This is a genomic window from Xanthomonas sp. NCPPB 901 (genome assembly GCF_056725085.1).
This window is the reverse complement of sequence record NZ_CM161511.1, coordinates 4,556,444-4,667,409: the sequence shown is the minus strand read 5'-3', so window position 1 is coordinate 4,667,409 and position 110,966 is coordinate 4,556,444. Positions and strand designations below refer to the sequence as shown.

General features: G+C 70.6%; 108 protein-coding genes, 3 tRNA genes and 1 riboswitch (2 of these 112 running past the window's edge). Of the genes, 59 read left to right on the top strand and 52 right to left on the bottom strand.

The window, feature by feature from the left end; translation table 11 throughout:
- Positions 1-2,277, bottom strand: partial view of a 5-methyltetrahydropteroyltriglutamate--homocysteine S-methyltransferase gene (gene metE, locus AC1PME_RS19900; protein ID WP_481096797.1) — the 5' portion only. The gene continues 15 nt to the left of window position 1, outside the view; the window shows 2,277 of its 2,292 coding nt (coding positions 1-2,277); its start codon is at positions 2,275-2,277; its stop codon lies beyond the left edge, outside the window.
- A gap of 211 nt (positions 2,278-2,488) precedes the next feature.
- A riboswitch (cobalamin riboswitch) is annotated at positions 2,489-2,742 on the bottom strand.
- A gap of 142 nt (positions 2,743-2,884) precedes the next feature.
- On the opposite strand from metE, the gene dusA reads away from it, so the two are divergent.
- The 6 genes from dusA (at position 2,885) to AC1PME_RS19870 (ending at position 9,912) form a co-directional block, all read left to right on the top strand.
- The gene (gene dusA / locus AC1PME_RS19895; RefSeq protein ID WP_481096796.1) at positions 2,885-3,904 is read left to right on the top strand and encodes a tRNA dihydrouridine(20/20a) synthase DusA; all 1,020 of its coding nucleotides are present in this window, start codon (positions 2,885-2,887) and stop codon (positions 3,902-3,904) included.
- Between the two features lie 409 nt (positions 3,905-4,313).
- The gene (locus AC1PME_RS19890) at positions 4,314-4,697 is read left to right on the top strand and encodes a hypothetical protein (RefSeq protein ID WP_429002464.1); all 384 of its coding nucleotides are present in this window, start codon (positions 4,314-4,316) and stop codon (positions 4,695-4,697) included.
- Positions 4,698-4,770: 73 nt separating this feature from the next.
- On the top strand, positions 4,771-5,454 hold the full coding sequence (locus AC1PME_RS19885; RefSeq protein WP_003469280.1) for a response regulator transcription factor: 684 nt from the start codon (positions 4,771-4,773) through the stop codon (positions 5,452-5,454).
- 82 nt (positions 5,455-5,536) lie between these two features.
- Positions 5,537-6,907, top strand: coding sequence for an ATP-binding protein (locus AC1PME_RS19880; protein WP_481098159.1), 1,371 nt, complete (start codon positions 5,537-5,539; stop codon positions 6,905-6,907).
- Between the two features lie 198 nt (positions 6,908-7,105).
- Positions 7,106-8,692, top strand: coding sequence for a DUF1800 domain-containing protein (locus AC1PME_RS19875; RefSeq protein ID WP_307547060.1), 1,587 nt, complete (start codon positions 7,106-7,108; stop codon positions 8,690-8,692).
- Positions 8,693-8,721: 29 nt separating this feature from the next.
- The gene (locus AC1PME_RS19870) at positions 8,722-9,912 is read left to right on the top strand and encodes a DUF1501 domain-containing protein (RefSeq protein ID WP_481096795.1); all 1,191 of its coding nucleotides are present in this window, start codon (positions 8,722-8,724) and stop codon (positions 9,910-9,912) included.
- Positions 9,913-10,390: 478 nt separating this feature from the next.
- Here AC1PME_RS19870 and AC1PME_RS19865 read toward each other — a convergent pair whose 3' ends face one another.
- Together AC1PME_RS19865 and AC1PME_RS19860 are read right to left on the bottom strand one after the other, a co-directional pair.
- Entirely contained in the window at positions 10,391-11,179 is a 789-nt protein-coding gene (locus AC1PME_RS19865; protein WP_481096794.1) for a M90 family metallopeptidase, read from the bottom strand.
- On the bottom strand, positions 11,146-11,430 hold the full coding sequence (locus tag AC1PME_RS19860; protein WP_254459522.1) for a hypothetical protein: 285 nt from the start codon (positions 11,428-11,430) through the stop codon (positions 11,146-11,148). Before AC1PME_RS19860 ends, AC1PME_RS19865 begins: the two co-directional genes overlap by 34 nt.
- A gap of 142 nt (positions 11,431-11,572) precedes the next feature.
- Here AC1PME_RS19860 and birA point away from each other — a divergent pair, with 142 nt between their 5' ends.
- From birA to AC1PME_RS19840, 4 genes are all read left to right on the top strand, one after another.
- Entirely contained in the window at positions 11,573-12,550 is a 978-nt protein-coding gene (gene birA / locus AC1PME_RS19855; protein WP_254459521.1) for a bifunctional biotin--[acetyl-CoA-carboxylase] ligase/biotin operon repressor BirA, read from the top strand.
- Positions 12,547-13,284: a type III pantothenate kinase gene (locus AC1PME_RS19850; RefSeq protein WP_481096793.1), complete on the top strand. Its 738-nt coding sequence runs from the start codon at positions 12,547-12,549 to the stop codon at positions 13,282-13,284. The genes birA and AC1PME_RS19850 overlap by 4 nt, the downstream gene beginning before the upstream one ends.
- Positions 13,285-13,404: 120 nt before the next feature.
- Positions 13,405-14,235: an SPOR domain-containing protein gene (locus tag AC1PME_RS19845; RefSeq protein WP_481096792.1), complete on the top strand. Its 831-nt coding sequence runs from the start codon at positions 13,405-13,407 to the stop codon at positions 14,233-14,235.
- 102 nt (positions 14,236-14,337) lie between these two features.
- Positions 14,338-14,413 (top strand) — tRNA-Thr (locus AC1PME_RS19840).
- A gap of 250 nt (positions 14,414-14,663) precedes the next feature.
- Here the strand turns inward: AC1PME_RS19840 and AC1PME_RS19835 are convergent.
- Positions 14,664-15,017: a hypothetical protein gene (locus AC1PME_RS19835; protein WP_307547051.1), complete on the bottom strand. Its 354-nt coding sequence runs from the start codon at positions 15,015-15,017 to the stop codon at positions 14,664-14,666.
- Positions 15,018-15,415: 398 nt separating this feature from the next.
- Between AC1PME_RS19835 and rocF the strand changes: the two genes are divergently transcribed.
- From rocF to AC1PME_RS19815, 4 genes are all read left to right on the top strand, one after another.
- Entirely contained in the window at positions 15,416-16,339 is a 924-nt protein-coding gene (gene rocF, locus AC1PME_RS19830) for an arginase (protein WP_254459514.1), read from the top strand.
- Between the two features lie 144 nt (positions 16,340-16,483).
- Positions 16,484-16,636 (top strand): entericidin A/B family lipoprotein, encoded by a 153-nt coding sequence (locus AC1PME_RS19825; protein ID WP_017908941.1) that lies wholly within the window; start codon positions 16,484-16,486, stop codon positions 16,634-16,636.
- 90 nt (positions 16,637-16,726) lie between these two features.
- A complete protein-coding gene (locus AC1PME_RS19820) occupies positions 16,727-16,861 on the top strand; it encodes an entericidin A/B family lipoprotein (protein WP_160966335.1) in 135 nt (44 codons plus the stop codon).
- Between the two features lie 184 nt (positions 16,862-17,045).
- Entirely contained in the window at positions 17,046-17,261 is a 216-nt protein-coding gene (locus tag AC1PME_RS19815; RefSeq protein ID WP_254459513.1) for a CsbD family protein, read from the top strand.
- 70 nt (positions 17,262-17,331) lie between these two features.
- Here the strand turns inward: AC1PME_RS19815 and AC1PME_RS19810 are convergent, their stop codons facing one another.
- Complete coding sequence (locus tag AC1PME_RS19810) at positions 17,332-18,276, bottom strand: hypothetical protein (protein WP_481096791.1); 945 nt, start codon at positions 18,274-18,276, stop codon at positions 17,332-17,334.
- 108 nt (positions 18,277-18,384) lie between these two features.
- Here AC1PME_RS19810 and AC1PME_RS19805 point away from each other — a divergent pair, with 108 nt between their 5' ends.
- The 3 genes from AC1PME_RS19805 (at position 18,385) to AC1PME_RS19795 (ending at position 21,172) form a co-directional block, all read left to right on the top strand.
- A complete protein-coding gene (locus tag AC1PME_RS19805) occupies positions 18,385-19,677 on the top strand; it encodes a tryptophan--tRNA ligase (protein ID WP_481096790.1) in 1,293 nt (430 codons plus the stop codon).
- Between the two features lie 287 nt (positions 19,678-19,964).
- Positions 19,965-20,897 carry an MBL fold metallo-hydrolase gene (locus AC1PME_RS19800; RefSeq protein ID WP_307547042.1) on the top strand — a complete coding sequence of 311 codons (933 nt, stop codon included), beginning with the start codon at positions 19,965-19,967 and terminating at the stop codon, positions 20,895-20,897.
- A gap of 113 nt (positions 20,898-21,010) precedes the next feature.
- On the top strand, positions 21,011-21,172 hold the full coding sequence (locus AC1PME_RS19795) for a peptidase (RefSeq protein ID WP_430543912.1): 162 nt from the start codon (positions 21,011-21,013) through the stop codon (positions 21,170-21,172).
- A gap of 319 nt (positions 21,173-21,491) precedes the next feature.
- On the opposite strand, the gene AC1PME_RS19790 is transcribed toward AC1PME_RS19795, so the two are convergent.
- Both AC1PME_RS19790 and AC1PME_RS19785 read right to left on the bottom strand, forming a co-directional pair.
- On the bottom strand, positions 21,492-22,106 hold the full coding sequence (locus AC1PME_RS19790) for a hypothetical protein (protein WP_307547040.1): 615 nt from the start codon (positions 22,104-22,106) through the stop codon (positions 21,492-21,494).
- 442 nt (positions 22,107-22,548) lie between these two features.
- Positions 22,549-22,959: a Rap1a/Tai family immunity protein gene (locus tag AC1PME_RS19785; RefSeq protein ID WP_481096789.1), complete on the bottom strand. Its 411-nt coding sequence runs from the start codon at positions 22,957-22,959 to the stop codon at positions 22,549-22,551.
- A 123-nt stretch (positions 22,960-23,082) separates the two neighbouring features.
- Here AC1PME_RS19785 and yedA point away from each other — a divergent pair, with 123 nt between their 5' ends.
- Positions 23,083-23,979, top strand: coding sequence for a drug/metabolite exporter YedA (yedA, locus tag AC1PME_RS19780; RefSeq protein ID WP_254459507.1), 897 nt, complete (start codon positions 23,083-23,085; stop codon positions 23,977-23,979).
- Positions 23,976-24,893 carry an EamA family transporter RarD gene (gene rarD, locus AC1PME_RS19775; RefSeq protein WP_481096788.1) on the top strand — a complete coding sequence of 306 codons (918 nt, stop codon included), beginning with the start codon at positions 23,976-23,978 and terminating at the stop codon, positions 24,891-24,893. Before yedA ends, rarD begins: the two co-directional genes overlap by 4 nt.
- Positions 24,894-24,991: 98 nt before the next feature.
- Here the strand turns inward: rarD and AC1PME_RS19770 are convergent, their stop codons facing one another.
- The 6 genes from AC1PME_RS19770 to AC1PME_RS19745 form a co-directional block, all read right to left on the bottom strand.
- Positions 24,992-26,134: an alpha/beta fold hydrolase gene (locus tag AC1PME_RS19770; protein ID WP_307547035.1), complete on the bottom strand. Its 1,143-nt coding sequence runs from the start codon at positions 26,132-26,134 to the stop codon at positions 24,992-24,994.
- A gap of 144 nt (positions 26,135-26,278) precedes the next feature.
- Positions 26,279-27,589: an ABC transporter permease gene (locus tag AC1PME_RS19765; protein WP_481096787.1), complete on the bottom strand. Its 1,311-nt coding sequence runs from the start codon at positions 27,587-27,589 to the stop codon at positions 26,279-26,281.
- Positions 27,590-27,653: 64 nt separating this feature from the next.
- Positions 27,654-28,811, bottom strand: a complete 1,158-nt coding sequence (locus tag AC1PME_RS19760; RefSeq protein WP_481096786.1) for an ABC transporter permease — start codon at positions 28,809-28,811, stop codon at positions 27,654-27,656.
- 13 nt (positions 28,812-28,824) lie between these two features.
- Complete coding sequence (locus tag AC1PME_RS19755; protein ID WP_048489272.1) at positions 28,825-29,514, bottom strand: ABC transporter ATP-binding protein; 690 nt, start codon at positions 29,512-29,514, stop codon at positions 28,825-28,827.
- 449 nt (positions 29,515-29,963) lie between these two features.
- The gene (locus AC1PME_RS19750) at positions 29,964-30,353 is read right to left on the bottom strand and encodes a hypothetical protein (protein WP_481096785.1); all 390 of its coding nucleotides are present in this window, start codon (positions 30,351-30,353) and stop codon (positions 29,964-29,966) included.
- A 189-nt stretch (positions 30,354-30,542) separates the two neighbouring features.
- Positions 30,543-31,790, bottom strand: a complete 1,248-nt coding sequence (locus tag AC1PME_RS19745) for an efflux RND transporter periplasmic adaptor subunit (protein ID WP_481096784.1) — start codon at positions 31,788-31,790, stop codon at positions 30,543-30,545.
- A gap of 250 nt (positions 31,791-32,040) precedes the next feature.
- On the opposite strand from AC1PME_RS19745, the gene AC1PME_RS19740 reads away from it, so the two are divergent.
- From AC1PME_RS19740 to AC1PME_RS19720, 5 genes are all read left to right on the top strand, one after another.
- On the top strand, positions 32,041-32,943 hold the full coding sequence (locus tag AC1PME_RS19740) for an ABC transporter ATP-binding protein (RefSeq protein ID WP_254459501.1): 903 nt from the start codon (positions 32,041-32,043) through the stop codon (positions 32,941-32,943).
- On the top strand, positions 32,940-33,728 hold the full coding sequence (locus AC1PME_RS19735) for an ABC transporter permease (RefSeq protein WP_481096783.1): 789 nt from the start codon (positions 32,940-32,942) through the stop codon (positions 33,726-33,728). The genes AC1PME_RS19740 and AC1PME_RS19735 overlap by 4 nt, the downstream gene beginning before the upstream one ends.
- A gap of 100 nt (positions 33,729-33,828) precedes the next feature.
- The gene (locus tag AC1PME_RS19730; RefSeq protein ID WP_254459499.1) at positions 33,829-35,028 is read left to right on the top strand and encodes a sensor histidine kinase; all 1,200 of its coding nucleotides are present in this window, start codon (positions 33,829-33,831) and stop codon (positions 35,026-35,028) included.
- 51 nt (positions 35,029-35,079) lie between these two features.
- The gene (locus AC1PME_RS19725) at positions 35,080-35,682 is read left to right on the top strand and encodes a response regulator transcription factor (protein WP_254459498.1); all 603 of its coding nucleotides are present in this window, start codon (positions 35,080-35,082) and stop codon (positions 35,680-35,682) included.
- Between the two features lie 103 nt (positions 35,683-35,785).
- Entirely contained in the window at positions 35,786-37,477 is a 1,692-nt protein-coding gene (locus AC1PME_RS19720) for a diguanylate cyclase (RefSeq protein ID WP_307547019.1), read from the top strand.
- A gap of 70 nt (positions 37,478-37,547) precedes the next feature.
- Here the strand turns inward: AC1PME_RS19720 and fhuE are convergent, their stop codons facing one another.
- From fhuE to AC1PME_RS19705, 3 genes are all read right to left on the bottom strand, one after another.
- Positions 37,548-39,719, bottom strand: a complete 2,172-nt coding sequence (gene fhuE, locus AC1PME_RS19715; RefSeq protein WP_481096782.1) for a ferric-rhodotorulic acid/ferric-coprogen receptor FhuE — start codon at positions 39,717-39,719, stop codon at positions 37,548-37,550.
- A gap of 376 nt (positions 39,720-40,095) precedes the next feature.
- Positions 40,096-40,662 carry a cytochrome b gene (locus AC1PME_RS19710; RefSeq protein ID WP_481096781.1) on the bottom strand — a complete coding sequence of 189 codons (567 nt, stop codon included), beginning with the start codon at positions 40,660-40,662 and terminating at the stop codon, positions 40,096-40,098.
- Positions 40,659-41,756, bottom strand: a complete 1,098-nt coding sequence (locus AC1PME_RS19705; protein ID WP_481096780.1) for a catalase family peroxidase — start codon at positions 41,754-41,756, stop codon at positions 40,659-40,661. The genes AC1PME_RS19710 and AC1PME_RS19705 overlap by 4 nt, the downstream gene beginning before the upstream one ends.
- 207 nt (positions 41,757-41,963) lie before the next feature.
- Here AC1PME_RS19705 and AC1PME_RS19700 point away from each other — a divergent pair, with 207 nt between their 5' ends.
- Entirely contained in the window at positions 41,964-42,914 is a 951-nt protein-coding gene (locus tag AC1PME_RS19700; RefSeq protein ID WP_481096779.1) for a calcium/sodium antiporter, read from the top strand.
- Positions 42,915-43,008: 94 nt separating this feature from the next.
- On the opposite strand, the gene AC1PME_RS19695 is transcribed toward AC1PME_RS19700, so the two are convergent.
- From AC1PME_RS19695 to AC1PME_RS19670, 6 genes are read right to left on the bottom strand one after another with little or no spacing between them, the layout of a single operon-like run.
- Positions 43,009-43,380, bottom strand: a complete 372-nt coding sequence (locus AC1PME_RS19695) for a Na+/H+ antiporter subunit G (protein ID WP_254459492.1) — start codon at positions 43,378-43,380, stop codon at positions 43,009-43,011.
- Positions 43,377-43,661, bottom strand: a complete 285-nt coding sequence (locus AC1PME_RS19690) for a K+/H+ antiporter subunit F (RefSeq protein WP_010341381.1) — start codon at positions 43,659-43,661, stop codon at positions 43,377-43,379. Before AC1PME_RS19690 ends, AC1PME_RS19695 begins: the two co-directional genes overlap by 4 nt.
- Positions 43,658-44,161 carry a Na+/H+ antiporter subunit E gene (locus tag AC1PME_RS19685; protein WP_254459491.1) on the bottom strand — a complete coding sequence of 168 codons (504 nt, stop codon included), beginning with the start codon at positions 44,159-44,161 and terminating at the stop codon, positions 43,658-43,660. Before AC1PME_RS19685 ends, AC1PME_RS19690 begins: the two co-directional genes overlap by 4 nt.
- A gap of 1 nt (position 44,162) precedes the next feature.
- Positions 44,163-45,725, bottom strand: a complete 1,563-nt coding sequence (locus AC1PME_RS19680; RefSeq protein ID WP_481096778.1) for a monovalent cation/H+ antiporter subunit D — start codon at positions 45,723-45,725, stop codon at positions 44,163-44,165.
- Positions 45,722-46,087 (bottom strand): Na+/H+ antiporter subunit C, encoded by a 366-nt coding sequence (locus AC1PME_RS19675; protein ID WP_481096777.1) that lies wholly within the window; start codon positions 46,085-46,087, stop codon positions 45,722-45,724. The genes AC1PME_RS19680 and AC1PME_RS19675 overlap by 4 nt, the downstream gene beginning before the upstream one ends.
- On the bottom strand, positions 46,087-48,918 hold the full coding sequence (locus AC1PME_RS19670) for a monovalent cation/H+ antiporter subunit A (RefSeq protein WP_481096776.1): 2,832 nt from the start codon (positions 48,916-48,918) through the stop codon (positions 46,087-46,089). Before AC1PME_RS19670 ends, AC1PME_RS19675 begins: the two co-directional genes overlap by 1 nt.
- A gap of 432 nt (positions 48,919-49,350) precedes the next feature.
- On the opposite strand from AC1PME_RS19670, the gene AC1PME_RS19665 reads away from it, so the two are divergent.
- Positions 49,351-50,286: an NAD-dependent epimerase/dehydratase family protein gene (locus AC1PME_RS19665; protein ID WP_481096775.1), complete on the top strand. Its 936-nt coding sequence runs from the start codon at positions 49,351-49,353 to the stop codon at positions 50,284-50,286.
- Between the two features lie 124 nt (positions 50,287-50,410).
- On the opposite strand, the gene AC1PME_RS19660 is transcribed toward AC1PME_RS19665, so the two are convergent.
- From AC1PME_RS19660 to AC1PME_RS19640, 5 genes are all read right to left on the bottom strand, one after another.
- A complete protein-coding gene (locus tag AC1PME_RS19660) occupies positions 50,411-50,893 on the bottom strand; it encodes an Mpo1 family 2-hydroxy fatty acid dioxygenase (RefSeq protein WP_307547006.1) in 483 nt (160 codons plus the stop codon).
- A gap of 444 nt (positions 50,894-51,337) precedes the next feature.
- Positions 51,338-53,221 (bottom strand): peptidoglycan-binding protein, encoded by a 1,884-nt coding sequence (locus tag AC1PME_RS19655; protein ID WP_481096774.1) that lies wholly within the window; start codon positions 53,219-53,221, stop codon positions 51,338-51,340.
- Positions 53,222-53,272: 51 nt separating this feature from the next.
- The gene (locus tag AC1PME_RS19650) at positions 53,273-53,896 is read right to left on the bottom strand and encodes a hypothetical protein (RefSeq protein WP_481096773.1); all 624 of its coding nucleotides are present in this window, start codon (positions 53,894-53,896) and stop codon (positions 53,273-53,275) included.
- Between the two features lie 174 nt (positions 53,897-54,070).
- The gene (locus AC1PME_RS19645) at positions 54,071-54,553 is read right to left on the bottom strand and encodes a hypothetical protein (protein WP_481096772.1); all 483 of its coding nucleotides are present in this window, start codon (positions 54,551-54,553) and stop codon (positions 54,071-54,073) included.
- 168 nt (positions 54,554-54,721) lie between these two features.
- Positions 54,722-55,648 (bottom strand): phosphoribosylaminoimidazolesuccinocarboxamide synthase, encoded by a 927-nt coding sequence (locus tag AC1PME_RS19640; RefSeq protein WP_254459484.1) that lies wholly within the window; start codon positions 55,646-55,648, stop codon positions 54,722-54,724.
- A gap of 141 nt (positions 55,649-55,789) precedes the next feature.
- Here AC1PME_RS19640 and AC1PME_RS19635 point away from each other — a divergent pair, with 141 nt between their 5' ends.
- From AC1PME_RS19635 to AC1PME_RS19580, 12 genes are all read left to right on the top strand, one after another.
- Positions 55,790-56,122, top strand: a complete 333-nt coding sequence (locus tag AC1PME_RS19635; RefSeq protein ID WP_254459483.1) for a J domain-containing protein — start codon at positions 55,790-55,792, stop codon at positions 56,120-56,122.
- Positions 56,123-56,131: 9 nt separating this feature from the next.
- Positions 56,132-56,800, top strand: coding sequence for a ribulose-phosphate 3-epimerase (gene rpe, locus AC1PME_RS19630; RefSeq protein ID WP_307546998.1), 669 nt, complete (start codon positions 56,132-56,134; stop codon positions 56,798-56,800).
- A gap of 1 nt (position 56,801) precedes the next feature.
- The gene (locus tag AC1PME_RS19625) at positions 56,802-57,287 is read left to right on the top strand and encodes an N-acetyltransferase family protein (RefSeq protein ID WP_481096771.1); all 486 of its coding nucleotides are present in this window, start codon (positions 56,802-56,804) and stop codon (positions 57,285-57,287) included.
- Positions 57,288-57,507: 220 nt separating this feature from the next.
- Positions 57,508-58,446: a lipid kinase YegS gene (yegS, locus tag AC1PME_RS19620; RefSeq protein ID WP_481096770.1), complete on the top strand. Its 939-nt coding sequence runs from the start codon at positions 57,508-57,510 to the stop codon at positions 58,444-58,446.
- A gap of 1,196 nt (positions 58,447-59,642) precedes the next feature.
- A complete protein-coding gene (gene trpE / locus AC1PME_RS19615) occupies positions 59,643-61,118 on the top strand; it encodes an anthranilate synthase component I (RefSeq protein ID WP_254459479.1) in 1,476 nt (491 codons plus the stop codon).
- Positions 61,115-62,185 (top strand): threonine aldolase family protein, encoded by a 1,071-nt coding sequence (locus tag AC1PME_RS19610; protein WP_307546991.1) that lies wholly within the window; start codon positions 61,115-61,117, stop codon positions 62,183-62,185. Before trpE ends, AC1PME_RS19610 begins: the two co-directional genes overlap by 4 nt.
- 27 nt (positions 62,186-62,212) lie before the next feature.
- Positions 62,213-62,983 carry an SIMPL domain-containing protein gene (locus tag AC1PME_RS19605; RefSeq protein WP_481098158.1) on the top strand — a complete coding sequence of 257 codons (771 nt, stop codon included), beginning with the start codon at positions 62,213-62,215 and terminating at the stop codon, positions 62,981-62,983.
- A gap of 10 nt (positions 62,984-62,993) precedes the next feature.
- On the top strand, positions 62,994-63,572 hold the full coding sequence (locus AC1PME_RS19600) for an anthranilate synthase component II (RefSeq protein WP_017910185.1): 579 nt from the start codon (positions 62,994-62,996) through the stop codon (positions 63,570-63,572).
- Positions 63,573-63,621: 49 nt separating this feature from the next.
- On the top strand, positions 63,622-64,260 hold the full coding sequence (locus AC1PME_RS19595; protein WP_481096769.1) for a flavin reductase family protein: 639 nt from the start codon (positions 63,622-63,624) through the stop codon (positions 64,258-64,260).
- 52 nt (positions 64,261-64,312) lie between these two features.
- Positions 64,313-65,350: an anthranilate phosphoribosyltransferase gene (gene trpD / locus AC1PME_RS19590; RefSeq protein WP_307546985.1), complete on the top strand. Its 1,038-nt coding sequence runs from the start codon at positions 64,313-64,315 to the stop codon at positions 65,348-65,350.
- A gap of 148 nt (positions 65,351-65,498) precedes the next feature.
- Positions 65,499-66,296, top strand: coding sequence for an indole-3-glycerol phosphate synthase TrpC (gene trpC / locus AC1PME_RS19585; RefSeq protein WP_254459474.1), 798 nt, complete (start codon positions 65,499-65,501; stop codon positions 66,294-66,296).
- Positions 66,293-67,030, top strand: a complete 738-nt coding sequence (locus tag AC1PME_RS19580) for a haloacid dehalogenase-like hydrolase (RefSeq protein WP_481096768.1) — start codon at positions 66,293-66,295, stop codon at positions 67,028-67,030. Before trpC ends, AC1PME_RS19580 begins: the two co-directional genes overlap by 4 nt.
- A gap of 104 nt (positions 67,031-67,134) precedes the next feature.
- On the opposite strand, the gene AC1PME_RS19575 is transcribed toward AC1PME_RS19580, so the two are convergent.
- From AC1PME_RS19575 to crp, 3 genes are all read right to left on the bottom strand, one after another.
- Complete coding sequence (locus AC1PME_RS19575; protein WP_307546981.1) at positions 67,135-68,151, bottom strand: glycoside hydrolase family 5 protein; 1,017 nt, start codon at positions 68,149-68,151, stop codon at positions 67,135-67,137.
- 194 nt (positions 68,152-68,345) lie between these two features.
- Complete coding sequence (locus AC1PME_RS19570) at positions 68,346-69,104, bottom strand: sulfite exporter TauE/SafE family protein (protein ID WP_307546979.1); 759 nt, start codon at positions 69,102-69,104, stop codon at positions 68,346-68,348.
- Between the two features lie 27 nt (positions 69,105-69,131).
- A complete protein-coding gene (crp, locus tag AC1PME_RS19565; protein ID WP_010341415.1) occupies positions 69,132-69,821 on the bottom strand; it encodes a cAMP-activated global transcriptional regulator CRP in 690 nt (229 codons plus the stop codon).
- Positions 69,822-69,965: 144 nt separating this feature from the next.
- Here crp and speD point away from each other — a divergent pair, with 144 nt between their 5' ends.
- Positions 69,966-70,760: an adenosylmethionine decarboxylase gene (gene speD / locus AC1PME_RS19560; protein WP_017910332.1), complete on the top strand. Its 795-nt coding sequence runs from the start codon at positions 69,966-69,968 to the stop codon at positions 70,758-70,760.
- A 115-nt stretch (positions 70,761-70,875) separates the two neighbouring features.
- Positions 70,876-71,193 carry a DMT family transporter gene (locus AC1PME_RS19555; RefSeq protein WP_254459470.1) on the top strand — a complete coding sequence of 106 codons (318 nt, stop codon included), beginning with the start codon at positions 70,876-70,878 and terminating at the stop codon, positions 71,191-71,193.
- 25 nt (positions 71,194-71,218) lie between these two features.
- Here the strand turns inward: AC1PME_RS19555 and AC1PME_RS19550 are convergent, their stop codons facing one another.
- Positions 71,219-71,683, bottom strand: coding sequence for a hypothetical protein (locus AC1PME_RS19550; RefSeq protein ID WP_481096767.1), 465 nt, complete (start codon positions 71,681-71,683; stop codon positions 71,219-71,221).
- A 231-nt stretch (positions 71,684-71,914) separates the two neighbouring features.
- Positions 71,915-72,559: a 2-polyprenyl-3-methyl-6-methoxy-1,4-benzoquinone monooxygenase gene (coq7, locus tag AC1PME_RS19545; protein WP_481096766.1), complete on the bottom strand. Its 645-nt coding sequence runs from the start codon at positions 72,557-72,559 to the stop codon at positions 71,915-71,917.
- 214 nt (positions 72,560-72,773) lie between these two features.
- Here coq7 and rplM point away from each other — a divergent pair, with 214 nt between their 5' ends.
- Complete coding sequence (rplM, locus tag AC1PME_RS19540) at positions 72,774-73,202, top strand: 50S ribosomal protein L13 (protein WP_010341420.1); 429 nt, start codon at positions 72,774-72,776, stop codon at positions 73,200-73,202.
- 2 nt (positions 73,203-73,204) lie between these two features.
- Positions 73,205-73,597: a 30S ribosomal protein S9 gene (gene rpsI, locus AC1PME_RS19535; RefSeq protein WP_254459468.1), complete on the top strand. Its 393-nt coding sequence runs from the start codon at positions 73,205-73,207 to the stop codon at positions 73,595-73,597.
- 496 nt (positions 73,598-74,093) lie between these two features.
- On the opposite strand, the gene AC1PME_RS19530 is transcribed toward rpsI, so the two are convergent.
- Together AC1PME_RS19530 and AC1PME_RS19525 are read right to left on the bottom strand one after the other, a co-directional pair.
- Positions 74,094-74,168 (bottom strand) — tRNA-Gln (locus AC1PME_RS19530).
- A gap of 41 nt (positions 74,169-74,209) precedes the next feature.
- A tRNA-Met gene (locus AC1PME_RS19525) sits at positions 74,210-74,286 on the bottom strand.
- Between the two features lie 120 nt (positions 74,287-74,406).
- Between AC1PME_RS19525 and AC1PME_RS19520 the strand changes: the two genes are divergently transcribed.
- From AC1PME_RS19520 to bfr, 3 genes are all read left to right on the top strand, one after another.
- Positions 74,407-75,018 (top strand): RNA pyrophosphohydrolase, encoded by a 612-nt coding sequence (locus tag AC1PME_RS19520; protein WP_254459467.1) that lies wholly within the window; start codon positions 74,407-74,409, stop codon positions 75,016-75,018.
- Between the two features lie 80 nt (positions 75,019-75,098).
- A complete protein-coding gene (locus AC1PME_RS19515; protein ID WP_254461483.1) occupies positions 75,099-75,308 on the top strand; it encodes a (2Fe-2S)-binding protein in 210 nt (69 codons plus the stop codon).
- 105 nt (positions 75,309-75,413) lie between these two features.
- Positions 75,414-75,884, top strand: coding sequence for a bacterioferritin (bfr, locus tag AC1PME_RS19510; RefSeq protein ID WP_160946133.1), 471 nt, complete (start codon positions 75,414-75,416; stop codon positions 75,882-75,884).
- Between the two features lie 674 nt (positions 75,885-76,558).
- On the opposite strand, the gene AC1PME_RS19505 is transcribed toward bfr, so the two are convergent.
- From AC1PME_RS19505 to AC1PME_RS19495, 3 genes are read right to left on the bottom strand one after another with little or no spacing between them, the layout of a single operon-like run.
- Positions 76,559-79,258: a hybrid sensor histidine kinase/response regulator gene (locus AC1PME_RS19505; RefSeq protein ID WP_481096765.1), complete on the bottom strand. Its 2,700-nt coding sequence runs from the start codon at positions 79,256-79,258 to the stop codon at positions 76,559-76,561.
- 2 nt (positions 79,259-79,260) lie between these two features.
- Positions 79,261-81,195 carry an EAL domain-containing protein gene (locus AC1PME_RS19500; RefSeq protein WP_307546963.1) on the bottom strand — a complete coding sequence of 645 codons (1,935 nt, stop codon included), beginning with the start codon at positions 81,193-81,195 and terminating at the stop codon, positions 79,261-79,263.
- Between the two features lie 36 nt (positions 81,196-81,231).
- On the bottom strand, positions 81,232-81,855 hold the full coding sequence (locus AC1PME_RS19495; protein ID WP_254459464.1) for a DUF4126 domain-containing protein: 624 nt from the start codon (positions 81,853-81,855) through the stop codon (positions 81,232-81,234).
- Positions 81,856-82,048: 193 nt separating this feature from the next.
- Between AC1PME_RS19495 and AC1PME_RS19490 the strand changes: the two genes are divergently transcribed.
- From AC1PME_RS19490 to AC1PME_RS19470, 5 genes are read left to right on the top strand one after another with little or no spacing between them, the layout of a single operon-like run.
- Entirely contained in the window at positions 82,049-82,783 is a 735-nt protein-coding gene (locus tag AC1PME_RS19490; protein ID WP_481096764.1) for a DUF6776 family protein, read from the top strand.
- Positions 82,784-82,790: 7 nt separating this feature from the next.
- Positions 82,791-83,243: a bactofilin family protein gene (locus AC1PME_RS19485; protein WP_481096763.1), complete on the top strand. Its 453-nt coding sequence runs from the start codon at positions 82,791-82,793 to the stop codon at positions 83,241-83,243.
- A gap of 31 nt (positions 83,244-83,274) precedes the next feature.
- The gene (gene erpA / locus AC1PME_RS19480) at positions 83,275-83,661 is read left to right on the top strand and encodes an iron-sulfur cluster insertion protein ErpA (RefSeq protein WP_160966449.1); all 387 of its coding nucleotides are present in this window, start codon (positions 83,275-83,277) and stop codon (positions 83,659-83,661) included.
- A 48-nt stretch (positions 83,662-83,709) separates the two neighbouring features.
- A complete protein-coding gene (nudC, locus tag AC1PME_RS19475; protein WP_481096762.1) occupies positions 83,710-84,639 on the top strand; it encodes an NAD(+) diphosphatase in 930 nt (309 codons plus the stop codon).
- 52 nt (positions 84,640-84,691) lie between these two features.
- Complete coding sequence (locus AC1PME_RS19470) at positions 84,692-85,588, top strand: hypothetical protein (RefSeq protein ID WP_481096761.1); 897 nt, start codon at positions 84,692-84,694, stop codon at positions 85,586-85,588.
- A 221-nt stretch (positions 85,589-85,809) separates the two neighbouring features.
- Here AC1PME_RS19470 and AC1PME_RS19465 read toward each other — a convergent pair whose 3' ends face one another.
- The 8 genes from AC1PME_RS19465 to AC1PME_RS19430 form a co-directional block, all read right to left on the bottom strand.
- Entirely contained in the window at positions 85,810-86,217 is a 408-nt protein-coding gene (locus tag AC1PME_RS19465; RefSeq protein WP_481096760.1) for a DUF2752 domain-containing protein, read from the bottom strand.
- A 5-nt stretch (positions 86,218-86,222) separates the two neighbouring features.
- The gene (locus AC1PME_RS19460; RefSeq protein WP_254459458.1) at positions 86,223-86,573 is read right to left on the bottom strand and encodes a CD225/dispanin family protein; all 351 of its coding nucleotides are present in this window, start codon (positions 86,571-86,573) and stop codon (positions 86,223-86,225) included.
- A gap of 78 nt (positions 86,574-86,651) precedes the next feature.
- Positions 86,652-87,074 carry a DUF2752 domain-containing protein gene (locus AC1PME_RS19455; RefSeq protein ID WP_254459457.1) on the bottom strand — a complete coding sequence of 141 codons (423 nt, stop codon included), beginning with the start codon at positions 87,072-87,074 and terminating at the stop codon, positions 86,652-86,654.
- Between the two features lie 58 nt (positions 87,075-87,132).
- Entirely contained in the window at positions 87,133-87,414 is a 282-nt protein-coding gene (locus tag AC1PME_RS19450; protein WP_481096759.1) for a CD225/dispanin family protein, read from the bottom strand.
- A 49-nt stretch (positions 87,415-87,463) separates the two neighbouring features.
- Entirely contained in the window at positions 87,464-87,763 is a 300-nt protein-coding gene (locus AC1PME_RS19445) for a CD225/dispanin family protein (RefSeq protein WP_254459455.1), read from the bottom strand.
- A gap of 93 nt (positions 87,764-87,856) precedes the next feature.
- Positions 87,857-89,779 (bottom strand): MFS transporter, encoded by a 1,923-nt coding sequence (locus tag AC1PME_RS19440; RefSeq protein ID WP_481096758.1) that lies wholly within the window; start codon positions 89,777-89,779, stop codon positions 87,857-87,859.
- A 36-nt stretch (positions 89,780-89,815) separates the two neighbouring features.
- A complete protein-coding gene (locus AC1PME_RS19435; protein ID WP_481096757.1) occupies positions 89,816-90,751 on the bottom strand; it encodes a LysR family transcriptional regulator in 936 nt (311 codons plus the stop codon).
- Positions 90,752-90,806: 55 nt separating this feature from the next.
- Entirely contained in the window at positions 90,807-91,733 is a 927-nt protein-coding gene (locus tag AC1PME_RS19430; protein WP_481096756.1) for a hypothetical protein, read from the bottom strand.
- Between the two features lie 203 nt (positions 91,734-91,936).
- Between AC1PME_RS19430 and AC1PME_RS19425 the strand changes: the two genes are divergently transcribed.
- Positions 91,937-93,148 carry an MFS transporter gene (locus tag AC1PME_RS19425; RefSeq protein WP_429002462.1) on the top strand — a complete coding sequence of 404 codons (1,212 nt, stop codon included), beginning with the start codon at positions 91,937-91,939 and terminating at the stop codon, positions 93,146-93,148.
- Here the strand turns inward: AC1PME_RS19425 and yccS are convergent.
- The 5 genes from yccS to purH all read right to left on the bottom strand — a co-directional run bounded on the left by yccS (position 93,093) and on the right by purH (position 100,864).
- Complete coding sequence (gene yccS, locus AC1PME_RS19420) at positions 93,093-95,315, bottom strand: YccS family putative transporter (protein WP_481096755.1); 2,223 nt, start codon at positions 95,313-95,315, stop codon at positions 93,093-93,095. The two genes, AC1PME_RS19425 and yccS, sit on opposite strands and share 56 nt — an antisense overlap.
- 67 nt (positions 95,316-95,382) lie before the next feature.
- A complete protein-coding gene (locus AC1PME_RS19415; RefSeq protein ID WP_481096754.1) occupies positions 95,383-96,060 on the bottom strand; it encodes a uracil-DNA glycosylase family protein in 678 nt (225 codons plus the stop codon).
- Positions 96,061-96,809: 749 nt separating this feature from the next.
- Positions 96,810-98,099: a phosphoribosylamine--glycine ligase gene (gene purD / locus AC1PME_RS19410; RefSeq protein ID WP_481096753.1), complete on the bottom strand. Its 1,290-nt coding sequence runs from the start codon at positions 98,097-98,099 to the stop codon at positions 96,810-96,812.
- Positions 98,100-98,402: 303 nt separating this feature from the next.
- The gene (locus AC1PME_RS19405; RefSeq protein WP_481096752.1) at positions 98,403-99,269 is read right to left on the bottom strand and encodes a hypothetical protein; all 867 of its coding nucleotides are present in this window, start codon (positions 99,267-99,269) and stop codon (positions 98,403-98,405) included.
- 11 nt (positions 99,270-99,280) lie between these two features.
- Positions 99,281-100,864, bottom strand: coding sequence for a bifunctional phosphoribosylaminoimidazolecarboxamide formyltransferase/IMP cyclohydrolase (purH, locus tag AC1PME_RS19400; RefSeq protein ID WP_481096751.1), 1,584 nt, complete (start codon positions 100,862-100,864; stop codon positions 99,281-99,283).
- A 348-nt stretch (positions 100,865-101,212) separates the two neighbouring features.
- Here purH and AC1PME_RS19395 point away from each other — a divergent pair, with 348 nt between their 5' ends.
- From AC1PME_RS19395 to AC1PME_RS19360, 8 genes are all read left to right on the top strand, one after another.
- Entirely contained in the window at positions 101,213-101,827 is a 615-nt protein-coding gene (locus AC1PME_RS19395) for a CDP-alcohol phosphatidyltransferase family protein (RefSeq protein ID WP_307546931.1), read from the top strand.
- Between the two features lie 62 nt (positions 101,828-101,889).
- Positions 101,890-103,644 (top strand): bifunctional alpha/beta hydrolase/class I SAM-dependent methyltransferase, encoded by a 1,755-nt coding sequence (locus tag AC1PME_RS19390; RefSeq protein WP_481096750.1) that lies wholly within the window; start codon positions 101,890-101,892, stop codon positions 103,642-103,644.
- Positions 103,641-104,978, top strand: coding sequence for a phosphatase PAP2/dual specificity phosphatase family protein (locus tag AC1PME_RS19385; RefSeq protein ID WP_481096749.1), 1,338 nt, complete (start codon positions 103,641-103,643; stop codon positions 104,976-104,978). Before AC1PME_RS19390 ends, AC1PME_RS19385 begins: the two co-directional genes overlap by 4 nt.
- Positions 104,975-105,424: a hypothetical protein gene (locus AC1PME_RS19380; RefSeq protein WP_481096748.1), complete on the top strand. Its 450-nt coding sequence runs from the start codon at positions 104,975-104,977 to the stop codon at positions 105,422-105,424. Before AC1PME_RS19385 ends, AC1PME_RS19380 begins: the two co-directional genes overlap by 4 nt.
- Positions 105,421-106,896 carry a TIGR04222 domain-containing membrane protein gene (locus AC1PME_RS19375; RefSeq protein ID WP_481096747.1) on the top strand — a complete coding sequence of 492 codons (1,476 nt, stop codon included), beginning with the start codon at positions 105,421-105,423 and terminating at the stop codon, positions 106,894-106,896. The genes AC1PME_RS19380 and AC1PME_RS19375 overlap by 4 nt, the downstream gene beginning before the upstream one ends.
- Entirely contained in the window at positions 106,896-107,549 is a 654-nt protein-coding gene (locus AC1PME_RS19370) for a CDP-alcohol phosphatidyltransferase family protein (RefSeq protein WP_254459440.1), read from the top strand. The genes AC1PME_RS19375 and AC1PME_RS19370 overlap by 1 nt, the downstream gene beginning before the upstream one ends.
- Positions 107,546-108,178 (top strand): lysophospholipid acyltransferase family protein, encoded by a 633-nt coding sequence (locus AC1PME_RS19365; protein ID WP_307546925.1) that lies wholly within the window; start codon positions 107,546-107,548, stop codon positions 108,176-108,178. Before AC1PME_RS19370 ends, AC1PME_RS19365 begins: the two co-directional genes overlap by 4 nt.
- Positions 108,175-109,149 carry a phosphatidate cytidylyltransferase gene (locus AC1PME_RS19360; RefSeq protein WP_481096746.1) on the top strand — a complete coding sequence of 325 codons (975 nt, stop codon included), beginning with the start codon at positions 108,175-108,177 and terminating at the stop codon, positions 109,147-109,149. Before AC1PME_RS19365 ends, AC1PME_RS19360 begins: the two co-directional genes overlap by 4 nt.
- Positions 109,150-109,929: 780 nt before the next feature.
- Here AC1PME_RS19360 and fis read toward each other — a convergent pair.
- Entirely contained in the window at positions 109,930-110,202 is a 273-nt protein-coding gene (fis, locus tag AC1PME_RS19355) for a DNA-binding transcriptional regulator Fis (RefSeq protein ID WP_010343856.1), read from the bottom strand.
- Positions 110,203-110,317: 115 nt separating this feature from the next.
- Positions 110,318-110,966 carry the 3' portion of a DUF3426 domain-containing protein gene (locus AC1PME_RS19350; protein WP_481096745.1) on the bottom strand. Its footprint extends 200 nt past the window's final position, so the window shows 649 of its 849 coding nt (coding positions 201-849); the start codon falls outside the window, past its right edge; it ends in the stop codon at positions 110,318-110,320.

Sequence of the window (110,966 nt, the reverse complement as noted above, 5' to 3'; positions counted from 1 at the left end):
CTGCTGCGTGCGCAATTGCCGCGCCGCGGCGACCATCGCTTCCAAGGCGCTGCGCGTTTCCGCCCAGCCGCGGGTCTTCAGCCCGCAATCCGGGTTGACCCACAGTTGCTGCGGATCCAGCACCGCGCGCGCCTTCTCCAGCAACTCCACCATCTCCTGCGTGCTCGGCACGCGCGGCGAGTGGATGTCGTACACGCCCGGGCCGATCGCGTTCGGGTAGCGGAAGCGCACGAACGCATCGAGCAGTTCCATGCGCGAGCGCGAGGTCTCGATCGAGATCACGTCCGCATCCATCGCCGCCACCGCCTCGATGATGTCGTTGAACTCCGAGTAGCACATGTGGGTGTGGATCTGCGTCGCATCGCGCACCCCGGCCGCGGCGATGCGGAAGCACTGCACCGCCCAGTCCAGGTACGCCTGCCAGTCGGCGCGGCGCAGCGGCAGGCCTTCGCGGATCGCCGGCTCGTCGATCTGGATCACGCCGATGCCGGCCGCCTCCAGGTCGCGCACCTCGTCGCGCAGCGCCAGCGCGATCTGCCGGCAGGTCTGCGCGCGTTCCTGGTCGTCGCGCACGAACGACCACTGCAGCACCGTCACCGGCCCGGTCAGCATGCCCTTCATCGGCCGCTCGGTCAGCGACTGCGCGTACTGGGTCCAGCGCAGCGTCATCGGCGCCGGGCGCTGCACGTCGCCGTAGATGATCGGCGGCTTGACGCAGCGCGAGCCGTAGCTCTGCACCCAGCCGTGCCGGGTGAAGGCGAAGCCATCGAGCTGCTCGCCGAAGTACTCGACCATGTCGTTGCGCTCGAACTCGCCGTGCACCAGCACGTCCAGGCCCAGTTGCTCCTGTGCTCGCACGCAGCGCTCGGTCTCGGCGGCCAGGAACGCGTCGTAGGCGGCATCGTCGAGCTTGCCGGCCTTGTGCTGCGCGCGCGCCTGCCGCACCTGCTCGGTCTGCGGGAACGAGCCGATCGTGGTGGTCGGATACAGCGGCAGCCGCAGCGCCGCCTGTTGCGCCTGGCGGCGCTGCGCATACGGCGACTGCCGGCGGCTGGCGTCGTCGGTCAGCGCGTCGACCCGCCGCGCCACCTCGGCGCGGTGCACGCGGGTGGAGGCGCGACGGCTGGCCAGCGCATCGCGCGCCGCGTCCAGCCCAGCCTGCGCCTGCGGCTGGTCGTCCAGCGCATCGGCCAGGGTGCGCAGTTCCTGCAGCTTCTGCTTGGCGAAGGCCAGCCAGCCGACCAGTTCGCGGTCCAGCTTGGTCTCCTGCTGCAGATCCACCGGCACGTGCAGCAGTGAGCACGACGGCGCCAGCCACAGCCGCTCGCGGCCGACATGGCCGGCGGCGTAGCGGGCCAGGGTCAGCGCGTTGTCCAGCGGCGTACGCCACACGTTGCGGCCGTTGACCAGGCCGGCCGAAAGCACGCGCCCGGCCGGCAGGGCCTGCAGCACCGCATCCAGTTGCGCCACGCCGCGCACCAGGTCCACGTGCACGCCGTCCACCGGCAGCGCCATCGCCAGCTCCAGGTTGTCGCCCAGTTCGCCGAAGTAGCTGGTCAGCAGCACCTTCGGCCGCGGCGCCTGTGCCAGGAAGGCGTAGGCGCGGCGATAGGCCTCGCGCGCGGTGTCGTCCAGGTCCAGCACCAGCGCCGGTTCGTCGAGCTGTACCCAGCCAGCGCCGGCCGCATGCAGGCGTTGCAGCAGCTCGGCGTACACCGGCAGCAGGCTGTCCAGCAGCGCCCAGCGGTCGCTGCCGTCCACGGTCTTGGACAGCGCCAGGAAGGTCACCGGCCCGATCAGCACCGGCCGGGTCTGGATGCCCTGCGCCTTGGCTTCCAGGAACTCCACCACCGGCTTGTCGCCGCGCAGGCGGAAGTGCTGGCGCCGCGCCAGTTCCGGCACCAGGTAGTGGTAGTTGGTGTCGAACCACTTGGTCATTTCCAGCGCGTGCAGGTCCAGGCCGTGTTCCTGCGTGCCGCGCGCCATCGCGAAGTAGCCGGCCAGCGGATCGGCATCGGCCAGCGCGCGGTAACGTTGCGGAATGGCATCGAACAGGAACGCGGTGTCGAGCATCGCGTCGTACAGGCTGAAGTCGTTGCTGGGCGGCACGTCCACCCCGGCCTCGCGTTGCAGTTGCCAGTGGCGCTGGCGCAGCTCGCGTGCGGTGTCCTGCAGTTGCGCGCTGTCGATGTCGCGGCGCCAGTAGCGTTCCAGCGCCTGTTTGAGCTCGCGCCGCGCACCGATGCGCGGGAAGCCCAGGTTGGTCACGATCGTCATGTTGCGTTTCCTCATTGCGTTCAAGGGCATTGAGGAACGAAGGAACCGCGCGCCGCGCGCCCCGTTCGCACGGACCGCCCGCCACGCCAGCGACCTTCGCCCCCGCGGGCGAACCGGTACCGCGCGGGCAGGCGGACGACGCGGCGCGGCGCAAGGCCGGGTCGCGGTCCGGCCGCCTCCCCGCGGAGGCGCCAGGTCGAATCGGAGGACGCACGGTCCTCCGGCCGGGGCCGGTATTCGGGCTGATGGACACGCGCACCGTGCCGGCTGCGCACCTACTGTCCGTCGCTTCCCAGGCCGGCATGCGCCGGCCCAGTGCCATTGACGGAGGTCGTTTCCATTCACCGCTGCGGGGCAGCTCCGGAATGGGCAGGCGCTTGCGGCGCCGGCCGTCACCGGATTCCCGTTTAAATCCATCCCTTCATCCGAATGAAGCGATGAATACCTTCGGCGAGCGCACGATAGGCTGGAAGCGGCGGCGGGTCAAGCGCCAGGTGCGTTTTCCCGGCAGGTCCCGGCAACGTTCAGCGCGAACGTGTAAGCTATTGATCCCTAAGCCAAGACTTGGCGTTCCGGCGCATGGCCGGCAACGCCGGTACGACGTGCGATGACGCTTCAGCGCCCAACCTCCGATCTCCCCGCGCGCTACGCCGCTTCGCTGCGCCTGTCCGTTGCGCCCATGATGGACTGGACCGACCGCCACTGCCGGGTGTTCCACCGGCTGCTGGCGCCGTCGGCGCGGCTGTACACCGAGATGGTGCACGCCAATGCGGTGGTGCTGGGCGATCGCGCGCGGCTGCTGGATTTCGATGCGTCCGAGCATCCGCTGGCGCTGCAGCTCGGCGGTAGCGAGCCGGCGCTGCTGGCGCAGGCGGCGCAGATCGGCCAGGACTGGGGCTACGACGAGATCAATCTGAATTGCGGTTGCCCGTCCGACCGGGTGCAGGCCGGGCGCTTCGGTGCCTGCCTGATGCGCGAGCCGGCGCTGGTCGCCGAATGCGTGGCGGCGATGGTCGCGGCAGTGGACATCCCGGTGACGGTGAAGTGCCGGCTGGGCGTGGACCAGGACGACGACTACGCGGTGTTCCTGGCCTTCGTCGACCAGGTCGCCGCCGCCGGCTGCGGGTTGTTCGTGGTGCATGCGCGCAACGCCTGGCTGCAGGGCCTGTCGCCCAAGGAGAACCGCGAGGTGCCGCCGCTGCGCTACGACTGGGCGCACCGGCTCAAGCGCGAGCGGCCGCAGCTGCAGGTGGTGCTCAACGGCGGCTTGGCCGAGGTGGAGACGGCGCAGGCGCAGTTGCAGGCGCTGGACGGGGTGATGCTGGGCCGTGCCGCCTACCACGACCCCTACGTCCTGCACCGGCTGGACGCGGCCCTGACCGGCGCCGCGCCGCGCCCGCGCGCGGAGCTGCTGCGCGCGCTGCGTCCCTACGTCGAGGCGCGCCTGGCCGAGGGGCTGGCGCTCAAGCACATCACCCGGCACCTGCTGGGCCTGTTCCACGGCCAGCCCGGCGGCCGCGCCTTCCGCCAGGTGCTCAGCGAAGGCGCGCACCGGCCGGGCGCGGACTGGGCGCTGCTGGAGCGCGCGCTGGCGGTCACCGACGGGGCGGCGCGCGCAGCGGCCTGACCCGGCGCGGTTCGACCGGACCATGGCGGGCGCCTCGCCCTGCCGATGAACCGCCAGCCTTACGGCGCGGCCGGCGCTGACCGGCGTGGTGCCTCGATCGCCGTCGCCTATGTCTTCCCCGTGTCGTTCAGGGATTCTGTTCAGGCGCTCACGGCTAGTCTCTGCGCTTGGGGAGACGCCGCGAAGCGCCTGCCGAAGGGCTTCTCCGGACGCCTGGCGCGGCCCTTGCATCGGCCTCCCGCAGGTTCATTTCACTGAATGCCGCCGGCATCGCCCGGAAAAGTTCAGACCGGATTCACCCCGAAAAATCAAGAATTTGCCTCGATTTCTCGAGGTTGTCTTCGTTTCCACGAGGTGTCGCGCTTCACAAGTTTTGAACGTTTCCGATCAGTCCGTTAGGATGCCCGTCGTGACCTCTTCCGCTTCCCGCCACTACCGCTTCGCCGCTGTCTTCGCGCTCGCGCTGGCGTCGGTCGCGGCCGGGCATGGCCGTGCGCAGCAACCACCCATGCCGGGTGCGATGGCGCCGCCGGAGCGCGACGCGGGTCGCAGCCGCGACTATGTCGGCAGCTCGCTGTCCGACGCGGTGCGCCGCGTGCAGCGGTCCACCGGTGGGCAGATCCTCGGCGCCGAGCGCGTGCCGTTCGACGGGCGCGACATCAACCGCGTCAAGTATATGGATGGTCGCGGGCGGGTACGCTATATGGACGATCCGCAGCCTGGCCGTGCGGCGCCGCCGCGGGCGCCGCGGTCGGGCGAGCCCCCCGAGCCACCACGCGACGATCACCCGTGAGTCCGGATAGTTCGGTTCAGGTTCCACACACCGCCCCGGCCACCGGCCACCTGTAAGTTACTAGGGAGAGTTCATGCGTATCCTTCTGGTCGAAGACGAAGCTCCGCTGCGAGAGACCCTGGCCGCTCGCCTGAAGCGCGAAGGCTTTGCGGTGGATGCGGCGCAGGACGGCGAGGAAGGCCTGTACATGGGCCGCGAAGTGCCCTTCGACGTGGGCATCATCGATCTGGGCCTGCCGAAGATGTCGGGCATGGAGCTGATCAAGGCGCTGCGCGACGAAGGCAAGAAGTTTCCGGTGCTGATCCTCACCGCGCGTTCCAGCTGGCAGGACAAGGTCGAAGGCCTCAAGCAGGGCGCCGACGACTACCTGGTCAAGCCGTTCCATGTCGAAGAGCTGCTGGCGCGCGTCAACGCGCTGCTGCGCCGCGCCGCCGGCTGGAGCAAGCCGACCCTGGAATGCGGCCCGGTCGCGCTGGACCTGGCGGCGCAGACCGTCAGCGTCAGCGGCAGCAACGTCGACCTGACCAGCTACGAGTACAAGGTGCTCGAGTACCTGATGATGCATGCCGGCGAACTGGTCTCCAAGGCCGACCTGACCGAGCACATCTACCAGCAGGATTTCGACCGCGATTCCAATGTGCTGGAGGTGTTCATCGGCCGCCTGCGCAAGAAGCTGGACCCGGACGGCGAGTTGAAGCCGATCGAGACCGTGCGCGGCCGCGGCTACCGGTTCGCGATTCCGCGCACCGAAGGCTGATCGCAGGCGCCGGCGAGCACACCGAGGAAGCGACCGCGTGGCGGCACGACCCAGGTGGTACAAGCGCTGGCGCCCGCGTTCGCTGCAGGCCCGCCAGCTGCTTGCCGCCAGCCTGAGCCTGCTGGCGTTCCTGGCCGCGGCGGGCTACGCGTTGGACCAGGCCTTCGCCGACACCGCGCTGAGCAACCTGCGCGAGCGTCTGAAGAGCTACGCCACCGCCTACGCCAACAACGTCGACGTGGCGCGCGACGGCTCGCTGTACATCAACTACGACAAGCCGCCGCCGGATCCGCACTTCGACCGGCCGGGCAGCGGCCTGTACGCGCAGATCGTGCTGCCCAACGAACGTTGGGTCTCGATGTCCAGCGAGGGTCCGCTGCTGCCCACGGGCGGCATGCTCGAACCGCGCCAGGAAACCTTCGACGGCCCCTGGCCGATAACCCAGATCGACGGCAGCCAGGGCGAGGTCTACCGTTACGGCATCGGCCTGGCCTACGTGCGCCGCGACAAGGAAACCCCGGTCACCATCTACATCATGGAGGACACCCGCGCGCTGGGCGCGCAGCTGCGCGTGTTCCGCGGCCGGGTGTGGTTCAACCTCGGCGGCGCCGGCCTGATCCTGCTGGTGCTACAGGCCTTCATCCTGCAATGGAGCCTGCGCCCGCTGCGGCGGGTGATCAACGAACTGACCAAGGTGCAGCGCGGCGAAGCCCTGCGCATGGGCGATCGCCATCCGCGCGAGCTGGAACCGCTGACCGACAGCATCAATGCCTTCATCGAGAGCGAGCGCGAGAACCTGGAGCGCCAGCGCAACACCCTGGCCGACCTGGCGCACAGCCTGAAGACGCCGCTGGCGGTGCTGCGTACCCAGCTCGACAGCGGCGCGCAGGGACCGGAGCTGCGCGAGGAGCTGGACGTGCAGCTGCGGCGCATGAACAACCTGGTGTCCTACCAGCTGGCGCGCGCCGCCTCCAGCGGCCACAAGCTGTTCGCCGCGCCGCTGCCGATCGAACCCAATGCCGAGGAGATCGTGCGCGGCCTGGAGAAGGTCTACGCGGCCAAGGGCGTGCTGTGCGAGTTCGACATCGAGCCCAGCGCGCGCTTCCACGGCGAGCCCGGCGACCTGCAGGAACTGCTCGGCAACCTGCTGGAGAACGCGTTCAAGTGGGCGCGCCGGCGGGTGCTGCTGAGCGTGCGGCCGGAACCGGCCGCCGGCAGCCGCCGTGCCGGCCTGATCATCGCGGTGGAAGACGACGGTCCCGGCATTGCCCCGGAGGAAGTGGCGCATATCCTGCAGCGCGGCGTGCGCGGCGACGAGCGCGTGCATGGCCACGGCATCGGCCTGGCGATCGTGCAGGACCTGGTCAAGGGCTACCGCGGCGAACTGCAGGTCAGCCGCTCCGAGGAACTGGGCGGGGCGAGCTTCCTGGTCACCCTGCCGCCGGGGCTGTAGGCGCAGCAGCGCCCCCGTGCCGGTCTGCGACCGGCGTCACGCCGCATGGCGGGCCAGCGCTGGCCCGCCCCCGGGCCACCGCCGCAGGTGAATCCCGTGCAAATGTCAGCCGCCTTTCCGACAGTGGCTTAACGCGGCAGGCGCCCAGCTGGCGATACTGCGCCCGTCTTCACGCCGATTTCTCGTCAGGAGCGTCGCATGTCCGAATCCCGGCATCGTCCTGCCGCCGCACGCCTGCGCGTGCACGGCCGGCGTGTGTGGCGCAACACCCAGCGGCTGCTGCTGTCGTTGCTGCTGGTGCTGTTCACCGTCGCCGCCATCGCCGCCACCGACAAGGTGATCAAGCGCGACGACGCCCGCTGGTTGCAGTCGATGACCATCGGCCTGGACAGCGCCAGCGTGGCGCAGTTCCAGCGCGACGGCCGCAAGCGCTTCCTGCGCGAGCAACTGCAGGCCGACGACGTCGGCGACGCCGACCTGCCGGCGCCGGTGCGCGCGCAACTGGATGGCTACGAGGCGCTGCACACGCCGGTGCAGGAGTTGCTCAAGCAGCAGGCCGCCGCGCAGCAGGCGATCAAGGCGATGCCCGACGGCGACGCCAAGGTCGCGGCGAAGAAGGCCGCGCAGCAGCGCGGCGATCTGCTGCTGAACCAGGCGCGCCAGGCGCAGCTGCTGCGCGCGATCTACGCGCCGGACCAGCTGCGCGAGCAGATGGTGTGGTTCTGGCTCAACCATTTCAGCGTGTTCGCCGACAAGGGCCGCCTGCACTGGACCGTGGCCGACTACGCCGACAATGCGATCCGCCCGCATGCGCTGGGCAAGTTCTCCGACCTGGTGATGGCGACGCTGCAGAGCCCGGCGATGCTGGAGTACCTGGACAACGCGCAGAACGCCAAGGGCAAGGTCAACGAGAACTACGCGCGCGAGCTGATGGAGCTGCATACCCTCGGCGTCAATGCCGGCTACACGCAGAAGGACGTGCAGCAACTGGCACTGATCCTCACCGGCGTCGGCATCGCGCCGGTTGACCGCGACGGCCCGCCGAAGTTGCCGCCGGCGCTGCAGGCGCAGTACCTGCGCCGCGGCGCGTTCGAGTTCAATCCCGCCCGGCACGAGCCCGGCGACAAGACCCTGCTCGGCCAGCGCATCGTCGGCGGCGGTTTCGACGAGGTCGAGCGCGCGGTGCAGCTGATCGTGCGCCAGCCGGCGTGTGCGCACTTCATATCGCAGCAGCTGGCCGACTACTTCGTCGCCGACGAGCCGCCGCCGGCGCTGGTGGAGAAGATGGCGCGCACGTTCCAGCGTAGCGATGGCGACATTGCTGCGGTGCTGCAGGTGATGTTCACCGCGCCGGAGATGGCCGCCGGCGCGCCGCACAAGTTCAAGGACCCGTACCGCTTCCTGGTCTCGGCGCTGCGCCTGGCCTACGACGGGCAGACCATCGTCAATCCGCAGCCGCTGCTGGGCTGGTTGAACCAGATGGGCGAGCCGAGCTTCGGGCGGATCACCCCGGATGGCTGGTCGCTGCAGTCCAGTGCCTGGAACAGTTCGGGGCAGATGGCGCAGCGCTTCGAGATCGCGCGCGCGATCGGCAACGGCAACACCCAGCTGTTCACCGTCGACGGGCAGCAGCGCGGTGGTTTTCCGCAACTGAGCACGCCGCTGTACTACCAGGCGATCGAGCCGCAACTGAGCGATGCCACGCGCCAGGCGTTGGCGCAGGCGCGCTCGCAGCAGGAGTGGAACGGCTACCTGCTGGCCTCCCCCGACTTCAATTACCGCTGATCGCGGCCTTCGCCGCACGGAGATCCGTCATGCACCGTCGCCGCTTCCTGCTCGCCTCCGCCGCCGCCGCGGCCAGCCTGCCGTTTGCCGGGCGCCTGTTCGCCGCACCGGCACCGTCGCCGCGTTTGTTGGTGGTGTTCCTGCGCGGCGGCTACGACTGCAACAACCTGCTGGTCCCGTACGCGAGCGATTTCTACTACGCCTCGCGGCCGAGCCTGGCGATCGCCAAGCCGGATCCGGCCAATCCCAACAGCGCCATCGCGCTGGACACGCAGTGGGGCCTGAACCCGCGGCTGCGCGACACGCTGCTGCCGTTGTGGAGCGACAAGCAACTGGCGTTCGTGCCCTTCGCCGGCACCGACGACCTGTCGCGCAGCCACTTCGAAACCCAGGACAGCATCGAGGCCGGGCAGCCGGCCGGGCAGCGCAGCGACTACCGCACCGGTTTCCTGGCGCGGCTGTCGCAGGTGGCCACCGGCACGCCGTCGATCGCCTTCACCGATTCGCTGCCGCTGAGCTTCCAGGGCGGCGGCGACATTCCCAATCTCTCGCTCAAGCGCAATCCGACCCCGGCCTTCGACCAGCGCCAGGCCGACATCCTCGCCGGCATGTACCACGACACGCAGTTGGCCAGCGCCGCGCACGACGGCCTGGCGCTGCGCCAGCAGGTCTCGCAGGCGTTGCGCGACGAGATGCAGCAGGCCAACCGCGGCGCCGCCAGTGCGCGCACCTTCGCCGACGAGACCCGCCGCATCGCCACGCTGATGCGCGAGCGCTACCGGCTCGGCTTCGTCGATGTCGGCGGCTGGGACACGCACGTCAACCAGGGCAGCACCGACGGCGCGCTGGCCAACAACCTGGCCAACCTGTCCGAGGGGCTGTCGGCCTATGCCGAGGCGCTGGGACCGGAGTGGCGCAACACCGTGGTGGTGGTGCTGTCCGAGTTCGGCCGTACGTTCCGCGAGAACGGCGACAAGGGTACCGACCACGGCCATGGCACCACGTACTGGGTGCTGGGCGGCGGGGTCAATGGCGGCCGCATCGCCGGCGAGCAGGTGGCGGTGAGCAAGGACAAGCTGTTCCAGGACCGCGACTACCCGGTGCTGACCAACTACCGCGACATGTTCGCCGGCCTGCTCGGGCGCATGTGGGGCCTGTCGCCGGCGCAACTGCAGAAGGTGTTCCCGCAGGCGCATGCGCGGGATTTGAAGTTGGTGTGAGGCGTTCCTTCTGGCTGCCATGTCGCTCGCTGCGGCAGCGGGAGGCTTCTTCGTGGCTGAAGTCGCTCTCGCCATGGACGCGCGCCGAGCCGGCGCACGGCGCGCGTTTCAGCCAACCCTGCCAGGACCGGTCGCAATTCCAGACTTCGTTCGTCGCGACGAAGGGCACCCATGTGGGAAATGTCCCGTAGGAGCGGCTTTAGCCGCGACGGGCTTTGCCGGGAATGCCCCGTCGCGGCTGAAGCCGCTCCTGCGCGGCAACCTGCATCCGGCTCGATAGCGGCGGATGCGGAGTGTTGGATGCGCCCGGAAGCCGCTTCCACAGGCGCGCGCGGCCTGCATGGCGAGTGCACTGTGGGAGGGACTTCAGTCCCGACGCGTTCCATGCTCGGCTCCGCGTACCGCGTGCTTTGTCGCGTTCATCGCGGCGGCAACCGTTCCGTGCAACGGAAGCGATGGCTCAAGATGCGTTTGCGGTTCAGGCCGAAGAGAACGGCGAGGGCCCATAGAACCGCGCCAGATGCGCAGCGACCTCGGGCATCTCGCGCTGCAGGCGATCCGGCGCGGAGAAGTGGTACTCGCTGACCACGGCGAAGAATTCCTCCGGAGCCTCGGCGGCGTAGGCATCGACCTCGCTGGCGCGGCCGCGGTCCACGCGCGCGCAGAAGGCGTCGTAGCTGCGCTGGAAATCGGCGGCCCATTGCCGCTGCCATTCGCGCGGCAGCAGTGGGGTGCCGTCGAGGACGCCGTCGAGCGCGTCGAGCTTGTGCGCCATCTCGTGCACCGCCACGCAGTAGCCGGCATGCGGATCGTCCAGGTCGGCCTGTACGTCGGCCCAGGACAGGATCAACGGGCCACTGCCCCACGACTCGCCGATCAGTTCGTCTTCCCACTCGTGCAGGACGCCGGCCGCATCGACATGGCTGCGCTGCACGCGGAACGCATCCGGGTAGACCAGCAGTTGCGACCAGCCGCTCATGCCGCCAACGCCGTATTCCAGCAGCGGCAGACAGCACAGTGCGGCGAGCAGGGCGCACTGGCGGGCATCCAATTGCAGGCCGCCCAGCGGCGAGATGGTCTTGCGGTGCAGGAACTCGTTAGCCAGTGCGCGCAAGCGCTGTTCGCGGGGCGCATCCAGGGCGGCGACCCAGGCGCAGCCGGCGCGCACGGCGTGCCAGGTCGCGTCATCGATGGCGGCGGGCGTCGGCCATAGCCAGCGCAACCAGCGTGGGATCAGCGGAACATCCCCGGCAGGAAGCTGTGCCACTTGGGCATGCGCATGCGCGGCACCAGGTCGCTGTCGCTGCCGCCGCCAGTGGTGGTCGTGGCGGGCTTGCCGGTGGAGGCGGGCGCATGCAGCGTCGCGGGCGGCCGCGTCGGGGTGCCGTCGACATCGGCCGCGTCGCCGTAGGCGCAGTCGGTGTGCGGCTTCTCCGCCAGCACGTTGGACGCGTGGGCGGCAGCCAGCGGCAGCAGCAACAGGAGCAGGCAGGACAGGGAACGGCGCATCGTCGGCATCCAGGGCGAGCGGCGGTGAATCCCGATTCTAACGCGGTTTTCGCCCGCTGCAGGGCCAGGCGCTGGGCGCCCGGGGGAGGTTGCCGCATACTTTTCGGTTTACGAGGGCGTGCCGCGGCGCGCCCAGGGGCGAAACGAGGCGATGGAACCGGCGTTGGACGAGCGCGAACTGTTGGCCAGGCTCAGCAAGGGCCCCCTGTCCGGCGATGCCCTGGCGCGTGCCTGCGGGCTGACCCGGGCGGCGGTGTGGAAGCGCATTCAGGCGCTGCGCGCGGCCGGGGTGGAGATCGAGGGCCGGGCCGGCGAGGGCTATGGCCTGGCGCGGCCGCTGGAACTGCTCGACGCCGCGGCGATCCGGGCCGGGCTGAATGCGCCGGCGCGCGCCGAACTGGCCGGGCTGGAGATCGCCTGGAGCCTGGTCTCCAGCAATACCACCCTGCTGCAGCGCCCGGCGCCCGCGCAGGGCAGCGAGGTCCTGCTGGCCGAGCGCCAGACCGGCGGCCGCGGCCGCCGCGGCCGGGTCTGGGCCTCGCCGCTGGCGGCGCACCTGTACCTGTCGGTGGCGCGCAGCTTCCAGGGCGGGCTGGGCCGGCTGGGCGGCCTGAGCCTGGCGGCCGGCGTGGCCGTGGCCGAAGCCCTGCGTGCGGCCGGATTCGCCACGGTCGGGCTGAAGTGGCCCAACGACCTGCTGGCCGACGGGCGCAAGCTGGGCGGCCTGCTGGTGGAAGGCGGCGGCGAGTTCGCCGGGCCGGCGCGGGCGGTGATCGGCCTGGGCCTGAACGTGGCGATGCCGGCGGCCAGTGCCGCGGACATCGGCCAGCCGTGGACCGACCTGACGCGGCTGGCCGCTGGCCCCGTGTCGCGCAACACGATCGCCGCGGCGGTGCTGTCGCACCTGCTGCCGGCGCTGGCGCTGTTCGACGCGGAAGGGCTGGCGCCGTTCCTGCCGCGCTACGCCGCGCTGGATCTGCTGGCCGGACGCGCCGTGCGCATCGACGATGGCGGCCAGGTGCGCGAAGGCACGGCCCTGGGCCTGGCCGAGGACGGTGCGCTGCGGGTGGCGTTCGCCGATGGCGAGCAGCCCGTGCATGCGGGCGACGTCAGCGTGAGGGCGGCATGAGCGACTGGCTGTTCGACCTGGGCAATTCGCGCTTCAAGTTCGCCGCGCTGGAGAACGGCCAGGTCGGTGCGGTGCAGGCCTGGCCGCATGGCGCCGAGGCCATGGACGCGGCGGCGGTCGCGGCGCTGCCGCAGGGCGGCACCGCCTACGTCGCCAGCGTCGCCGCGCCGGCCCTGACCGCGACCGTGCTGGAGGCGCTGCGCAACCGCTTCGCGCAGGTGCAGGTGGCGCGCACCGAAGCGGCGTGCGCCGGCGTGCGCATCGCCTATGCGCGACCGCAGGCGTTCGGCGTGGACCGCTTCCTGGCCCTGCTCGCCGCGCATGGCGGCGGCGACGTGCTGGTGGTGGGGGTGGGTACGGCGCTGACCGTGGACCTGCTCGACCGCGACGGCCTGCACCACGGTGGCCGCATCGCGCCGTCGCCAACGGTCATGCGCCAGGCCCTGCAGCAGAAGGCGGCGCAGCTGCCGGCCGAGGGCGGCGATTACCACGAGTTCGCCGCCGACACCGCCGACGCGCTGGCCTCCGGCTGCGACGGTGCCGCGGTGGCGCTGATCGAACGCAGCCTGCAGCAGGGCGAGGCCTTGCTGGGACGGCGACCGCGCCTGCTGCTGCATGGCGGCGGCGTGCCGCCGCTGCTGCACGCGCTGCCGCCAGCCGAGCAGCGCCCCGCGCTGGTCCTGGACGGACTGGCGCTGTGGGCGCAGGCGCATGCCGCGGCCGGTGGTGCCTGAGGGGGCGACGATGGCCGCCGTGATGCGGCGCGTCCGCGCGGACGCTGCGCCCGCGCGGCCACGTCCCACGCGAAGGCCACTGGCTCTCCCAAGGCGCATCGCACGCACTAGAATCCGGCCATGCTCGTTCGCGCCCTGCTCGTCGTCCTGACCATCCTCAACCTCGGCGTCGCGGTGTGGTGGGCGATGCAGCCGCCGACCTCGCCGTCGGTGCCGATGCCGGCGGTGCCGGCCGGGGTGGCGACGCTGCAACTGGTCAACGAGGCGCCGGCAGCGGCCGCTGCGCCAACGCCGCCGCCGGCCGCGCCCGTCGCGGCGCAGGACAGTGCCGTCGCCGCCGATGCGGCCGGGTCCGCCCCGGCATCGGCCAGCGCGCCGGCCACCACCACGACCGCCGCGCCGGCAACCGAACCCGCACTGCCGGCCGCCCCTGCGCCCGCGCCAACCGAGGCCCAGGCCGAGCCTGCGGCCAAGCCCGCCGCCGACACCGCGGTGTGCCTGAGCCTGGGACCGTACGCGGACCGCGACGCCGCCCAGGCGGCCGTCGCCGCGCTGGCGCCGGGAACGCCGCGTCCGCGGCTGCGCGAGGCCGCCGACAGCAATGCCGCCAGCTTCCGCGTGATCTTGCCGACCATCGGCGGCGAGGACGGCCTCAAGCAGGCCACCGAGCGCATCGTCGCCGCCGGCATCCACGACTACTACCCACTGCGCCAGGGCGAGACCGGCAATGCCATCGCCCTGGGCCAGTACCGCAGCCGCGAGGGAGCCGAGCGCCGCCGCGCGGAACTGGCCCGTGTCGGCTTCAACGCCGACCTGATCCCCAACGGCGGCAGCGGCCAGTCGCGCTGGTGGCTGGACCTGCGCGCCGACTCCGCGACGCAGGCCGCCGCCCTGCGCCGCCAGCTCGGCGCCGCGCACCAGCGCAGCGTGGACTGCGCCACGCTGCGCTAGAATGCCGCGCCTGCCGGTGCGCAGGCCGCGCCGGCAGGCGTGTCGAGGCCCGCGCCAGCAGGTTAGACTGCCCCGGGCCCACCCGCGGGCGTCGTCGATCTTGCCGCTTTAGCTCAGTCGGTAGAGCAACTGTCTTGTAAACAGTAGGTCATCCGTTCGATTCGGATAAGCGGCACCACGATCGTCCCTTCTCTCTGCATCGCGGATGTCCGTGGCGCACCATCGATCCGCTGAAACAGCGGGTTTCTCGCGTTCTGCGCCGTGCCCCACGAACGGCCATCCGCGCAGGGAGCGACGGCGCACTACACGCGCAGCGTGGTCGGCGTCGCGGATGGCAAGGACGCAGCAGCGCAATCGCGACGCAACAGTCGTCGCCAAAACCCGCTTGAATCGCTGCGCAAATCCCGGAGCTTGTCCTGCTGCGGGATCTACGGGCTGCGCGGCATCAGCAAGGACTGCGCGCGCGCCGAAAGCGGGCAACCATGCCGGTGCAACAGGGCGATGGCCTCTCGTGTTCGCCGGAGTAGCCCGGTGTTGGCGATGAAGGTCGTCTTCGCCCGCTGGAACTCCAGTACCACGTTCTCGGTTCCCCATGCCTTTCGGTAGTCCACCCTGGCGATCTCGCGGTAGGGACGGGTGCGCGTGCGCAGCACGCGATACTCCACGTGGTCCGCGTGCAGGACCAGTCTTGGGTTCAGGCTGTTGTGCGCCCACGCGAACCAGGGAAGGAACGTCAGTCCGGCGAACGCGGCCTCCAAGGTGACGATCAAGGGCTTTTCCAAGGCGATCTCCACTGGCGGCGGCGCAGCTTAGCCAGCCGCCGCCGTCGACGTCCAACCGCATGCCGTGTGCAGGCGATTGCAGGCATCCAGTGCGCGGCCCTCGCCGCAAGATTCAGGCAGGCCTGCGCAGCCCTCCGGAAAGGACCGCGCGACGCGGCGCGCGATACGGCGGCCCAAGCCCTTGGATGCTCGCGTTGTTGGCGTCTGCATTGGAGTGTGGTTTCTGCAGACGCGGGCCCTGGCTTCTCGCATCAGCACATCCATCGGTGTCCACCTTTCGCCGACGCTGCGTCCAACACACCCGCGCCTGCGCGCGCCTGTCGCCTGCTGCGACGCGGCGGGTCGTGTCGTGCCGGTGTCGTTAGACTGGCGCCCACTTTTCGCTGGAGCGTATGCGCATGAGGTCGTCCTTTTTGCCGGTGTCCCTGATCGGCGTTCCCACCGACATCGGTGCGGGTCATCGCGGCGCGCGCATGGGGCCGGAGGCGCTGCGCATCGCCGGCCTGCACGAGGCGCTGGCCAATCGCGGCGTGGAGGTGCGCGACGTCGGCAACATCGACGGCCCGCGCAATCCCTGGCAGGCGCCGGTCGACGGCTACCGCCATCTGGCCGAGGTGGTGGCCTGGAACCGCGCGCTGATGGAGGCCAGCTACGCCGAGCTGCGCGACGGCCGCATGCCGATCGTGCTCGGTGGCGACCACTGCCTGGGCATCGGTTCGATCACCGCGGTGGCGCGGCATTGCCGCGAGCAGGGCCGCAAGCTGCGGGTGCTGTGGCTGGATGCGCACTCGGACTTCAACACCAGCGAGGTCACCCCGTCGGGCAATGTGCATGGCATGCCGGTGGCCTGCCTGTGCGGGCTGGGGCCGAAGGCGCTGACCGAGCTGGGTGGCAGCGCGCCGGCGTTGCGCCCGGAGCAGGTGCGGCAGATCGGCATCCGTTCGGTCGATCCGGACGAGAAGCGGCTGATCAAGCAGCACCGCGTCGACGTGTACGACATGCGCTACATCGACGAGATGGGCATGAAGCGGACCATGGAGGCGGCGCTGGACGGACTCGATGCCGACACCCATCTGCACGTCAGCTTCGACGTCGACTTCCTCGACCCCAGCATCGCCCCGGGCGTCGGCACCACCGTGCCCGGTGGCCCCAACTACCGCGAGGCGCAACTGGTGATGGAGATGATCGCCGACAGCGGGCGCATGGCCTCGCTGGACATCGTGGAGCTGAATCCGGTGCTGGACCACCGCAACCTGACCGCGGAACTGGCCGTGGACCTGGTGGAAAGCCTGTTCGGCAAGTCGACGCTGATGCGGGACTGATCGGCAATCGTGCCAGCCTGAATGGGGTGCGGGTTCATTCACGTGAAATCCACAGCCGTAACGGCAGATTCACCGCCAGACGGTAGCGCGGCGACGCCTATCGCCGCCCACCCCGACCACCTGCGATTGCCGAGGACGACCACGATGAAGCGACTGACCACCCTGTTGATGCTGACCCTGTTCTGCGCTGGCGTGCTGACCGGCTGCAACACCGTCGCCGGCGCCGGCAAGGACATGCAGAAGGCCGGCGAGAAGGTGGAAGACACGGCCAAGGATTGCAGCGCGGGCAAGTGCTGATCGCCGCGGTCGATCGCCTGGCGAAAGACCGAGCCGAATGTTTCGCGCGGTCCACGTGGCCGCGTTCCATGATCATGAAGGAGTGAACCTATGAAGCGTACGTTTGCGTGGATGCTGCTGGCGATGTTCTCGGTGGGCCTGCTGGCCGGTTGCAACACCGTTGCCGGTGCCGGCAAGGACGTGCAGAAGGCGGGCGAGAAGGTCGAAGACGCCGCCAAGAACTGAGCCTCGTCTCGGTGAGGAAAACGGGTCGGCTTGCCGGCCCGTTTTTTTTGCGCGGCCACCTGCCGCGGCGTAACGGTTCACGATGCTCATGCCTCCCTGACGCTGCATTGATCGGTCCGCGACGCTGGCTGCGCGAAGCTGCGTGGGCGGCGTACGGCGCCGCTTACACATCACGAGAGATGCCATGAACAAAGACATCATTGCCGGCAAGTGGACCCAGCTCAAGGGCAAGATCAAGGCACAGTGGGGCGACCTCACCGACGACGATTTCGACGTCGCCGAGGGCAACACCCAGTACCTGGCTGGCAAGCTGCAGGAGCGCTATGGCTGGGCGCGCGACCGCGCCGAGAAGGAAGTGCATGCCTTCCGCGACAGCCTGGACAAGGAATACCGCGACTGAGGCGCGCACCGCGCCAGCGTCGCCGACACGGGCCGCATTGCGGCCCGTGCGTTTTTGCGCGTGTGCTGGCTCAGCGCGCCGGCGGGTCGGGCACGTAGTCGCCGGGGAAGGCATTCGGTGCGACCGCCACACGCGGCGGCGGCAGGTCGCGCGGCAGCACGCCGCGTGCGATCAGCCGCGCGCGGCTGTCGTAGCGCAGCTGGGTCCGCTGCATCGGCACGTCGCTGGCGCGCTGGAAGTCGGTCACGCGCGAGGGCGACCATTCGCGCGCGCCGTGGCCGGTGCCCAGACGTTGCCGCACGTGTGCAGCGGGGTTGCCCTCGCGTGCATACGCCCGCGCGTCGGCCGCCGGTGCCGCGGCGAGCGGCGCGGCTGCGCTGCGCTCCGGGATGCCGGCGGCCGCTGCCGGTGCAGGCGTCGCCTCCGCGGGCGGGGCGCCCGGCGTGGCCGCGCGTGCGGCCGTAGCGGCCGCGCTCTCGGCGTCGACGCTCGCCTCGCCCAGGGCGACATCGGGCCACGCCCGCGCTTCGTCGAACACCGCCATGCCGATCACGCCGACGTTGCGCGGGCGCCCGGTGCGTGCGGCATAGCTGTCGTCCAGGTCGGTGAACACGAACTGCGCCACGTCCTCGGACGATTTGCGCCAGCCGGCGATCTCGGTACGTTGCCACGGCGCCAGCACATAGCCGCGCTGGTCGCTGGCCGCGGTCTGGCCGCTGACTGCGTTGACACCGTCCACCGACAGCACCACCAGCACCCGTGCGCCGGTCAGGTTGGTCAGGCGCAGCGCATAGCGGTGGCCGGGCGTGGCGGCGATCCAGCGCTCGCCACGCCAGGCATGCGCGGGCAGCGGCGCATCGTCGGCATCGCGATCGATCACCTGCAACTGCACCGCCGGCGCCGAGGCGGGCGGCGCAGACCATGGACGGAAGCCGCACAGCCCGCCGATGCACAGCAGGGCGAAGGCGAGCACGGCGAGGCAACGGCGGGGTAGGAACGTAGCAAGAGCATGCATCGCGGGGACTCCAGGACGGGGACGCTGGATTGAACGACCCACGCGCCGGAACGGGGTTGGCGCGCAGCGGGTAAACTCGCCGGGTTTCCCCCAGACTGTCCCTTCCGCATGACCACCCGCGTTCTCACCGGCATCACCACCTCCGGCACGCCGCACCTGGGCAACTACGTCGGCGCCATTCGCCCCGCGCTACAGGCCAGCCGGCGCCCCGGCATCGAGAGTTTCTTCTTCCTGGCGGACCTGCACAGCCTGATCAAGGCGCAGGACCCGGCGCGCACCCAGCGCTCGACCCTGGAGATCGCGGCGACCTGGCTGGCGGCGGGCCTGGACCCGGCGCAGGTGTGGTTCTACCGTCAGTCGGACGTGCCGGAGACCAACGAGCTGACCTGGTTCCTGACCTGCGTCGCCGGCAAGGGCATCCTCAACCGGGCGCACGCCTACAAGGCGGCGGTGGACAAGAACCGCGCCGAGGGCGAGGACGACGATGCCGGGGTCACCGCCGGATTGTTCATGTATCCGGTGCTGATGGCCGCCGACATCCTGCTGTTCAAAGCGCAGCAGGTGCCGGTGGGCCGCGACCAGATCCAGCACATCGAGATGGCGCGCGATTTCGCGCAGCGCTTCAACCACGTCTACGGCCGCGAGCACTTCGTCCTGCCCGACGCGCTGATCGACGAGCAGGTGGCGACGCTGCCCGGATTGGACGGGCGCAAGATGAGCAAGAGCTACGACAACACCATTCCGCTGTTCGCTCCGCGCGAGGAGTTGAAGAAGCGGGTGTTCGCCATCGTCACCGATTCGCGCGCGCCCGGCGAGCCGAAGGACACCGAAGGCTCGGCGCTGTTCCAGCTGTACCAGGCCTTCGCCAGCGCCGAGGAGACCGCCGCGTTCGCGCAGGCGTTCGCCGCCGGCATCGGCTGGGGCGAGGCCAAGCAGCAGTTGTTCGAGCGCATCGATGCCGAGATCGCGCCGATGCGGGGGCGCTACGAGGCGCTGATGGCGCGCCCGCAGGATATCGAGGCGATCCTGCGCGACAACGCGCAGCGCCTGCGCGAACGCTATGCGATCCCGTTCCTGGCCGAGCTGCGGCACGCGGTGGGCCTGCGCGACCTGGCGGCGCAGGCCGGCGACGCTGCCGCAGCGACGACGGCCAAGCCGGCGCTGCCGAGCTTCAAGCAGTACCGCGAGGCCGACGGCCAGTTCTATTTCAAGCTGCTCGATGGCGAAGGCACGCTGCTGCTGCAGAGCGGCGGCTTCGCCTCGCCGCGCGATGCCGGTCAGACCATCGCCGCGCTCAAGCAGGCCGCGCAGGCCGAGGCGCTGCAGGCGGCGCCGGTGACCCTGGAAGCATCGGCCGAGACGGTGCTGGCGGCGCTGGCGCGGTTGCGCGAGGCGGGCTGAGCGCTCGCACGGTGGTCCGTCGTAGGAGCGGCTTCAGCTGCGACGCTTTGGCGTTGAAGCGCCGCGGCTGAAGCCGCTCCTACAGACAAACGACGCGTTCCATTGCGACATCCGAAGCGCGCGTGTTTGCTGGTCGCATGCAGTCGGGACTGACGTCCCTCCCACACTGGGCTGTCACGGTCTGCGGCGGTTCCGGCATTCGTCCTCATCCGGCCCTTGCCGCCCGGGACTGGCGGCGCCCTCCATACCGCCTAGAATGGAGGCTCGCCCAGCCACGCTTCTGCGCCATGCCACGCGACTCCAGCATCCATCTCGTCGATACCGGCTTTCAGCGCGCGCAGTTCGATGCCGCCTACCTGATCGTGGAGAACGGGCGCGGCGCCTTCGTCGACTGCGGCACCAGCCATGCCGTGCCGGTGCTGTTGGACGCAGTGGCGAATGCTGGCCTGGCGCCAGGCCAGGTGGATTGGTTGATCCTCACCCACGTGCACCTGGACCACGCCGGCGGCGCCGGCGCGCTGCTGCAGCACTTGCCGAATGCGCGGCTGCTGGTGCATCCGCGCGGTGCCCCGCACATGATCGATCCGGCGCGGCTGATCGCCGGCGCCACCGCGGTGTACGGCGAGGCGGAGATGGCACGCAGCTACGGCCGCATCGTGCCGGTGCCGGCCGCGCGCGTGGTGGTGGCCGAGGACGGCCATCGCGTGTCGCTGGGCGCGCGCGAGCTACTGTGCATCGACACTCCGGGCCACGCCCGCCATCACCTGTGCGTGTGGGACGCGCGCAGCCGCAGCTGGTTCAGCGGCGACACCTTCGGCCTGTCCTATCGCGAACTGGACAGCGCGCGCGGCGCGTTCGCGATCCCGACCTCATCGCCGGTGCAGTTCGAACCTGAGGCGATGCAGGCGTCGATCCAGCGCATGCTCGGCTACGCGCCGCAGACGCTGTATCTCACCCACTACGGTCCGGTGGAGGGCGCCGACACGCTGGCGGCCGAATTGCAGGAGCAGCTGGAGGCGATGGTGGCGATCGCGCGCGGCTGCGACGGCCGCTCCGACCGCCATCGTTGCCTGGTCGCGGCGCTGACCGCGCTGTACCTGGAACGGGCGCGGCTGCATGGCTGCCCGTTGGACGACGCCGGCGTGGAGCGCGTGCTGCACATGGACATCGAACTCAACGCGCAGGGCCTGGCCTGCTGGCTGGACCGCCCCGTGCGCTGAACGGCACCTCGCCTCGCGCACGCGAAAACGTCGCCGCGCTGTCTCGGCGCGATGCCATTCTCTACACTGTGCGGCCCGCTTGTTGCCAGGTCGTGACCGTGAACCCGATGCGCATGTTGCTGCTGTCCGCTTCCCTGTTCATGGGAGATGCGGCACAGGCGGCCAACGATGCACTGGCTGGCGAGACGGGCGGCGACGCCGACGCACTGGAGCGGCATGCATTGCCGGCGGCGTGCGATGCCTCTGAAGGCCGTGGCCCGGCGATGCCGGGCTGAGCGATTTTGCAGGAAGACGATGCCGGGTCTGAGGCACGCTGGCCACCACGGCAAGTCGGTTGCGCAGTGCTGGCGCCTGTTGGCGATGGCCGCCGACGCGCACGGTTGTGCTGGGTGTCGCGGCAGAAGGGACTTCCCAATAGTGCTGCGGGGTCATCCGTAGGAGCGGCTTCAGCCGCGACGGGCGTTACCGGTCACGCCTGTTGCGGCTGACGCCGCTCCTACGGGGGGACGATGCGCTGTCGGGCGAGTCGTGACGAGAAGGGCCACTGACCGGTCAGACGCACGCTGGCGCTGCAGGGCGGCCGCCGCTCAGCGCTCAGGCGGTGGTATCGATCAATCCGCCGACGATGCCCTGATTGAGCAGGTCGCCGGTCACCGTGCCGCTGAGGCTGGGGTTGGACTGCAGCAGGGACGACAGCTGCGGGGTCAGGCCCTGGCTGCTGAAGACACCATTGGCGTTGTACAAGCCGGGCATCGACGGCGGCGCGCTGATGGTCCCGAGCAGGCCCTGGTCGTACGTCTGGGTGGCCTGGTCGAGGGTGGGATACGGCGAGGTGGTCGTCGAGGTCGCGGTGCCGGTGCCGCTGGTCGACGTCGAGGGATCGGTGCTGGACCCGGAGGTGCCGGTGGTCGTGGTCGAACGCGCGTCGCTCGGGCCCGCGCTGACGATGCTGTTGAACAGCCCGGCTGCGTTGTAGGTCAGGCCCGTGTCGGCCGGGATGGTCCCCGCGAGGCCGCCGAGGCCGAAGATCACCGAGGCGTCGCCGGACAGTTCCACGGCCTGCTGCACGGCGGCCGGGTCGTTGCTGCTGACGACCGGATTGCCGGCCTGGGCCGCGTCGCTGGAGGCGCCGGGGCTGGAAAAACCATACGGCGAGGCCCCATACGGAGTGACGGTGCCCAGCGGCGACAGTGCGGTATCGATGGCCATGGCGGTGCTCGGCGAGCAGGTGTATGTGCGTACAGATACGCCCGTGCGGCTGAACCGTCTCTTAGGTATTTCGGGTGACCGCGAAGCGCCGGAGCAGGTGCCAGCCGCGTCGGCATGGACGTCCATTGATCGGCGAAGACGTCAGTGCCGGAACTGCATTGAGCAGCACAGTCCTTGCGCGAGACCGATCGCGTTTCCTCCGCGGGAGCGCAGCGCGGGACGGCCGCGCACAGGGCGGCCACTGACGCGACGCGGCACGCTCGTACTGGCCTGCAACACCGGCCTGGTGGTGCGGGTGGAACGCCGGGCGCCGCTGCGGCGGGTGGCGGCCGGCTGTGCTGCCACGGTGAATGACCTGCCGGCACCCACTACGGTTATCGTGCCAGCTGTGGCGAATCACGGTCTCGCCGCGCCGACGCGACCCCGCAGGCAGTCGGGCGCCTCAGCGCGATGGGCGGCGCGGCGTGGACTTGCAGGGATACCGTTTGGCCAAGGCCTGCACGACCAGGTCGCTGGCGCGCGCGTCCAGGCGCGCGTCGGGCAGCGCGGCGAGATCGGCGACCAGTGCCTGGATATCCGGTGGGCCGGACTGGCCGGCCGGTCGGCACCATCGTGCGCCCTCGCTGCCGGCGGCGATGCCGAGCATGTAGGCCGCCGCCATGCGCGAGGACACCATGACCCGCAGTTCCTGCGGTTGCTGCGGGCCCAGGTCGGCCGCCAGGGAGCCGTCCAGCGGGGCTTCCAGCAACTGGTGTCCGTTCAAGTCCCAGGGGGCAGCCGGCGGGCGCGCTGCGCTGTTGCTGCTGAGCGCGGCCAGCAAGGGCAGCGCGAGCCAGGTGCGGTGTGATGCCATACGCGACTCCTTTCTCGACGAGTGACCTGCGCGCCGCGGCGGCGAGAACGCGCGGGTGATCCGGCGTGTGCGCAGAGCAGGTGCTCTAGAATAGCCGCCCCCCGCTGTCTCTGGGACCGCCCGATGCCTTCCGCTCCTGTCGCTGCCGCGCCTGCGCGCGGCGGCTTCGTCGTTCTCGCCCTGTTCCTGGTCTATGTGGTCTGGGGCTCGACCTATCTGGCGATTCGTTTCGCCCTGGAAGGCGGCGCGCCGCCGCTGAGCGTGGTGTCGGGCACCCGCTTCGTGATCGCCGGCAGCGTGCTGTACGCGGTGCTGCGCTGGCGCGGCGTGGCCGCGCCCACGCGCGCGCAGTGGCGGCCGCTGGCCATGCTCGGCGCGCTGATGCTGGTCTGCGGCAACGGCCTGGTGGTGCTGGCCGAGCGCCAGGTGTCCTCGGGGCTGGCGGCGGTGGCGGTGGCCTCGGTGCCGCTGTGGATGGCGCTGTTCGGCACGCTGCGCGGCCACCACGCCAGCCGCGGCGAATGGCTGGGCATCGTGGTCGGCTTCGCCGGGGTGGTGTGGCTCAATGCCGGCAGCAGCCTCACTGCCAGCCCGCTGGGCCTGGTGCTGCTGTTGATCGCGCCGATCGGCTGGGCGTTCGGCTCGGTGTGGTCGCGCGGGCGCGATCTGCCGATGCCTTTCATGGCCGCGGCCGGGCAGATGCTGTGTGGCGGCGCCATGCTGGTGGCGATCGGCCTGCTCAGCGGCGAACGCCTGCACGCCCTGCCGAGCGCGCAGGGGATGCTGGCGGTGGCCTACCTGTGCGTGTTCGGCTCGATCGTCGCCTTCACCGCCTACGTGTGGCTGCTGCAGAACGTGCGCCCGGCGCTGGCCGGCAGCTATGCCTACGTCAATCCGGTGATCGCGGTGGCGCTGGGCAGTTGGCTCGGCAGCGAACGCTTCAGCGCCAGCGATTTCGGTGCGATGGCAGTGATCCTGGCCGGCGTGGTGGTGATCACCTTGGCGAGGACCCGGCGATGACCGCGGCCGCCGGGCAGGACGCGCGGCGCGGCCTGTGGATCACCGCGGCGACCTTCGCGCTGTGGGGCGTGGTGCCGGTGTACTGGCACCTGCTGCAGGCGGTGCCGTCGCCGCACATCATCGCCCACCGCATCGTCTGGAGCACGCTGCTGGTGGTGGCCTGGCTGGTGTACAGCGCGCGCCTGCAGTGGTGGCGGCGCATCGCCGCGCAGCCGCGCGCGCTGGCCACGCTGGCGCTGAGCAGTGTGGCGATCGCCTTCAACTGGGGCCTGTACATCTGGGCGGTCAATGCCGGCCACGTGATCGAGACCAGCCTCGGCTATTTCATCAATCCGCTGGTCAACGTGCTGCTCGGCGTGCTGGTGCTGCGCGAGCGGCTGCGTCCGCTGCAATGGCTGGCAGTGGCCTGCGCCGCGCTCGGCGTGGCCTGGCTGACGGTCGACGCCGGCACGCTGCCGTGGATCGCGCTGGGCCTGGCCGGCTCGTTCGGGCTGTACGGCCTGTTGCGCAAGCTGGTGCAGGTGGATGCGGTGGCCGGGCTGGGCGTGGAGAGCCTGTACCTGTTCCTGCCGGCGCTGGGCTTCGTGCTGTGGGGCGAGGCCGGCCACGGCGGCGGCTTTACCGGCGGCTGGGGCTGGCGCAACGACCTGCTGCTGGCGTTCGGCGGCGTGGTGACCGCGGTGCCGCTGATCGGCTTCGCCTACGGTGTGCGGCGCATCCCGCTGTCGCTGGTGGGCCTGCTGCAGTACATCGCGCCGAGCCTGCAACTGCTGCTGGGCGTGTGGTTCTTCCGCGAGCCGTTCGATGCCGGCAAGGCCATCGGCTTCGCCGCGATCTGGATCGGGTTGTTGCTGTTCGCCGGTGAGAGCTTGTGGCGGTCGGGCGTGTGGCGGCGAGCGGGGATTAGGGATTAGGAATTCGGGATTGGTAAAAAGCAGCAGCGCAGCCCGCCGTTACGAATCCCCAATCCCGACTCCCGGCTTTCCACAGCCGAATGGCTGGTCATCCCGGCTCAGCCGCGGCTACCGCTCGCCGCCGGCCCGCCGGTCAGTTGCAGATCGGGATCCGCACGCGGTGGCAGCGGCTGCGGGCAGCGGCCGCCGTGGCTCGGCGACTGCAGGTCGGCGAACCAGTCCTCCACGGTCGGCCCCAGCAGGTCCAGCCGCATCGGCAGGCTCAGGTGGTTCTCGCCGGGCATCTCCAGGTAGTGCGCGCGCGGCGCGTCCAGCGCCAGCAGGCGGCCATGCGCCACCGGGATGTGCTGGTCGGCGCTGCCGTGCAGCAACAGCACGCAGGCCGGCGCGGCGCGCGCGGCGGCGGTGACGTCGACCTGGTCCAGGTTCAGCGCCAGGCGCTGGTTGGCGCTGGCGATCACCGCGTCCAGGTTCTGCCCGCCGTAGCGCCAGCGCGCCAGGTCCATCGCCGCGCTGGCCATCCAGCCGCGCGGGTGGCTGGCGAGCATGTGCGGGATCATGTCGCGGATGCCGCGGCCGGCGTTGGCGAAGGATTCCATCGCCACCACGCCGTCGACCTGGTCGCCGAGCTTCTGCGCGGCGAACAGCGCGGTGGCCGCGCCGTAGGACACGCCGAACAGGTACACCGGGCCCTGCACCTCGCCGCTGGCGCGCAGCGCGCGGATCACCGCGACCACGTCGTCGGACTCGCGGGTGCCGTAGCCGGCCGGGCCGCCGCCGGAGCGGCCGTGGTTGCGCAGGTCGATGCTGATGCTGCGGTAGCCTGCCTGGGCCAGGTCCAGCGACCACGGCAGCAGCGAGTCGCCGTCCATCATCCAGCCGTGCAGCAGCACCACGGTGCCGCGCGGGGCGACATGCGTGGCCGGCGCCGGGGTCGCCACCTCCATGGCGAAGTCGGCGTGCTCGCGGCCGCTGGCGTCGCGGCCGGCGTGCTCGTAGCGGTAGCGCATGTGGTAGTCGCCCGGGTCGATGGCGCGCCAGAAGATCGGGATGCCGCCCGGCACCACCACGTGGCCGCTGCGGTTGGGCAGGGTCGCCAGCAGGCTCTGGATGCGTTCCTCGTCCATCAGCGGCGACACGCCGCCCGGCGCGACCAGGCGGTCGCTGAGCGAGGTGGAGGAGCAGCCGCTCAGCCACAGGCTGGCGCAGAGGACGAGCAACAGGCGCAGGCGCGAGGACATGGACGGGGCGGCGTTGAACCAAATGGCCGCGCAGGCTAGCGCCTCGGCGGCGGCCGTTCTACCGCGTTTCGATGACGAAACGATGACGCGTCAGCGGCCATTGGGCCGGGCCGGTGGTTCCGGCCCGGCACCGTGGCGCCGGCGCTACAGCGCGCGCAGGGCGGTGGTGATCGGCAGCCGCGCCGCGCGCAGCGCCGGGAACAGGCCGCCGACCAGGCCGATGCCCAGCGCCCACTTCAGCCCGGTCCACAGCAGCGGCGGGGAGACCTTGAACTGGAACACCACCTGGCTGAAGTTGCTGCCCAGGGTGGAGACGCTGTAGCCGTTGAAGATGGCCCAGGCGATCAGCCCGCCCAGCACCCCGCCGAGCAGCGCCAGCAGCATGGTCTCCAGCATCACCGCCACCACCACCGGCAGCCCGCGGAAGCCCAGCGCGCGCATCGTGGCGATCTCGCGGGCGCGGGTGGCGACCGCGGCGTACATGGTGTTGAGCGCGCCGAACACCGCGCCGATCGCCATGATGGTGCCGATGAAGGTGCCGAGGACCTCCAGCACCTTGCTGAGGTTGCCGCCCTGCTTGCGGTAGTACTCGCGGGTGGTGAACACGTCCAGTTTCAGCCGCGGGTCGGCGTCCATCGCCGCCTTGAACTGGCGGTAGCCGTCCTGGCCCTGGGTCCGCACGCTGATCGACTGGTAGGCGCTGCGGTTGTAGGTGGTGGCCAGGGTCTGGGTGTCGGTCCACAGCTCCGAGTCGTGGGCATCGCCGCTGGCGAACACGCCGACCACGGTCCAGGCCTGGTTGCCCAGGGTCAGGGTCTGGCCGAGCTGCAGGCCGCGGAACTGCGACTGCGCGCCCTTGCCGACCACGATCTCGCGCAGGCCGGGTTTGAAGCGCCGGCCCTCCACGAGCCTGACCTTGTCGTGCACCGCCCAGCCCTGCTCGCCGACGCCGCGGAACTGCGCGTTGACGTCGCTGCCGTCGGACTTGGATTGCAGGTTCACCACCTGCGACAGTTCCGGCGAGACCAGCGGGCGATTGTCGGCGCCGCGCGCCACGCCGGCCAGGCTGGCGATCAGCGGCACCTGGTCGCGGGTGATGACCGAGTTGATCTCGGCCTGCGAGCCGCCGCGCAGGACGATGGCGGTGGTGTCGTCGCCGGTGCTGTCCAGGGTGGCCTGGAAGCCCTGGCCCATCGCCAGCATGGCCACCAGCACGCCGACCACGCCGGCGATGCCGACCACGATGACCGAACTGGCCCCCCAGCGCTGCGGCAGGCTGGCGATGCCGATGCGCGCGGCTGCCAGCGACAGCCGGCCGCTGCGGGTGACCAGCAGCAGCACGGCGATCACCGCCACCAGTGCCAGCACCAGGAACCAGGGCAGGGCGATCCACACGCCCAGGCACAGCGCGAGCGCCGCGATCGCCAGGACATTCCATAACCATTGCATCTTCATTGCGTTGTTCCTCGGGTCTGCGTCGCCGTCCGTGGCCGTGATGTTCTGGAGAGAAGCGGCGGGCTCAGCGCCCGGCCAGGGCGTCGACGATCTTCAGCCGCTGCGCGCGCAGCGCCGGCAGCAGGCCGACCACCACGCCGATGACCAGCATCAGCGCGGTGCCGATCAGCCAGGTCTGCATCGGCACCGCATGCACCGGCAGTGCGCCGCGGCTGGCGCTGGCCAGCACCGGGATCGCCGCCGACGCCAGCGCCATGCCGAGCAGGCCGCCGAGCACGATCAGCAGCACCGATTCCACGATCACCAGGGTCAGCACCGTGCGGTCCTGGAAGCCCAGGGTCTTGAGCGTGGCCAGCTCGGGGATGCGCTCGCGCACCGCCTGCGCCATGGTGTTGCCGGTCAGCAGCACCAGGGTGAAGAACACCGCGCCCATGATCGAGGTGACGATCAGGCCGATGTCGGCGAACTGCTTCACGAACGCCTGCTGGAACGCTGACTCGGTCTGCGACTTGGTCTCGTGGTCGGAGTTGGCCGACAGCGCATCGATCGCCTGCGCCACGCGCGAAGCATGCTCGGGGTTGTCCAGCCGCACCGTGTACCAGCTGACCCGGCCCTTGATGTAGTCGTTGCTCTCGTCGAAGTACTTCCAGTTCATCATCAACTGGTTCTCCGCCTGCACGTTGGCGCGGTCCTTGGCACGGAAGATCGCCTTCAGTTCCAGTGGCCAGTCGTTGCTGCCGCCGCGCGGGAAGATGGTGGCCTGCAGCGGGATCACGTCGCCGACCTTCCAGCCGTTCTTCTTCGCCAAGGCCTCGCCCACCGCGGCGCCGGTGCGGGTTTCGCGGAACGCCTTGAGCTGTTCCGGCGGCACCACGTATTCGCTGTACAGGTCGAAGAAGTTCGGCGCGACCGAGAAGTTGGGGAAGAAGTCCTTGGGGTCCTTGTAGATGCCGCCGAACCACATCGCATAGGTCACGTCGCGCACGCCGGGCACGTTGCGGATCTGCGCTTCCAGGCGCACCGGCAGGGACTGGGTGATCGACAGGCGCGAGGCCACGACCAGGCGGTTGACGCCTTCCACCGAGCCGCCGGCGGTGAACGCCACGCGCACCGAGTCGAGCAGGCCGAACAGCAGGAACGCGACGATCACCGAGAACAGGGTCAGCAGCGTCCGTGTCTTGCTGCGGAACAGTTGTGCCCAGATCAACGAGAAATACTTCATGGCATCGCCTCGCTCAGTGCGCGGCCGGCGCGTCGGCCAGCTCGCCCTTGTCCAGGTGCACGGTGTGGGTGGCGTACTCGGCGGCCTTGGGATCGTGGGTGACCATGACGATGGTCTTGCCGTGGCTGCGGTTGAGTTCCTGCAGCAGGCCCAGCACGTCCTCGGCCGAGCGCCGGTCCAGGTCGCCGGTGGGTTCGTCGCAGATCAGGAAGGTGGGGTCGGAGACGATGGCGCGGGCGATGGCTACGCGCTGCTGCTGGCCGCCGGACAGTTCGCTGGGCTTGTGATTGCGGCGGTCGGCCAGGCCGACCAGGGTCAGGGCGATTTCGGCATTGCGTTTGCGCTGGGCGGCGCCGAGCGAGGTCAGCAGCAGTGGCAGTTCGACGTTCTTCTGCGCGGTGAGCATCGGCATCAGGTTGTAGAACTGGAACACGAAGCCGACGTGGTGGCTGCGCCAGGTGGCGAGCTGGCCGCCGCTCATGCGGTCGATGCGCTGGCCTTCGATCTCGATCTCGCCGCCGCTGGGCGAGTCCAGGCCGCCGATCAGGTTGAGCAGAGTGGTCTTGCCGGAACCGGACGGGCCCATCAGGGCGACGAAGTCGCCGCGGGCGATGTCCAGGTCGATGCCGTGCAGGACCTGGACTTTCTCGGGGCCGCGCTGGTAGGTCTTGGTGACGTTGCGCAGGGTGACGAGGGTGGACATGGTGGTGTTCCTGGCGGTGGACGAGGTGGAGGCGATGTGTCGCCGATAGCGGCGAGGGGATTACCGTTGCGGTTGTGGTCCAGTTGCGGTGCAGTTGTTGCTGTTGCTGTTGCTGTTGCTTCTGCCGTTGCGGTTGTTCTTGCTTTTGATTTACCGGGTTCCCTTCCGAAGCGGCGGCCAGTGCGGGGAAAAACCCCGAAGGGGCGGCGCACATGGATGTGCGCCGTCCGCGGCAGGGGCAGGATGCCCCTTCCGCGGATCCCCGTGCTGGACGCGGACCCGGAGCGCGTAGCGCGGAGGGCGCGTAGGCAGGGTGTGCTTTCTTTTGGTTACTTTTCTTTGCACAAGCAAAGAAAAGTAACTCGCCGCAAGGCGAAAGCTTTGCTCTTGCACTTGCTGCTACCGTGGCGACCGCTGGATCGTAGGAGCGGCTTCAGCCGCGACAGGCATTACCGATCATGTGGGTCACGGCTGAAGCCGCTCCTACAGACCTTCTCGTCTGACACGCAAACTTCAAGCAACAGCAAAGGCTTTCGCCCTAACGGGCGAGTTACTTTTCTTTGCTCGCGCAAAGAAAAGTAACCAAAAGAAAGCGCGCCCTGCCTTGCGCCCTCCGCGCTGCGCGCTCCGGGTCCGCGGATGCACCGGGGATTCGCGGAAGGGGCATCCTGCCCCTGCCGCGAACGGCGCACATCCATGTGCGCCGCCCTTCGGGTTTTTCCCCGGTCCATCCGCCGCTGCGGAAGGGAACCCGGTAAATCAAAAGCAAGAACAACCGCAACTGCAAAAACAACAGCAACTACAGAAGCAACACCACCCTTCTGGAATTCGTTGCTCATGGCTACTGAACCGAGGAAGCCGCTGAAGCAGAAGCACAAACACTGGAATAACAACTGCAACTGCAACTAGAGCAAGAGCTAGAGCTAGAACAATGTGGCTACGGTGGAGCGTGGCTGGAAAAACCGACTACCAGCAAGCACGGCGTGGAAACGCTCACGCACTGCGCAGCACACCCATCGTGCGTCGCGCTACTGCGCGGCCGCCTCCGCCGTCTTCACCTGCATGCCCGCATGCAAGGTCTCCGGCGGATCCAGCACCACCGTGTCGCCCGCAGCCAGGCCGGACAGCACCTGGCGGTCGTCGCCCAGGGCGATGCCGGTCTTCAGCGCGCGCTGCGCCACCGTGTTGTCCTCCTGCACCGCGAACGCCACGTCCTGGCCGTCGCGCTTGACGATCGCCGCGCCCGGCACCCGCACGCCCTGCGGCGTGTTCTGCGCCTGCGGCTGCGGCGCCTCCAGGAAACTGACCCGCACCCCCATCTCCGGCACGATCCGCGCGTCCTTCTGCTTCAGCGCCACCCGCACCTTCACCGTCGCCTTGCCGCGATCGGCGGAGGGGATGATCGCGATCACCTCGGCCGGGATCTTCCAGTCCGGATACGCGTTGAGCACGGCTTCCACCGGCATGCCCGGCTTGACCCGGCCGATGTAGGACTCGCCCACCTCGACCTCGATCTCCAGCGAATCCATGTCGACGATGGTGCCGATGCCGGTGCGGGTGAAACCGCCGCCGGCCGACAGCGGCGAGACGATCTCGCCCGGCTGCGCCGCCTTGGCGGTGACCACGCCGGAGAACGGCGCGCGCACGATGGTGTTGTCGACGTTGAGGTCGGAGATCGACAGCTGGTTGCCGGCCACCGCCACGTTGCGCTGCGCGTTCTGCAACTGCGCGCGCAGGGCATCGCGTTGCGCCACCGCCTGCTCGTATTGCGAACGCGAGACCAACTGCTGGCCGGCCAGCGTCTGCAGCCGCTGCGCATCGGCATCGGCCTGGCGCACCTGCGCCTGCATGTTGGCGACCAGGCTGCGCGCCGCATCCAGTTGCGAGGCCGACAGCACCCGCTGCGCGTTGGCGTCGATCGGATCCAGTGTCGCCATCACCTGGCCCTGCTCGACGCGCATGCCTTCCTCGATGCGCACTTCGCGGACCTTGCCGGTGATCTTGGCCGACACCGTGGCCATGCGTCGTGCCACCACGTAGCCGCTGGCGTCCAGCACCGAGGCGCTGCTGCTGCCGGGGGCGATCGCCACCACCGCGGCGGTGCGCACCTCCAGCGGCTTGCTGCGGCCGAACAGCAGCCAGGCGCCGGCGCCCAGGGCGAGCAGCACCCCCAGCAGCACCACGGCGATCCACAGCCCGCGCCGCGACGGCGGCTCGCTCGGCGGCGCCTTGCGGTCGATACGGAGTTCCTTGAGCAGGTCGGAGGAAGTACTCATCGTGTCCTTGAACGAAACGGTCGGCGCGCTGCAGTGTGCGAGTGCCCGGTCGCGGTGGGCATGGCCGGAAGTCACGTTCTGCGATGCGCTGTAGCGGGAGAACGCCGCCCCTCGGCGTGGACCGCAGCATGCGGCAATCGCGCGGGGGCTGCCAGTGACAGATGTCATCCGCTGCAGTTGACGCGCCGCACTGGGCGCCGGCCGCGCCGCGGCGCAGCCTAGGCACTCCCCGCCACCACCGGAATGTCCCATGCACGATCACGATGCGTTGCCGCTGGCGCAGCTCAGCGGCGTCCACAAGCGCTACGGCGCGCTGGTCGCGCTCGACGGCGTCGACCTGCAGTTGCGCCGCGGCCAGGTGCTGGCGCTGCTGGGCGCCAACGGCGCCGGCAAGAGCACCGCGGTGGGCCTGCTGCTCGGGCTGCAGACGCCCGACGCCGGCAGCGCGCGCCTGTGCGGGCAGGATCCGCGGTCGCTGGCGGCGCGCCGCCAGGCCGGGGCGATGCTGCAGACCGCCGGGCTGCCGGAGACGCTGCGCGTGGGCGAACTGCTGCTGCAGGCGCGCGGCTACTACCCGCAGCCGCGCAGCGTCGCCGACTGCGTGGCGCTGGCCGGTCTGGACGGGTTGATGGCGCGCCGCTACGGCCAACTGTCCGGCGGCCAGCAGCGACGCGTGCAGTTCGCGATGGCGATCTGCGGGCGGCCGCGGGCGCTGTTCCTGGACGAGCCCAGCACCGGCCTGGACATCGAGGCGCGGCAGGGCCTGTGGCGCGGGATCCGCGAACTGGTCGCCGACGGCTGCGCGGTGCTGCTGACCACGCACTATCTGGAAGAGGCCGAGGCGCTGGCCGACCGGGTGGCGGTGCTGCAGCGCGGCACGCTGATCGCCGAGGGCGGCGTCGCCGAACTGCGCGCGCGCTTCGAGCAATGCACGATCCGCTGCCGCAGCGCGCTGCCGGCGGCGCAGGTGGCGCAGTGGCCGCAGGTGCGCCGCGCCGACAGCCGCGACGGCGTGCTGGAGGTGGTCGCCGAGCCGGCCGAGCCGGTGGTGGCGCGCCTGCTCGCCAGCGATCCGGCGCTGACGGCGCTGGAAGTCCGCCGCGCCGGCCTGGCCGATGCCTTTCTCGCCATCACCCGTGCGGAGGCCGCATGAACCCGATCGATCTTTCCGTTGCCTCGCCGGCGGCCGCCTGGTCGTTGCGCGACCAGCTCGCGCTGCTGCTGCGCGAGATCCGTTACGAGGTGCTGCGCTGGCTGCGCACGCCGTCGTTCGCCTTGCCCACGCTGCTGTTTCCGCCGCTGTTCTACCTGTTGTTCGGGGTGCTGCTCAATCATGGGCGCCACGACGCGGCGGTGTACCTGATGGCCAGCTACAGCGTGTTCGGGGTGATGGCGCCGGCGCTGTTCGGGTTCGGCGTCGGCCTGGCCCTGGACCGCGAGCGCGGCCTGCTGGCGCTCAAGCGGGCGATGCCGGTGCCGCCGCTGGCGCTGCTGCTGGCGCGGACCGCCCTGGCGATGGCGTTCGCGCTGGCGATCGGGGTGCTGCTGCAGGCGCTGGCGGCGTTGCTCGGCGGGGTCGGGCTGGCCCCGGGCCAGCGGCTCTGGCTGCTGCTGGTGGACGTGCTGGGCACGCTGCCGTTCTGCGCGATCGGGCTGGCGCTGGGCGCCTATGCCGGCGGCAGCGGTGCGCCGGCGCTGGTCAACCTGATCTACCTGCCAATGGCGTTCCTGTCCGGGCTGTGGATTCCGTTGCAACTGCTGCCGGCATGGCTGACCACGCTGGCGCCGCTGTGGCCGTCCTACCACCTCGGTCAGCTTGCGCTGCGCGTGGTCGGGCAGGGCGACGGACACGGCAGCGCCGCCGGCCATGTCGCCGCGCTGCTGGCGGTGACGGTGGTGTGCTACGCACTGGCGCAGCGGCGCCTGCGGCGCGGCTGATGGCGTACCGTGCCGATCCCGGCGCCGCCGCGCGGTTCCGCGCGCCGCCGCCTTCGCTAAGCTATGCGCCGCGGCGGCCGTGCCGCCCTGGGAGCCCGACGTGATTGCCTTGTTGCACGCCTCGCCCGACTCGCTGATCGCCCGCCGCATCGGCTGGACCTCCGCCAAGCCCAGCACCCACTGGTTCGTGTGGCTGTCGCTGGTGTGGTCGATCTGGCTGTTCGTCACCCCGCTGTACGAACCGTACTACTTCCGCAACTGGTTCCCGCCGACGCTGGCCAGCTATCTGATGTTCCTGGCCTTGTACTACGTGGCCTACTACCGCCACCGGCGCTACCTGCCGTGGTGCGTGGCCGGCATGACGGCGCTGGCGTTCGTGGTGCTGCCGTACAACCCGGGTGCGCAGTGCTACATCATCTATGCCTGCGCGTTCCTGGCGTTCTGCTTCGAGCCGGTGCGGGCGGTGGCGGCGATGCTGCTGGTGCTGGCCTCGTTCGCATTGGCCTGGACGATGCGCGGCTGGTCGCCGCTGTACATGGTCAGCGCGGTGGTGGTCGGCCTGTCGGTGGGGCTGATGAACATCAGTTTCGAGCGTCGTGTGCGCGGCGAGGCGCGGTTGCGCCTGAGCCACGAGGAAGTGCGGCGCCTGGCGGCGGTGGCCGAGCGCGAGCGCATCGGCCGCGACCTGCACGACCTGCTCGGCCATACCCTGTCGCTGGTGGCGCTGAAGTCGGACCTGGCCACGCGCCTGCTCGCCCACGACGCCGCCGCGGCGCAGCGCGAGATGGAGGAGGTGGGCCAGGTTGCGCGCGAGGCGCTGAGCCAGGTGCGGCGCGCGGTCAGCGGCATCCGCGCCGCGCAACTGGCGGCGGAGATCGCCGCGGCCAAGCTGCTGCTGGAATCGTCGGGGGTCACCTTCCGTTATCAGGTCGAGGCGTTGCCGCCGTGCCCGCAGCTGGAGACGGTGTTCGCGCTGGTGCTGCGCGAGGCCGCCACCAACATCCAGCGCCACGCGCGTGCCCGCAACGCGCAGCTGCGGCTGTGGTGCGAGCGCGGCCAGGCGCTGCTGGAGCTGCGCGACGACGGCCGCGGCGGGGCGCTGCAGCCGGGCACCGGGCTGAGCAGCATGCGCGAGCGGCTGGAGGCGGTGGGCGGCAGCCTGCGCATCGCCTCCGAGCGCGGCCTGGGCACCTGCCTGGTCGCCGCCGCGCCGCTGCCGCGGGTCGAGGCGGCGATGCCGGAGGCCGCCCCGGCGGCGCGGGTGCCCGCCCCGGCGGACCGGGACGCCGCGCTCGGCTGAGCGCGGGCGCGGGCCGGGCACTACAATGTGCCCAAAGGACCGGGGGGCGCCGTGATTCGTTTAGTGCTGGCGGAGGACCAGGCGATGGTGCGCGGGGCGCTGGGCGCACTGCTGGGCCTGGAAGCGGATCTGGACGTGGTCGCCAGCGCGGCCGACGGCGAGGCCGCCTGGCGCGCGCTGCAGGCGCATGCGCCGGACCTGCTGGTCACCGACATCGAGATGCCCGGCCTCAGCGGCCTGGAACTGGCCCAGCGCATCCAGCGCCAGCAGTTGCCGGTGCGCGTCATCATCGTCACCACCTTCGCCCGCCCCGGCTTCCTGCGGCGCGCGCTGGACGCCGGGGTCGGCGGCTACCTGCTCAAGGACGCGCCGCCGCAGCGGCTGATCGAGGCGATCCGCCAGGTGCACCGCGGCGGCCGCGCGATCGATCCGGAGCTGGCGCTGGAGGCCTGGTCCGAGGCCGACCCGCTCAACGACCGCGAGCGCCAGGTGCTGCGCCTGGCCGGCGAGGGCGCCTCGGCCGGCGACATCGCCGCGCAGTTGGGGCTGTCGTCGGGCACGGTGCGCAATTACCTGTCCGAAGCGATCGGCAAGCTGGGGGTCGGCAACCGCATCGAGGCGGCGCGGCTGGCGCGGCAGAAGGGCTGGCTGTGAACCGGCACGCCGTTCGGTCTGGAACTTGCAAGGTCTCCTGCGCTTGACTGCGCAGCGCAGTTGGTGGCGCGCACGGTCTTCTTCCCTCCCACACGTCGACGCCATGCCCTCCACCACGATCAACCGCTATGGCGTGCCGCTGGCCTTGCTGCTGCTGCTGGGCATCAGTGGCGGCGTGCTGGTGGGCAGCGAGCGCTTCCTCGCCGCCGCCACCGCGGTGCAGCGCAGCCACCAGGTCATCGCCGAGATCAACGGCCTGCAGCTCAACCTCGCCGATTGCGATGCCTCCCTGCGCGGCGTTCTGCTGCTGGACAGCCGCGAGCACCTGGCCGACTTCCAGGCCTGCCAGCGCGCGCTGCCGCCGCGGCTGCAGCACCTGGCCGCGCTGCTGCAGGGCAATCCCGCCCAGCAGCGGCGGCTGCAGGAGGTCCAGGTCCAGATCCAGACGCGCATGCGCGACAGCGCGCGCGCGGTGGCCCGCTTCCAGGGCAAGGGGGCGGGCACGCTCACGCCGGACCCCGAGCGCGCGCGCCGCGGCCGCGAGATGTCGCAGGCGATCCGGCGCAACACCGACACCATGGTGCGCAGCGAGCGCGCGGCGCTGGCCAGCAGCGCCCGCGCCACCGCCGCCAACGCCGACCTGCTGCGCAGGCTGGCCGTGGTCGGCATCCCCGCGGTCTGCGCGCTGACCCTGTGCCTGTACCTGCTGCTGCGCCGGGAGATCGGCCGCCGCAGCCAGGCCGAGCAGCGCGGCCACCAGGCCAATGCGCTGCTGGTGGGCACGGTGCAGCAGATGCAGCGCACCGAGCAGGACCTGCGCACGCTCAACCGTTGCAGCCGCGGACTGCAGAGCTGCGTGCAGCAGGACGAGGCGGTGGAGGTCGCGCGGCAGGCGCTGGAACGCTTGCTCGGCGATGCCGGCTGCAGCGTGTACTGCACCGACGCGGCCGGCGAACAGGCGGTCTGCGTGGCGCACTGGGGCGAGGAGGCGGTGTGCGTGCCGTCGCTGTCGCTGAGCGGCTGCGAAGGCCTGCGCCGCCGCGTCACCCAGGTGCAGCGGCCCGGCGAGGCGCCGGCCTGCGCGCATGCCGCCGGCGCGGCGCGGCACGGCACCTGCGTGCCGATGCTGGTGCAGGACGAGCCGTTGGGCCTGATCCACCTCTCCAGTCGCGACCCGACCGTGCTCGAACGCCTGCACCTGGTCGAGGTGGTGGCCGAACAGCTGGCGATGGCGCTGCACAACCTGCAGTTGCGCCAGCGCCTGCGCACGCAGTCGATCCGCGATCCGTTGACCGGGCTGTACAACCGCCGCTACCTGGAGGAATCGCTGCTGCGCGAACTGGCGCGTTGCGAGCGCCGCGACCAGCCGCTGGCGCTGATGATGCTGGACCTGGACCACTTCAAGATGCTCAACGACCGCTTCGGCCATGCCGCCGGCGATGCCTTGCTGACGGCGTTCGGGCAGTCGCTGGCCGGACTGGTGCGGCCGGAAGACATCGCCTGCCGCTACGGCGGCGAGGAGTTCACGGTGATCCTGCCTGGCGCCGCCGCCGACGTGGCGCGGCGCCGCGCCGAACAGATCCGCGCCGCGGTGGCGGCGCTGCAGGTGCAGCACCAGGGGCAGGCGCTGCCGGCGGTGACCGTGTCGATCGGCGTGGCCGCCTATCCGGACCACGGCCGCAGCACCGAGGACCTGTTGCGCTGCGCCGATGCGGCGCTGTACCGCGGCAAGCGCGGCGGCCGCAACCGGGTCGCCGCCGCCGGCGACGTGCCGCTGCGCGTGGCCGGGGCCTAGGCCGGGTCATCTCCGTCGTCGCGCATGCCGCGCCGCGCTCGCGGCATGCGCCCGGGCGCGGAGCGCCTGCTCAGAACGACCAGCTGAAGCTCAGCGTGCCGTTGCGCGGCTCGCCCCAGGCGCCGTAGCCGTAGATCTGCGCGTAGTAGCGCTTGTCCAGCAGGTTGTTGAGGTTGAGCTGCACCGAGAACGCCGGCGACAGGCGGTAGCGGGCGAAGGCGCTGACCAGCGCGTAGCCGCTCTGCTCGAAGCGGCCGTAGGTGGCATCGACATAGTAGATGCGGTTCTGCCAGTTGACGCCGCCGCCGAAGGTCAGCTCGCTGAGGCTGCGCGGGGTGTAGCTGCTGTAGAGCTTGAGCGTGGTCTGCGGCAGCTGGCTGTTGATGTCCGCGCCGGCGGCGTCCTTGGCCACGTAGCGCGAGGCGCCGAAGGTGGCGTTCCAGCCCGGCGCCAGCTCGCCGTTGAGCTCGAACTCCACGCCGCGGCTGACCGTACCTTGCGCGGCGACGTAGGCGGTCTCGGTGGTGCCCTGCACGAAGCCGGCGGTGGCCTGGGCGACGTTGTCCTGGTCGATGCGGAACACCGACAGCGCGGCGTTGAGGCGGTCGTCGAACCAGGCGCCCTTGACCCCGGCCTCGTAGCTCTTGCCGATCACCGGGTCCAGGTAGGCGCCGCTGGCGGTGCGCGCGGTCTGCGGCTGGAAGATGTCGGTGTAGCTGGCGTAGACCGACCAGACGTCGTCGAGCGTGTACACCAGGCCGGCATAGGGCGTGGTCTTCTCCTGGTGCAGCACGTAGCCCACCCCGCTCTCGCTGCCGTCCACCTTCCAGTCGGTGTAGCGCGCGCCCACGATCAGCTTCAGCGGATCGGCCAGCGACAGCCGCAGCGCCGCATAGCCGGCCTTCTGGGTGACGGTGCCGCGGCTGAACTCGCTGATCGGCGACCAGGCCGGCTCCGGATACGCGCCGGTCCAGTTCAGGTAGCTGGGCAGCGGCCCGGGGAAGTCGAAGGCGCCGGTGTTCACGTAGCGGCGGCGGTTGTAGCTGACGCCGGCCATCAGTTCGTGTTCGCGCCCGCCCAGCTGGAACGGGCCTTCGGCGTAGGCGTCCAGGCCGTCGACCTTGCGCCCGGTGATGTAGTAACCCGAGTACGGCACCACGCCGGCGCCGGTCTGCCGGTCGAAGCCGTAGATCGTGTAGTACGGGTAGAACAGCTTGTCGGTGACGTCGGTCTGGTCGTGGGTGGCGTTGAGCTTGAGCTGCCAGCCATTGCCGAAGGCATGCTGCAGGGTGGCGAAGGCGCGCTTGCTGGTGGTGTCCCAGAACGTCCAGTCCGCGGCCGGGTTGAACCAGCGCGGGTAGTCGGTGCGGCTGCCGTCGGCGTACCACAGCGGGAAGCCGCCCCAGGTGACCCCGCCGGAGTGCTTGTTCTGGTAGTCGTAGCCCACGCTCAGCTGCGTGTCCGGGGTCAGGTCGGCATCGATCACTGCATAGCCCAGCCACTTGCGCTGGCTGTAGCGCTGCACGTACGAATCGGTGTCCAGGTAGCTGCCGATCACCCGGGCGCGCACCGTGCCGCTGGCGTTGAGCGGGGTGGTGACGTCGACCGTGGAGCGGGTGCGGCCCCAACTGCCGGCGCTGACCGTGACGCTGCCGGTCAGCTCGGCGCTGTCGGCGTGCTTGCGGATCAGGTTGACCGAGGCCGACGGGTTGCCGGCGCCGGTCAGCAGGCCGGTGGCGCCGCGCACCACTTCCACGCGGTCGTACAGGGCCAGGTCCAGCGCCGAATCGCCGTAGCTCCAGTTCTGCACCATCGTGGTGGGGATGCCGTCGAACTGGTAGTTGTCGATGTAGAAGCCGCGTGCGTAGAACTCGAAGCGTTCGCTGTCCGAACGCGTGCTGGACACGCCGGTGGTGTTCTCCAGCACGTCGATGATGTCGTCCAGGCCCTGATCTTCGATGCGCTGGTGGCTGATGATGCTCACCGACTGCGGAATCTCCCGCGGCGCCAGCTCGAAGCGGGTGCCGGCGCTGGTCTTGCGCACGCTGTAGCCTTCGGCGCGCTCGCCCTTGACGCTGATCTTGTCGAGGGTGGTGACGTCGCGCTCGGTGTCGTCGACGCCGTCGGCCGCGGCCGTGGCCGTGGCCGCTGTCGCGGCGAACGCCGGCACGGCGGCCAGCAGGCAGGCCATGGACAGGGCCGAACGGCGCGGGAAACGGCAGGTGGGGGCAACACGGTGCATCGCGGACTCCAAGGCAGCAGGCATGGCCATCGCCGGCGCTGACGCAGCGCCGGCCGACGATCGGATGGTGAGCTGGCTTGGCGCGCAGGACCGGCAGCCGGCGTGGCGGGCTGCGGAACAACGGCGCTGGCTGGCGCGGTCGCGGCGCCGGATTCCCTGGGGAGCAGACGCTGCGCGGAAGAACGGGGACGGACGAGCGCGCCCGTCCGCCGCCCAGTGTAACGGCGGCGCGGGGCCGCGGCCATGTCGGCACCGACACAAACGCCCTGGCGCGGCGCGGCGCGGATGCGGGGCGACACCGCGCCGGCGGACGTGCGCGTGGCGGGGCCAGCGCGCGTGGCGCCCGCGCGTGCCGCGCCGACGCGTCGTTGCGGGACTACGCCTGCTCGCGGCGCGCGTCCGCCGCGGGGCCGCGTGCCATGCTCGAGAACACGCCGTCGCGGCGCACCCAGGCGTGGAACAGGGCCGCGCACAGGTGCGCCAGCACCGTGGCGAACAGCAGGTAGGCCAGCCAGCCGTGCGCGCTGCGCAGCCAGGCGTACAGCACCGGGCTGTGCGGGGCGATCGGCGGCAACTGCAGGCCGGGCCACAGCACGATCGGGTAGCCGCCGGCCGAGAGCATCGACCAGCCCAGCAGCGGCATCGCCAGCATCAGCGCGTACAGCAGCCAGTGCGAGGCGTGCGCGGCGGCCTGCTGCCAGCGCGGCAGGTCGGCCGGCAGCGGCGGCGGCCGGTGCCGCAGGCGGTTGCCCAGGCGCACCAGCACCAGCAGCAGGATCGCGATGCCCAGCGGGCGGTGCAGGTCCAGCAGCCAGGGCCGCTGCGACACCGAGGCGACCATGCCCACGCCGACGAACAGCATGGTCAGGATCATCGCCGCCATCATCCAGTGCAGCACGCGTGCGAGCAGGTTGAAGTGCGCGGAGCGGTCGTTGCGGTTCATTGCGCACCTCCGTGCGGCGTGCCGGTCGCGTCGGGGGCCTGGCCGCGGGCGATCTCGTGCTCGCGGCGGTTGAAGGACTGCGAGTACACCGCCGAGCGCGCGGCCAGGATCGGGTCGTCGGAGCCGGCGATGCCGTGCGGCAGGATCAGCGGATCGTAGTTGAGGTCGCGGCAGGGGCCGGTGGCCTGCGGTTCGGCATGTTCCAGCACCAGGGTGCCGGCGACCACCTGGCGCCGGTCCTGCGGCCACGGCTGCGACGGGTCGTCGACCGGGTCGCCGGGCGCGGCCACGGTCAGCACCAGGTCCCAGCGCAGCGGGCCGCGCGCCAGCCGCGCCTGCAGGTCCTCGCTGAGGAAATCCGCGTCGGCCTTGGCGCGCTGCTCGGCCGACAGCGGCGCGAACGGGGTCTGCGGGCGCATCGACCAGCGCACCGCATGCGTGCTGCCGTCGGCGGCGGTGAAGCGGAACGCGTTGACGCCGTTGTACTGGGTGTTGGCCCAGCTGTCCGACCACGGCGCGGTCTTGGCCCACTCCTGGAACTTCTTCGCTTCCGGGTAGCGCTGCAGGAACGCGGCCATCTTCGCCGGGTCCGGTTTGCCGGTGGCCGGGTCCGGCCGCGCGGCCAGCGTCTGCGCCATGAAGCCCTCGGGGCTGGCGACCACGAAGAACGGGAAGCTGTTCATCGCCGTGCGCCATTCCTGGCCATCGTCGCTGCGCAACTGCAGCGCCATGCTGCGCACGCGGGCGGCGCCGTCGGCACCGTGCGGGTCGCCGCCGCCGATCGACAGGCGGCCCAGCACCGGCACCGAGGCCTGCGCGAACACCCGCGCCGAGGACAGCGTGCTGCCCTGGCCGTTGCCCTCGAAATGGCCGCTGACGCACACGCCCTTGCTGTGCGCGCGGCGGAAGCCCGGATGCGGCGGACCGCCGGCTTCGATGGCGTCGGTCATGCGCTGCGCGGTCAGCCGTTGCGGGCCGCCCAGCCAGCCGGCGCTCCAGGCGAAGGCGGCGGCGAGCACGGCGGCGATCGCGGCGATGCCGGCCAGCGGCAGCCAGGGCCGCCGGCGCGGCGGCGTGGGATCGGGTCGGGACATGGGGCGGCTCCTGTGGCGGCGGCGGGAGGAACACGGTCTGGCGCGTGGCAGGCGCTAGCAGACACGTTCGGGCATGAACGCAGTGCAGTGGTGGCGGCCCGCGCGCGGCCGGCCGCCGCAGCGGGCCATGGCGGGCGGGCATCACCACGGCGGCGTCATCGGCGCTACGCATAGAATCGCCGCATTTGGCGGGCAGGGACATCGGCGATGGCAGGTGTGATCGGTTGGGTGGTGTTGGGGCTGGCGTTGCTGGCGCTGGGCGGGGACTCGATCGTGAAGGCGGCCTCCGGCCTGGCGCAGCGTTGCGGCGCCTCGCCGTTCGTGGCCGGGCTGCTGCTGGTGGCCTTCGGCACCTCGCTGCCGGAACTGGCGGTCAACGCGCGCGCCTACGCGACCGGCGCGCAGGACCTGGCGCTGGGCAACGCGGTCGGCAGCAACCTGGCCAATCTCGGCCTGACCCTGGGCCTGGCCGCGCTGGCGGCGCCGTTGCTGCTGCGCACGCGCCTGCTGCCGCCGCTGCTGGTAGTGCTGACCCTGGCGACGCTGGCGCTGATCGGCTTCGGCCTGGATGGCGCGATCTCGCGCGTCGAAGGCGTGGTGCTGCTGCTGGCCTTCGTCGGCGTGGTCGCGTTCCTGCTGCTGCGCGCGCGTCACGAGCCGGCCGCGCGCCAGCTCGGCGTGTCCGGCTACGCGGTGACCCGGACCGGGCTGGTGCTCAACCTGCTGCGCCTGCTGATCGCCATCGTGCTGTTGAACGCCGGCGCCAACCTGGTGGTGGCGCACGCGCCACGGCTGGGCGCGGCCTGGGGCCTGTCGCCGCTGCTGGTGGGCCTGCTGCCGGTGGCGATCGGCACCGCGCTGCCGGAAGCGGCCGCCGCGGTGGCCGCCGCCCGCCGTGGCCAGGGCGACATGGTGGTCGGCCACGTGCTGGGCTCGAGCCTGTTCAACCTGCTGGTGGTGATCGGCGGCATGGCGGCGCTGCGGCCGCTGCCGTTGCCTGCCTCGTTCGTGCGCCTGGAACTGCCGGCGGCGATCGCGCTGGCGGTGGTGCTGTACCCGATGCTGCGCGGGGACATGCGGTTGAGCCGCGGCGAAGGGGCGGTGCTGCTGGTGGCGTTCCTGGCGTGGGTGGGGCTGGAGCTGGCGTTGGTGGCTTGAGTGGCTGGGAGTTGGGATTCGGGATTGGGGATTCGAAAAAGCGGCTGGTCTCGGTCGTAGGAGCGGCTGAAGCCGCTCCTGCGGAAAGCTGGCGTCAGCGCTCCTCCGGCTGCTCCGGCGGCGGCAGGCCTTCCTGGTCGGCGTGGTCGCTGCCGGGCACCTGCGGGCGTTGTTCCAGCATCAGCGACAGCGCCGCCTTGGCCATCATGTGCGCGCTGATCGGCGCGGTGATGAACAGGAACGCGGTGATCAGCAGTTCGCGCGGCTGCGGGTCCTGGCCCAGGAACAGGTGGTAGCCGACCGAAGCCAGCAGCACGCAGCCCACGCCCAACGTGCTGGCCTTGGTCGGCGCGTGCAGGCGCTTGAAGAAGTCCGACAGCTTCACCAGCCCCAGCGCGCCGATCAGGATGAAGAAGCAGCCGACGATCAGCAGCAGCGACAGCCCGACCTGCAGCACGCCGATCATTCGACGATGTCCCGGCGCAGCACGTACTTGCTCAGCACCACGGTGCTGCCGAAGCCGAGCATGGCGATGATCAGCGCCGCCTCGAAGTACACCGGCGAATCCAGGTACATGCCGAACAGCATCAGTTCGGCGATCGCGGTCACCGACAGCGTGTCCAGCGCCAGGATGCGGTCGGGCACGGTCGGCCCGCGCAGCAGCCGCCATAGCGCCAGCAGCATCGCCAGCGCCACCACGTGCATGCACACGACGATCGTGGTCTCGATGAACATGTGGCTGGTCATGGGAAGATCTCCATCAATGGCGCCTCGTAGCGCGTCTTGATCTGCCGGATCACGGTCTCGGCGTCGTCCAGGTGCAGCACGTGCACCAGCAGGTACTTGCGGTCGTCCGACAGCGCCGCCGACACCGTGCCCGGGGTCAGGGTGATCATGCTGGTCAGCGCGGCGATGCCGTGGATGTTGGCGATGTCCAGCGGCACCCAGATGAAGCCGGGGTGGATCCGTTTCTCCGGCCCCAGCACCTGCAGCGCCACCACCACGTTGGAGCGCACGATGTCCCACGCCGCCACGCACAGCATCTTCGGCACCGAGCGCAGCGAGCCGATGCGCGCGAACTCGCGGTCCAGGCGCGCGGCGAACAGCGGCACCGCCACGCCCAGCACCGCGCCCAGCAGCAACTGGCCGAGACTGAAGCTGTCGCTCATCAGCAGCCAGAACGCGATGACGGTCAGGCTCAGCGGCCAGGACGGGAACAGGCGGCGCGACCAGGGACGGGCGGACATGTCAGGGCTCCCGCAGGATCGGCGCGGTGGCGCGCAGTTGGGTGGTGTAGTCGGCCGGGCGCAGCAGTTGCGCGGCGGCGGCCTCGCTGTAGCGCAGCAGCGGCCCGGCGGCCACGGTCATCGCCACGCCGTAGCCGAGCAGCAGCACGGTGGCGGCGGTTTCCAGCGGCCGCGCCGGCGCCTTGCGCGGCGCCGGGCGCGCCACCTCCACGGTGCCGTCCTCGGCCGTGTCCTGGTCGCCGGGCACGCGCCAGAACAGGCGCACGCCGCCGCGGGTCAGGCCCATGATCACCATCAGGCTGCTGAGCAGCACCGCCGCCCACACCGGTGCGGTCAGCCCGGCCGGCGTCGCGCTGAGGATCGCCACCTTGGCCAGGAAGCCGGACAGCGGCGGCAGCCCGGCCACCGAGATCGCCGCGATCAGGAACAGCACGCCGGGCACGGTCTTGCCCGGCAGCGGCGCGATGATCTCCTTGCGGTCGCTGGCGCCGCCGCGGCGGCGCCGGATCAGGTCGGCGATCAGGAACAGCGCCGCGGCGACGAAGCTGCTGTGCGCCAGGTAGTACAGCCCGGCGCCGAGCGTGCCCGGCGCGTCCAGCGCGAAGGCCACGAAAAGCGTCGCCGCCGACACGATCACCAGGTAGCCGATCAGCACCCGCAGGCGCACCGCCGCCAGCACCCCCAGCGCGGCCAGCAGCAGCGTCGCCAGGCCCAGCCACAACAGCCAGTCGCGGCCGTAGCCGTCCAGCGCCTGCGCTTGGCTGCCGAGGATCAGCGTGCTCACCCGCAGCACCGCGTACAGGCCGACCTTGGTCATGATCACGAACAGCGCCGCCACCGCCGCCGGTGCGCGCGCATAGGTCTCCGGCAGCCACAGGTACAGCGGCAGCAGCGCGGCCTTGGCGCAGAACACCAGCAGCAACAAGCCGAACGCGGCCTTGATCAGTGGCACGTTCTGCGGCGGCGCCTGCGCCACGCGCTGCGACAGCTCGGCCATGTTCAGCGAGCCGAGCAACCCGTACAGCAGGCCCAGCGCGATCAGGAACACGGTGGAGGAGGTGACGTTGAACACCACGTAGTGGAAGCCCACGCGCAGGCGCAGGCCGCGCCCGCCGCTGAGCAACAGGCCGTAGGAGGCGATCAGCATCACCTCGAAGAACACGAACAGGTTGAACACGTCGCCGGTCAGGAACGCGCCGTTGAGGCCGACCAGCTGGAACTGGAACAGCGCATGGAAATGCGGCGCACGCCGGTCCCAGCCGGCGCAGGCGTGCAGCAGGCAGGCGCCGGCGAGCAGGGTGGTGGTGGCCAGCATCCACGCCGACAGGCGGTCGGCCATCAGCACGATGCCCAGCCGCGAGGGCCAGTCTCCGAGCAGGTAGACGTGGACCTGGCCGTCGTTCACCTGCACGCACAGCGCCAGCACCACCGCGGCCAGCACCGCCATCGCCGTCCAGGCCACCGCGCGGCGCACCTGGCGGCCGTAGCGGCGGTGCTCGACGAACAGCGACAGCGCCGCACCGAGCAGCGGGATCAGGATCGGCAGGATCAGCAGATGGGTCATGGCGCCTCGCCTTCGCCGTCGCCCGGGTCCGGGCGCGCATCGACGTGGTCGCTGTGGTTGTCGCCGCGGCTGCGCATCGCTAGCACGATGCTCACCGCGGTCATCGCGAAGGCGATCACGATCGCGGTCAGCACCAGCGCCTGCGGCAGCGGGTCGGCGTGCTCGGCCAGGGTCGGGGCGATGCCGTCGCGCAGCACCGGCGCCTTGCCCTGCACCAGCCGGCCGCCGGCGAAGATCAGCAGGTTGGTGGCGTAGGACAGCACGGTCATGCCCAGGATCACGTCGAAGCTGCGCGCGCGCAGCAGCAGGTACACGCCCACCGCGGTCAGCACCCCGATCGCGCTCGCCACTGCCAGTTCCATCAGGGCATCTCCCCGGTGATGGCCGAACGCCGCGTCGGGTCGATCTGCCCGCGCTGCGAGTCGCGGGTGCGCGAGGGCTTGATCGTGCCCATCATCGACAGGGTCAGCATGGTGCCGCCGAACACCACCAGGTACACGCCGGTATCGAAGCCCAGCGCGCTGGCCAGCGGCACGCTGCCGATCAGCGGCAGTTCCAGGTCGAGATGGCCGCTGGTCAGGAACGGCACCCCGAACAGCATCGAGGCCATGCCGCCGAACGTGGCCAGCAGCAGGCCCAGGCCGATGCAGCGGATGTAGTCGAAGCCGAAGCGCGACTCCACCGAGGCCGCACCCTGGATCACGTACTGCATCAGCAGCGGCACCGCCAGCACCAGCCCGGCGATGAAGCCGCCGCCGGGCGCGTTGTGCCCGCGCAGGAACAGGAAGATCGACACGGTCAGGGTCAGCGGGAACATCAGCTGCGCCAGGTCGGCCGGCACCGGCAGCTTGATCGGCGGCCCCGGCATCACCTTCTCCGGCGCCATCCGCGCGCGCCGCAGCAGCGCGTGCACCACCAGCGCGGCGATGCCGAACACGGTGATCTCGCCGAAGGTATCGAAGCCGCGGAAGTCCACCAGGATCACGTTGACCACGTTGCGGCCGTAGGCCTCCGGCAGCGCGCGCTGCAGCAGCTCGCCGGCCATCGTCGTCGCCGGCCGGGTCATCACCGAATACGCCAGCAGCGCCATGCCGCCACCGGCGACGATCGCCAGCGTCGCATCGCGCCAGCGGCGCCAGCGCCGCGGTTCCGGCGGCGAGGCCTTGGGCAGGTAGTTCATGCCCAGCAGCATCAGCACCAGGGTGACCATTTCCACCAGCAACTGGGTCAGCGCCAGGTCCGGCGCCGACAGGAACACGAACACCAGGCTCACGCCCAGCCCGCTGCCGCCCAGCACCAGCACCGCCAGCAGCCGCTGCCGGTACAGGAACAGCGTGGACAACGCGCAACTGAGGATCAGCAGCCACAGGCCCCAGCCCAGCAGCGGCATGCCCTGCGGCGCCGGCCACTGCTGCCACAGCGGCGGCGCCTGCAGCAGCGGCGCGGCCACCACCACCACCGCGGCCAGCACCAGCCAGCGCAGGCTGCGCTGCAGGCTGCCGTTGGTGAGCGCGCGGGTGAAGCGCGTGGCCACGCCGAACAGGGTCTGCACATGCCAGTGGAACACGCGCTTGCCCAGCGACCGCCGCACTTCGGTGTACAGCGCGGTCAGCCGGCGCAGGCCGAAATACAGCGCCACGCCGCCGACCACGCCAGCGATGCTCATCGCCAGCGGCGCGTTCCAGCCATGCCAGATGGCCAGGCTGTAGTCGGGCAGGGCGTTACCGAGGATCGCGCCGGCGGCGCTGCGCAGCACCGGCGCCACGGTCAGCGCCGGCACGATGCCGACCGCCACGCACACCAGCACCAGGATCTCCACCGGAATCTTCATCCAGCGCGGCGGCTCGTGCGGCATCGTCTGCAGGTCGCGCGGGCCTTTGCCGAAGAACGTCTCGTAGACGAAGCGCAGGCTGTAGGCCACGCCGAACACGCCGGCCAGCAACGCCGAGGTGGCGGTGAAGATCCGCATCGCCGCCGGGCCGTCGGCGCCCAGCGCCTCGGCGAAGAACATCTCCTTTGACAGGAAGCCGTTGAGCAGCGGGATGCCGGCCATCGACAGCGAGGCGGTGATCGCCAGCGCGCTGGTCACCGGCATCCAGCGGCGCAGGTTGCCGAGCCGGCGCATGTCGCGGGTGTGGGTCTCGTGGTCGATGATGCCGGCGGCCATGAACAGCGAGGCCTTGAACACCGCGTGGTTGAGGATGTGGAACACCCCGGCCACCACCGCCATCGGCGTGGACAGCCCGAACAGCATGGTGATCAGGCCCAGGTGCGAGATCGTCGAATACGCCAGCAGGCCCTTGAGGTCGTGCTGGAAGATCGCGAACCAGGCGCCGGTGAGCAGGGTGATCGCACCGATGCCGCTGACCGTGTAGAAGAACAGGTCGCTGCCGGCCAGCGCCGGATGCAGCCGCGCCAGCAGGAACACGCCGGCCTTCACCATCGTCGTCGAATGCAGGTAGGCCGACACCGGGGTGGGCGCGGCCATCGCGTGCGGCAGCCAGAAATGGAACGGGAACTGCGCGCTCTTGGTGAAGATGCCGAGCAGGATCAGCCCCAGCGCCCAGGGATACAGCGCACTGGCGCGGATCGCGTCGCCGGCGGCGAGCACCGCGTCGAGTTGGTAGCTGCCGACGATGCGCCCCAGCAGCAGCACGCCGCCAAGCAGCGCCAGGCCGCCGCCGCCGGTGATCACCAGCGCCATGCGCGCGCCGTCGCGCGCATCCTGGCGGTGCGACCAGAAGCCGATCAGCAGGAACGAACTGATGCTGGTCAGCTCCCAGAACACCATCAGCAGCAACAGGTTGCCGGCGATCACCATGCCCAGCATCGCGCCCATGAACAGCAGCAGATAGGCATAGAAGCGCGCGGCGTTCTCGCGCGGACTCAGGTAGTAGTGCGCGTACATCACCACCAGCGCGCCGATCGCCAGCACCAGGCCGGCGAACATCCAGGCCAGCCCGTCCAGGCGCAGCGAGAACTGCAGGCCAATCTGCGGCAGCCAGGCGTGGTCGGCGCGGACGATGCCGCCTTCGAGCACCGTCGGCGTCAGCGCGCCCAGCACTGCCAGTCCCGCCAACGGCGCCAGCGCTGCCGCCCAGGCCAGGGTGGCGCGCGAGCGGTGGCGCAGGGCCACCACGGCCGCCGCCATCAGGAACGGCAAGGCCAGCAGGATGTCGAGGGCGGGAATCATGCAGGGAATACGAGATTCGCGAGCAGGAGCCCGAGTGTAACAGGCGCGTCACGGCGGTGGCCGGCGCGGAAACGAGAGGCGTGCACGGTCATGGCGACAGCGTAGCGGCGGGCGGGTGATGCGCTTGCGAGTGCGCGTGGGAGGGGAGATGGCGAACGTCGGCGCGGCATGGCGTGCGCCTGGCGTGTGGCGCCGACATCGCCCTGTGCGGGCGCGCGCTGGTGCGCAGATGCGCCTCGTCCTCGATGTGGACGAGGCTGCGTGTGGCATGGGCGAGGTCCCCGGTGCGCATGGTCGATCGTCGGCGGCTGCGGATGCCGGCGCCGCGCATCGCCTTGCCTTGCCCGCCTCCACTGGCCGTGGCCGGCCGTGCGCAGGCCGATCCCGCGTGGACCCGGCCGCAAACGGCGGCGCACGCACTATCCTGTACCGATGACCGATTCGCCTGCCGCTGCTTCCGCTTCTCCGCCGTCCATCGCAGCGCCGCGCATCGCGCTGGTGTTCGGCGGCAGCGGCCAGATCGGCGAGCGCCTGCTGCATGGCTTGCTGGCCGCCGGGTGGGAGGTGCATGCCTACTCGCGGGAGGCACGCGCGCCGCGACCCGGCCTGCACTGGCATGCCGGCGAACTCAGCGCGCTGCAGGCGCCGCCGGTGGCCGCCGACGTGGTGTTCAGTTGCGGCCCGCTGGATGCCTTCGCCGACTGGTACCGGCGCGCGCCGGTCGCCGCAGCGCGCGTGGTCGCCTTCGGCTCCACCAGCCTGGAGGTCAAGCGCGACTCGCTGGATGCCGCCGAACGCGACGTCGCCCGGCGCCTGCGCGAGGCGGAGGCCACCGTGTTCTCGGTCGCCGCCGAGCGCGGCGCGGCGGCGACGGTGTTGCGGCCGACCCTGGTCTACGGCGCCGGCCGCGACCGCACCCTCAGCGCGATCGCGGCGCTGGCGCGGCGTACCGGCTGGTTCGTGCTGCCGCGCAGTGCCAGCGGCCTGCGCCAGCCGGTGCACGTGCAGGACCTGGCCGATGCGGCACTGGCGGTGCTGGCGCATCCGGCCACGCATGGGCGCAGCTACGCCCTCGGTGGCGGCGAGGCGCTCAGCTACCGCGACATGGTGCGACGGGTGCTGGCCGCACTGCGGCCGCCGGCGCGGCTGCTGATGCTGCCGCACGCGCTGTTCGCATCGGCGCTGGCCCTGGCCCACGCCTGCGGCCGCCTGCAGGGCATGAACCGGGCGGCGCTGCAGCGGATGCGCGAGGACCTGGCGTTCGATCTGCAGCCGGCCCGGCAGGATTTCGGCTACGCGCCGCGCGCCTTCGCGCCGGATGCGGCGATGTTGGGCCTGGAGGCCGGGGACGCGACGCAGCAGGGCTGACGCCGCGTCGCGCGCGCCAGCCGGGTGCAATGGCGCGCAGGGACCTCGATGGACGAGGGAGGGGAAGAGTCCGCGTAGCGCTCGTGTCCGCTTGGCGGCTTGGCAGCCGTGTGGCCGGCCGCGCTCAGTAGCGCCAGTGCATGCGCCGGTACAGCTTGGCCAGCACCCAGGCCGGGCCGATCAGCAGATAGGTCAGATCGGTGAGAAAGCTGGGCCGGTGGCCTTCCAGCGCGTGCCCGATGAACTGCGCGATCCAGGCCACCACGAACACGCCGACCGCCAGCCACAGCAGCCCCTGCAGGCCCAGGTGCGCTTCCAGCAGGCGGCACAGGCAGCCGCAGAAGAAGAACGCCGCCAGCATGCCGTAGCCCAGCGGGCGCGACAGGCGGTTGTAGTACATCCACGCCGCGAACATGCCCAGCGCCGCCCACAGCCCGCTCTGGAACCAGCTGCCGCCGACCGGGATGCACCACAGCAGCGCCACCACCGACCACAGGATCGCCGGCACCGCGACCACGTGAATGCGCTGGTTGGCGACATTGCGGTGATCGTCGGAATAGCTGGCGAAATAGCGGTCGATCGGGCGCGCGTAGGCGGTGGTATCCATCTTCCCTCCCAGGAACCGGCCCAGCATAGCGCCATCGCCGGCGCGATGCGGAGACACCGTGCCGTGGATCCGGCGACGCGGGCAGCCGTTGCCTGCAGCACGGACGATTTAACCGTTTGTTGGTCACGCCCGACACCGTCCATGTCCTCGCCCAGCGCAGCCCGCATGCAGGCCGTCCCAGCGGAGCGATCGTTCGCGGGCCTCCAAAAACGTTGGGAAATGTCCTGTGGGAACGGCTTCAGCCGCGACTGGCTTTACCGGGAACGCCCTGTCGCTCCCCAAGGCGACTTGCATCTGGTTCGATCGTGCCGGATGAGCGGTGCTTTTTTCGTTTCGACGAACGGCGTCTGACATGCGTCGGACGCCGCCTCACCGGTCATCGCAGCGTCGCCAAGCAGGGGCGATCGCGCTGTCGGCACGACCGCCCCGCCACGGCTTGGCGGCTCAGGCGCGCGCCATGCTCCTGTTCGTCTCCTGCTGCTGCTCGCGCTGCGCCGACTCCTGCTGCTGCGCGGACTGACGGGCCAGTTGCGCGCTGGTCTGCTCCAGCGGCGGTGCCGGCTGCTGCAGGTCCACCACCGCACGGAAGCCCGGCGTGGTCCCGGCGACGAAGGCCTTGTCGTTCGCGACATTGACCTCCTTCAGCTTGTCGGGACTGTCGATCCCGGCCTGCTTGGCCTGCAGGGTGAGGTTGGCCACCGCCTCGTTCGACAGCTTGGCATGCGGCGGATTGGCCTTCTCGGCACCGCGATCGGCTTCCGTGCGCATCTTGTCGTACAGCGGTGTATCCGGATGCCCCGGCTCGCCGAGCTGCGGGCCTTTCGCCGGCTTGGCCTGGGCCTGCTCGACCGCCGCCAGCCCGGCCCGGGTGTCGCGGCCGACGATGCCGTCCTGGGTGAGGCCGCGCTGTTTCTGGAAGGCAACGACCGCCTCGCGGGTATGCTCGCCAAAGCGTCCATCCTCGGCCAACACTCTACCCTGTGCGTCGCGCACGCCCATGCGGTTGAGCTGGCGCTGCAACGCTTCGACGTCATTGCCGCGCTCGCCCTGCTTAAGCAGGCCATCGGCCATGGCCGCACTCTTGGCGCCGTGGGTTTCTGCAGGTGCGGCGGATGCCTGCCGTGCAGGAACTCCGCCATTGCCATGCAATGGTGCGCGAACCTGGAACTCCGGCTTGGGGGTCAACGCGCCCACGATGCGGGTGCCGCCTCCATCCCAGTAGCCGCCTGGGCTAATCGTGACCTCCGCCGGCCCGGTCCTGCCTTGCGAGCCGATGAACTGGATGTTTCCCGCCTCGTCGTACCCCTTGAAGATGCCGATGTGTTGCCCCTTCGACGAAGAAAACAGCAGCAGATCGCCCTGGTGCAACGAGCCATTGGGTTTGCGTGCTTCCGCCGCGGAGGTGACATCGAAATGCTCGCGCGCATACGACGTGACTTGCGAGCCATTGAAGAGCTTGGCGGTGGTGAATCCTGCGGCGTTCTCGCCCGGCACGTCGTAGCCGGCGTTCTTGAGTCCGCGCCACACGAAGGCCGAACAATCCACGCCAAGGCGACCGTCGCCATCGCCATCGCGCTCCAGGCGGCTGCTGTCGCGCCCGGGCCTGGGGTGGTCCGGACGACCGTATTCGTAGTGCCGGCCCTCGTTGAAGAAGTGCTGGTACGCCTCGTTGTAGACCGCCGCGCTGGGTCTGCCGGATGCAGCAGGAGCCGGGGTGGGGCTCGATGCAGCGGGCGCAGCCGCGGGCTGCGGTTGCGCCGTGACTTGTGCCGCGGTCCGAGCGGGTGTCTGTACCGTGACTTCGCCTGTTCGCCAACCCTCGAAGCGTCTGATGCCGTCGGCCAGCGCTTCGCGTTCGCGCTGGCTCATCTGCGCGACGGTTTTACTGCGTAGGTCCACGCCTTGGCGGTCGCCCTCCGCGAAGATGGTGGCGGCCTGTTCACGATGATGCGTGGTGCCGCTGTAATCGGCTTTCGAGTAGCGCGGCAGCATCTGTTCGACGGTGTCGTTGCCGAAGCGTCGCTCCAGTAGCTGGATCTTGGCAGCGCGACCTGCCTCGTAGCTTTCGAAAACGGCATTGCCCCACTGGTCGAGACCCACGACGCCGCGATAGGTGCTCTGCGCTGACTGCAATGCCTCTTCGCGTGTACGCTGGCTGTTGGCTGTTTTGTCTGCGCTGCCAGCGAACTCGAACTTGAGGTTGCCGGGGTTGTTGTTGCGCCACGACACCGATCCACCTGATCGGCTGGCGGTACTTCCATCGTCCATCTCTACCGTGCGCGTGGTGTTGACGCTGCTGACGAGTCGAGTGATCTTGGGGTCCGACATACCTTGCTCTCCTTGCGAGTGGACAAGCACGCGTGCTTGTGGGGACGGTCGCTACATTCCGTTTGAAAACACGTCCAGCGCGCTGGCGCTGACCCAGCCTTGCGCGCAGTTGCCGGCATAGCGACCCGGCGCAGCGACATGGCAGGCATCGCCGCTTGCGGGGGAGGCCCACTGGATCGGGCGGTCCCCGTACTTCTGGCATAACGAATTGCCCTTGCATTGCGCCACGCTGTCCGCCGGAATCGCGACGACGTAGTAGTACATGGGGTTTTGGCCGGCGCGGGCGATGCCCTGGACACAGACGAGTTGCCCTTGCGAGAAAGTGGCCCGCGGTGTGGCATGGCTCCCCGTGGTCGGCACGACATTCAGTGCGGGCGTGCCCTTGGCGTCGGCAACGCCTGCGAAGAATCCCTGCGCGCCACAGTCTGGGGTCAGTTCGACGTCGTAGTAGTCGCCCGCGTCCAGATTGCCCGCCGTACAGTTCCGTGCCGTCTTGCTGCCTTCGCACTGCACGCCGCTCGACAGCAGCAGTTGCTGTACTGCGTCGTTCGACGTGGCGTCTGCGCCTGGGGCTGCGGCGGGAGGCGCTTGCTTGGCAGGCGCGGGGCTGGTTGCGGCCACGGCGGCAGGGGCAGCGGATTGGCCGTTGCTGCACGCGCTCAGCGCGAGGAGCAACCCCGAAACGGCTGGCCACGCAACGCGATTGCCGAGCCGGCGGGAAGGACGGGACGAGCGCATCTTTACCTCACGTGCGAGCAGGGTCGCGGAAATGTAGCGCGGGCGGGATACAGCTTGGTGAAGGGAAAAGGGCTGAAGGAACGCCCTTGCCGTGCGGCCAGCGCGCGCTGGTTACAGGGTCTGATCGTCCACTTTCACCAGCGTCCAGCACGGCTTCTGTGCGAACTGGTAGACCTGCTGGTCGCCGGTATCGGGCGTGCGCACCATGACCTGCCTGCCCTGGGCGCTCTGCGTCACCACGACCTCGCGCCCGCCCCTGCGGGCCGCGTCCAGGTTCGGGATCACCGGCCATTCGACTTCGGCCAGCGGCACGTTGCGGGTGACTGGCGACGGCTCCGGCTGCGCGTCCGGATCGATGTGGATCATCGTCAATGGATCGGCAGTGGCCTTTTCCTGGACCGCGATATCGGCGCTGAAGCGCTTGAGGAAGGTATCGAACTCGGCATCCTGGCAGCGTGGGGCGGCCGCGGCTGCAGGGGCCGACGGAGCCGCTGGCGTCGCTGCAGCAGGGGCGGAGCCGGCAGAGTGCGCCTTGCAGGCGACCAGGGCGGCTGCCAGGGTCAGTGAAGTCAGAATGGGGCGTGCAGTAGCCAACTGATCCTCCTGATCAGGTCGGACGCACGAGCGCTCGCGCGGGTGCCCGAGTCTAGTTGGCCAGGATTATCGGGCGGTGAAGCAGGGGGGATAGCGGCGGGGCAGCAAGGTGGCCGCTTCAGCGACCACCCTCGCGCGCCGGCACACCGGCGCATGTCAGCACCCCACTCAGTCGACCGAAATCCCCGCCAGCCGCTGCAGCGCCTCGGCGTACTTGGCGCGGGTGCGGTCGATCACGTCCTGCGGCAGGCGCGGGCCGGGCGCGGTCTTGCCCCAGTCCAGCGTCTCCAGGTAGTCGCGCACGAACTGCTTGTCGTAGCTCGGCGGGCTGGTCCCGACGTCGTACTGGTCGGCCGGCCAGTAGCGCGAGGAGTCCGGGGTCAGCATCTCGTCCATGATGTACAGGCGGCCGTCGGCGTCGGTGCCGAACTCGAACTTGGTGTCGGCCAGCAGGATGCCGCGCTCGGCGGCGAAGTCGGCGGCGAAGCGGTAGATGCGCAGGGTGGCGTCGCGCACGCGCTCGGCCAGTTCGGCGCCCACGGTCTTGACCATGGCGTCGAAGTCGATGTTCTCGTCATGGTCGCCGACGGCGGCCTTGGTCGAGGGGGTGAAGATCGGTTCGGCCAGTTTCTCGGCCTGGCGCAGGCCGTCGGGCAATTCGATGCCGCTGACCTTGCCGGTGCGCTGGTAGTCCTTCCAGCCGCTGCCGATCAGGTAGCCGCGGGCGATGGCTTCCACCGGCACCGGCTTGAGCTTGCGGGTCACCACCGCGCGCTTGGCGTACAGGGCCTTGTCCACGCCCTCGGGCAGCACCGCGGCCACGTCGATGCCGGTGAGGTGGTTGGGCATCAGGTGTTCGGTCTTCTTGAACCAGAAGTTGGAGACCTGGCACAGCATCTCGCCCTTGCCGGGGATCGGGTCGGGCAGCACCACGTCGAAGGCGGACAGGCGGTCGGTGGCGACCATCAGCAGGTAGTCGCCGGGCGGCGCGTCGGCCGGCAGGCGCTCGCGGGGGAGGTCGAACACGTCGCGGACTTTGCCGCGGTGGCGCAAGGGCAGGCCAGGCAGATCGGATTGCAACAGCGTGGTGGACACAGGCACTCCTACGGACTTCGCAATGGCGACCGTCCCGGGACCCGGCGGGCCCGCGGCGGACGGCGGGCCGCGTAGTGTACGGCCGGAATGCCCCGCTGTGCCGTAAAATGGCCGGCCCTGACGCCGCGCCCGCTCTTGCCCATGCCCTGGTACGGAAAACTGCTCGGCGCCATCGCCGGGGCCCTGCTGCTGCGGCCCACGCCGGTGCTGGGCGCGCTGATCGGACTGGTGATCGGGCATGCCTTCGACGCGGACTGGTTCAAGCTGGCCCAGCGCGAGGATCCGTACCGGGAGCTGGGCCTGACCCGCGACGCCACCGACGCCGAGATCGAACTGGCCTACCGCCGGCTGATGTCCCAGTACCACCCCGACAAGGTCGCCAGCGCCAGCCCCGAGTTGCGCGCCCGCGCCGAGAAGAAGGCCAGCCAGCTCAACACCGCCTACGACCGTATCCGCACCCTGCGCAAGCGCTGAGATCCCGCCATGTCCGACTACCTCATCTCCCCGTCCATCCTGTCCGCCGATTTCGCCCGCCTCGGCGAGGAAGTGGATGCCGTGCTGCGCGCCGGCGCCGACTGGATCCACTTCGACGTGATGGACAACCATTACGTGCCGAACCTGACCATCGGCCCGATGGTCTGCCAGGCGCTGCGCAAGCACGGCGTCACCGCGCCGATCGACGTGCACCTGATGGTCGAGCCGGTGGACCGGCTGATCCCGGACTTCGCCGAGGCCGGCGCCAGCATCATCAGCTTCCATCCCGAGGCCAGCCGCCACGTACACCGCAGCATCCAGCTGATCAAGTCGCACGGCTGCAAGGCCGGCCTGGTGCTCAACCCGGCCACCCCGGTGGACATCCTGGACTGGGTGCTGGACGACCTGGACCTGGTGCTGGTGATGTCGGTCAACCCGGGTTTCGGCGGCCAGGCCTTCATTCCTTCGGCGCTGGACAAGCTGCGCGCGATCCGCGCCCGCATCGACGCCAGCGGCAAGCCGATCCGGCTGGAGATCGACGGCGGGGTCAAGCCGGACAACATCGCCGCGATCGCCGCCGCCGGCGCCGACACCTTCGTCGCCGGCTCGGCCATCTTCAATGCGCCGGACTACGCCGAGGTGATCGCGCGCATGCGCGCGGCGGTGGCGGCGCGCTGAGATGGCGGCCCTGCACATCCGCCCGGCGGTGGCCGACGACGCGGCGCTGATCCTGCGCCTGATCCGCGACCTGGCGCGCTACGAGCGCGCCGAGGATGCGGTGCAGACCGACGAGGCCGGCCTGCGCGCCAGCCTGTTCGGCGCCGACGCCCGCGCGCGTGCGCTGATCTGCGAGGCCGACGGCCAGCCGGTCGGCTACGCGGTGTACTTCTACAACTACTCCACCTGGCTGGGCCGCAACGGCCTGTACCTGGAAGACCTGTACGTGGACCCGGCGCACCGCGGCGTCGGCGCCGGCAAGGCGCTGCTGCAGCATCTGGCGCGGCAGGCGGTGGCCGAGGGCTGCGGTCGCTTCGAATGGTCGGTGCTGGACTGGAACCAGCCGGCGATCGACTTCTACGAAGCGGTCGGCGCCCGCGCGCAGGAAGAGTGGACCGTGTACCGGCTGCAGGGCGAAGCGCTGGCCAGGTTCGCGGCCGGCGGCTGAGCGGCGCCGGCGGGGCGGCCAAAAGAAAGAACCGCACCGTCGCCGGTGCGGCCCCTGGGAGATCAATCGGAGGCTGATCCTGCCTCCATCCGTCTTCCTTGCTATGGCCTTCCATGTTCCGGACGCTCGGTGACGTGCGTATGACAACGCCCGCGGCCGGATTCACGCATCGCGCATGCCGCGCCCGTTAGCGTGGGCGCCTCACCCCGGGATGGTTCGCATGGCTGCAGCGCATTGGCGTCTGATCCTCAACGGCAAGTCGGCCGGCGACGAGGCGTTGCGCGAGGCGGTCATGGCCATGCGTGCGCGCGGCGTGCCGCTGCAGGTGCGGGTCACCTGGGAGCAGGGCGATGCCGAACGCTACGTGGCCGAGGCGGTGGCCGACGCGGCCGCCTGCATCGTCGCCGCCGGCGGCGACGGCACCCTGAGCGAGGTCGCCAGCGCGCTGGCGCACCACCAGGAGCCGGCCGCGGCGCTGCCGGCCCTGGGCCTGGTGGCGCTGGGCACGGCCAACGACTTCGCCACCGCCACCGGCATTCCGCTGCCGCCGCTGCAGGCACTGGAGCTGATCGCGCGTACGCCGGCGCACCCGATTGACCTGCTGCGCATCGAGGCCGAGCACGGTCCGCACTGGTGCGCCAATGTCGCCAGCGGCGGCTTCGGCACCCAGGTCACGGTGGAGACCGACGAAGGCCTGAAGAAGATGCTGGGCGGGTTGGCCTACCTGGTCACCGGCATGAGCCGGCTGGGCCGGATCGATCCGATCCGGGCGCGCTTCGCGGGGCCGGACTTTTCCTGGGAAGGCGACTTCATCGCGCTCGGCCTGGGCAACGGCCGCCAGGCCGGCGGCGGCCAGGTGCTGTGCCCGGACGCGCTGCTCGACGACGGCCTGCTCGACCTGACCCTGGTGCCGGAACTGACCGGCGAGGTCGCCGCGACCCTGGGCACCCTGGTCACCGCCGGCAAGCAGGCCGCGCTGGAGCGGGTGGCGGTGCGCGCGCGCCTGCCGTGGCTGCGGATCGAGGCGGCGCAGCCGCTGACCCTGAACCTGGACGGCGAGCCGGAAACCTCGCGCCACTTCCGCATCGACTGCGTGCCCGGCCGCCTGCGCATGCATCTGCCGCCGGAGTCGCCGTTGCTGCAGGCGCGGCGGCGCTAGGCGACCGGCAGCGAACACCATCTGTCTGCCGTCGTAGGAGCGGCTTCCGCCGCGACGGGCGTTACCGGGAAGGCCCGGTCGCGGCGGAAGCCGCTCCTGCGCGGGGTGACGACGTGGCGACGACCCGGCTCGATCGCGAATGCGCATACGAGGTCCGGAGCGCGCAGCTCAGGTTCCGCGCTACGCCCGAAGGCGACCGCTCCCCTGTGGGAGGGACTTCAGTCCCGACGCGACACGCTCGCCGGGTTCCTACGACGGTGTGACGATGTGGCGACGAGCCGGCTCGATCGCGCATGCGCGTGCGAGGTCCGGAGCGCTCAGCTCGGGTTCCGCGCTACGCCCGAAGGCGACCGCGCCCCTGTGGGAGGGACTTCAGTCCCGACGCGACACGCTCGCCGGGTTCCTACGACGGTGTGACGATGTGGCGCCGACCCGGCTCGATCGCGAATGCGCGTGCGAGGTCCGGAGCGCGCAGCTCGGGTTCCGCGCTACGCCCGAAGGCGACCGCTCCCCTGTGGGAGGGACTTCAGTCCCGACGCGACACGCTCACCGGGTTCCTACGACGGTGTGACGATGTGGCGACGACCCGGCTCGATCGCGCATGCGCGTGCGAGGTCCGGAGCGCGCAGCTCGGGTTCCGCGCTACGCCCGAAGGCGACCGCTCCCCTGTGGGAGGGACTTCAGTCCCGACGCGACACGCTCACCGGGTTCCTACGACGGTGTGACGATGTGGCGCCGACCCGGCTCGATCGCGAATGCGCGTGCGAGGTCCGGAGCGCGCAGCTCGGGTTCCGCGCTACGCCCGAAGGCGACCACTCCCCTGTGGGAGGGACTTCAGTCCCGACGCGACACGCTCACCGGGTTCCTACGACGGTGTGACGATGTGGCGCCGACCCGGCTCGATCGCGAATGCGCGTGCGAGGTCCGGAGCGCGCAGCTCGGGTTCCGCGCTACGCCCGAAGGCGACCACTCCCCTGTGGGAGGCACTTCAGTCCCGACGCGACACGCTCGCCGGGTTCCTGACCCGAATCGATTGGTGGCGTCTGCAACCGTTGCCAGTCGCCGCAGTTGCGGTAAAGTAGCCGCCGTGTCCAGCCTGACGACCCCGCGTTCCTTCACTTCCGCTCGCCGTGCGTGGCGATGGTGGCCTGCAGCCGTCGTCCGCCCTGTCACCGAGTCCCGGAAGGAAAGCCGTCTTGATTACCCGCGAGCAGTTCCAGCGCTACGCCGCTGAAGGTCACACCCGCATCCCCGTCGTCCGCGAAGTGCTGTCCGACCTGGACACGCCGCTGTCGGTCTACCTCAAGCTCGCCGACGCCCCGCATACCTATCTGTTCGAATCGGTCGAAGGCGGCGAACGCTTCGGTCGCTACTCGATCATCGGCTTGCCGGTGCGCCGCGTGTACACCTTCCGCGGGCACACCCTGGAGGTGCGCGACCATGGCGCGCTGATCGAGCGCCGCGAGGTCGCCGATCCCTTCGCCGAAGTCGAGGCGCTGCGCGCCCAGCATGTGGTGCCCAAGCTGGCGGGCGTGCCCGGCTTCACCGGCGGCCTGGTCGGCTGGTTCGGCTTCGAATGCATCGGCTACATCGAGCCGCGCCTGGCTGGCGGCGTCGCCCGCGACGAACTGGACACCCCGGACATCCTGCTGATGCTGTCCGAGGAAGTGGCGGTGTTCGACAACCTCAAGGGCCGCCTGTACCTGATCGTGCATGCCGACCCGGCCGAGGCCGACGCCTGGGAGCGCGCGCAGGCGCGCCTGGATGCGCTGACCACCACGCTGCGCCAGCCCGGCGCCGGCTACCCCGCACCGCTGGCGCGCGACGTGCTCGACGAGAGCGACTTTGTCTCCGGCTTCACCCGCGAGGGCTTCATCGCCGCGGTGGAAACATCCAAGGACTACATCCGCGCCGGCGACATCTTCCAGGTGGTGCTGAGCCAGCGCCTGAGCGTGCCGTTCAACGCGCGCCCGGTGGACGTGTACCGCGCGCTGCGCGCGCTGAACCCATCGCCGTACATGTATTTCCTCGACGTCGGCGACACCCAGGTGGTCGGCTCCTCGCCGGAAATCCTGGTGCGGCTGGAGAACGGCCAGGTCACCGTGCGCCCGATCGCCGGCACCCGCCCGCGCGGCAAGACGCCGGAAGAGGATCAGGCGCTGGAGGCGGAACTGCTCGCCGATCCGAAGGAGCGTGCCGAGCACCTGATGCTGATCGACCTGGGCCGCAACGATGCCGGCCGCGTCTCGCAGGCCGGCAGCGTCGCCGTCGGCGAGCGTTTCGTGATCGAGCGCTACAGCCACGTCATGCACATCGTCAGCGAAGTTACCGGCACCCTGCTGCCCGGGCTCAGCTATGCCGACGTGCTGCGCGCCACCTTCCCCGCCGGCACCGTCAGCGGCGCGCCGAAGATCCGCGCGCTGGAAGTCATCCGCGAGCTGGAGCCGATCAAGCGCAACGTCTACGCCGGCAGCATCGGCTACCTCGGCTGGCACGGCGACGCCGATACCGCCATCGCCATCCGCACCGCGGTGATCAAGCACGGCCGCCTGCACGTACAGGCCGGCGCCGGCATCGTCTACGACTCCGATCCGCAGACCGAATGGGACGAGACGATGAACAAGGGCCGCGCGCTGTTCCGCGCGGTCGCCGAAGCGGCGAAGGGGCTGTGAGCGCCGTCGCGCCGCGGATCGGCTTCCGCAACGACTACAGCGAAGGCGCGCATCCGCGCCTGCTGGCCGCCCTGGCCGCCGCCAGCACCGAGCAGAACGCCGGCTACGGCCTGGACCGGCACAGCGCGCGCGCCGCGGAACTGATCCGTGCCGAGATCGGCTGCGCCGACGCCGACGTGCACCTGCTGGTCGGCGGCACCCAGACCAACCTCACCACCATCGCCGCGTTCCTGCGCCCGCACCAGGCGGTGATCGCCGCCACCTCCGGCCATATCGCCACCCACGAGACCGGCGCGATCGAGGCCACCGGGCACAAGGTGCTTACCGTGGAGGCGGCCGATGGCCGGCTCACCCCGGAGCGGATCGCGCCGCTGCTGGCCGAGCACGGCAACGAGCACATGGTGCAGCCGCGGCTGGTCTACGTGTCCAACACCACCGAGGTCGGCACGCTGTATCGCAGGCACGAACTGCAGGCGCTGCGCACGTTCTGCGACGCGCACGGCCTGCTGCTGTTCCTGGACGGCGCGCGCATCGGCAGCGCACTCACCGCCGAAGGCAACGACCTGCGCATGGCCGACATCGCCGCGCTGACCGATGCGTTCTACATCGGCGGCACCAAGAACGGCGCGCTGCTCGGCGAGGCGCTGGTGATCCTCAACCCGGCCTTGCAAGTGGATTTCCGCTACCTGCTCAAGCAGCGCGGGGCGCTGCTGGCCAAGGGCATGGTGCTGGGCACCCAGTTCGCCGCGCTGTTCGAGGACGGCCTGTTCTACCAACTGGCCGCGCACGCCAACCGCATGGCCGTGCGGTTGCGCGACGGGCTGGCCGCGGCCGGCGCGCAGTTCGCCTCGGACTCGCCGACCAACCAGCTGTTCGTGATCCTGCCCGCCGCCGCGGTCGAGACGCTGGCGCAGCGCTACGACTTCGAGCGCTGGCAACGGCTGGGCGACGGCCGTTGGGTGATCCGCTTCGTCACCTCGTGGGCCACCCAGGACGCGGCGGTCGATACGCTGATCGCGGATTTCGCCGCGCTGCTCCAGTCCGACACGCAACGTGTGGCCGGCTGACGTTCCGCCAAGGAGAGAAAGATGAAAATTCGCACGTTTGGTGCCTGGGCCGTTGCCGCGGTGCTGGCCTTGCCGGCCGTCGCCAGCGCGCAGGTCAACAGCCTGCCGTCGCAGCCGCATCTGTTGGTGAAGGGCGAGGCCAAGCGGGAGGTGGTGCCGGATCGCTTCGGTCTGACCATCACTCTCAGCGCCGTGGACGCCGACCCAGCTGCGGCGCGCAAGCGCGTGCAGGCCAATGCCGAGAAGGTGCTGGCCGCGTTCGCACAGCGCCACGCGCTGGCCGGCAGCATGCAGGCCACGACGCTGTCGATCGCGCCGGCGAGCCGCTACGAAAATGACAAGCAGGTGTTCGAAGGCACCCGCGTGCAGCGCACGCTCTCGGCCGACTTCGCCGCATTGGACGATGTACGTGCTTTGCTGGGCGCGTTGACCACCAGCGAGGAACTGCAGGTGTCGGGGATCGCGCCGCGCTACAGCGGCGAAGCCGCGCTGCGCGCCGAGCTCAAGCGCCAGGCGGCCGAGCAGACCCGCAGCTCCGCGCAATCCCTGGCCAAGGCCTACGGTGTGCGCCTGGGCGGCCTTTACACCATCTCGGAGGTGGCGCCGGACTTCGCCTATGGCATCCAGGCCGGGCATTGGCCGGCCGAGCCAGTCACGATGCAGTTGGCGAGTGCGCCGCCGTCGCCGGTCATCGACCTCCCGTCACCGCGTGCGGCCGATGGCATGGCCGAATCCCTCGAAGCCGGCACCCTCGCCCTTTCCGAAAACGTCTATGCGGTCTTCCTGATCGCGCAATGAGTCCTTCGCCATGCTGCTGATGCTGGATAACTACGACAGCTTTACCTACAACCTCGTGCAGTACCTGCAGGCGCTCGGCGCCGAGGTCAAGGTGGTGCGCAACGACGCGCTCAGCGTGGACGAGATCGAGCGCCTGGCGCCCGAGCGCATCGTCATCTCGCCGGGGCCGTGCACGCCGAACGAGGCCGGGGTGTCGCTGCAATTGATCGAGCGGCTGGGCCAGCGCATCCCGATCCTGGGCGTGTGCCTGGGCCACCAGAGCATCGGCCAGGTCTACGGCGGGCAGGTGGTGCGTGCCGGCACCATCATGCACGGCAAGACCTCGCGCATCCGCCACGAGGGCCGCGGCGTGTTCGCCGGCCTGCCGGACCGCTACGAGGCCACCCGCTACCACTCGCTGGTGGTGGAGAAGACCACGCTGCCCGATTGCCTGGAAGTGACCGCCTGGACCGAACACGACGACGGCACCGTGGAGGAGATCATGGGCCTGCGCCATCGCCAGTTCCCGGTCGAGGGCGTGCAGTTCCATCCGGAGTCCATCCTCACCGAGCATGGCCACGCCTTGCTGAAGAACTTCCTGGAGCGCTGAACGCGCCGCGCCGGCGCCGCCCGCCTTCCGTCACCGCCGGACCCTGCCAATGCACGATCGCACCGACGCCTTCCACTTCTACGAGCCGGCCAACGGCCACGGCCTGCCGCACGATCCGTTCAACGCCATCGTCGGGCCGCGGCCGATCGGCTGGATCGGCTCGCGCAGCGCCGACGGCGTCGCCAACCTGGCGCCCTACAGCTTCTTCAACGCCTTCAACTACGTCCCGCCGATCGTCGGCTTCGCCAGCATCGGCTGGAAGGACAGCGTGCGCAACATCGAGGCCACGGGCGAGTTCACCTGGAACCTGGCCACGCGGCCGCTGGCCGAGGCGATGAACGCCAGTTCCGCGGCGGTGGCGCCGGAGGTCGACGAGTTCGCCCTGGCCGGTCTCACGCCGGCGCCCTCGCGCCTGATCGGCGCACCGCGGGTGGCCGCCAGCCCGGTGAGCTTCGAGTGCCGGCTCAGCCAGCTGTTGCCGCTGCAAAGCGCGCGCGGCGAGCCGATCCAGACCTGGCTGGTGCTGGGCGAGGTGGTCGGCGTGCACATCGCCGAGCACGCGCTGCAGGACGGGATCTACGACCCGGCCGCGGTCGCCACCCTGCTGCGCGCCGGCGGCCCGGCCGACTACTTCGAGGTGCTGGCGCAAGGACGCCTGCGCATGCCGCGGCCGACGCAGACGCGCTGAGCGCGTCAGGCACGTCGCTTCCCATTCCAGCCTACGAGCAGATCCTTCCCTCATGACCATCACCCCCCAGCAAGCCTTGCAACGCACCATCGAGCATCGCGAGATCTTCCACGACGAGATGGTCGGGCTGATGCGGCAGATCATGCGCGGCGAGGTCTCGCCGATGATGACCGCGGCCATCCTCACCGGCCTGCGGGTCAAGAAGGAGACGGTCGGCGAGATCGCCGGCGCGGCGGTGGTGATGCGCGAGTTCTCGCGCACCGTGCCGGTCGCCGACCGCACCCACATGGTCGACATCGTCGGCACCGGCGGCGACGGCTCGCATACCTTCAACATCTCCACCTGCGCGATGTTCGTCGCGGCGGCGGCCGGCGCCAAGGTCGCCAAGCACGGCAACCGCAGCGTCTCCTCCAAGTCCGGCAGCGCCGACGCGCTGGAGGCGCTGGGCGCGGCGATCGAGCTGCAGCCCGAGCAGGTGGCGCAGGCGCTGGAGGCCACCGGCATCGGCTTCATGTTCGCGCCGGTGCACCATCCGGCGATGAAAGTGGTGGCGCCGGTGCGGCGCGAGATGGGCGTGCGCACCATCTTCAACATCCTCGGCCCGCTGACCAATCCGGCCGGCGCGCCGAACATCCTGATGGGCGTGTTCCATCCCGACCTGGTCGGCATCCAGGCGCGCGTGCTGCAGGAACTGGGCGCCGAGCGCGCGCTGGTGGTGTGGGGGCGCGACGACATGGACGAGCTCTCGCTCGGCGCCGGTACCCTGGTCGGCGAACTGCGCGACGGCCAGGTCCGCGAGTACGAGGTGCACCCGGAGGATTTCGGCATCGCCATGTCGGCCAGCCGCAACCTCAAGGTCGCCAACGCCGCCGAGTCGATGGCGATGCTGCGCGCCGTGCTCGACAACGTGCCCGGCCCGGCCCTGGACATCGTCGCCTTCAACGCCGGCGCGGCGCTGTACGTGGCCGGCCTGGCCGACGATATCGGCGCCGGCATCGCCCTGGCGCGCGCGGCCATCGCCGACGGCCGCGCCCGGGCGAAGCTGGAGGCGTATGTGGCGTGTACGCAGCGGCTTGTCGGGGCCCGGTAGGCGCAACTGGACGGCATGCGCCAGTCGTGTCCGCCCGCACGAGCCATCGGTTGCACTCCTTCCCTGACCGCATAGGCTGTTGCGGGTCCCGATCCCTTCTTTACCCCGCATCGCCGATAATCCGGCCATCCCCCAGGATCCCAACCGCATGAGCAGCGACATTCTCCGCACCATCCTCGCGCGCAAGGCCGACGAGATCGCCGCGCGCAGCGCGCGCGTGCCGCTGGCCGAGCTGGCCGCCCGCGCGGAGGCCATGCCGCCCACCCGCGGGTTCGCCCGCGCGTTGCAGGCGGCCATCGCCAACGGCGACCCGGCGGTGATCGCCGAGGTCAAGAAGGCCAGCCCCTCCAAGGGCGTGATCCGGCCGGACTTCCATCCGGCCGACATCGCGGTCAGCTACGAATTCGGCGGCGCCGCCTGCCTGTCGGTGCTGACCGACGAGGATTTCTTCCAGGGCCACGACCGCTATCTGCAGCAGGCGCGCGACGCCTGCACCCTGCCGGTGCTGCGCAAGGATTTCACCATCGATCCGTACCAGGTCTACGAGGCGCGCACGCTCGGCGCCGACTGCATCCTGCTGATCGTGGCCGCGCTGGACGACCTGCAACTGGCCGAGCTGTCGTCGCTGGCGCTGCAACTGGGCATGGACGTGCTGGTGGAAGTGCACGACATCGACGAACTGGAGCGCGCGCTGCAGGTGCCGGCGCCGCTGATCGGCATCAACAACCGCAACCTGCGCACCTTCGAGGTGTCGCTGCAGACCACCTTGTCGATGCAGGACGCGGTGCCGCGCGATCGCCTGCTGGTCACCGAAAGCGGCATCCTCGGCCCGGACGACGTGGCGCTGATGCGCGGCGCCGGCGTCCACGCGTTCCTGGTCGGCGAGGCGTTCATGCGCGCCGAGGAGCCGGGCGAGGCGCTGCGGCAGCTGTTCTTCGCGGCATGAGCGGGCAGGACGCCAGCCCGTACCCACTGCCGCGCGCCGACGCGCCGCTGGTCGTGTTCGATTTCGACCACACCCTGTACGACGGCGATTCCGGCAGCCACCTGTTCGCCTGGCTGATCAAGCGCAATCCGCTGCGCCTGGCCGCCGCGGTGCTGGCCACCCCGTTGCTGGGGCCGCTGGTGGCGATGCTGCCGACCCGGCGCACCGGCATCTCCGGCTACGTCTGGATCGCCAGCTTCGGCCTGCGCCGTGCGCGCGAGTTCAACCGCATCATCGACCAGTACGTGCTGCAGCATCAGGCGCAGATCCGCCAGCGGCTGCTGCCGCAGGCGCTGGAGGTGTTCGCCCGGCACCGCGCGGCCGGCGATCGCGTGGTGGTCGCCACCGGCGCGCCGCCGGAACTGGCGCGCGCCATCCTCGGCTTCGTCGCGCACCAGGACGTGCCGGTGGTCGGCAGCCTGATCGGCCCGCGCCTGGGTGCGGTCACCGCCACGCGCCACTGCCACAACGAGGAGAAGATGCGCATGCTGCGCGAACTGGGCTATGGCGAGATCGCCATGGCCTATTCCGACAGCACCGCCGATCTGCCGCTGCTGCAGGCCGCGGCCGCGCCGGTGGTGGTCAATCCCAAGCACAGCGCGGTGGCGATGTTCCGCAGCGTGCTGCCGTCCGGCACGCCGATCCTCAACTGGGGCTGCCGCGACCGCGCCGGCGAGGTCGTCGACTCCCGCTAGGGAATGCTCCGGCGGGCGCTGCGTCGCATCCGGCGCCGCGGCGCCTGCAACCCCGCATCGTGATCGCCGTCTGCGCGGGGGGGGCGCCGCGCCGCCGGCGGCGATCAGCCGCCGGACTTGGCGTAGGCGCTGTCGCTGCCCACCAGCGCGTGGTGCAGCGGCGCGACCCATTGGCCGCGGTCGATGTCGTAGGCGCCGAAGCTGCCCTCGAACTCCCAGTACGCCCAGGCGAAATGGCGCTTCTCGGCGGCGTTGACCACCGCCACCGTCCAGGCCAGGCGATCGGCCGGCGGCGCCCGTTCGTAGGCGCCGAACTCGCCCAGCAGCACCTGCCGGTGGTGCGCCGATGCCCAGGCCGCGATGCGGTCGAACTCGCCGTACAGCTTGGCCCGGTCGGCCGCGCTGCCCCAGTGCACGCCGGTGTGGTCGCGGATGTCCGCCGGCGCCCACGACGCGCCCTGGTGGGTGAAGCGGAACGGGTTGTAGTAGTGCACGGTGACCAGCAGGTGCGCGTCGTCGTCGGGCAGGCGCAGGCTGTCGAGCGCGGTGAAGGCATTGCTGCTGGCCGGGCCGACCACCACCGTGCGGGTCGGGTTGTCGCGGCGGATGATCTGCAGCGCATCGCGCAGCAGGTCGTTCCACGCCGCGCTGGTCATCTGGCCGTTGGGCTCGTTAAGGATCTCGAACAGCACCGAAGGCGGCGCGTGGCGGTAGCGCGGGGCGACCTGGCTCCAGAACGCCAGCAGCTTGCTCCGGCACAGCGCCGCATCGGCGGCGCAGGGGTGGAAGTCGTGTTCGTCCAGGATCACGTTCAGGCCCGCCGCGGTGGCTTGGTCGACCACCGTGTCCAGCGTCTTCAGCCAGGTCGGGTCGAGCCGGTTGGCCGCGTCCATGTGCGCAAAGGCCTGCAGGTTGACCCGCACCGTGCGGAAGCCGCCGTCGCGGATCGTGCGGTACAGCGGCGGGCGGAAGCGCGCCTTCGCCGGGTCGTTCCACAGCGGGTCGTAGCCGAGGATGTTGACCCCGCGCCCGAACCGGGCGAAGGCGTCGTCGGCCTGCGCGGGCGGCGCCGGCAGCGCCAGGCACAGCATGGCCAGCAGGAACGGAAGGGCGCGGTGCATGGCGGTCTCGCGGGGCAGGGGCGGGGCGAGACGTGCGGCCATCGGCGGCGGCGTCCCGGCCGCGATCATCGCGCGGCCCATCCCGGGAAAAGCGAACGCGGCCTGACCGCAGATCGGGCTATCGGAGCAGATGCCTCAGGCGCCCGGAACCCGGCTGTCGCGCATCCCCAATCCCGACTCCCGACTCCCCACGGTCAGCCCAGCCACCGATACAGCGCCCCGCCCACCTGATACAGACTGATGCCCAGCACCAGCAGGCCGACCGCCACCAGCACCCAGCGCTCGCGCACGCGCTTGACCAGCAGCGCCGCCAGCGGCGCGGCGAGCATGCCGCCGACCAACAGGCCGAGCACGATGTCCAGGTGCTGCAGGCCCATCGTCAGCAGGAAGGTCAGCGAGATCGACAGCGTCACCAGGAACTCGGCGGCGTTGACCGTGCCGATGGTGGTGCGGGCCTGGCCGCCGTGGGCGAGCAGGGTCGAGGTCGCCACCGGTCCCCAGCCGCCGCCGCCGCTGGCGTCCAGCAGGCCGGCGACGAAGCCCAGCAGCGGCACCCGCCGCACCTCGCGGCGCGGCAGCGCGCGGCCGGCCGCGCGCAGCAGGATCAGCACCGCCAGGGCGAGCAGGTACAGATAGACGAAGGGGCGGATCAGCTCGCCCGGCAACTGCGTCAGCACGTAGGCGCCGGCGATGCCGCCGACCATGCCCGGCAGCGCCAGGCGCAGGAACAGCCGCTTGTCGACGTTGCCCAGGGCCAGGTGCGACAGCCCGGAGGCGCCGGTGGTGAACACCTCGGCGCTGTGCACGCTGGCGCTGACCACCGCCGGCGGCAGGCCCAGGCTCAGCAGGACCGACGAGGAGACCAGGCCGAAGGCCATGCCCAGCGCGCCGTCCACCAGTTGCGCTGCCAGACCGACCAGCACGAACCAGTAGAAGGTCTCGCTCAGCACCATCGCGCCGGGCCTAGCGCCTCATGGCAGTCAGCGCGCGCCGTACAGCACCACGGTCTTGCCGCGGGCATGCAGGATGCCGTCGACCTGCAGCTTCTTCAGCACCCGCCCGGCCATCTCGCGCGAGCAGCCGACCAGCCGCGCCAGCTCCTGGCGCGACACGCGCAACTGCATGCCCTGCGGGTGGCTCATCGCCTCCGGCTCCTGCGCCAGGTCGTGCAGGGTGCGCACGATGCGGTCGGTGACGTCCAGGAACGCCAGGCGGCTGGCCTTGCGCGAGGTGTCCAGCAGGCGCTTGGACAGCTGCACGCCGATCGCGTACAGCACCCGCGGCGCATCGGACGAGAGCGAGCCCAGGAACAACTGGTGCAGGCGCTCGTAGCTGATCTCGGCCAGCTCGCAGGGCGTGCGGGTGCGCAGGATCACCTCGCGCTGGTCGGATTCGATGAACAGGCCCATCTCGCCGACGAACTCGCCGCTGCCGAAGTAGCCCAGCACCAACTCGCGGTCGTCATCTTCCTCGGCGATGATGCTGACCGAGCCGCTGACCACGTAGTACAGGGTGCCGGCAGGATCGCCTGGTCTGAACACGTCCGTCCGCGCCGGATAGCGGCGACGGTGGCTGTGGGCCAGGAAGCGGTCGATGGTGGCGGTGTCCAACGTCAGAGGACTTGGAGCGATGCGCACAGGTGCTGCAGTGGATGTGTTTCCGGGGCTCATGGCGGCTTCGCTACTACGTAATTCCTGAAGCTTAACGGGACGCGTTCGCGGCGGCAAACAAGAGACGGACGCCACGTTTCGCAGCGGAGCCATTTGGCTCATAATTGAGTGTCTTTCCCTACCCACTTCCAGAGGATCCACGCCGTGGTCAAGCCGTTGCCTCGCCTGAGGCTGCAAGGTTTCAACAACCTCACCAAGGCGTTGAGCTTCAACATCTACGACGTCTGCTATGCGATTTCCGAAGAGGAGCGCCAGCGCTACATCGAATACATCGACGAGCAGTACGACGCCGACCGCCTGACCCAGATCCTCACCGATGTGGCCGAGATCATCGGCGCCAACATCCTCAACATCGCGCGCCAGGACTACGATCCGCAGGGCGCCTCGGTGACGATCCTGATCTCCGAGGAGCCGGTCATCGACAAGAAGGCCGCCGGCAAGGAGATCATCTCCGACGCCGTGGTCGCGCACATGGACAAGAGCCACATCACCGTCCATACCTACCCGGAAACCCATCCGCAGCACGGTATCGCCACGTTCCGCGCCGATATCGACGTCGCCACCTGCGGGGTCATTTCGCCGCTGAAGGCCCTCAATTACCTGATCGAGAGCCTGGAATCGGACATCGTGATCATGGATTACCGCGTGCGCGGCTTCACCCGCGACGTGAAGGGCAAGAAGCACTACATCGACCACAAGATCAATTCGATCCAGAACTTCCTGGCCAAGAACGTCAAGTCGCGCTACGAGATGTTCGACGTCAACGTCTACCAGGAGAACATCTTCCACACCAAGATGCACCTGAAGGACTTCGACCTGGACCAGTACCTGTTCGAGGAGAAGGCCAAGAACCTCTCGTTCAAGGAGCGCATGCGCATCGAGGCGCTGCTCAAGCGCGAGATCGAGGAACTGTTCCACGGGCGCAACCTGTCCGAGTAAGCGTTCCGCAACGGCGGGACGGCCCGCCCGCAGCGTGCGCTGCGACCCTGCCGACGGCGGCCCGATGTGCAGACATCGGGCCGTTTTCGTTTGGATTTGTCTACGGAGAAAGACAATGCCCTGGATCTACCTGTTGCTCGCCGGCCTGTTCGAGATCGGCTTCGCCCTCGGCCTGAAATACAGCGAGGGCTTCACCCGGCCGTGGCCGACCGTGGCCACCCTGGCCGGCGCCGGCCTCAGCCTGTGGCTGCTGACCCAGGCGCTCAAGCACATCCCGCTGGGCACCGCCTATGCGATCTGGACCGGGATCGGCGCGCTGGGCACGGCGGTGCTGGGCATCGTCCTGTTCGGCGACAGCGCCTCGCCGGCGCGGCTGGCCTGCATCGGCCTGATCGTGGTCGGGGTGATTGGCCTGAAGCTGGTCGGCCACTGAGCGCGATGCGCCAGGCGCGCGCGGCTCAGGCGGCGGCGACGCGGCGCCGGGTCAGCACCCGGCCGATCAGCAGCCGGTGCGCCACCACCGCCAGCAGGGCGGCGATCGACAGCGCGATCACCGCGCGGGTGAACACGCTGCCGAGGTTGCCGGCGTGCTGCAACTGGTCCAGCCGCCCGAAGCGCGAGGGGTCGGCGTTGGCGTAGGCGATCTCGATCGTGGCCCCATCCAGCAGCAGCGGCGCGGCCTCGGCACCGCTGGCCTCGAAGGCGCCGCTGTGCAGGCGGCCCTTGCTCTCGAACACGTAGTGGAAGCGGTAGCGCACCAGCGGCTGGGTCTGCATGCCGAAGGCGCCGTCGGCGATCACCGGCACGGTCGCCACCGAGTGGTCGCGCAGGATCGCGCTGGCCTGGCGATAGTCGCCGAGCAGGTGCAGCAGCAGGGCGCCGCCGCCGAGCGCGAACAGGGTCGCGAACAGCAGGCGCGACAACCAGCGGGTGCGGGGCGACGGTGAATGGAGTGAGGATGCGGGCATGGCGATCGGCAGGCAGAGCGCACGCGGGCGTGACTCGGCGCGGGTACTTCGGAGAGCGGACGGCACCGGGGAAAGTGCCAGGGCTCGAACGGCGTGCGCGACGTAGAATCAGTCAGCGTTCGTTCACTTTAACGCGATCGGGCGCGGAATGCCAGCCGCGGCGGTCGCGGCCCGACCGGCGGGCGGCTACAGCCGATAGGCGACGGCCTTCATCAGCCGCGAGGCGGCGGCCATCACCGTGGGAATCGGCGGCGGCAGGCGCCGCGCGCCGGCCTGCTCGGCATGCTCGGCGTGGCGGGCCTCGTCGGCTTTCATTACCTTCAGCACGTCGCGGCTGCGCAGGTCCGCCGGCGGCAGGGTCTGCAGGTGCTCGTCCAGGTGCGCCTCGACCTGGCGCTCGGTCTCGACCACGAAGCCCAGGTTCCAGCCGTCGCCGCGCAGCCCGGCCAGGGTGCCGATCGCGTAGCTGCCGGCGTACCACAGCGGATTGAACAGGCTGGGGCGGCTGTCCAGCTCGCGCAGCCGTGCCGCGCACCAGGCCAGGTGGTCGGTCTCTTCCTGCGCCGCCTCCAGCAGGTGCGCACGGGTGGCCGGATCGCGCGCGACCGCGGCCTGGCCGAAGTACAGGCCCTGCGCGCAGACCTCGCCGACGTGGTTGATGCGCATCAGGCCGGCGGCATGGCGGCGTTCGTCCGGCGCCAGGACCACCTCGGCGGTGGCCGCGGCGGGATAGGGGCGCTGCGCCGGCGGATCGCCGAACACGGTCTCCAGCGCGCGCTGGGCCTCGACCAGGGCGCGATCGAGCGGGGAGTGCTGGCGGCTGGCGGTCATGGGGAAGCCCGGAAGCGGTGGGGACCTGGATTTTCGCCCCCGGCCGGCGCACTGCCAAGCGCGCCGCCTGTCCCGTGGCCGCCCGCCATGGGTGGACTTGCGCGCCGCGGCCGGGCCACGTAGAATTTCGCCTCTTGCGTTTTTGCAATTCACAACGCGTGGCAAAGTTCCGGCCGTTCGCTGCAGGAATCCGCCCGACCAACCGAGTCTTATAATGAGCACCTTCACTGCTAAGTCCGAGACCGTCCAGCGCGACTGGTATCTCGTCGACGCCGCCGGCAAAACGCTGGGCCGGCTTTCCACCGAACTGGCCCGCCGCCTGCGCGGCAAGCACAAGCCGGTCTACACCCCGCACGTCGATACCGGCGATTACCTGGTGGTGATCAACGCCGAGAAGATCGTCGTCACCGGCAACAAGCTCAAGGACAAGAAGTACCACCGCTTCACCGGCTACATCGGCAACCTGAAGACCGAGAGCCTGGAGCAGGCGCTGGAGCGCCACCCGGAGCGCGTGATCGAGATCGCGGTCAAGGGCATGCTGCCCAAGGGTCCGCTGGGCCGCGCGATGTACCGCAAGCTCAAGGTCTATTCCGGTGCGGAGCATCCGCACGCCGCTCAGCAGCCGCAGGTTCTGGATATCTAATCATGGCGATTTCGCAAAACTACGGCACTGGCCGCCGCAAGTCCTCCACTGCCCGCGTGTTCCTGCGCAAGGGCACCGGCAACATCTCCGTCAACGGCCGTCCGCTGGACGAGTTCTTCGGCCGCGAGACCGCGCGCATGATCGTGCGCCAGCCGCTGGAGCTGACCAAGAACACCGAGAGCTTCGACATCGTGGTCACCGCCACCGGCGGTGGCACTACCGGTCAGGCCGGTGCGATCCGTCTGGGCATCGCCCGTGCGCTGGTCGAGTACGACGAAACCCTGAAGACCGAGCTGCGCAAGGCCGGCTTCATGACCCGCGACGCCCGCGAAGTCGAGCGTAAGAAGGTCGGTCTGCACAAGGCCCGTCGCGCCACCCAGTTCTCCAAGCGCTGATCCATCGCGCCTGGCGTGGGTTCCCTCGGGAACCCGCTGGGACCAAGCAAAAGCCCGGCTTCGGCCGGGCTTTTGTCGTTCTGGGTTTGCGGCTTCTGCCGAAAGCATGTGCGCGCCGCCGCCGGGTTGGCGTGATGGATTTGCGCGCGGTTTCGGGCGATTACCCGTCTGGCCTTGAAGACCCGGTGTCGTCGCAAGTGATTCATGCCTGCGGAGTTCCATGTCTTCATAGCCATGCGCGCGTGTGTCCCGTCGGCACGGGTCGAGTGAGTTCGTTTTCCGTCAGCGCCCGCTTCGGCGGATCGAATTCCATCTGGTGGAATAGCCCCCTTGGAGTCCAAGGGGGCGCGCCGACAGGCGCGGGGATGTGGAGGCGGAAGGCCGGGGCCCGCACCTTGCGTAGCGAGGTGTGGGGCGCAGGCGCGTAGCGCCTGCGCGAACCCGCAGCCAAACACACAAAAAAGGCCGATCTTTCGATCGGCCTTTTTTGTGTGTTTGGCTGCCCCGGATGGATTCGAACCACCGAATGCCTGAGTCAGAGTCAGGTGCCTTACCGCTTGGCGACGGGGCAATGTGGACTGCAAGTATCGCACGCCTTGGGCGTACACACCATGGTGGCTATGGGTGGACTCGAACCACCGACCCCAGCATTATGAGTGCTGTGCTCTAACCGGCTGAGCTACATAGCCCTGGTGAACCGCCAATTCTTATGGAGAAGCGGGCGCCTGTCAACGGGTTTCTGCGCAGCTTGTGGCCTGGCCACAGCCATGGCAGAGTCGGAGCCAGTAGATTTTTCAGGAGTCCGCATCGTGATCGATCCGGACGGCTATCGACCGAACGTAGGCATCGTGCTGATGCGGCCGGATGGTCAGGTGTTCTGGGCACGCCGCGTGCGCCGGGATGGCTGGCAGTTCCCGCAAGGTGGCATGAACACCGACGAGACCCCGGTGGAGGCCATGTACCGCGAGTTGCGCGAAGAAACCGGGCTGTTGCCCGAGCATGTGGAAGTGCTCGGTGCCACCCCCGGTTGGCTGCGCTATCGCCTGCCCAGCCGCGCCATCCGCCGCAACGAGCGCCAGGTCTGCATCGGCCAGAAGCAGGTCTGGTTCCTGCTGCGGATGCAGTGCGACGAAAGCCAGCTGAACCTGGAACTGACCGAGACGCCGGAGTTCGACCACTGGCGCTGGGTCGATTTCTGGTACCCGGTGGAGCATGTCGTGCTGTTCAAGCGCGGGGTCTACGCGCGGGCGCTGCGTCACCTGGCGCCGCTGGCGCAGACCATCGCCGGCGCCGGCATCCGTGCCATGCCGGCCCTGGCCCAGGAGGCCTGGCTGCCGGGCAACACCGCCGGCCACGAGCGGCCGCGCAAGCGCCCGCGCAAGCGGGGCGGGCCCTGGGCGGCGCGGATTAATAATGATTAACAGGCGGAATTGACAACCATTCTCACTTTGGCTTGAATGGGCGCCAGGCGCAGTCCGCGCCGTCCGCCGCCAAGCCCGCCGTGTACGTCTGCATCTGCAATGGGGTCACCGATCGCCAGATCCGCGAAGCCGTCGAAGCCGGCTGCCGCAGCGTGTCCGAACTGACGATGCGCACCGGCTGCGGGGCCACCTGCGGCTCCTGCCTGGACATGGCCGGCGAGGTGCTGGAGCGCGCGCTGAGCCGCGAACTGCCGTTGCCGGTGCTGGGCGGCCTGGCCCGCGCCGCCTGAGTGCGTCCGCCGCGCTGCGGCGCGGGATGATCACGATTCGCGTTCCTTCACGCCGCGCCGCGATTCGCTAGAGTCTGCGCTTTCCGGATCTACGCGAGCGACACCATGAAGGGCGACAGCAAAGTCATCGAGTTCCTCAACAAGGTCCTCTACAACGAGCTGACCGCGATCAACCAGTACTTCCTGCACGCCAAGATGCTGAAGAACTGGGGCCTGAAGGAACTGGCCGAGCATGAGTACAAGGAATCCATCGACGAGATGAAGCACGCCGACAAGCTGGCGGACCGCATCCTGTTCCTCGAGGGGCTTCCCAACTTCCAGGCGCTGGGCAAGCTGCGCATCGGCGAGAACCCGAAGGAAATCCTCGAGTGCGACCTGGCGCTGGAGCGGGAGGGCACCGTCACCCTGCGCGACGGCATCGCCTACGCCGAGTCGATCCAGGACTACGTCAGCCGCCAGTTGCTGGCCGACATCCTGGAGTCGGAGGAAGAGCACATCGACTGGCTGGAAACCCAGCTCGACCTGATCGAGCGCATCGGCGAGCCGAACTACCTGCTGACCAAGCTCGACGACTGAACCGTCGGCGCAGGGCGCCGCGGCGCTGGCCTGTGCGGGCGCCGCGATAGGGCGTGTTCGTTGCTGCACGCCAGGCGATGCGTCGGCTCTGGCCGTGTTCGTGCAGGAGCGGCTTCAGCCGCGATGCGTCGTTGGAAGGCTCAGCCAATTCCGAAACGCGGCAAACGCCGCTCCTGCGCGACGCCATGTCGACGGCGCAGCATCGGCATGGCAAGGCGCCGCTCTATTGTGGGAGCGGCTTCAGCCGCGACGCGGTGTCGGTGAGCGGTCGCGGCTGAGGCCGCTCTTACAGCAAGCGAGGCGGGCGGAAAAAGCCTGCATTGCGCGAGTGTTGCGACGCTCTCCTGTGCGGATCAACCGCAACACTTTGCGGCTGCCTCTCGTGGTGTCATCGCTGCGCGGTCGCGATCGCGGCCGCGATCATGCGGCGTGGCAAAGGGCATGGAGGCGTACGGCGACGCCCATGCAGGCACCGCTTCACTTTTCTCGGAGGAGCGGCTTCAGCCGCGACGCGTGGCAATGAAAGGTCGCCGCGGATTCCGAAGGAAAACAAGAGTGGCTCCTGCGCGGGCAAGCGAGCGAACGGAGTCGTGCGCGTCGCGCCAGGTGAGCGCCGTCCTTGGCGGGATGGGCCGCGAACGCATGGGCGTGGCGCCATCGAATCCCAGAACGCCTCAGGGCGCGCTGTGTTCGGCGGCATCGCGCACGCTGGCGCGGTAGCCGTTCAGCGCCAGGCGCGCGCGCGCGAACTCGGCGATCACCAGGGCCACCGCGACCACGGGGTGGTCCAGGGTGCCGCTGCGCACGCCCGACTCGATGCGCAAGGCCGCCGTCGACAACGCCAGCGCGCCGAGGTTGGCGGCCGAAGACTTCAGGGTGTGCGCGGCCTCGCGTATCTCGTCGGTCTGCGCCGTGGCCGCGGCCTGCTCCAGGCGCTGGAGCAACAGCGGCGCATCGGCCAGAAACAACTCGACGATCTGGATCACGCTGGCCGCGCCGATGACCTCGCGCAGTTCGTCCAGCACCGCGATGTCCAACACCGGCGCCGGCACTGTCGATGAAGGCTCCAGATCGTCTGCCTCTGGCGAGGCGAGCGCCGTGGTCGACGTCGCGGTGGCGCCGGGCGATGCGACGCTCTGCTCCAGAGCGGGCGCTGCGGGTGGGGCTTGGCGTGCGTCGTGATCGGGCGATGGCATCGAGGCGGTCGAAGGTGTGGGGGCGCTGGACGACGCGGCGGCTGCGGTGTCGTCCGGAGTGTGCAGGTCGGCGTAGTGGGTGGCCTGCGGTTCGACGTGCGCCGCGTGGGCGAACGCGTCCACCGTCGGTCCGTGTGCGATGGCCGTCGCCGCGTCCGCCGCCGGATGCGCGAACGCCGCGGGTGCGACCGCCGCGCTGGCCGGCAGGGCCGCCGGCTGCGGCGGCAGCCAGCGTTGCAGGCAGGCATCTAGCCGCGCGCGGTCGATCGGCTTGGACAGGTAATCGTCCATGCCGGCATCGAGGCAGCGCTGGCGGTCGCCGGCCATCGCGTTGGCGGTCATCGCCACGATCGGCAGGCGCGGGCGTGCCGCCTCGGCCTCGTGCTGGCGCCACTGCCGGGTGGCGGCGTAGCCGTCCAGCACCGGCATCTGGCAATCCATCAGCACCAGGTCGTACGGCTGTTGCTGCAGCTGCGCCAGCGCCGCGGCGCCGTCCTCGGCGCTGTCGGCGTGGTGGCCGAGCGATTCCAGCAACCGCCGCGCCACCATCAGGTTGACCGGATTGTCCTCGACCAGCAGCAGCCGATAGCCGCTGCGCGGCGGTGGGACGTCGGCCACGGCGGTCGCCGCGTCCGCGGTGCGGATCGGCGCAGGGGGAGCCAACGCGTCCAGTGCGAAGGCGTCGTGGTAGATCTCTTCGGCGTTGTCGATGCCGTCGCCAACGGCGTCGCTGGCCAGGCTCGGCGTCGCCGGCGCCAAGGCCAGCATGCTGCGCAGGTCGATGTCGGCGGCCTGCCGCGGCAGCAGCGCGCCATGCGCGCGGATTTCCTCGGGAATGTCCGCTTCGCCGTACAGCCAGATCAGCCGCGTGGTCTGCGGCGCCGGCAGCCGCGCCACCGCACGCTGCAGGGCGCGCGCGCTCTGGCGCAGGCCGTCCAGGTCGCCGATCACCAGGTCGTAGGTCGGGTGCACGCTGCTGCCGTGGCTGCTGCCGCGCAGCCGTTCCAGCGCCTCCTGGGTCGAATCGACCTTGCTCACCTGCACGCCCCAGTTCGGCAGCAGCACGCCCAGGCGCCGCTGCAGGCGCGGGTCGGCGCCGACCAGCAGCGCATGCAGCTGCGGCAGGCCGCCCGGGGTCTGCCGCAGGTCGCCGATCACCTTCAGCAGCGGGATCTCGAACCAGAACGTGGCGCCCTGGCCCTGCCGCGACGCGAGGCCGATGCGGCCGCCCATCAGTTCGACGATGCGCTTGCAGATGGTCAGGCCCAGCCCGGTGCCGCCGTACAGGCGGGTGGTGGAAGCGTCGGCTTGCGTGAACGCCTGGAACAGGTGTTCCTGGCGCTCGGCGCTGATGCCGATGCCGGTATCGCGCACTTCGAAGCGCAGCAGGTGCTGCGCCGGGGTCTCGCCGAGCCGGCGCACGCTCAGGTCGATGCCGCCGCGCGCGGTGAACTTGACCGCGTTGCCGAGCAGGTTGCTCAGTACCTGGCGCAGGCGCACCGGATCGCCGCGCACCGGCAGGCGTACCGCCGGGTCCAGCTGCAGCGCCATGCGCAGGCCCTTGGCCTCGGCCGCGCGCTGCATCAGCTCCAGCACGCCGTCGAGCAGTTCGCGCAGGTTGAAGGTGGTGATCTCCAGCTCCAGCCGGTTCGCTTCCAGCTTGGAGTAGTCGAGGATGTCGTCGACGATGCGCAGCAACTGCAGCGAGGACGTGCTGGCCGCGCGCAGCATCTCGCGCTGGTCCAGGCCGAGCGGGCCGCGCCCGATCAGCTCCAGCATCGGAATGATGCCGTTGAGCGGGGTGCGGATCTCGTGGCTCATCGTCGCCAGGAACTCGCCCTTTGCCAGTACCGCGGCCTCGGCGGCCTGCTTGGCCTGCAGCAACTCCTGTTCCAGCCGTTCGCGCGCGTGCACGTCGTGCTGCAGCGCGTTGCGTTCGGACTCGGCCAGCGCCGCGCGCGCCAGCGCCGCATCCAGGCGTTCGATCTGCTGCCGCGCGCGGCAGCCGGCGAGGGTGGCCAGCGCGGCGGCAGCGGCCATGCACAGCGGCGCCAGCCAGTTCCACGGCGGCGGCAAGAGCAGCGCCAGCGGCGGCAGCGCCAGCAGGGTGCCGGCGACGGCGAGTGCCGCGGCGAACGCCGCCGGCCGCGGAACGGGCCGGCGTCGACGGACGGACATGGCTAGAGCACCGCGTTCTGGAAGTCGAAGTTCAGCTGGTCGCCGACCGACTGCACCAGGTTGCCCTGGATGAAGTCGACCCCGCCCATCCACATCGCGGCCGCCGCCTGCGCCTGTTCGATCTGCTGGCCGATGATCAGCAGGCCGGCGCGGTGCGCCAGATCGATGGTGGCGCGCAACTGGTCGCGCAGATCGGGATCGGCATGCGCGCCGGCGAAGCGCGCCGACAGGCGCAGATAGCCCAGCGGCAGATGCGCGAGCAGCGCTTCGGCCTCGGCGCCCGGTTCGAACTGGCTGATGCAGAACTGCACGCCCAGCGGCATCAGCCGCGCGCAGAACTGCTGCAGCGTGGCGGTATGGACCAAGGCATCGTCCAGGCGCAGGTCGATCACCAGCGAGGTGCCGGTGACGCCGCGGCGGCCGATGGTGTCGATCAGCCATTCGGCGAAGGCGGTGCGCGCCAGCGTGCGCGAGGACTGCGAGACGAACAGGCGCAGCGGCGGGGTGGCGTGCTGGTACAGATGCAGCAGGCCCAGCGCGTGGTCCAGCACCTGCTGGTCGAGGTCGGCGATGCGTCCGATGGCCTCGGCGGCCGGCAGCACCTGGCCGGCCGAGAGCAGGCTGCCGTCGCGCTGGCGCAGGCGCAGCAGCACCTGGTACTGGGCGATGTCGCCACCGGCGACGGCGACGATCGGCTGGTAGGCCGGTTCCAGTTGCCCTTCCAGCATCGCGATGCGCTGCAGGTCCTCCTCCACGCGCGGCGGCACGTAGGCGGCGATGCCCTGCGGCTGCAGCCGCGCCTGCAGCGCGGTGCGTTCGACCGCTTCCAGGGCGCTGCCGGCATCCTCGAAGCCATGGCCGAAGTCGGCATAGCCGATCGCGCAGCGCAGGTGCAGCGCCTCGTCCTCGCGCAGCGGGAAGGCGTGGCCGGACAGGGTGTCGCGCAGGCCCTGCGCGCGTTGCCGCTGCGCGTCGGCATCGCTGTCCTCGGCCAGCAGCAGGAAGCTGTTGTCGTTGAGCCGCGCCAGCGGCTGCGACGCGGTGATGCCGGCCAGGCGGCGCCCGGCCTGCGCCATCAGCCGCTCGAACGCGGCGTAGCCGTAGCGTTCGCGCAGGCCGAGCGCGCTGGCGATCTCGATGAAGTACAGGCTGCCGGGGCGGCGCGTGCGCAGCGCCGTGTCCAGCAGCTGCAGCAGATGGGCGCGGGTCGGCAGGCCGGTCTCGGGATTGTTCAGCGGCACCGCCTCGGCGTGGCCCTGCTGCGCCTGCTGGCGGGCGCGGCGGATGCGGTTGGAGACCGCGGCGATCAGGTGCCGCGGCCGGATCGGCTTGGTCAGGAAATCGTCGGCGCCGCTGTCGAGCACTTCGTATTCCAGTTCCGGATCCGCGTCGCCGGACAGGAACACGATCGGCAGCAACTGGTGCTGCGGCTGCTGGCGGATCAGCGTGGTCAGGCGCATGCCGTCCAGTCCCGGCATGTGCAGGTCCATCAGGATCAGGTCCGGCCGGTAGTCGACGATGGCCTGCTGCACGCCTTCGGCCTGCATCTGCACCAGCGCATGCATGCCGGCGCCATGCAGCACGCTCTGCGCGAACAGCGCCTGCGCACGATCGTCCTCGACGATCAGCACGCGGTAGGGCGCGGCCGCGGCCTGCGCGGCAGGATCGGAGCCGGCGTCGGCGACCACGAAGGCGGCCGCGCTGGCGTCGGCCGGGCCGTCGTCGTGGTCGGTGCTGGCCAGCGGCGTGGCGGCTGCCGTGGATTCGGCGGGCACGGGATCGGCCGCGCGGTCATCGGAGCCGACCTCGGCGGGCACCGCGCGCTCCGCGTCGCCGACCCAGCGGCGCCAGTAGTGCGGCGGCGGGGTCTCGGCGCGGACATGGCGCGCGCGCGGGTCCTCGCGATGGGAAAGCGGAGCGGCGTCGTTGGCGGGCATCGCGTCTGGTTCCTGGTGCGCGTCCAAATTATGCGATCAAGTTCGCGAAGGCTGCGTGCCTTGCGCCGCGGCGGTCGGAGCCGGCGCCAGCAGGCGGCGCATGCCGCGCCACAGCAGGCGCCAGGTCCACCACACCAGCAGCGCGCCGAGCACGCTCGCCGCCAGCACCACGGCCAGCGCCAGCCATGGGTGCGCCAGGGCCAGGGCCAGCGCGGCGATCACCACCGAATCCTCGGCCAGCGAGGCGATCCAGTTGCTGGCCGGTTCCGGCGAGGTGTTGAGCAGGGCGCGGGTGCCGGCCTTGAGCACATGGCTGGTCAGCGCCACGCCGGCGCCGGTGGCCAGCGCGCCGGCGCCGAGCTGGCCGTCGGGCGAGAGCGTGGCCGCGGCCAGGAAGGCGCCGGCCGGAATCCGGGTCAGGGTCTGCAGCAGGTCCCAGACCGAGTCCACGCCGGGGATCTTGTCGGCGAAGAACTCCGCCAGCGCCAGCGCGCCGGAGGTGCCGAGTACCCACCACGACTGCGTGGCCTGCAGCGCCGGCGGTAGGTCCAGCCAGCCGAGCAGGCCGGCCAGGCCGACACCGAACACGGTCAGGTAGACGCGGATGCCGGCCAGCCAGGCCAGCAGGATGCCGATTACGAAGAGATGGGCGTCGGTCATGGCAGGCGCTCCTGCAACTGCACGGATGCCGGTCACTATCGGCCAAGCCCGCCACGAAGGCCAGCCCGCGGCGTGGGACGTGGGATGCCGTGCAGTCCGGCACCGCTCAGGAGGGTGGCTTACACTAGGGCGTTCCAGCAAGCCGACCCGCGAGGATCGACGCCGGCGCCGCCTCGGTGGCGCGGTGGCACGCATGAACCGACCCGTTCCCCGTTTCCAGATCGTGCCCAATGGCGCCGCGCCCCGCCGTGGCCGCGGGCTGTGGCTGCTGCTCGCCGGGCTGTGGCTGTTGTCGCTGGCGCTGACCTGGTGGCTGGCCAGCCGCCAGGCCGCGCCGCGGCTCAGTGCGGTCAGCGCGCAGCTGCGCGAGGCCGAACGCAACCTGCAGGCGCAGCAGCGCCAGATCGAGACGCTCAACCAGCGCCAGGCCACCCTGGCCCGCTCCGACCAGATCAGCCGCGCCGCCAACAACGAGGTGCAGAGTTCGCTGGCCGAGCGCGACGAGGAGATCGCCGGGCTGCGGGCCGACGTGGCGTTCTACGAGCGCCTGGTCGGCGCCACCAGCCAGCGCAAGGGCTTGAGCGTGCATTCGGTGGAGTTCTCCGCCGAGGCCGGCGGCACCTGGCGCTACAACGTGGTGCTGACCCAGAACCTCAACCGCGGGGCGATCAGCCAGGGCCAGCTGCGCCTGACCGTGGAGGGCGTGCGCGGCGGCAAGCTGACCAGCGTCGGCTGGGACGAACTGCACCAGAAGACCGGTGTGCCCGGGCAGGACTACTCGTTCCGCTACTTCCAGCAACTGGACGGCAGCGTGATCCTGCCCAAGGGCTTCACGCCGCAACGGGTGCGGGTGGTATTGAGCGGCGGCGGGACGCCGGTCAGCCAGACCTTCGATTGGACATTGGCCGGTAACGGCAAAGGGGAATAATCAGCCTATGTTTGGGAACAAGAACAGCCGCAGCAGCGGCCAGACCGTGGTCGACACGCTGATCGGCGCGCAGGTGGTGATCCGTGGCGACCTGGTGTTCAGCGGCGGGCTCTACGTGGAAGGGCGCATTCTCGGCAAGGTCGTGGCCGAGGACGGCGCGCCGGCCACGCTGACCCTGTCCGAGCACGGCAGCATTGAGGGCGAGGTGCGCGCGCCGGTGGTGATCATCAACGGCCAGCTGATCGGCGACGTGCACGCCGCCGAGCGGGTGGAACTGGCGCCGAAGGCGCGGGTGCAGGGCAACGTGCACTACCAGGTGGTGGAGATGAACGCCGGCGCGCAGCTGACCGGGCGCCTGATCCACGCCGGCAGCCTCGCCGCGCTGGCGCCGCCGGAAGCGCACCGCGAGCAGGCCGCCGGCGACGCCGAGCCGCCGCGCGCGCTCGCCGCCGAGGCTTGATTCGGCCGCCCGCCGTCCCCATGCTGCTGGCATGAGCACTCTCGTTTCCCTGCCCGGCGCCGCGCCCACGCCCGACTACCAGTCGCTGGAGCGGCCGCTGAACTTCACCGCGGCCGCCGCGGCCAAGGTGCGCGAGCTGATCCGCGAGGAAGGCAACGACGCGCTGGCGCTGCGCGTCTACATCCAGGGCGGCGGCTGTTCCGGCTTCCAGTACGGCTTCGAATTCGACGAGAACCGCGCCGAGGACGACCTGGCGGTGCAGACCGACCAGGTCACCCTGCTGGTCGACCCGCTCAGCCTGCAGTACCTGATGGGTGCGGAAGTGGACTACAGCGAGGGCCTGCACGGGGCGCAGTTCGTGATCCGCAATCCCAACGCCAAGACCACCTGCGGGTGCGGCAGCAGCTTCAGCGTGTAGACACGCTGCGGCTTGCGGGACGCACGGTTTGCCTGCACCCTGCGGCGCATGTCCGATCCGACGCCCGACTCCTTCGCCTTCGCCGGTCCCGCGATCGACCGTGCCGATGCCGTGCGCACCGATCCGGCCGCGCTGCGCCGGGCCTGGGAACAGGCCCAGGTGCTGGTGCTGGACGCCGACGGCCATGCGCATGCCGACGCCGACGGACGCCCGCTGATCGCCAGCGGCGCCGCGCTGGGCGCGCTGGCGGAGCGGGCGGTCTTCCTTGGCCTGGATCACGGCCAGGCCTGGTTCGCGCTGGCCGCCGACGCGCTGCCGCAGGCGCCGGCGCCGCCGCAGCGCATCGACCTGCGCCGCGCCGCCGCCGAGTGGCCGGCATTGGAGGCGAGCCTGTTCGCCTACGCTCGCGCGATGCTGCACTGGCAGTCGCGTACCCGCTTCTGCGGCGTGTGCGGCGGCACCATCGCGCTGCAGCGCGGCGGTTTCCTCGGCGTCTGCACGCAATGCGCCAGCGAGCACTATCCGCGGGTGGATCCGGCGGTGATCGTCGCGGTCAGCGACGGCCGGCGCCTGCTGCTGGGGCGCCAGGCGAGCTGGCCGGCGCGGCGCTACTCGGTGATCGCCGGCTTCGTCGAGCCGGGCGAATCGCTGGAACAGACGGTGGCGCGCGAGGTGGCCGAAGAAACCCAGGTGCGGGTGCGGCCCGGCAGCTGCCGCTACTACGGCGCGCAGCCGTGGCCGTTTCCCGGCGCGCTGATGCTCGGCTTCCGCGCGCAGGCGGAGGCGGACATCCCGCAGGTGGACGGCGAGCTGGAAGACGCGCGCTGGTTCGAGCGCGAGGAGGTCGGCGCCGCGCTGGCACGGCTGGCTGCGCACGGCGACAGCGCCGACGACGGCCATGGCCTGCGCCTGCCGCCGCGCATTTCCATCGCCCGCGCCCTGATCGAGGACTGGTACCGGCACGGCGCGCCGGCCTGACCGCGCCGGCGCATCGCGCGCATCCGTTTCAGAACGGTCCCGGAGGACCTGCATGTTCACGACCCTCGTCGCTGTGATCGTCGCCCTGGTGTTGGGCCATGTCGCGCCCGGCATGGTGGCCTCGTTGCGCCGCTTCGACGCCTTCGGCGACTGGCTGAGCTGGCTGGACACGCACGCCGGCGAGGGCAGCGTCTGGCGTGGCCGTTACGGCATCGCGCTGGCGCTGTTGCCGCCGCTGCTGCTGGTCGGCCTGCTGCAGTGGCTGCTGGCGGCGCCGCACCTGGGCCTGCTGGCCCTGCTGTTCGGGATCGCGGTGCTGGCCTTCAGTTGGGGGCCGCGCGACCTGGATGCCGACGTGGAGGCGATCATCGATGCCGACGATGCCGCGGCGCGGCAGCTGGCGGTGGCGCAGCTGCAGGCCGACGGCGGGCCGCTGCGCGCCGATCCGGCCGGGCTGGTCGAGGCGGTGGCGGTCAGCGCGCTGCGGCGCTGGTTCGCGGTGCTGTTCTGGTTCCTGCTGCTGGGCCCGTTCGGTGCGCTGGGCTACCGGCTGCTGGCGCTGGCCGCGGTCGGTCCGTATGCGTCGCGGCTGCCGCCGGCGACCGCCGCCGGCGCGCGCCTGCTGCTGGCGGCGATGGAATGGCCGGTCGCGCACCTGATGACCTTCTCGCTGGCCCTGGTCGGCAATTTCGAGGCGGTGTTCGGCGCCTGGCGCGCCGCCGGCGGCACGCGTTGGCAGCTGGATACCGGCTTCCTCGGGCCGGTGGCCTGCGCCAGCGTGCGCGGCGAACTCGATGCCGAAGCGCACGACTACAGCGACGCGGGCATGGTGGTGCCGGCGCTGCGGCGCCTGCCCGAACTGCGCGATGCGATGAGCCAGGTCTGGCGGGTGCTGCTGCTGTGGCTGGTGCTGCTGGCGCTGCTGGTGATCGCCGGTTGGGTCAGCTGAGGCCGCTCTCGAGATCGGGGCACCTCTAGTAACCTGCTTCTTCCATGCACGACATCGCCGCGTAGGAGCGGCTGCAGCCGCGACGGGCTTGCCCGGGGACGTCCGTCGCGGCTGCAGCCGCTGCTACAGGACGCATCCCGCAGTGATTAGAGGCGCCCATCAGCCATGTGGGAAGGCGCGAGCCTGCTACCTGACACGACGAGGCGGATGCGGCAGGCCGGCTAGTGCGGCGCCAGCAGGGTGAACGGGAACCACGGCAGGTTGCGCGCGATCCAGTAGCCCGGCAGCGCGACCAGCCAGAAGTTCGGCCGCGAGACCACGTTGATCACCGGTGCGAACCAGGCCGCGCGCCAGCCGGCCTTCCAGGCGACCAGGCCCGGCAGCAGCGCCAGGCCGAGCATCGCGCCGGGATTCATCGCGAAGGCGCCGACCGGGTCCAGGTGCACCAGCGCATGCAGGGCGCGGGTCATGCCGCAGCCCGGGCAGTAATAGCCGGTGAGCGCATGGAACATGCACGGCGCGAACGGGTTGTCCGCGGCATTGGGATCGAAACGGTACAACAGCGTGGCGCCGCCGGCCGCGAGTACGGCGGCGGCGCCCAGGCACGCCCGCTGCTGCCAGGCGCGCATGCCGATCAGCTCGCGTGCTGGATCTGCTGCATGTAGTCCATGTAGCTCTGCATGCCGCCGGTGGCGAACATGACCACGTTGATCAGCAGGCCGATGATGGCCAGCACGGTGGTCACCCAGCACCAGGTCTTGGCGGTGTTGGAGGCGCGGCGCGCGCCCTCCAAGTCGCCCTGGTTGAGCAGGCCGTTGACCTTGCTGGAGAACACGATGGCGACGATGCCGGTGATCAGCGCCGGGCAGCACAGGCAGAAGCCGAGCACCGTGGAGATGATCGCCCAGGCCAGATGGTTGGGGATCGGGCCGGGCACGCCGGAGGCGGGGGCGGGCGGAGGCGTGACGGGGGTGACGGTGCTCATGGTGGATCTCCTGGAGGGTGGCGCGCGACAGTCGGTGAGTCTAGACGAGTCGTTGCCGCGTGCGGGTGCGGCAGGCGATCAGTGCGGCGCGAGCAGGGTGAAGGGAAACCAGGGCAGGTTGCGCAGCAGCGCATAGCCGAGCAGCACCCACAGCCACAGCCGCGGGTCGGCGAGGATCTTCAGCAGCGGCGCCAGCGGGCGCAGGCGCAGGCCGGCGGCGTTGAGCGCCATGATCGCCAGCAGCGGCAGCGCCACCACCAGCAGGGGATTGCTCGCCCAGGCGTGGGCCAGGTCCAGATGCACCAGCGCGTGCAGGCAGCGGGTACTGCCGCAGCCGGGGCAGTACAGGCCGGTGAGGGCGCGGAACGGGCACCCCGGCAGCGGATTGCCGGGGACGTTGGGATCGACCCGGCGCAGCACCACGGTGGCCACCACCGCGCCGCCGCTCAGTGCGGCCAGCGGCAGCCAGCGGGGCAGGGACTGCAGGCGCGGCAGGGACATGGCAGGCAGGCGATCGCGTGTGACCGGCCGCCGTCGCAGGCGACGGCGGCCGTGGTCCTCAGGACACGGACGACTGCTGCATCATGCCCAGGCCGCCCAGGGCGAAGAGGAAGATCACGTACAGCACCATCAGCACCACGGCCGTGATCGCCGAGTAGATCGCCCACTTCTTGGCCTTGTCCGCCGAGTCGCGCGCGCCGGCCACGTCGCCCGCAGCGAGCTTGGTGTTGACCTGCGAGGCGTAGACGATGGACACGATGCCCAGCGGCAGACAGCAGAACAGCGTGGCCAGGATCGCCCAGACGAGGTTGCTGGACACTTGCGGTGCGGTGGTATTCATCCGTGTTGCTCCGTGGTTGGGTGGTGAAACGGGAAAGGCGCCAGGCTAGCTAGTGGCTGGTCAGGCTGCCGAGGAAGGCCAGGCCGCCGAACAGCAAAAACCACAGCGCCATCAGGACCGGCAGCGCGAACGCCGACCACATTGCCCACAGGCCGGCCTTGCGCGAGGCTTCGCGCGCACCGGCGATGTCGCCGGCGGCGCGGCGGCCATCCACCTGCGAGGCGTAGACGATGGAGACGATGCCCAGCGGCAGGCAGCAGAACAGCGTGGACAGGATCGCCCACACCAGGTTGTTGGGCACATAGACGCCCGTCGCGTTGGGCGCTGGTGGTGGTGCGACGTGATTCACTGCGCGCGGTCCTTCGTGATGGACGCCACCGCTTGTGGCGTCTCCCCTCAGGCTAATTTACCCCAAGTGCGCGCCCGCGGCACCTGCACGCACTCAGGCGGCATCGCCGCGCAGCCGCCGCACCTGCGCTTCCAGGGTCTCGGCGCTGGCCTGGGCGCCGGCCACCGGCGTATCGGCGATCACCTCGATGAGGGCGCGAAAGCGCCGCGGCAGGCGCATGCGCCGCAGCCGCGAGTCGCGCTTGCTCCACATGCTGGTCCACATGTTGCGCAGCGCCATCGGCACCACCGGCACCGCGCGCCGCGCCAGGATCTTCTCCACGCCGGACTTGAACGCGGCGATCTCGCCGTCCTTGGTCAGCGCGCCCTCGGGGAAGATGCACACCAGCTCGCCCTCGGCCAGCGCCGCGTCGATGGCGTCGAACGCGCGCTGCATCAGCTCGGGATCCTCGCGCGCGCCGGCGATCGGGATCGCCTTGGCGGTGCGGAAGATCCAGCGCATCACCGGAATGTTGAAGATGCGGTAGTACATGACGAAGCGCACCGGCCGCGGGATCGCCGCGGCCAGCACCAGCGCGTCCATGTAGCTGACGTGGTTGCATACGATCAGCGCCGCGCCCTCCTCGGGCACATGGCGTTCGATCCCGTGCAGGCGCAGCCGGTACAGGGTGCGCACCATCACCCAGCTGAGGAAGCGCATCAGGAATTCGGGGACGATGCTGAAGATCCAGATCGCCACCAGCGCATTGGCGATGGCCAGCGCCAGGAATACCTGCGGGATGCTCAGCCCGGGCATCGGGATGCGCAGACCGAACAGGTGCAGCTGCTGCATCTGCAGGGCGATGCCGATCATCGCCGCCAGCACGATGAACAGCGAGTTCTGGATGTTGAGCCCGGCGATGACGCGCGACAGTTCCGCCTTCGGCGTGCGGCTCTGGATCAGCGCGAACAGCGGCACCACGAACAGGCCGGTGCACAGGCCGATGCCGACCAGGTCGAGCATGATCCGCCAGCTGCCGGGCTGGCCCACGAACTGGCCGATGTCCAGGCCGGTGTGCGGCGCGGCGCCGGGGCGGGCGAAGTACAGGTCGAGCATGAAGGCGCTGATGCCGAACGCGCCCAGCGGCACCAGGCCGATTTCCACGGTGCGTCCGGACAGCTTCTCGCACAGCAGCGAGCCGGTGCCGGTGCCGATCGAGAACAGCGCCAGGGCGAAGATGTACAGGTCCTGCGCGCCACCCAGGTTGAGTTCGGCGTAGGTCGGCAACTGCGCGGTAAGCACGGTGCCGACGAACCAGAACCAGGACACGCCGAGCACCGCGTTGCGCACCGCCAGCTGGCGCCGGGTCAGGCGCATGATCGCCAGCGATTCGGGCAGCGGGTTCCAGTTGATCTTCAGCTCGGGCGCGCCGGCATCGACCTTGGGAATGCAGCGCGCCACCAGGTTGCCGGTGACCGCCAGCGCCACCACCGCGGTGGCCGCGGCCACCGGTCCGTGGCTGCCGGCGATCTGGAAGATCAGCCCGCCCAGGATCATGCCGCACAGGATCGAGATCGAAGTGCCCATCTCGACCAGGCCGTTGCCGCCGGTCAGTTCCTCCGGCTTGAGCACCGATGGCAGGATCGAATACTTCACCGGCCCGAACAGGGTCGACTGCAGGCCGGTGCAGAACAGCGCCACCAGCAGCACCGCCATGTTCTCGGTCAGGAAGCCGACCGCGGCCAGCGACATGATCGCGATCTCCATCGTGGTGGTGATGACCACCAGCCGCGATTTCTCCAGCTTCTCGGCGATCTGCCCGGCCAGCGAGGAGAACAGGAAGTACGGCAGGATGAACAGCGCCGGCGCCAGGTTGGTGTACAGCGTGCGCTGTTCGGGGGTGACGCCGAGATAGAACAGCAGGCCGATGATCGCCTGCCGGTACACGTTGTCGTTGAACGCGCCCAACGCCTGGACCACGAAGAACGGCAGAAAGCGGCGTTGCCGCAGCAGGGCGAACTGGCTGTGGGCGGACATGCAGGCTCCTTTGCGAACGCGCGCAGCCTAGCAGGTTCACCGCGCGCGCAGGCGCGGCGCGCGGCGGCCCGCTCCGGCGCTGCCGGCCGCGGTGTGCGGCGCTTTGTGCTGCGCGCGCAGCAGGGCGATGAAGGCGCGCGCGGCCGGGGTCGGGTCCGGCCGCCAGACCGCATAAGTCAGGAAGCGGAAGCGCTCGCGCAGCGCCACCGTCGCCACGCCGTGCATGCCCGCGGCCATGGTCTGCGGCACCACCGCCAGGCCCAGGTCCTCGGCCACCAGTTGCCGCTGCAGGTCGGCATGGGTGACCTCGTACTGCAGGCGCTGGCGCAGGCCGGCATCGGCGAAGGCGCGGTCGATGATGCCGCGCACGCCGGCGCCGGGGATCAGCCCGGCCATCGGCGCGTCCTCCAGCTCGCGCAGGGAGACCTCGCGGCGCGCGGCGAAGCGGTTGCCCGGCGCGGCGATCAGCGCCAGCGGTTCCTCGTGCAGCAGCAGGTGCTGCGGCGGCAGCGCCACGTGCGGGCCGACGCCGATCAGGGCCACGTCGAGCCGGCCTTCGCCCAGCTCCAGCAGCAGCGCATCGCTCATGCCGGTGCGCAGGTGCACGTCCACCGCGCTGTGCGCCTCGCGGAAGCGGCGCAGCACCGCCGGTACCTGCACCGCGTTCAACGAGGAAATCTGCCCGATCTGCAGGCGGCCGCGCACCGTGCCCAGGGTCTGCGCCATCTCCTCCTGCAGGCGCTCGGCCGCGCGCAGGGTGGCCCGCGCGTTGTGCAGGAACACCTCGCCGGCGGCGGTGGCGCGCACCCGCCGCGCACCGCGCTCGAACAGGCGCGCGCCCAGTGCCTGTTCGATCTTGGCGATCTGGTGGCTCAGCGCCGACTGCACGGTGTGGCAGCGGCGCGCGGCCGCGGTGAAGCTGCCTTCCTCGGCGACGGCGACGGCGAATTCGAGCTGGCGCAGGGTCAGCATGGCGGTGCGCGGAGTGCGCCGCAGGCGCGCCGTGCGCTCGGTCGCGGTGCGCGACTCATGTTTGCCGCTCCAACCGCTTGCGCCATTGCTGGCGCAGCCACAGGCGGATGTTGTAGCGGCGCTTGCGGCTCATCCACGGGTAGCGCAGGGTCATGTCGAGCAGGCCGCGCAGCGTATCGAGCCGGTGCGCGCGCGCCGGCAGGACGTCGCAGCGCACCGAGATGCGGTCGCAGCCGGCGTCGTGGGTGCGGTGGATGACGTCGGCGCGCATGATCAGCAGGTCGCCGACCGCGAGCTGCGGCACCACTTTGTGCGCCTCCAGGTCGACGCCGATTTTCCAGCCGGGGCTGGCGTCGTGCAGGTCCTCGATCGCATACCAGTCGCCGACGGCGATGGCCTGGCCGGGAAAGCGCAGCTTGAACCAGTCCAGCGTGTCGGCCTCCACGCAGCGGAAGCGCAGCGCGCCGCGGCCCTGGATGCGCCGGTGCAGGTGCGGATCCAGGCGCGCGACCACGTCGTCGGCGACGATGGCCACGTTGGCCAGGCTGGCGTCGGGCTTGAGCACCGGCATGTAGCAGATCAGGTAGTTGCGGTGGTCGCCGTGCAGGAAGTAGCTGAAGTGGTCCAGGTGCCAGTTGAGCGCGCCGCCCGGGGCGGTCTTCGGATCGCGGTGCTGGTCGAACGGCAGGCGCAGGCTCGGCGCGGCATGGCTTTCGCGGATGCGGATGGCGCAGTATCCGAAGCGGTCGGGGGCGATCGCCAGGCCCATGGCCGCGGCGACCGGCGGCACCGTGGCGGCGATGCGCGCCTGGATCCGGCGCATGTCCGCCGCCGGCAGGTCGCCGATCACGCCGTCGTGGAACTTCTCGGCGCCTTCCAGGAAGCGCAGCAGGCTGTCGGGAATGTCGCCTTCGGCCAGGAAGCCGCGGACCACGGCATACCCTTGCTGGCGCAGCGCGTCGGCGATGTCGGTGCTGAGCATGGTGGCGCGTTCCCCCCGGACGTGTGATGGCCAGTGTGCACGTGGCGGGGCACCGCCGCGGCGATCCGGCGCGATGGCCGGCGCGACCCGATGCCGTCGCCACGCTATCTCAAAAACAGATGGATGTGGTGAAAAAAATGCGTTGGAAAGATCGCTGCCATCGCCACAGACTGCGCTCCCTCTCCTCGATCCGGTTCCTGTCCATGGAAACGACCTCGCATTCGCCGATGCGCCGCGGCCTGGTGCTGCTGATGGCCATCGCCACCGGCCTGGCGGTGGCCAGCAACTACTATGCGCAACCGCTGCTGGAAGTGCTGGCGCAGACCTTCGCCATCGACGTGCGCCACGCCGGCGCGGTGGTCACCACCGCGCAGCTGGCCTATGCCGCCGGCCTGTTGTTGCTGGTGCCGCTGGGCGACCGCTTCGAGCGCCGCAGCCTGATCGTCGGCCTGTACGCACTCAGCGCGGTCGGCCTGCTGGTCAGTGCGATGGCCCACAGCTTCGCGCTGCTGCTGGTCGGCACGCTGATCACCGGCCTGAGTTCGGTGGCCGCGCAGATCCTGGTGCCGTTCGCCGCGACCCTGGCCGCGCCGCACGAGCGCGGCCGGGTCATCGGCACGGTGATGAGCGGCCTGCTGCTGGGCATCCTGCTGGCGCGCACGGTGTCCGGCCTGCTGGCCGGGGTCGGCGGCTGGCATACCGTGTACTGGGCGGCGGCGGCGCTGATCCTGCTGGTGTCGGGGCTGCTGTGGCGCGGCCTGCCGCGGCACCCGGGCAATCCGCAGCTGTCCTATCCGCACCTGATCGGCTCGGTGCTGGCGCTGTTGCGCGACGAACCGGTGCTGCGCGCGCGGGCGGTGCTGGGCGGGCTGATCTTCGCCGGCTTCAGCATGTTCTGGACCACGCTGGCATTCCTGCTGTCCGGCCCGGACTACCGCTATGGCACCGCGACCATCGGCCTGTTCGGGCTGATCGGCGCGGCCGGCGCGTTCGCCGCCAACCTCTCCGGCAAGCTGTCCGACCGCGGCGCCGGCCACTGGGTCGGCTGGGGCGGCTTGGCGATGCTGTTGCTGTCGTGGCTGCTGCTGCTCGGCGCGCCGCACTCGCTGTGGCTGCTGCTGGCCGGCGTGCTGTTGCTGGACGTGGCGGTGCAGGGCGTGCACATCGGCAACCAGAGCGTGATCTATCAACTGAACCCGGCCGCGCGCAACCGCATCACCTCGGCCTACGTCACCTGCTACTTCATCGGCGGCGCGGTCGGCTCCAGCCTCGGCACGGCCGCCTATGCCTACGCCGGCTGGCGCGGGGTGGCGCTCGGCGGCGCGGCGCTGGCGGTAGCGGCGCTGCTGTGGATGGGGATCAGCGTGCGGCCGGGGCAGCATGCGCCGACGCCGGCGGCGCCGGCGCGGCGCTGACCGCCTGCGCGGCGGCGCGCAGCTTGGGCAGCAGGCGCAGGGTCAGCGCGAGCTGGTTGCGCACCAGCCGGCGCTTGGCCTCGTCGATGCCGTCCTCGCGTTCCAGCGCCTCGGCCAGCGCGATCTCGGCCGGCTCGTCGGCGGCCGGCAGCGGGCGCCGTTCGCTGAGCGCGTCGGCCAGCGCGCCCAGCGCCTGGGTCAGGTACTCGCCGGCGCGGGCGATGTCCGGATCGGTCTCGCCGGCCAGCGCGGCGCGGTGCGCGCCCAGCGCCGACAGGTAGCCGAGCAAGGTGTTGGACAGGGCCAGGAAGCGGAACCCGGCATCCAGGTTGCGGCGATAGCGGCCGGGCTCGCGCAGCATGTTCGACAGCGCCACCGACAGCGCGGCGTCGGCGTTGTGCATGTCGCGGCGGGCGATGCGGTAGGGCAGGTCGTCGCGCATGCCGCTGCGGTACTGTTCCAGCACCTGCGCCAGGTAGCGCGCGCTGCTGGACAGCACCGTCGCCAGCACCTGGTTGAGGCGCCGGCCCTGCCAGTCCGGCAGGATCAGGAACGAGGCGGCGGCGGCGATCGCGCAGCCGATCAGGGTGTCGAGCAGGCGCGGCCAGATCAGCATGAAACCGTTGCCGATCAGGTTGAAGCAGAACAGCGCCATCACCGTGATCGCCGCGGTGGCGAGCATGTAGCGGTCGGTGCGGGTGACGAAGAACACCAGGGTGCCGAGCAGGGCGAACAGCAGTTGCAGCTCGGTGCTGGGGAACAATTGCATCAGCGCCCACGCCGCGCCCAGGCCGATCAGGGTGCCGGCGATGCGCTGGGCCAGGCGCAGGCGGGTGGCGCCGTAGTTGGGCCGGCACACGAAGGCGGTGGTCAGCAGGATCCAGTAGCCGTTGCTGGCGTGGATCGACCGCATGATGGCGTAGCCCACCACCAGCGCGATCGCCATGCGCAGGCCGTGCCGGAACAGCACCGAGCCGGGCGTGAGCTGCTGGCCGAGGCGCCGCAGCATCTCGCGCAGGGTGTGCGGCGAGGAGTCGCGCAGGCGGGTGTCGAGGGTGTCGCTGGTGGCGTCCGACTGCGCGGCCTCGGCCAGGCGCCGCTCGATGCTGTGCAGGTTGGTCACCAGCAATTCCAGCGAGCCGAGCAGCCGCGCCTGCCGTGGATCGGCGCGCGCGTGCAGGAAATCCAGCGACTCGCGCAGGTCGGTGGTGGCCTGCTGGGTCTGCTCGCCGTAGTCGAACGGCTGGCGCAGCCGGATCGCCTCGCCCAGCGCCGCGCAGGCCTTGCCCTGCAGGGCCAGCAGGCGCTGGCAGCGGTACAGCACGTCGCTGTGGAAGAACGCGTCGGTCAGCGCCTCGTACGGGTAGTGCGAGGAACTGGCGCGCTCGTGGAAGTCCTGCGCCATGTAGTACAGGCGGAAGTACAGGCCCGACTGCACGCCGGGCCGGCCGGAGCGGCCGAAGCGGCTGATGATCGCGGTCTTGGCCGCGTTCAGCGCCGCCACCACCCGCGCGTTCTGCTCGGCCAGCGCCAGCCGCCGCGCGTGCAGGTCGCTCTGCCGCACCGGCTCGAACAGCGCCGCCTTCAGCCGCAGGTAGCGGCCCAGCTCCAGGTACAGCCGCGACAGCCGCTCGCGCACCGGCCGGTTGGCGAACAGTATCGTCCACAGCACCGACAGCACCGCGTACCAGCTGGCGCCGAGCAGCAACAAGGCCACGCCGTGCCAGGCGCTGCCGCCGACATGGCCGGCCTGGTTGCCGTGGTCCAGGCCGATCATCGCGTAGATCGCCAGCGCCACGGTGGCCTGGGCGATCGAGGCGTAGCGTTCGCCGAGCGCGCCGAGCAGGGTCAGGGCGAAGGTGGACAGCGCCAGGCCGGCCGCGAACGGCCACGGGTACGGGAACAGCAGCACCACCGCGGCCGCGGCGGCGGCGAAGCACAGCAGCGACAGCAGCACCGACTTGATCCTGCCCAGCCAGTTGTCGTCGGTCTCGGCGATGGCGCTGGCGATGGTGCCCAGGAAGATCGCCGGCACCGCCTCCAGTTGCTGCTGGTGCCAGCACACGCCCATCGCCACGGCCAGCGCGATGAACACGCGCAGGCCGTAGCTGGCCTTTTCGTGGGCCCACAGGCGGCTGAGGCGGGTTTCGATCGAGGGAGTCGGCACTGCAACACGATAGCGCACCGTCGCTGTATGCGATCCCCCTCCAGAGGGTCCGTCTACGCGAGCGCGCTCAGATTTCCAGTTGTCGCAGGCGAGCGTCCAGCAGCGCCGGGAAGCGCGTGTACCAGGTCTGGTTGAGTGGCGAGGGATGCGGCAGCGGATACAGCGTCACGCGGCGAGTGCGGCGGCCGTCCTCGCTGCGCAGCTCGACCTCGGCCTGCGCCTGGAAGCGGTCCTCGCGTGCCCAGAACGTGTCCAGCGCTGCGCGCACGTCCGGCGGCTGGTCGATGCCGAACCACAGGAAGGCCTCGCGGCCGAGGGTGAGGATGGCCTGGCCGCGCCACTGTTCGAGCAGCAGGCGCCGCATCAGCGGATGGAAGCGCCGCTTCACCGGCATCGACCAGGCCTTGTTGCCTAGCGGCTTGTACGGCACGGTGTTGAGCCAGAAGGCGACGCGGCCGGCCTCAAGCCCGGCGGCGAAATCGGGCATCTCCGTCCCGCCGTGCAGGTGCCGGTACAGCGCCTTGCGCACCAGCTGGCCGCCGCTGCCGACGAAGGGTTCGCCGTGTTCCACCTCGCTGCGGCCCGGGTCGCGGCCGAAGATGCAGATGCGCGCATCGCGGCGGCCGAGGCCGATGATGGGATCGAGCGGATCCTTGCCGTAGGCGGCGTAGACCGCGGTGTCGATGCCGTCGGTCTGCGCGGCGAGCGCGCGAAAGCGGGTGCGGAGGGCAGGGGAGAGAGCCATGGGGCGTGCGCGAATCGGTGGGGATCCAGGCTAGCGCAGCGGCGATGGTGGCCGCGTGCGTGCTTCCACGTGGGATCGGTGTGCTCTTGTGGGAGGGACTTCAGTCCCGACGAGGGAGATTGTCAGCTGGCTTTGGACTTCACTCGTCGCGGCTGAGCCGCTCCCACAAGGAGTTGGTCGGGCGTCCTTGTGCGAGGGACTTCAGTCGCCACGACGGGTGGTGTCAGCCGGCTTGGGGTTGCACTCGTCGCGGCTGAAGCCGCTCCCACAGGGAGTTGGTCGGGCGTCCTTGTGGGAGGGACTTCAGTCCCGACGAGGGAGATTGTCAGCTGGCTTGGGGTTTCACTCGTCGCGGCTGAAGCCGCTCCCACAAGAAGTGGGCTGGGAGTCCTTGTGGGAGGGACTTCAGTCCCGACGAGGGAGATTGTCCGCCGGCTTTGGACTTCACTCGTCGCGGCTGAAGCCGCTCCCACAAGGAGTTGGTCGGGCGTCCTTGTGCGAGGGACTTCAGTCTTCACGACGGGTGATGTCAGCCGGCTTGGGGTTTCACTCGTCGCGGCTGAAGCCGCTCCCACAGGGAGTTGGTCGGGCGTCCTTGTGGGAGGGACTTCAGTCCCGACGAGGGAGATTGTCAGCCGGCTTTGGACTTCACTCGTCGCGGCTGAGCCGCTCCCACATCGGGTCATGTGCCCCGTGGTTGTACTTCGCGGCGTGCTGACTGCGAATGCTGACGCACACTCTCGCGCTACTTACGCCCCCTGCTCGCGCGCGATCGCGCGCCAGCCGATGTCGTGGCGGTGGAATTCGCTGGCCCAGTGGATGCGCTCCACGCCGGCGTACGCATGGCGCTGCGCCGCGGCCACGCTGTCGCCCAGCGCCGCCACGCACAGCACGCGGCCGCCGGCGCTGAGCACGCGGCCCTGCGCGTCCAGCGCGGTGCCGGCATGGAACACCTTGGCGTTGGCCGGCACCGCGTCTAGGCCGGTGATCGGCTCGCCGGTCACCGGGGTCTCCGGATACGGTGCGGCGGCCAGCACCACGCCCAGCGAGGGACGCGGATCCCAGTGCGCCTGCGTCGCGTGCAGGCGCTCGTCGAGCGCGGCCTCGAGCAGGTCGAGCAGGTCCGACTGCAGGCGCAGCATCACCGGCTGCGTTTCCGGGTCGCCGAAGCGCACGTTGAATTCGATCACCTTGGGCGCGCCGCTGGCGTCGATCATCAGCCCGGCGTAGAGGAAGCCGGTGAACGGCACGCCGTCGGCGCGCATGCCGCGCACGGTCGGCTCGACCACCTCGCGCATCACCCGCGCGTGCACTTCGGGCGTGACCACCGGCGCCGGCGAGTACGCGCCCATGCCGCCGGTGTTGGGGCCGGTGTCGCCGTCGCCGACGCGCTTGTGGTCCTGGCTGGTGGCCATCGGCAGCGCGCTGTGGCCGTCGACCATGGAGATGAAGCTGGCTTCCTCGCCATCGAGGAATTCCTCGATCACCACGCGCGCGCCGGCGTCGCCGAAGGCGTTGCCGGAGAGCATGTCGCGCACCGCGGCCTCGGCCTCCTCTAGCGACATCGCCACGATCACGCCCTTGCCGGCGGCCAGGCCGTCGGCCTTGATCACGATCGGCGCGCCCTTGTCGCGGACGTAGGCCAGCGCCGGCTCGACCTCGGTGTGCGCGGCGTAGAACGCGGTGGGAATGCCGTGGCGCTGCAGGAAGTCCTTGGCGTAGGCCTTGCTGCCTTCCAGCTGCGCGGCGGCGGCGGTGGGGCCGAAGATGCGCAGCCCGGCGGCACGGAAGCGGTCGACCACGCCCAGCACCAGCGGCACTTCCGGTCCCACCACGGTCAGCGCCACGCCTTCGTCCTGGGCGAGTGCGAGCAGGCCGTCGAGATCGTTCACCTTGACCGCCACGTTGCGGCACTTCGCTTCGCCGGCGGTGCCGGCATTGCCGGGCGCCACCAGCACTTCGTCGACACGGGGGGACTGGGCCAGCTTCCAGGCCAGGGCGTGTTCGCGGCCGCCGGAGCCGATGACGAGCAGTTTCATGGTGTTGAGTTGTCCATTCCAAGAAATAGAAGAAGCGCCAACTTGAAGAGGAAGCCTAGCCAGATTTCGAGTTTGCGCAGGCTTTCGGTGGTTTCGGTGAGATAGCCGCGACGGTCGATACAGCGAAGTTTGCGATTTCCTGCCATGGTCAGTTCCCGCGAAGGTCTGACTGGACAAGCTAAACATCCCTCAGGAGCAATCAACGGTCGCACACTGTAAAAATCCTAGGTACACGCCGCGCCCTGGAAGCACTCCCCGCCAATCGCGGGGCTGGTGGCGCAGGGTCGAGACGGCGCGCCCGCCTCACGTGCAGCCCTCGCGCTGCAGCGCCTCGGGGAAATGGTAGGTCCAGGTCTTGGTGTCCAGCGCGAAGCGGTGTGTGCGCTGCACCTGGCGCTGGCCGCAATCCACGCCGGTTTCCTCGATCAGCAGCGGCCACACGCGGGCGGCATGGTCGCGGTCGTCGAAGCGCAGGGCGTAGTCGATGGCGAACTGGCCGGCCTTGCAGTCCGCCGCCGCGTCGGCGGCATCGCAGTCGGCGGCGGCGGCGTTGTCGATATGGCTGCGTACGCTGCCGGCGTCGACCAGGCCCTTGGGGCCGGGCAGGATCAGGGTCTGCGACTGCAGCGCGTAGCCCTGGCCGAACCAGCCGTCCTCGACGCGGAACCCGTAGAAATCGCTGCCGGCGCGGACGATGCCGACTTCGCCCGGCTGGCCGTTGCTGCCGTAGGTATCGCCGGTGCGCTCGGCGGTGACGGCCAGGCCCTGGCCGTCGGGACGCAGCACGTAGAAGTCGATGGTGCCCGGGTCCGGGTGGCCGGCATCGCGCAGTGCGCCGCAGACCGCGAGCAACTGCTGCCAGCCGTCGCCGACGACCACCGGCTGTTCGGCGCAGACCTGCCAGTCCACCGCGTGGCTGGCGCCGTCCTGGGTCCAGTGCCCCGGCCAGTGCCCGGCCAGCGTCGCGGTGCTGCCGTAGCGCTGCTGCAGGAATGCCTGCAGCAGCGCGGTGCGGCTGACGTGTGCCGGCGCCGCGGCGTCGGCGGGCGCGGCCGCAGCCGCAGGCGCCGCGGTCGATGCGGGCGTCGTCTGTTTGCAGCCGCCCAGCACGAGGGCGCCGGCCAGGGCCAGCGCGGCGAGCGGACGCGGTGCGACAGCGGACAGGCGCATCGCTCCGGAACTCAGTGGCGGAAGTGGCGCACGCCGGTGAACACCATGGCGATGCCGTGCTCGTCGGCCGCGGCGATGACCTCGGCGTCGCGCATCGAACCACCGGGCTGGATCACCGCCTTGATACCGGCCGCCGCCGCGGCGTCGATGCCGTCGCGGAACGGGAAGAACGCATCGGAGGCCATCACCGAGCCTTCCACGGCCAGGCCGGCGTCGGTGGCCTTGATCCCGGCGATGCGCGCCGAGTACACCCGGCTCATCTGCCCGGCGCCGACGCCGATGGTGCGATGGTCCTTGGCGTAGACGATGGCGTTGGACTTGACGTACTTGGCCACCTTCCACGCGAACAGCAGGTCGGCGAACTGCGCCTCGCTCGGCGCCAGCCGCGTCACTACCTTCAGCGCCTCGCGCGGCACCACGTGGGCGTCGCTGGTCTGCAGCAGGATGCCGGAGCCGACCCGCTTGCTGTCGATGCCGTAGGCACCGTTGCCGGCGGGGATGCGCAGCACGCGCACGTTGGCCTTCTTCTTGGCGTACTCGAGTGCGGCGTCGTCGTAGTCGGGGGCGATCAGCACCTCGACGAACTGGCGGTCCAGGATGACCTTGGCCGTGGCCGCATCCAGCCGCCGGTTGAAGGCGATGATGCCGCCGAAGGCGCTGGTCGGGTCGGTGGCGTAGGCCAGTTCGTAGGCGTCGCCGCAGCCGGCGCCGACCGCCACGCCGCAGGGGTTGGCGTGCTTGACGATGACGCAGGCCGGCGCGTCGAACTGGCGCACGCATTCCCAGGCCGCATCGCTGTCGGCGATGTTGTTGTAGGACAGTTCCTTGCCCTGCAGCTGGGTGAAGGTGGCCAGGGTGCCGGGGGTGGGGTGGAGGTCGCGGTAGAACGCGGCCTGCTGGTGCGGGTTCTCGCCGTAGCGCAGTTCCATCACCTTGACGAAGCTGGAATTCATCTGCGCCGGGAACGCGCTGCGCGCCGGCACCGCGGCGTCGCTGGCGGTGACCGCGGACAGGTAGTTGCTGATCGCCGCGTCGTACTGGGCGACGCGGTTGAACGCGGCCACGGCCAGGGCGAAGCGCTTGGCCGCCGACAGCCGGCCGTCGTTGGCCTCCAGCTCGGCCAGCAGTTCGGCGTACTGCGCCGGGTCGGTGGCCACCGCCACGCGGGCGAAGTTCTTGGCCGCCGAGCGCAGCATCGCCGGGCCGCCGATGTCGATGTTCTCCACCGCCACGTCAAGCGTGCAGTTGGCATCGGCGGTGACCCGCTCGAACGGATACAGGTTCAGCACCAGCAGGTCGATCGCGGCGATGCCGTGTTCGGCCATCACCGCATCGTCGGTGCCGGCGCGGCCGAGCAGGCCGCCGTGCACCAGCGGGTGCAGGGTCTTGACCCGGCCGTCCATCATTTCCGGGAAGCCGGTCAGCTCGGACACGTCCTTCACCGCCAGCCCGGCCTCGCGCAGCGCCTTGGCGGTGCCGCCGGTGGACAGCAGCTCGACGTTGCGCGCGGCCAGCGCGCGGGCCAGGTCGATCAGGCCGGTCTTGTCGGAAACGGACAGCAGCGCCCGGCGCACGGGCAGGAAATCGGAGGACATGGGGCAGGGACGGGGCAGCGGAACGGGCCGCCATTGTAGGCGCTGAGGCCCGCCGACGCCCGGCCGGCACGCGTGCCGGGCACGCGGATCGTGCACGCCGGGCCCGCTCCGGGCGTGTGCGCCGCGGGGTCGGCGCCCGCGGCGCAGGCGCGCTTCCGCGCTGCAGGCGCTGCCGGGCGGCCTCCTTCGACGTGGCGGCGATGCGCACAGGCCGTGCCGCCTCGCGCGCGGTCTGTGCCGTGGGCCGGGGCGGGTTGCCGGACGTGGCCGCACGCGCACCGTGGCGCGCGCGTCTCCTGCGATGCATTAGGCTGTGGCCGCCCCGCCCTCGCCGTCAGGACCACGCGCGTGTCGATCTATGCCCTCAAAGGACGTTTCCAGGATCTGCTGCGGCCCGGCGTGCGGGCGCTGCACCGGCTCGGCGTCACCGCCAACCAGGTGACCGTGGCGGCGGCGTCGATCTCGCTGCTGGTCGCCGCGGCGGTGTACGCGCAAGGCGCGGCGCAGCCGCTGTGGTACGCGCTGCTGCCGCTGTGGATGCTGCTGCGGATGGCCTTGAATGCGGTCGACGGGATGCTGGCGCGCGAGTTCGGCCAGCAATCGCGGCTGGGCGCCTACCTCAACGAACTGTGCGACGTGGTCGCCGATGCGGCGCTGTACCTGAGCCTGCTCGGCGTGGCCGGCGCCAGCGCCGGCGCGCTGTGGCTGATGGCGCTGACCGCGGCGCTGACCGAATATGCCGGCGTGCTGGGGCTGATGGTCGGCGCCAGCCGCCGCTACGATGGGCCGATGGGCAAGAGCGACCGCGCCTTCGTCGTCGGCCTGCTGGGGCTGCTGCTGGCCGGCGGCTGGATCGGGGCGGCGACGGTGAATGGAGTCGCCATCGCCGTGGCGCTATTGTGCGTGGCGACCGTGCTGCGGCGGGTCGCGGCCGGACTACGCGAGGCGGCCGCGCGCAGGTGAGCGCGGCGGCCGGTACGGACGCAGGGAACAGGGATTCACGGCAGACAGGACATCGGCAACGGATGCGGCAGGTCAACGAAAGCGAATTCGCCAGTTTCGACGGCACACGGCTGTTCTATCGGCATTGGCCGGCCACCGCGCCGGCCGCGCCGCCGCGAGCGGTGCTGCTGCTGCATCGCGGCCACGAGCATTCCGGGCGGGTGATGCACCTGGCCGAGGAGCTGGGCCTGGACGAGTGCGCGCTGTTCGCCTGGGATGCGCGCGGCAACGGCCGCTCGCCCGGCGCGCGCGGCGATGCCCCCGGCTTCCCGGCGCTGGTGCGCGACCTGGACCGCTTCGTCGCGCACATCGGCGAGGTCCACGGCATCGCCGTGCAGGACATCGTGGTGGTGGCGCAGAGCGTGGGCGCGGTGATCGCCAGCACCTGGGTGCACGACTACGCGCCGCCGCTGCGCGCGCTGGTGCTGGCCTCGCCGGCGTTCAAGGTCAAGCTGTACGTGCCGTTCGCGCGGGCCGGGCTGGCCTTGCTGCAGAAGTTGCGCGGCAACTTTTTCGTCAACAGCTACGTCAAGCCGCAGTGGCTGACCCACGACCCGGCGCGGGTCGACAGCTATCGCACCGATCCGCTGATCACCCGGCCGATCTCGGTGCGGGTGTTGCTGGGGCTGTACGCGGCGGCCGACCGCGTGGTCGGCGATGCGCAGGCGATCACCGTGCCGGTGCAACTGCTGGTGTCCGGCAGCGATGTCGTGGTGCACCGCGGGCCGCAGGACCGCTTCTACGAGCGCCTGTCCTCGCCGGTGAAGGAGCGCCACCTGCTGCCCGGTTTCTTCCACGACACCCTGGGCGAGCGCGACCGCGCGCCGGCGCTGGCGCAGATCCGCCGCTTCGTGCGCGAGCGCTTCGCCGAAGCGCCGGCGCTGCCCAGCCTGCGCCAGGCGCACCGGCGCGGGCCGACCTTCGAGGAAGCCGAGCGCCTGGCCTGGCCGCCCGAGCGCTACAGCCTGCAGGACCTGCGCTGGCGCGGCGTGCGCGCCGGCCTGCGCCTGGGCGGGCGGCTGTCCGAGGGTATCGCCCTGGGCCTGCAGACCGGCTTCGATTCCGGCAGCACGCTGGACTACATCTACCGCGACCAGGCCGCCGGGCGCGGCCCATTGGGGCGGATGATCGACCGCACCTATCTGGATGCGATCGGCTGGCGCGGCATCCGCGTGCGCCGCCGGCATCTGCATGAACTGCTGGGCCTGGCGATGCAGCGGCTGCGTGGCGCCGGCCTGCCGGTGCGCGCGCTGGACATCGCCGCCGGCCACGGCCGCTACGTGTTGGAGGCGCTGGCCGGCGGCACGCAGCGCGCCGATGCGATCCTGCTGCGTGATTTCATTCCGTTGAATGTGCAGCAGGGTCAGGCGTTGATCGCTGCGCTCGGCGCCTCCGACATCGCCCGCTTCGAGCACGGCGATGCGTTCGACCGCGACGCGCTGGCCGCGCTGCAGCCGCGGCCGACGCTGGCGGTGGTGTCGGGCCTGTACGAACTGTTCCCAGACAACGACCTGGTGCTGCGCTCGCTGCAGGGCGTGGCCGCGGCAGTGGAACCGGGCGGCTACCTGGCCTACACCGGCCAGCCCTGGCATCCGCAGCTGGAGTTCATCGCCCGCGCGCTGACCAGTCACCGCGGCGGCGCGGCCTGGGTGATGCGCCGTCGCACCCAGCAGGAGATGGACGAACTGGTGCGCGCGGCCGGCTTCCGCAAGCTGGAGCAGCGCATCGACGCGTGGGGCATCTTCACCGTGTCGCTGGCGCAGCGGATCGCGCCATGAGCGCGGCGGCCGCGCGGCCGTGGCGGCGTGCGCTGGCCTGGCTGGCGCTGCTGGGGCCGTTCTTCTTCCTCAGCTACGGCCTGGCCAACACCCTGGCCGCACGCCGCGCCGATGTCCCGTCGCTGCCGTTCGCCTGGGAAACGCACCTCCCGTTCTGGCCGTGGAGCATCGTCCCGTACTGGTCGATCGACCTGTTCTACGCGGCCTCGTTCTTCGTCTGCCGCACGCGCGCCGAACTGGACACGCATGCGCGGCGCCTGCTCACCGCGCAGCTGCTGGCGGTGGGCTGCTTCCTGTTGTGGCCGCTGCGCTTCGGTTTCGAGCGGCCGCCGACCGAGGGCGTGTTCGGCTGGCTGTTCGCGGTGCTGCTGGGCTTCGACAAGCCGTTCAACCAGGCGCCGTCGCTGCACATCGTGCTGCTGGTGGTGCTGTGGGTGCGCTACGCGCAGCACCTGCACGGGCTGGCGCGGCTGGCCTTGCACGGCTGGTTCGCGCTGATCGGGCTGTCGGTGCTGACCACCTACCAGCATCACTTCCTCGATGTGCCCACCGGCCTGGCCGCCGGCTGGTTGTGCGTGTGGCTGTGGCCCGAACGCATCGACCCGCCGTGGCGCGGCGCGGCGCCGGCGCGCGATCCGCGGCGCTGGCGTCTGGCCGCGCTGTACCTGCTCGGCAGCGCGGCCTGCGTGGCTGCCGCACGCGCGCTCGGTGGCGCCGGCTGGTGGCTGCTGTGGCCGGCACTGTCGCTGCTGCTGGTCGCGCTCAGCTATGCGCTGCTCGGACCGCTCGGCCTGCAGAAGCGCGCCGACGGCCGCCTGAGCCTGGCCGCGCGCTGGCTGTACGCGCCGTACCTGGCCGCCGCCCGGCTCAACGCGCGCGCCTGGACCTGGCGCGACCCGGCGCCGCGCGAGATCGCCGACGGCGTCTGGCTCGGGCGCATGCCCGGCCGCGGCGAGCGTGCGCAGTTTGCCGCGGTAGTCGACGTCAGCGCGGAGCTGTCGTTGCGCCAGGCGCAGGCGCACGACCGCGTGGTGCCGATGCTGGACCTGGTGGCGCCGCCGGCCGCGGCCTTGCGTGCGGCCGCCGACGCGATCGAAGCGGCGCGCGCGCACGGCCCGGTGCTGGCCTGCTGCGCGCTGGGCTATTCGCGCAGCGCGGCCGCGGTCGCCACCTGGCTGCTGCGCAGCGGACGTGCCGCCACGCTGGACGACGCGCTGGGGCTGCTGCGGGCGCGCGCGCAGCGGATCGTGCTGGGGCCGGCGCAGCGTGCCGCCATCGCCGCGGCCTGCGCCGCACCGCCGGCGCCGCTGCAGGCGCGGGAGGTGCCGGCATGAGCACGCCGCTGGAACTGCGCGCGATGGCGGCGGTGCTGCGCCAGGGCGCGCCGCTGGATCGGCTGTCGCTGGTGTTGCTGGCGACGGCCCTGCTGCTCGTTGCCTGGTATGCCGGTACCGGCGCCGTGCTCGCCGCGGCGCTGTGCGGAGGCTCGGCGCTGGCCGGCCTGCTGCAGCGCTACTGGGCGGCGCGGGTCGGGCTGGATGCGGATCTGCTCGAGGCGGTGCTGGCCGAAGCCGATCCAGCGCGCGCCGGTGCCGACCTGGACGCGGTGCTGCAGCGGTTGGGCCTGCTGCGTACGCTGCCGCCGCCGCGCGACTGGCTGGCGCGCTGGCAGGGCATGCGCGGTTTGCTGCGGCGGCAGGTGCTGTGCTTCGCCTTGCAGGCGCTCGCCTTGGTGTTGGCGCTGTGCATGGCGCCGGCCGGCTGGGAGGCGATGCGATGACGCGAACGCCCACGCCGCTGCGGCCGGCCGCGGTCGATCCCGATCACGCGGCGTTGTGGCAGCGTCTGCAGGCCGATGGCTTCGGCGAGGGCGAGACGGCGTTGCCGGCGTTCGAGCGCCGCGTCGCCGAGGAGGCCGGCGTGTCGCTGGCGCTGGCCGCGCAACTGGTCGAGGAGTACCGGCGCTTCTGCTTCCTGGCCTGCGTCGCCGGCGAGGAGATCACGCCAAGTCCGCTGGTCGACCAGGCCTGGCATGCCCATCTCACCGATACCCGCGAGTACTGGCAGCGGTTCTGTCCACAGGTCCTGCGCCGTACGCTGCACCACCATCCCGGGCGCGGCGACCCGGCCGACGCCGCGCGCTTCCAGGCCCAGTACGCGGCCACCCTGTCGCACTACCGGCACTACTTCGGCGAACCGCCGGCGGCGTGCTGGCCGGCACCGGCCGGCACGCCGCTGCTCGCGCCGGCAATGCGCCAGGCAAGCACGCGCGACACCGCGACCGCGCGCGGCGGCATCGCCCTTTGGGGCTGGATGCTGGGCGTGGCGCTGTTGTTCGCGGTGCTATGGCAGCGCCACGGCCCGCTTTCGCCGCTGCACTGGCCGGGACCGCCGTTCCTGCTGCTGTTCCTGGCCGGCATCGGCCTGGCCTGGAGCCTGGGCGCGCGTCTGCGCCTGGCGGTGCGCGCACTCCCAGGCGCGGCGCTCGATACGCCACTGGACGCCACCGAACTGGCCTACCTGGCCGGTGGCAGCGAGCGCGTCGCCGATCAACAACTGGCCTTGCTGCTGGCGGCCGGTGCGGTGCGCCTGCAGGCCGAACCGCATGTGCGCCGCCACGCGCGGCTGCGGCTCACCGGTGTCGCGGCACCACCATCGTTGCAGCGCGCGCTGGCGATCGTGCACGCGCATCCGTACCTGCAGCCGGCACTGGCCGCGTTGCAGCGCGACGTCGCGCCGCTGCGCCGGGCGCTGGTCGACAAGGGGCTGTGGCTTGGCCATGGACAGGCGTTGTGCGCGCGCCTGTTCGGCGCCGCACCGTTGCTGGCGCTGTGGACCATGGGCCTGCTGAAGCTGCGTATCGGCCTGCAATTGCAGCGCCCGATCGGCTTCCTGGTGGCAGCGATGGTGGTGGTCGCGGTCGTTGCGCTCGGCTTCCTGCTCACGCCGCCGCGGCGCAGCGTCGCCGGTGACGCCCTGTTGGCCGACCGCGATGCGGCCTGGCGCGACGGCGTCGCCGCGCCCTCGCTGGCGCCCGGTTCGCACCTGGCGTTGCCGCTGGCCCTGGCCGGCACCAGCGTGCTGATGACCACGCCCTGGGCCGACTACCACGCCTTGCGCGCACCGGGGCCCAACGGCCGTGGCGGCCGTTGTTCAACGACGAGCTGCAGTAGCTGTGGCGCTGGCAGCAGCGATGGCGGCGGCAGCAGTTGCGGGGGTGGTGGCTGCGGCGGGTGTGGAGGTGGCGACTGATGGCCGGTTCGACCTGGCAGGCGCGGCGAGCGCAATGGCGTACGCGGCTGGCGCTGGCGTTGCGCGCGCGCGGGGCTACGCCCAACGGCGTGTCCTGGAGCGGCCTGGCGTGCGCGGTGCTGGCCGCGCTGATGTTCGCCCTGGCCTGGCGCGAGCCGCCGGCCAATGCCGCCGCGTTGCTGGTGCTGGCGGCGCTGGCGCTGCAGGCGCGGCTGCTGTGCAACCGCCTGGACGGGCTGATGGCGCAGCAGGCGCAGATGATCGGCCGCGCCGGCGCGGTGTACAACGAGGCGCCGGACCGCTTGTCGGACGTGGCGGTGTGCCTGGGCGTGGGCTACGGCCTGCAGCCGGTGCTGGGCATCGGTGCGGAACTGGGCTGGGCCGCCGCCTTGCTGTGCGTGGGCACCGCCTACGTGCGCATGCTTGGCCTGGCCTGCGCGGTGCGCGAACCGCTGCAGGGACCGATGGCACGCGTGCAGCGCATGCATTGGCTGTCGCTGGCCGCGTTGGCGGCGGCCGCTGCGCTGTTGCTGCAACACGCCGCGCTGGCTCGCATGCTTCTTGCCGTGGCGCTGGCGCTGCTGATCGCCGCTGCCGCCCTCACCATCGTGATCCGTGTGCGCGCCATCGTGCGCGAACTGGAGTGGAAATGATCGCCCGCCTGATCGCCCGCGGCTGCAGCGCCGCGATCCGCCTGCTCACCGGCGCACGTGCGCTGTGGCGCGGCTGCATGCCGTCCAGCGAACGCCGCGTGTACTTCGGCAACCACGCCAGCCACGGCGATTTCGTGCTGATCTGGTCGTCGCTGCCGGCGCCGCTGCGGCGCGAGGTGCGGCCGGTGGCGGCGGCCGACTACTGGCAGCGCGACGCGCTGCGCCGCTACCTGATCCATGCGGTGTTCAACGGCGTGCTGATCGAGCGCGAGGCCGCGCAGCGCACCCGCGATCCGATCGACTGCCTGTGCGAGGCGGTCGACGGCGGCGGTTCGCTGATCCTGTTTCCCGAAGGTACGCGCAATACCCAGGACGGCCTGCTGCCGTTCAAGAGCGGCATCTACCACCTGGCACGGCAGCGTCCGGAACTGGAGTTCGTGCCGGTGTGGATCGACAACCTCAAGCGGGTGATGCCCAAGGGCATGTGGCTGCCGTTGCCGCTGCTGTGCACGACCACCTTCGGCGAGCCGCTGCGGCTGCAGGCCGGCGAGGACAAGCAGGCGTTCCTGGACCGCGCACGCGCGGCCTTGCTGGCGCTGGCGCCGGCACAGACGGAGGCGGCCCGATGAATCCGATCGCACTCAGCGACCACTTGCAGCAATCCTCGCTACGACAACAGACGGTGTGGCTGTTCCTCGGCATCGCCACGGTGCTGGTGGTGGCCACCCTGATCGCCGAGACCTTGCGCTGGCGTGCGCGCGGACGACCCAGCGCGGTGCTGGACAACCTGGTGGCGCGGATCCGCGCCTGGTGGGTGATGGCCGCGGTGGTGGCGCTGGCCTTCGCCTTCGGCCGGCTCGGCGTGATCGTGCTGTTCGCGCTGGTGTCGCTGTTCGCGCTGCGCGAATTCATCACCCTTACCCCGACCCGGCGCGGCGACTACTACGCACTGCTGGTCGCGTTCTACGTGGTACTGCCGTGGCAGTACTGGCTGGTGTGGAGCGACTGGTACGGCCTGTACACGCTGTTGATCCCGGTCTACGCGTTCCTGGTGCTGCCGATCCTGGCGACCATCGGCGGCGACACCACGCACTACCTGGAGCGCACCGCCAAGGTGCAGTGGGGGCTGATGATCTGCGTGTTCTGCATCTCGCACGTGCCGGCGCTGCTGAACCTGCGCATCCCCGGCTACGAGGACCGCAACCTGCTGCTGTTCGCGTTCCTGGTGATCGTGGTGCAGTCCTCGGACGTGTTGCAGTACGTGTGGGGCAAGCTGCTGGGCCGGCACCTGATCGCGCCGAAGCTGTCGCCGTCCAAGACCGTGGAGGGCTTTGTCGGCGGCATCCTCTCGGCCAGCCTGCTGGGCGCGGCGCTGTGGTGGATCACCCCGTTTTCGCCGCTGCAGGCGTTCGCGCTGGCGCTGGTGGCCAACCTGATGGGCTTCTTCGGCGGCCTGGTGATGTCGGCGATCAAGCGCGACCGCGGCATCAAGGACTGGGGTCATATGATCGAAGGCCACGGCGGCGTGCTCGACCGGCTGGATTCGGTGTGCTTCGCCGCGCCGGTGTTCTTCCACCTGATCCGCTATGGATGGGTGTGAGGGGCGGGGATGGGGGAGTCCGGTTTGGGATTTGTTGTGTGTCGCGCGCTGCGCATTTGCGTTTGCGTAGGAGCGGCGTTAGCCGCGAGGCTTTACCGATGGCGCATCGCTGCTGATCGCGCAGCGACAGGGCAAGCACTGCTCCCGCACATGCATCGCTGGTGGCGGGGGCTGGGTGCTGCAATCGCGCTTTTGCCGCGTTCGTGCCGTGCCGGGAATGTTGTGGGAGGGACTTCAGTCCCGACGCTTCAGCCGTGTCGCGTCGGGGCTGAAGCCCCTCCCACAGTGGCGCTTCGCGGCTTTCAGAGACTGGCTTTTCTTTGGAGTGGTTTGTCGCTCGATGCAGGATCGACGGCGCGATGTGAGTTCGCGCGTCGCGGCTGAAGCCGCTCCTACGGGCGTGTGGTCGTGGGGGCGGCCTGCGATGAACACCCGGGGATGCGATTCGCGCTTGCCGCGGTCTCGCCGCGCCGGGAATGTTGTGGGAGGGACTTCAGTCCCGACGCTTCAGCCCGTGTCGCGTCGGGGCTGAAGCCCCTCCGACAGTCGCGCTCCGCGGCTTTCGGAGACTGGCTTTTCTTTGGAGTGGATTGTCGCTTGATGCAGGATCGACGGCGCGATGTGAGTTCGCGCGTCGCGGCTGAAGCCGCTCCTACAGCAACGCTACGCGGTCTTCGCGAGCCGGGCTGTCTTGCTGTGTCGGATCGCTTGACAGCGAGGTCATGCAGGACAACATCCCGCATCCCGCATCCCGCATCCCGCATCCCGCATCCCGGCCTCTCAGGCCAGCCCGTATTCCTTGAGCTTCTTGCGCAGGGTGGCGCGGTGGATGCCCAGCAGCGCGGCGGCGCGGCTCTGGTTGCCCTCGCAATGGTTCAGCACTTCCACGAACAACGGGATCTCCATCTCGCGCAGCACGATCTCGTACACGTCGTCGGCATCGCAGCCGTCGAGGTCGCGCAGGTAGCGGCGGACCGATTGCGCCACGTGTTCGCGCAGTGGCGGCTTCGGCGCGCCGCGACTGGAGTCAGGACGAGTGGTGGCGGCGTTCAAGTTCGAGGGGTCCCGGATGACAGCGGCGCTGGACGGCAGAAGGGCCGGCGCGGGGGGACGAGTCTAGCGCGTGGCCTGCGCCACTGCCATGGCGCCGTGCCCGAACGTAGCGTTCTCAATGGAAGTCGAAACTGAATGCCGCGGTCTCGGCGGCCGGTTCGCGCACCTGGAACGCGATCTGTGCACTCTGTCCCGGCGCCAGCGTGGCGCTGTCCGGACGCGCGCGGCCCAGATACTCCTGCGGGCGCAGCACGCGGCTGCCGATGGTGCGGCCGTCGGCATCGGCCAGGGACAGTTGCAGCAGCGGCCAGGCCTGCGCCCAGCGCGCGTCGTTGCGGAAGGTCGCCTGTACCTGCAGGGTGCCGGCCTGGCCGGGCAGCGGCCGCACCTCGCGGCTGAGCATGGTGAAGGCCGCCGGCTCGCGCCAGGCCGGCACGCGGCAGCCCAGGACCTGGCAGACCCCGGCCACCCACGGCCGCCAGCGCGGGTCGGCGCCCAGGCGCTGGCGATCGGCGATCAGGATCTGCAGCGCCAGCAGCACGCCCAGCCCGACCAGCGCGATCCACTGCCAGGGTGCGGCGCGCAGCACCGGGCGGCGTCCGCGCGGGCCGTGCAGGAAGCTCGGTGTCGCGGGAGACGCGGCGGTGGCGACTGCGACGGCGGCCGGGGCCGGCGCCGGTGTGGCGTCCGCTTCCGAAGCGGGCGGCGGCGGCGGCTCGTCCAGGTCGTCGGGCGCGCGCGCGGCGCGCTGCGCCGCGGCGTCG

Excerpts from the sequence above, each read along its gene's own strand:
- dusA (WP_481096796.1), top strand. The coding sequence starts at position 2,885 with ATGACGCTTCAGCGCCCAACCTCCGATCTCCCCGCGCGCTACGCCGCT.
- AC1PME_RS19885 (WP_003469280.1), top strand. The coding sequence starts at position 4,771 with ATGCGTATCCTTCTGGTCGAAGACGAAGCTCCGCTGCGAGAGACCCTG.
- AC1PME_RS19875 (WP_307547060.1), top strand. The coding sequence starts at position 7,106 with ATGTCCGAATCCCGGCATCGTCCTGCCGCCGCACGCCTGCGCGTGCAC.
- AC1PME_RS19870 (WP_481096795.1), top strand. The coding sequence starts at position 8,722 with ATGCACCGTCGCCGCTTCCTGCTCGCCTCCGCCGCCGCCGCGGCCAGC.
- AC1PME_RS19860 (WP_254459522.1), bottom strand. The coding sequence starts at position 11,430 with ATGCCGACGATGCGCCGTTCCCTGTCCTGCCTGCTCCTGTTGCTGCTG.
- birA (WP_254459521.1), top strand. The coding sequence starts at position 11,573 with ATGGAACCGGCGTTGGACGAGCGCGAACTGTTGGCCAGGCTCAGCAAG.
- AC1PME_RS19850 (WP_481096793.1), top strand. The coding sequence starts at position 12,547 with ATGAGCGACTGGCTGTTCGACCTGGGCAATTCGCGCTTCAAGTTCGCC.
- AC1PME_RS19845 (WP_481096792.1), top strand. The coding sequence starts at position 13,405 with ATGCTCGTTCGCGCCCTGCTCGTCGTCCTGACCATCCTCAACCTCGGC.
- rocF (WP_254459514.1), top strand. The coding sequence starts at position 15,416 with ATGAGGTCGTCCTTTTTGCCGGTGTCCCTGATCGGCGTTCCCACCGAC.
- AC1PME_RS19825 (WP_017908941.1), top strand. The coding sequence starts at position 16,484 with ATGAAGCGACTGACCACCCTGTTGATGCTGACCCTGTTCTGCGCTGGC.
- AC1PME_RS19820 (WP_160966335.1), top strand. The coding sequence starts at position 16,727 with ATGAAGCGTACGTTTGCGTGGATGCTGCTGGCGATGTTCTCGGTGGGC.
- AC1PME_RS19815 (WP_254459513.1), top strand. The coding sequence starts at position 17,046 with ATGAACAAAGACATCATTGCCGGCAAGTGGACCCAGCTCAAGGGCAAG.
- AC1PME_RS19810 (WP_481096791.1), bottom strand. The coding sequence starts at position 18,276 with ATGCATGCTCTTGCTACGTTCCTACCCCGCCGTTGCCTCGCCGTGCTC.
- AC1PME_RS19805 (WP_481096790.1), top strand. The coding sequence starts at position 18,385 with ATGACCACCCGCGTTCTCACCGGCATCACCACCTCCGGCACGCCGCAC.
- AC1PME_RS19800 (WP_307547042.1), top strand. The coding sequence starts at position 19,965 with ATGCCACGCGACTCCAGCATCCATCTCGTCGATACCGGCTTTCAGCGC.
- AC1PME_RS19795 (WP_430543912.1), top strand. The coding sequence starts at position 21,011 with ATGTTGCTGCTGTCCGCTTCCCTGTTCATGGGAGATGCGGCACAGGCG.
- AC1PME_RS19790 (WP_307547040.1), bottom strand. The coding sequence starts at position 22,106 with ATGGCCATCGATACCGCACTGTCGCCGCTGGGCACCGTCACTCCGTAT.
- AC1PME_RS19785 (WP_481096789.1), bottom strand. The coding sequence starts at position 22,959 with ATGGCATCACACCGCACCTGGCTCGCGCTGCCCTTGCTGGCCGCGCTC.
- yedA (WP_254459507.1), top strand. The coding sequence starts at position 23,083 with ATGCCTTCCGCTCCTGTCGCTGCCGCGCCTGCGCGCGGCGGCTTCGTC.
- rarD (WP_481096788.1), top strand. The coding sequence starts at position 23,976 with ATGACCGCGGCCGCCGGGCAGGACGCGCGGCGCGGCCTGTGGATCACC.
- AC1PME_RS19770 (WP_307547035.1), bottom strand. The coding sequence starts at position 26,134 with ATGTCCTCGCGCCTGCGCCTGTTGCTCGTCCTCTGCGCCAGCCTGTGG.
- AC1PME_RS19765 (WP_481096787.1), bottom strand. The coding sequence starts at position 27,589 with ATGAAGATGCAATGGTTATGGAATGTCCTGGCGATCGCGGCGCTCGCG.
- AC1PME_RS19760 (WP_481096786.1), bottom strand. The coding sequence starts at position 28,811 with ATGAAGTATTTCTCGTTGATCTGGGCACAACTGTTCCGCAGCAAGACA.
- AC1PME_RS19755 (WP_048489272.1), bottom strand. The coding sequence starts at position 29,514 with ATGTCCACCCTCGTCACCCTGCGCAACGTCACCAAGACCTACCAGCGC.
- AC1PME_RS19750 (WP_481096785.1), bottom strand. The coding sequence starts at position 30,353 with ATGAGCAACGAATTCCAGAAGGGTGGTGTTGCTTCTGTAGTTGCTGTT.
- AC1PME_RS19745 (WP_481096784.1), bottom strand. The coding sequence starts at position 31,790 with ATGAGTACTTCCTCCGACCTGCTCAAGGAACTCCGTATCGACCGCAAG.
- AC1PME_RS19740 (WP_254459501.1), top strand. The coding sequence starts at position 32,041 with ATGCACGATCACGATGCGTTGCCGCTGGCGCAGCTCAGCGGCGTCCAC.
- AC1PME_RS19735 (WP_481096783.1), top strand. The coding sequence starts at position 32,940 with ATGAACCCGATCGATCTTTCCGTTGCCTCGCCGGCGGCCGCCTGGTCG.
- AC1PME_RS19720 (WP_307547019.1), top strand. The coding sequence starts at position 35,786 with ATGCCCTCCACCACGATCAACCGCTATGGCGTGCCGCTGGCCTTGCTG.
- fhuE (WP_481096782.1), bottom strand. The coding sequence starts at position 39,719 with ATGCACCGTGTTGCCCCCACCTGCCGTTTCCCGCGCCGTTCGGCCCTG.
- AC1PME_RS19710 (WP_481096781.1), bottom strand. The coding sequence starts at position 40,662 with ATGAACCGCAACGACCGCTCCGCGCACTTCAACCTGCTCGCACGCGTG.
- AC1PME_RS19705 (WP_481096780.1), bottom strand. The coding sequence starts at position 41,756 with ATGTCCCGACCCGATCCCACGCCGCCGCGCCGGCGGCCCTGGCTGCCG.
- AC1PME_RS19700 (WP_481096779.1), top strand. The coding sequence starts at position 41,964 with ATGGCAGGTGTGATCGGTTGGGTGGTGTTGGGGCTGGCGTTGCTGGCG.
- AC1PME_RS19695 (WP_254459492.1), bottom strand. The coding sequence starts at position 43,380 with ATGATCGGCGTGCTGCAGGTCGGGCTGTCGCTGCTGCTGATCGTCGGC.
- AC1PME_RS19690 (WP_010341381.1), bottom strand. The coding sequence starts at position 43,661 with ATGACCAGCCACATGTTCATCGAGACCACGATCGTCGTGTGCATGCAC.
- AC1PME_RS19685 (WP_254459491.1), bottom strand. The coding sequence starts at position 44,161 with ATGTCCGCCCGTCCCTGGTCGCGCCGCCTGTTCCCGTCCTGGCCGCTG.
- AC1PME_RS19680 (WP_481096778.1), bottom strand. The coding sequence starts at position 45,725 with ATGACCCATCTGCTGATCCTGCCGATCCTGATCCCGCTGCTCGGTGCG.
- AC1PME_RS19675 (WP_481096777.1), bottom strand. The coding sequence starts at position 46,087 with ATGGAACTGGCAGTGGCGAGCGCGATCGGGGTGCTGACCGCGGTGGGC.
- AC1PME_RS19670 (WP_481096776.1), bottom strand. The coding sequence starts at position 48,918 with ATGATTCCCGCCCTCGACATCCTGCTGGCCTTGCCGTTCCTGATGGCG.
- AC1PME_RS19665 (WP_481096775.1), top strand. The coding sequence starts at position 49,351 with ATGACCGATTCGCCTGCCGCTGCTTCCGCTTCTCCGCCGTCCATCGCA.
- AC1PME_RS19660 (WP_307547006.1), bottom strand. The coding sequence starts at position 50,893 with ATGGATACCACCGCCTACGCGCGCCCGATCGACCGCTATTTCGCCAGC.
- AC1PME_RS19655 (WP_481096774.1), bottom strand. The coding sequence starts at position 53,221 with ATGTCGGACCCCAAGATCACTCGACTCGTCAGCAGCGTCAACACCACG.
- AC1PME_RS19635 (WP_254459483.1), top strand. The coding sequence starts at position 55,790 with ATGCCCTGGTACGGAAAACTGCTCGGCGCCATCGCCGGGGCCCTGCTG.
- rpe (WP_307546998.1), top strand. The coding sequence starts at position 56,132 with ATGTCCGACTACCTCATCTCCCCGTCCATCCTGTCCGCCGATTTCGCC.
- AC1PME_RS19625 (WP_481096771.1), top strand. The coding sequence starts at position 56,802 with ATGGCGGCCCTGCACATCCGCCCGGCGGTGGCCGACGACGCGGCGCTG.
- yegS (WP_481096770.1), top strand. The coding sequence starts at position 57,508 with ATGGCTGCAGCGCATTGGCGTCTGATCCTCAACGGCAAGTCGGCCGGC.
- AC1PME_RS19600 (WP_017910185.1), top strand. The coding sequence starts at position 62,994 with ATGCTGCTGATGCTGGATAACTACGACAGCTTTACCTACAACCTCGTG.
- AC1PME_RS19595 (WP_481096769.1), top strand. The coding sequence starts at position 63,622 with ATGCACGATCGCACCGACGCCTTCCACTTCTACGAGCCGGCCAACGGC.
- trpD (WP_307546985.1), top strand. The coding sequence starts at position 64,313 with ATGACCATCACCCCCCAGCAAGCCTTGCAACGCACCATCGAGCATCGC.
- trpC (WP_254459474.1), top strand. The coding sequence starts at position 65,499 with ATGAGCAGCGACATTCTCCGCACCATCCTCGCGCGCAAGGCCGACGAG.
- AC1PME_RS19580 (WP_481096768.1), top strand. The coding sequence starts at position 66,293 with ATGAGCGGGCAGGACGCCAGCCCGTACCCACTGCCGCGCGCCGACGCG.
- AC1PME_RS19575 (WP_307546981.1), bottom strand. The coding sequence starts at position 68,151 with ATGCACCGCGCCCTTCCGTTCCTGCTGGCCATGCTGTGCCTGGCGCTG.
- AC1PME_RS19570 (WP_307546979.1), bottom strand. The coding sequence starts at position 69,104 with ATGGTGCTGAGCGAGACCTTCTACTGGTTCGTGCTGGTCGGTCTGGCA.
- crp (WP_010341415.1), bottom strand. The coding sequence starts at position 69,821 with ATGAGCCCCGGAAACACATCCACTGCAGCACCTGTGCGCATCGCTCCA.
- AC1PME_RS19555 (WP_254459470.1), top strand. The coding sequence starts at position 70,876 with ATGCCCTGGATCTACCTGTTGCTCGCCGGCCTGTTCGAGATCGGCTTC.
- coq7 (WP_481096766.1), bottom strand. The coding sequence starts at position 72,559 with ATGACCGCCAGCCGCCAGCACTCCCCGCTCGATCGCGCCCTGGTCGAG.
- rplM (WP_010341420.1), top strand. The coding sequence starts at position 72,774 with ATGAGCACCTTCACTGCTAAGTCCGAGACCGTCCAGCGCGACTGGTAT.
- rpsI (WP_254459468.1), top strand. The coding sequence starts at position 73,205 with ATGGCGATTTCGCAAAACTACGGCACTGGCCGCCGCAAGTCCTCCACT.
- bfr (WP_160946133.1), top strand. The coding sequence starts at position 75,414 with ATGAAGGGCGACAGCAAAGTCATCGAGTTCCTCAACAAGGTCCTCTAC.
- AC1PME_RS19505 (WP_481096765.1), bottom strand. The coding sequence starts at position 79,258 with ATGTCCGTCCGTCGACGCCGGCCCGTTCCGCGGCCGGCGGCGTTCGCC.
- AC1PME_RS19500 (WP_307546963.1), bottom strand. The coding sequence starts at position 81,195 with ATGCCCGCCAACGACGCCGCTCCGCTTTCCCATCGCGAGGACCCGCGC.
- AC1PME_RS19495 (WP_254459464.1), bottom strand. The coding sequence starts at position 81,855 with ATGACCGACGCCCATCTCTTCGTAATCGGCATCCTGCTGGCCTGGCTG.
- AC1PME_RS19490 (WP_481096764.1), top strand. The coding sequence starts at position 82,049 with ATGAACCGACCCGTTCCCCGTTTCCAGATCGTGCCCAATGGCGCCGCG.
- AC1PME_RS19485 (WP_481096763.1), top strand. The coding sequence starts at position 82,791 with ATGTTTGGGAACAAGAACAGCCGCAGCAGCGGCCAGACCGTGGTCGAC.
- erpA (WP_160966449.1), top strand. The coding sequence starts at position 83,275 with ATGAGCACTCTCGTTTCCCTGCCCGGCGCCGCGCCCACGCCCGACTAC.
- nudC (WP_481096762.1), top strand. The coding sequence starts at position 83,710 with ATGTCCGATCCGACGCCCGACTCCTTCGCCTTCGCCGGTCCCGCGATC.
- AC1PME_RS19470 (WP_481096761.1), top strand. The coding sequence starts at position 84,692 with ATGTTCACGACCCTCGTCGCTGTGATCGTCGCCCTGGTGTTGGGCCAT.
- AC1PME_RS19465 (WP_481096760.1), bottom strand. The coding sequence starts at position 86,217 with ATGCGCGCCTGGCAGCAGCGGGCGTGCCTGGGCGCCGCCGCCGTACTC.
- AC1PME_RS19460 (WP_254459458.1), bottom strand. The coding sequence starts at position 86,573 with ATGAGCACCGTCACCCCCGTCACGCCTCCGCCCGCCCCCGCCTCCGGC.
- AC1PME_RS19455 (WP_254459457.1), bottom strand. The coding sequence starts at position 87,074 with ATGTCCCTGCCGCGCCTGCAGTCCCTGCCCCGCTGGCTGCCGCTGGCC.
- AC1PME_RS19450 (WP_481096759.1), bottom strand. The coding sequence starts at position 87,414 with ATGAATACCACCGCACCGCAAGTGTCCAGCAACCTCGTCTGGGCGATC.
- AC1PME_RS19440 (WP_481096758.1), bottom strand. The coding sequence starts at position 89,779 with ATGTCCGCCCACAGCCAGTTCGCCCTGCTGCGGCAACGCCGCTTTCTG.
- AC1PME_RS19435 (WP_481096757.1), bottom strand. The coding sequence starts at position 90,751 with ATGCTGACCCTGCGCCAGCTCGAATTCGCCGTCGCCGTCGCCGAGGAA.
- AC1PME_RS19430 (WP_481096756.1), bottom strand. The coding sequence starts at position 91,733 with ATGCTCAGCACCGACATCGCCGACGCGCTGCGCCAGCAAGGGTATGCC.
- AC1PME_RS19425 (WP_429002462.1), top strand. The coding sequence starts at position 91,937 with ATGGAAACGACCTCGCATTCGCCGATGCGCCGCGGCCTGGTGCTGCTG.
- AC1PME_RS19415 (WP_481096754.1), bottom strand. The coding sequence starts at position 96,060 with ATGGCTCTCTCCCCTGCCCTCCGCACCCGCTTTCGCGCGCTCGCCGCG.
- purD (WP_481096753.1), bottom strand. The coding sequence starts at position 98,099 with ATGAAACTGCTCGTCATCGGCTCCGGCGGCCGCGAACACGCCCTGGCC.
- AC1PME_RS19405 (WP_481096752.1), bottom strand. The coding sequence starts at position 99,269 with ATGCGCCTGTCCGCTGTCGCACCGCGTCCGCTCGCCGCGCTGGCCCTG.
- purH (WP_481096751.1), bottom strand. The coding sequence starts at position 100,864 with ATGTCCTCCGATTTCCTGCCCGTGCGCCGGGCGCTGCTGTCCGTTTCC.
- AC1PME_RS19390 (WP_481096750.1), top strand. The coding sequence starts at position 101,890 with ATGCGGCAGGTCAACGAAAGCGAATTCGCCAGTTTCGACGGCACACGG.
- AC1PME_RS19385 (WP_481096749.1), top strand. The coding sequence starts at position 103,641 with ATGAGCGCGGCGGCCGCGCGGCCGTGGCGGCGTGCGCTGGCCTGGCTG.
- AC1PME_RS19380 (WP_481096748.1), top strand. The coding sequence starts at position 104,975 with ATGAGCACGCCGCTGGAACTGCGCGCGATGGCGGCGGTGCTGCGCCAG.
- AC1PME_RS19375 (WP_481096747.1), top strand. The coding sequence starts at position 105,421 with ATGACGCGAACGCCCACGCCGCTGCGGCCGGCCGCGGTCGATCCCGAT.
- AC1PME_RS19370 (WP_254459440.1), top strand. The coding sequence starts at position 106,896 with ATGGCCGGTTCGACCTGGCAGGCGCGGCGAGCGCAATGGCGTACGCGG.
- AC1PME_RS19365 (WP_307546925.1), top strand. The coding sequence starts at position 107,546 with ATGATCGCCCGCCTGATCGCCCGCGGCTGCAGCGCCGCGATCCGCCTG.
- AC1PME_RS19360 (WP_481096746.1), top strand. The coding sequence starts at position 108,175 with ATGAATCCGATCGCACTCAGCGACCACTTGCAGCAATCCTCGCTACGA.